Annotated in this window: 106 protein-coding genes and 4 tRNA genes (2 of these 110 only partly in view); 53 read left to right on the forward strand and 57 right to left on the reverse strand. The window is 60.5% G+C overall.

Features of this window, described 5'->3' with window-relative positions; genetic code table 11:
* From msrP to QZH45_RS25570, 5 genes are all read right to left on the reverse strand, one after another.
* Positions 1-962: the 5' portion of a protein-methionine-sulfoxide reductase catalytic subunit MsrP gene (gene msrP / locus QZH45_RS25550; RefSeq protein WP_024779613.1), read on the reverse strand. Its footprint begins 52 nt before the window's first position; only the first 962 of its 1014 coding nucleotides appear in the window; the start codon lies at positions 960-962; its stop codon lies off the left edge, out of view.
* Positions 963-1037: 75 nt separating this feature from the next.
* Positions 1038-1883: a CDP-diacylglycerol--serine O-phosphatidyltransferase gene (pssA, locus tag QZH45_RS25555; protein WP_024779612.1), complete on the reverse strand. Its 846-nt coding sequence runs from the start codon at positions 1881-1883 to the stop codon at positions 1038-1040.
* A gap of 146 nt (positions 1884-2029) precedes the next feature.
* On the reverse strand, positions 2030-3046 hold the full coding sequence (ilvC, locus tag QZH45_RS25560; RefSeq protein ID WP_024779611.1) for a ketol-acid reductoisomerase: 1017 nt from the start codon (positions 3044-3046) through the stop codon (positions 2030-2032).
* A gap of 45 nt (positions 3047-3091) precedes the next feature.
* Complete coding sequence (ilvN, locus tag QZH45_RS25565) at positions 3092-3583, reverse strand: acetolactate synthase small subunit (protein WP_024779610.1); 492 nt, start codon at positions 3581-3583, stop codon at positions 3092-3094.
* A gap of 2 nt (positions 3584-3585) precedes the next feature.
* On the reverse strand, positions 3586-5310 hold the full coding sequence (locus tag QZH45_RS25570) for an acetolactate synthase 3 large subunit (RefSeq protein ID WP_055135621.1): 1725 nt from the start codon (positions 5308-5310) through the stop codon (positions 3586-3588).
* A 400-nt stretch (positions 5311-5710) separates the two neighbouring features.
* On the opposite strand from QZH45_RS25570, the gene QZH45_RS25575 reads away from it, so the two are divergent.
* Positions 5711-6133 (forward strand): DUF4124 domain-containing protein, encoded by a 423-nt coding sequence (locus QZH45_RS25575; protein WP_024779608.1) that lies wholly within the window; start codon positions 5711-5713, stop codon positions 6131-6133.
* Between the two features lie 6 nt (positions 6134-6139).
* Here QZH45_RS25575 and QZH45_RS25580 read toward each other — a convergent pair whose 3' ends face one another.
* From QZH45_RS25580 to mrcB, 3 genes are read right to left on the reverse strand one after another with little or no spacing between them, the layout of a single operon-like run.
* The gene (locus QZH45_RS25580) at positions 6140-6469 is read right to left on the reverse strand and encodes a YqcC family protein (protein ID WP_024779607.1); all 330 of its coding nucleotides are present in this window, start codon (positions 6467-6469) and stop codon (positions 6140-6142) included.
* On the reverse strand, positions 6469-7188 hold the full coding sequence (locus QZH45_RS25585; protein WP_024779606.1) for a tetratricopeptide repeat protein: 720 nt from the start codon (positions 7186-7188) through the stop codon (positions 6469-6471). The genes QZH45_RS25580 and QZH45_RS25585 overlap by 1 nt, the downstream gene beginning before the upstream one ends.
* 16 nt (positions 7189-7204) lie before the next feature.
* Positions 7205-9523 (reverse strand): penicillin-binding protein 1B, encoded by a 2319-nt coding sequence (mrcB, locus tag QZH45_RS25590; protein ID WP_024779605.1) that lies wholly within the window; start codon positions 9521-9523, stop codon positions 7205-7207.
* A gap of 140 nt (positions 9524-9663) precedes the next feature.
* On the opposite strand from mrcB, the gene QZH45_RS25595 reads away from it, so the two are divergent.
* The 3 genes from QZH45_RS25595 (at position 9664) to QZH45_RS25605 (ending at position 12134) form a co-directional block, all read left to right on the forward strand.
* Positions 9664-11220, forward strand: coding sequence for an AAA family ATPase (locus QZH45_RS25595; RefSeq protein ID WP_024779604.1), 1557 nt, complete (start codon positions 9664-9666; stop codon positions 11218-11220).
* A gap of 92 nt (positions 11221-11312) precedes the next feature.
* Entirely contained in the window at positions 11313-11654 is a 342-nt protein-coding gene (locus tag QZH45_RS25600; RefSeq protein ID WP_024779603.1) for a pentapeptide repeat-containing protein, read from the forward strand.
* Between the two features lie 207 nt (positions 11655-11861).
* Complete coding sequence (locus tag QZH45_RS25605) at positions 11862-12134, forward strand: TfoX/Sxy family protein (RefSeq protein ID WP_024779602.1); 273 nt, start codon at positions 11862-11864, stop codon at positions 12132-12134.
* A 160-nt stretch (positions 12135-12294) separates the two neighbouring features.
* On the opposite strand, the gene QZH45_RS25610 is transcribed toward QZH45_RS25605, so the two are convergent.
* Entirely contained in the window at positions 12295-13200 is a 906-nt protein-coding gene (locus QZH45_RS25610; RefSeq protein ID WP_024779601.1) for a ChaN family lipoprotein, read from the reverse strand.
* Between the two features lie 152 nt (positions 13201-13352).
* Here QZH45_RS25610 and QZH45_RS25615 point away from each other — a divergent pair, with 152 nt between their 5' ends.
* Positions 13353-13670, forward strand: a complete 318-nt coding sequence (locus QZH45_RS25615) for a Rieske (2Fe-2S) protein (RefSeq protein WP_024779600.1) — start codon at positions 13353-13355, stop codon at positions 13668-13670.
* On the opposite strand, the gene sfsA is transcribed toward QZH45_RS25615, so the two are convergent.
* Both sfsA and QZH45_RS25625 read right to left on the reverse strand, forming a co-directional pair.
* Positions 13626-14381 carry a DNA/RNA nuclease SfsA gene (gene sfsA, locus QZH45_RS25620; protein ID WP_055134806.1) on the reverse strand — a complete coding sequence of 252 codons (756 nt, stop codon included), beginning with the start codon at positions 14379-14381 and terminating at the stop codon, positions 13626-13628. The two genes, QZH45_RS25615 and sfsA, sit on opposite strands and share 45 nt — an antisense overlap.
* Positions 14381-15553 carry a pyridoxal phosphate-dependent aminotransferase gene (locus tag QZH45_RS25625; RefSeq protein ID WP_024779598.1) on the reverse strand — a complete coding sequence of 391 codons (1173 nt, stop codon included), beginning with the start codon at positions 15551-15553 and terminating at the stop codon, positions 14381-14383. Before QZH45_RS25625 ends, sfsA begins: the two co-directional genes overlap by 1 nt.
* 401 nt (positions 15554-15954) lie before the next feature.
* Between QZH45_RS25625 and dksA the strand changes: the two genes are divergently transcribed.
* The 15 genes from dksA to QZH45_RS25700 all read left to right on the forward strand — a co-directional run bounded on the left by dksA (position 15955) and on the right by QZH45_RS25700 (position 36083).
* Positions 15955-16398 (forward strand): RNA polymerase-binding protein DksA, encoded by a 444-nt coding sequence (gene dksA / locus QZH45_RS25630; RefSeq protein WP_024779597.1) that lies wholly within the window; start codon positions 15955-15957, stop codon positions 16396-16398.
* A gap of 207 nt (positions 16399-16605) precedes the next feature.
* Positions 16606-17496, forward strand: a complete 891-nt coding sequence (gluQRS, locus tag QZH45_RS25635) for a tRNA glutamyl-Q(34) synthetase GluQRS (RefSeq protein WP_024779596.1) — start codon at positions 16606-16608, stop codon at positions 17494-17496.
* Between the two features lie 77 nt (positions 17497-17573).
* Positions 17574-17750, forward strand: coding sequence for a hypothetical protein (locus QZH45_RS25640; protein WP_003176118.1), 177 nt, complete (start codon positions 17574-17576; stop codon positions 17748-17750).
* Positions 17734-20688 (forward strand): sensor histidine kinase, encoded by a 2955-nt coding sequence (locus QZH45_RS25645; protein ID WP_024779595.1) that lies wholly within the window; start codon positions 17734-17736, stop codon positions 20686-20688. The genes QZH45_RS25640 and QZH45_RS25645 overlap by 17 nt, the downstream gene beginning before the upstream one ends.
* Positions 20689-20710: 22 nt before the next feature.
* Positions 20711-22144 carry a sigma-54-dependent transcriptional regulator gene (locus QZH45_RS25650; protein ID WP_024779594.1) on the forward strand — a complete coding sequence of 478 codons (1434 nt, stop codon included), beginning with the start codon at positions 20711-20713 and terminating at the stop codon, positions 22142-22144.
* Between the two features lie 813 nt (positions 22145-22957).
* The gene (locus QZH45_RS25655; RefSeq protein WP_024779593.1) at positions 22958-24355 is read left to right on the forward strand and encodes a polynucleotide adenylyltransferase PcnB; all 1398 of its coding nucleotides are present in this window, start codon (positions 22958-22960) and stop codon (positions 24353-24355) included.
* A 3-nt stretch (positions 24356-24358) separates the two neighbouring features.
* Positions 24359-24844, forward strand: coding sequence for a 2-amino-4-hydroxy-6-hydroxymethyldihydropteridine diphosphokinase (folK, locus tag QZH45_RS25660; RefSeq protein ID WP_024779592.1), 486 nt, complete (start codon positions 24359-24361; stop codon positions 24842-24844).
* Between the two features lie 363 nt (positions 24845-25207).
* A complete protein-coding gene (gene panB / locus QZH45_RS25665) occupies positions 25208-26008 on the forward strand; it encodes a 3-methyl-2-oxobutanoate hydroxymethyltransferase (RefSeq protein WP_024779591.1) in 801 nt (266 codons plus the stop codon).
* On the forward strand, positions 26005-26862 hold the full coding sequence (panC, locus tag QZH45_RS25670; RefSeq protein WP_024779590.1) for a pantoate--beta-alanine ligase: 858 nt from the start codon (positions 26005-26007) through the stop codon (positions 26860-26862). Before panB ends, panC begins: the two co-directional genes overlap by 4 nt.
* A gap of 203 nt (positions 26863-27065) precedes the next feature.
* Positions 27066-27446: an aspartate 1-decarboxylase gene (gene panD, locus QZH45_RS25675; protein ID WP_007963888.1), complete on the forward strand. Its 381-nt coding sequence runs from the start codon at positions 27066-27068 to the stop codon at positions 27444-27446.
* 348 nt (positions 27447-27794) lie between these two features.
* Positions 27795-29459 (forward strand): glucose-6-phosphate isomerase, encoded by a 1665-nt coding sequence (gene pgi, locus QZH45_RS25680; RefSeq protein WP_024779589.1) that lies wholly within the window; start codon positions 27795-27797, stop codon positions 29457-29459.
* Positions 29460-29583: 124 nt separating this feature from the next.
* On the forward strand, positions 29584-31521 hold the full coding sequence (gene acs / locus QZH45_RS25685) for an acetate--CoA ligase (protein ID WP_024779588.1): 1938 nt from the start codon (positions 29584-29586) through the stop codon (positions 31519-31521).
* A gap of 196 nt (positions 31522-31717) precedes the next feature.
* Positions 31718-32734: a class I SAM-dependent rRNA methyltransferase gene (locus tag QZH45_RS25690; protein ID WP_055137428.1), complete on the forward strand. Its 1017-nt coding sequence runs from the start codon at positions 31718-31720 to the stop codon at positions 32732-32734.
* Between the two features lie 117 nt (positions 32735-32851).
* The gene (locus tag QZH45_RS25695) at positions 32852-35785 is read left to right on the forward strand and encodes a DUF748 domain-containing protein (protein WP_055135084.1); all 2934 of its coding nucleotides are present in this window, start codon (positions 32852-32854) and stop codon (positions 35783-35785) included.
* A gap of 1 nt (position 35786) precedes the next feature.
* A complete protein-coding gene (locus QZH45_RS25700; RefSeq protein WP_053192127.1) occupies positions 35787-36083 on the forward strand; it encodes a DUF2845 domain-containing protein in 297 nt (98 codons plus the stop codon).
* A gap of 303 nt (positions 36084-36386) precedes the next feature.
* Here QZH45_RS25700 and QZH45_RS25705 read toward each other — a convergent pair whose 3' ends face one another.
* Both QZH45_RS25705 and QZH45_RS25710 read right to left on the reverse strand, forming a co-directional pair.
* Complete coding sequence (locus tag QZH45_RS25705) at positions 36387-36740, reverse strand: BON domain-containing protein (RefSeq protein WP_024779584.1); 354 nt, start codon at positions 36738-36740, stop codon at positions 36387-36389.
* A 272-nt stretch (positions 36741-37012) separates the two neighbouring features.
* Positions 37013-37429 (reverse strand): pilin, encoded by a 417-nt coding sequence (locus tag QZH45_RS25710; protein WP_055135086.1) that lies wholly within the window; start codon positions 37427-37429, stop codon positions 37013-37015.
* 224 nt (positions 37430-37653) lie between these two features.
* Here QZH45_RS25710 and pilB point away from each other — a divergent pair, with 224 nt between their 5' ends.
* From pilB to yacG, 5 genes are read left to right on the forward strand one after another with little or no spacing between them, the layout of a single operon-like run.
* On the forward strand, positions 37654-39354 hold the full coding sequence (gene pilB / locus QZH45_RS25715; protein ID WP_053192129.1) for a type IV-A pilus assembly ATPase PilB: 1701 nt from the start codon (positions 37654-37656) through the stop codon (positions 39352-39354).
* Positions 39355-39356: 2 nt separating this feature from the next.
* Positions 39357-40574: a type II secretion system F family protein gene (locus tag QZH45_RS25720; protein ID WP_024779581.1), complete on the forward strand. Its 1218-nt coding sequence runs from the start codon at positions 39357-39359 to the stop codon at positions 40572-40574.
* 1 nt (position 40575) lies between these two features.
* Positions 40576-41445, forward strand: a complete 870-nt coding sequence (locus QZH45_RS25725) for a prepilin peptidase (protein ID WP_055135083.1) — start codon at positions 40576-40578, stop codon at positions 41443-41445.
* A gap of 10 nt (positions 41446-41455) precedes the next feature.
* Complete coding sequence (gene coaE / locus QZH45_RS25730) at positions 41456-42079, forward strand: dephospho-CoA kinase (RefSeq protein WP_055135082.1); 624 nt, start codon at positions 41456-41458, stop codon at positions 42077-42079.
* A complete protein-coding gene (gene yacG, locus QZH45_RS25735) occupies positions 42076-42282 on the forward strand; it encodes a DNA gyrase inhibitor YacG (RefSeq protein ID WP_024779578.1) in 207 nt (68 codons plus the stop codon). The genes coaE and yacG overlap by 4 nt, the downstream gene beginning before the upstream one ends.
* Before the next feature lie 4 nt (positions 42283-42286).
* On the opposite strand, the gene QZH45_RS25740 is transcribed toward yacG, so the two are convergent.
* Positions 42287-42502 carry a hypothetical protein gene (locus QZH45_RS25740; protein ID WP_024779577.1) on the reverse strand — a complete coding sequence of 72 codons (216 nt, stop codon included), beginning with the start codon at positions 42500-42502 and terminating at the stop codon, positions 42287-42289.
* A gap of 63 nt (positions 42503-42565) precedes the next feature.
* Positions 42566-43252 (reverse strand): energy-coupling factor ABC transporter permease, encoded by a 687-nt coding sequence (locus QZH45_RS25745; protein ID WP_024779576.1) that lies wholly within the window; start codon positions 43250-43252, stop codon positions 42566-42568.
* 334 nt (positions 43253-43586) lie between these two features.
* Between QZH45_RS25745 and QZH45_RS25750 the strand changes: the two genes are divergently transcribed.
* The 3 genes from QZH45_RS25750 (at position 43587) to QZH45_RS25760 (ending at position 45865) form a co-directional block, all read left to right on the forward strand.
* Positions 43587-44213: a DUF1780 domain-containing protein gene (locus QZH45_RS25750; RefSeq protein WP_024779575.1), complete on the forward strand. Its 627-nt coding sequence runs from the start codon at positions 43587-43589 to the stop codon at positions 44211-44213.
* Between the two features lie 98 nt (positions 44214-44311).
* A complete protein-coding gene (locus tag QZH45_RS25755) occupies positions 44312-44485 on the forward strand; it encodes a DUF3094 domain-containing protein (protein ID WP_003185543.1) in 174 nt (57 codons plus the stop codon).
* An 81-nt stretch (positions 44486-44566) separates the two neighbouring features.
* Positions 44567-45865: an NAD(P)/FAD-dependent oxidoreductase gene (locus QZH45_RS25760; RefSeq protein WP_053192131.1), complete on the forward strand. Its 1299-nt coding sequence runs from the start codon at positions 44567-44569 to the stop codon at positions 45863-45865.
* A gap of 326 nt (positions 45866-46191) precedes the next feature.
* Here the strand turns inward: QZH45_RS25760 and QZH45_RS25765 are convergent, their stop codons facing one another.
* The 8 genes from QZH45_RS25765 to rluD form a co-directional block, all read right to left on the reverse strand.
* On the reverse strand, positions 46192-47817 hold the full coding sequence (locus tag QZH45_RS25765; protein WP_069018330.1) for a methyl-accepting chemotaxis protein: 1626 nt from the start codon (positions 47815-47817) through the stop codon (positions 46192-46194).
* Positions 47818-47963: 146 nt separating this feature from the next.
* Positions 47964-48040, reverse strand: a tRNA-Pro gene (locus QZH45_RS25770).
* Positions 48041-48134: 94 nt separating this feature from the next.
* Positions 48135-48210, reverse strand: a tRNA-Lys gene (locus tag QZH45_RS25775).
* A gap of 5 nt (positions 48211-48215) precedes the next feature.
* A tRNA-Pro gene (locus QZH45_RS25780) sits at positions 48216-48292 on the reverse strand.
* A gap of 7 nt (positions 48293-48299) precedes the next feature.
* Positions 48300-48375, reverse strand: a tRNA-Asn gene (locus QZH45_RS25785).
* A gap of 309 nt (positions 48376-48684) precedes the next feature.
* Positions 48685-51249 carry an ATP-dependent chaperone ClpB gene (gene clpB / locus QZH45_RS25790; protein ID WP_069018331.1) on the reverse strand — a complete coding sequence of 855 codons (2565 nt, stop codon included), beginning with the start codon at positions 51247-51249 and terminating at the stop codon, positions 48685-48687.
* A 130-nt stretch (positions 51250-51379) separates the two neighbouring features.
* Positions 51380-52105 carry a peptidoglycan editing factor PgeF gene (gene pgeF / locus QZH45_RS25795; RefSeq protein WP_055135755.1) on the reverse strand — a complete coding sequence of 242 codons (726 nt, stop codon included), beginning with the start codon at positions 52103-52105 and terminating at the stop codon, positions 51380-51382.
* On the reverse strand, positions 52102-53064 hold the full coding sequence (gene rluD, locus QZH45_RS25800) for a 23S rRNA pseudouridine(1911/1915/1917) synthase RluD (protein ID WP_024780729.1): 963 nt from the start codon (positions 53062-53064) through the stop codon (positions 52102-52104). Before rluD ends, pgeF begins: the two co-directional genes overlap by 4 nt.
* 150 nt (positions 53065-53214) lie before the next feature.
* On the opposite strand from rluD, the gene QZH45_RS25805 reads away from it, so the two are divergent.
* The 4 genes from QZH45_RS25805 (at position 53215) to QZH45_RS25820 (ending at position 57509) form a co-directional block, all read left to right on the forward strand.
* Positions 53215-54231, forward strand: a complete 1017-nt coding sequence (locus QZH45_RS25805; RefSeq protein WP_055135756.1) for an outer membrane protein assembly factor BamD — start codon at positions 53215-53217, stop codon at positions 54229-54231.
* A gap of 125 nt (positions 54232-54356) precedes the next feature.
* Positions 54357-54590: a PP0621 family protein gene (locus QZH45_RS25810; RefSeq protein ID WP_080686285.1), complete on the forward strand. Its 234-nt coding sequence runs from the start codon at positions 54357-54359 to the stop codon at positions 54588-54590.
* Complete coding sequence (locus QZH45_RS25815; protein WP_024780731.1) at positions 54580-56169, forward strand: two-component system sensor histidine kinase NtrB; 1590 nt, start codon at positions 54580-54582, stop codon at positions 56167-56169. The genes QZH45_RS25810 and QZH45_RS25815 overlap by 11 nt, the downstream gene beginning before the upstream one ends.
* Positions 56166-57509, forward strand: coding sequence for a sigma-54-dependent transcriptional regulator (locus QZH45_RS25820; protein WP_053192135.1), 1344 nt, complete (start codon positions 56166-56168; stop codon positions 57507-57509). Before QZH45_RS25815 ends, QZH45_RS25820 begins: the two co-directional genes overlap by 4 nt.
* Positions 57510-57701: 192 nt before the next feature.
* Here the strand turns inward: QZH45_RS25820 and QZH45_RS25825 are convergent, their stop codons facing one another.
* The 8 genes from QZH45_RS25825 to QZH45_RS25860 form a co-directional block, all read right to left on the reverse strand.
* Complete coding sequence (locus tag QZH45_RS25825; RefSeq protein WP_055135757.1) at positions 57702-58067, reverse strand: DUF6124 family protein; 366 nt, start codon at positions 58065-58067, stop codon at positions 57702-57704.
* A 631-nt stretch (positions 58068-58698) separates the two neighbouring features.
* The gene (gene thiO, locus QZH45_RS25830; protein ID WP_024781125.1) at positions 58699-59799 is read right to left on the reverse strand and encodes a glycine oxidase ThiO; all 1101 of its coding nucleotides are present in this window, start codon (positions 59797-59799) and stop codon (positions 58699-58701) included.
* 56 nt (positions 59800-59855) lie between these two features.
* Complete coding sequence (locus tag QZH45_RS25835) at positions 59856-60257, reverse strand: type IV pilin protein (RefSeq protein WP_024781124.1); 402 nt, start codon at positions 60255-60257, stop codon at positions 59856-59858.
* Positions 60258-60268: 11 nt separating this feature from the next.
* A complete protein-coding gene (locus QZH45_RS25840; protein ID WP_053192137.1) occupies positions 60269-63388 on the reverse strand; it encodes a pilus assembly protein in 3120 nt (1039 codons plus the stop codon).
* Positions 63375-63854, reverse strand: coding sequence for a pilus assembly PilX family protein (locus tag QZH45_RS25845; protein ID WP_055135758.1), 480 nt, complete (start codon positions 63852-63854; stop codon positions 63375-63377). Before QZH45_RS25845 ends, QZH45_RS25840 begins: the two co-directional genes overlap by 14 nt.
* 10 nt (positions 63855-63864) lie before the next feature.
* Positions 63865-64578: a PilW family protein gene (locus tag QZH45_RS25850; protein WP_053192142.1), complete on the reverse strand. Its 714-nt coding sequence runs from the start codon at positions 64576-64578 to the stop codon at positions 63865-63867.
* Entirely contained in the window at positions 64575-65033 is a 459-nt protein-coding gene (pilV, locus tag QZH45_RS25855) for a type IV pilus modification protein PilV (RefSeq protein WP_024781120.1), read from the reverse strand. The genes QZH45_RS25850 and pilV overlap by 4 nt, the downstream gene beginning before the upstream one ends.
* Positions 65030-65503: a GspH/FimT family pseudopilin gene (locus tag QZH45_RS25860; protein ID WP_055135759.1), complete on the reverse strand. Its 474-nt coding sequence runs from the start codon at positions 65501-65503 to the stop codon at positions 65030-65032. The genes pilV and QZH45_RS25860 overlap by 4 nt, the downstream gene beginning before the upstream one ends.
* Before the next feature lie 283 nt (positions 65504-65786).
* Between QZH45_RS25860 and QZH45_RS25865 the strand changes: the two genes are divergently transcribed.
* Entirely contained in the window at positions 65787-66302 is a 516-nt protein-coding gene (locus QZH45_RS25865) for a GspH/FimT family pseudopilin (RefSeq protein ID WP_024781118.1), read from the forward strand.
* On the opposite strand, the gene ispH is transcribed toward QZH45_RS25865, so the two are convergent.
* From ispH to murJ, 6 genes are all read right to left on the reverse strand, one after another.
* Positions 66279-67226 carry a 4-hydroxy-3-methylbut-2-enyl diphosphate reductase gene (gene ispH, locus QZH45_RS25870; RefSeq protein WP_024781117.1) on the reverse strand — a complete coding sequence of 316 codons (948 nt, stop codon included), beginning with the start codon at positions 67224-67226 and terminating at the stop codon, positions 66279-66281. The genes QZH45_RS25865 and ispH overlap by 24 nt on opposite strands.
* A gap of 136 nt (positions 67227-67362) precedes the next feature.
* Positions 67363-67800 (reverse strand): FKBP-type peptidyl-prolyl cis-trans isomerase, encoded by a 438-nt coding sequence (fkpB, locus tag QZH45_RS25875; RefSeq protein ID WP_024780778.1) that lies wholly within the window; start codon positions 67798-67800, stop codon positions 67363-67365.
* Positions 67793-68305, reverse strand: a complete 513-nt coding sequence (gene lspA / locus QZH45_RS25880) for a signal peptidase II (protein WP_024780777.1) — start codon at positions 68303-68305, stop codon at positions 67793-67795. The genes fkpB and lspA overlap by 8 nt, the downstream gene beginning before the upstream one ends.
* Positions 68298-71129: an isoleucine--tRNA ligase gene (gene ileS / locus QZH45_RS25885; RefSeq protein WP_432783588.1), complete on the reverse strand. Its 2832-nt coding sequence runs from the start codon at positions 71127-71129 to the stop codon at positions 68298-68300. The genes lspA and ileS overlap by 8 nt, the downstream gene beginning before the upstream one ends.
* A 13-nt stretch (positions 71130-71142) precedes the next feature.
* A complete protein-coding gene (gene ribF / locus QZH45_RS25890; protein WP_024780775.1) occupies positions 71143-72081 on the reverse strand; it encodes a bifunctional riboflavin kinase/FAD synthetase in 939 nt (312 codons plus the stop codon).
* Positions 72082-72210: 129 nt separating this feature from the next.
* A complete protein-coding gene (gene murJ, locus QZH45_RS25895) occupies positions 72211-73749 on the reverse strand; it encodes a murein biosynthesis integral membrane protein MurJ (RefSeq protein WP_053192148.1) in 1539 nt (512 codons plus the stop codon).
* 254 nt (positions 73750-74003) lie between these two features.
* Between murJ and rpsT the strand changes: the two genes are divergently transcribed.
* Positions 74004-74282 (forward strand): 30S ribosomal protein S20, encoded by a 279-nt coding sequence (rpsT, locus tag QZH45_RS25900; protein ID WP_020798646.1) that lies wholly within the window; start codon positions 74004-74006, stop codon positions 74280-74282.
* Positions 74283-74544: 262 nt separating this feature from the next.
* Here rpsT and QZH45_RS25905 read toward each other — a convergent pair whose 3' ends face one another.
* From QZH45_RS25905 to rplU, 5 genes are all read right to left on the reverse strand, one after another.
* Positions 74545-75009, reverse strand: a complete 465-nt coding sequence (locus tag QZH45_RS25905; protein WP_024780773.1) for a CreA family protein — start codon at positions 75007-75009, stop codon at positions 74545-74547.
* A gap of 9 nt (positions 75010-75018) precedes the next feature.
* Positions 75019-76137 (reverse strand): glutamate 5-kinase, encoded by a 1119-nt coding sequence (proB, locus tag QZH45_RS25910; RefSeq protein WP_024780772.1) that lies wholly within the window; start codon positions 76135-76137, stop codon positions 75019-75021.
* A 276-nt stretch (positions 76138-76413) separates the two neighbouring features.
* A complete protein-coding gene (gene cgtA, locus QZH45_RS25915; RefSeq protein ID WP_024780771.1) occupies positions 76414-77637 on the reverse strand; it encodes an Obg family GTPase CgtA in 1224 nt (407 codons plus the stop codon).
* Between the two features lie 190 nt (positions 77638-77827).
* Positions 77828-78085, reverse strand: a complete 258-nt coding sequence (rpmA, locus tag QZH45_RS25920) for a 50S ribosomal protein L27 (protein WP_003176049.1) — start codon at positions 78083-78085, stop codon at positions 77828-77830.
* Positions 78086-78120: 35 nt separating this feature from the next.
* Positions 78121-78435 (reverse strand): 50S ribosomal protein L21, encoded by a 315-nt coding sequence (rplU, locus tag QZH45_RS25925; RefSeq protein WP_007950961.1) that lies wholly within the window; start codon positions 78433-78435, stop codon positions 78121-78123.
* A gap of 239 nt (positions 78436-78674) precedes the next feature.
* On the opposite strand from rplU, the gene QZH45_RS25930 reads away from it, so the two are divergent.
* From QZH45_RS25930 to QZH45_RS25940, 3 genes are all read left to right on the forward strand, one after another.
* On the forward strand, positions 78675-79643 hold the full coding sequence (locus QZH45_RS25930) for a polyprenyl synthetase family protein (RefSeq protein ID WP_024780770.1): 969 nt from the start codon (positions 78675-78677) through the stop codon (positions 79641-79643).
* Positions 79644-79766: 123 nt separating this feature from the next.
* On the forward strand, positions 79767-80108 hold the full coding sequence (locus tag QZH45_RS25935) for a zinc ribbon domain-containing protein YjdM (protein ID WP_024780769.1): 342 nt from the start codon (positions 79767-79769) through the stop codon (positions 80106-80108).
* Between the two features lie 203 nt (positions 80109-80311).
* The gene (locus QZH45_RS25940; protein ID WP_024780768.1) at positions 80312-80569 is read left to right on the forward strand and encodes a PA4570 family protein; all 258 of its coding nucleotides are present in this window, start codon (positions 80312-80314) and stop codon (positions 80567-80569) included.
* A gap of 117 nt (positions 80570-80686) precedes the next feature.
* Here QZH45_RS25940 and QZH45_RS25945 read toward each other — a convergent pair whose 3' ends face one another.
* The 4 genes from QZH45_RS25945 to QZH45_RS25960 all read right to left on the reverse strand — a co-directional run bounded on the left by QZH45_RS25945 (position 80687) and on the right by QZH45_RS25960 (position 85203).
* Entirely contained in the window at positions 80687-81304 is a 618-nt protein-coding gene (locus QZH45_RS25945; protein ID WP_024780767.1) for an FKBP-type peptidyl-prolyl cis-trans isomerase, read from the reverse strand.
* A gap of 195 nt (positions 81305-81499) precedes the next feature.
* Entirely contained in the window at positions 81500-81988 is a 489-nt protein-coding gene (locus tag QZH45_RS25950) for a TIGR00645 family protein (protein ID WP_003185611.1), read from the reverse strand.
* Positions 81989-82110: 122 nt separating this feature from the next.
* Positions 82111-82452, reverse strand: coding sequence for a hypothetical protein (locus tag QZH45_RS25955; protein ID WP_024780766.1), 342 nt, complete (start codon positions 82450-82452; stop codon positions 82111-82113).
* 312 nt (positions 82453-82764) lie between these two features.
* Positions 82765-85203, reverse strand: a complete 2439-nt coding sequence (locus QZH45_RS25960) for a Lon protease family protein (RefSeq protein ID WP_024780765.1) — start codon at positions 85201-85203, stop codon at positions 82765-82767.
* A 294-nt stretch (positions 85204-85497) separates the two neighbouring features.
* On the opposite strand from QZH45_RS25960, the gene QZH45_RS25965 reads away from it, so the two are divergent.
* The 6 genes from QZH45_RS25965 to QZH45_RS25990 all read left to right on the forward strand — a co-directional run bounded on the left by QZH45_RS25965 (position 85498) and on the right by QZH45_RS25990 (position 90900).
* Positions 85498-85986, forward strand: a complete 489-nt coding sequence (locus QZH45_RS25965; RefSeq protein ID WP_024780764.1) for a DUF3015 domain-containing protein — start codon at positions 85498-85500, stop codon at positions 85984-85986.
* 89 nt (positions 85987-86075) lie between these two features.
* Positions 86076-87929 (forward strand): Lnb N-terminal periplasmic domain-containing protein, encoded by a 1854-nt coding sequence (locus QZH45_RS25970; RefSeq protein ID WP_055135830.1) that lies wholly within the window; start codon positions 86076-86078, stop codon positions 87927-87929.
* Between the two features lie 117 nt (positions 87930-88046).
* Positions 88047-89306, forward strand: a complete 1260-nt coding sequence (locus QZH45_RS25975; RefSeq protein ID WP_024780762.1) for an AAA family ATPase — start codon at positions 88047-88049, stop codon at positions 89304-89306.
* On the forward strand, positions 89303-89872 hold the full coding sequence (locus QZH45_RS25980) for a hypothetical protein (protein WP_024780761.1): 570 nt from the start codon (positions 89303-89305) through the stop codon (positions 89870-89872). The genes QZH45_RS25975 and QZH45_RS25980 overlap by 4 nt, the downstream gene beginning before the upstream one ends.
* A gap of 112 nt (positions 89873-89984) precedes the next feature.
* Positions 89985-90338, forward strand: coding sequence for a hypothetical protein (locus QZH45_RS25985; RefSeq protein ID WP_033035037.1), 354 nt, complete (start codon positions 89985-89987; stop codon positions 90336-90338).
* Between the two features lie 70 nt (positions 90339-90408).
* Entirely contained in the window at positions 90409-90900 is a 492-nt protein-coding gene (locus tag QZH45_RS25990; RefSeq protein ID WP_053192152.1) for a GreA/GreB family elongation factor, read from the forward strand.
* 174 nt (positions 90901-91074) lie between these two features.
* Here QZH45_RS25990 and ettA read toward each other — a convergent pair whose 3' ends face one another.
* Entirely contained in the window at positions 91075-92739 is a 1665-nt protein-coding gene (gene ettA / locus QZH45_RS25995) for an energy-dependent translational throttle protein EttA (protein ID WP_053192154.1), read from the reverse strand.
* A gap of 272 nt (positions 92740-93011) precedes the next feature.
* Here ettA and QZH45_RS26000 point away from each other — a divergent pair, with 272 nt between their 5' ends.
* A complete protein-coding gene (locus QZH45_RS26000) occupies positions 93012-96860 on the forward strand; it encodes a sensor domain-containing protein (RefSeq protein ID WP_024780757.1) in 3849 nt (1282 codons plus the stop codon).
* Positions 96861-97069: 209 nt separating this feature from the next.
* Positions 97070-98323 (forward strand): serine hydroxymethyltransferase, encoded by a 1254-nt coding sequence (gene glyA / locus QZH45_RS26005; protein WP_024780756.1) that lies wholly within the window; start codon positions 97070-97072, stop codon positions 98321-98323.
* A gap of 63 nt (positions 98324-98386) precedes the next feature.
* Here glyA and QZH45_RS26010 read toward each other — a convergent pair whose 3' ends face one another.
* Positions 98387-98521, reverse strand: a complete 135-nt coding sequence (locus QZH45_RS26010) for a hypothetical protein (RefSeq protein WP_257785114.1) — start codon at positions 98519-98521, stop codon at positions 98387-98389.
* Between the two features lie 38 nt (positions 98522-98559).
* On the opposite strand from QZH45_RS26010, the gene QZH45_RS26015 reads away from it, so the two are divergent.
* The 4 genes from QZH45_RS26015 (at position 98560) to QZH45_RS26030 (ending at position 102165) form a co-directional block, all read left to right on the forward strand.
* On the forward strand, positions 98560-99084 hold the full coding sequence (locus QZH45_RS26015) for a hypothetical protein (protein ID WP_024780755.1): 525 nt from the start codon (positions 98560-98562) through the stop codon (positions 99082-99084).
* A gap of 269 nt (positions 99085-99353) precedes the next feature.
* Positions 99354-100667: a C4-dicarboxylate transporter DctA gene (locus tag QZH45_RS26020; RefSeq protein ID WP_024780754.1), complete on the forward strand. Its 1314-nt coding sequence runs from the start codon at positions 99354-99356 to the stop codon at positions 100665-100667.
* A 60-nt stretch (positions 100668-100727) separates the two neighbouring features.
* Positions 100728-101429, forward strand: coding sequence for a FadR/GntR family transcriptional regulator (locus tag QZH45_RS26025; protein ID WP_053192158.1), 702 nt, complete (start codon positions 100728-100730; stop codon positions 101427-101429).
* Between the two features lie 22 nt (positions 101430-101451).
* Positions 101452-102165, forward strand: a complete 714-nt coding sequence (locus QZH45_RS26030; RefSeq protein WP_053192159.1) for a GntR family transcriptional regulator — start codon at positions 101452-101454, stop codon at positions 102163-102165.
* Here QZH45_RS26030 and yjiA read toward each other — a convergent pair.
* From yjiA to QZH45_RS26045, 3 genes are all read right to left on the reverse strand, one after another.
* A complete protein-coding gene (yjiA, locus tag QZH45_RS26035; RefSeq protein WP_024780751.1) occupies positions 102157-103125 on the reverse strand; it encodes a GTPase in 969 nt (322 codons plus the stop codon). The genes QZH45_RS26030 and yjiA overlap by 9 nt on opposite strands.
* Before the next feature lie 286 nt (positions 103126-103411).
* Positions 103412-103609, reverse strand: coding sequence for a YbdD/YjiX family protein (locus QZH45_RS26040; protein WP_003201656.1), 198 nt, complete (start codon positions 103607-103609; stop codon positions 103412-103414).
* Between the two features lie 16 nt (positions 103610-103625).
* Entirely contained in the window at positions 103626-105692 is a 2067-nt protein-coding gene (locus QZH45_RS26045; RefSeq protein WP_053191313.1) for a carbon starvation CstA family protein, read from the reverse strand.
* Between the two features lie 158 nt (positions 105693-105850).
* Here QZH45_RS26045 and QZH45_RS26050 point away from each other — a divergent pair, with 158 nt between their 5' ends.
* Positions 105851-106207: a PilZ domain-containing protein gene (locus tag QZH45_RS26050; RefSeq protein WP_024780335.1), complete on the forward strand. Its 357-nt coding sequence runs from the start codon at positions 105851-105853 to the stop codon at positions 106205-106207.
* A gap of 19 nt (positions 106208-106226) precedes the next feature.
* On the opposite strand, the gene radA is transcribed toward QZH45_RS26050, so the two are convergent.
* The 3 genes from radA to katB form a co-directional block, all read right to left on the reverse strand.
* Positions 106227-107594 carry a DNA repair protein RadA gene (gene radA, locus QZH45_RS26055; protein WP_024780334.1) on the reverse strand — a complete coding sequence of 456 codons (1368 nt, stop codon included), beginning with the start codon at positions 107592-107594 and terminating at the stop codon, positions 106227-106229.
* Between the two features lie 93 nt (positions 107595-107687).
* On the reverse strand, positions 107688-108236 hold the full coding sequence (locus QZH45_RS26060; protein ID WP_024780333.1) for an ankyrin repeat domain-containing protein: 549 nt from the start codon (positions 108234-108236) through the stop codon (positions 107688-107690).
* A gap of 78 nt (positions 108237-108314) precedes the next feature.
* Positions 108315-109856 (reverse strand): catalase KatB, encoded by a 1542-nt coding sequence (gene katB, locus QZH45_RS26065; RefSeq protein WP_024780332.1) that lies wholly within the window; start codon positions 109854-109856, stop codon positions 108315-108317.
* Positions 109857-110136: 280 nt separating this feature from the next.
* Between katB and mscL the strand changes: the two genes are divergently transcribed.
* Positions 110137-110550 carry a large-conductance mechanosensitive channel protein MscL gene (gene mscL, locus QZH45_RS26070; protein WP_024780331.1) on the forward strand — a complete coding sequence of 138 codons (414 nt, stop codon included), beginning with the start codon at positions 110137-110139 and terminating at the stop codon, positions 110548-110550.
* Between the two features lie 116 nt (positions 110551-110666).
* Here mscL and QZH45_RS26075 read toward each other — a convergent pair whose 3' ends face one another.
* The gene (locus QZH45_RS26075) at positions 110667-111443 is read right to left on the reverse strand and encodes a ferredoxin--NADP reductase (RefSeq protein WP_053191317.1); all 777 of its coding nucleotides are present in this window, start codon (positions 111441-111443) and stop codon (positions 110667-110669) included.
* Between the two features lie 293 nt (positions 111444-111736).
* Between QZH45_RS26075 and QZH45_RS26080 the strand changes: the two genes are divergently transcribed.
* Entirely contained in the window at positions 111737-112450 is a 714-nt protein-coding gene (locus QZH45_RS26080; protein WP_024780329.1) for an autoinducer binding domain-containing protein, read from the forward strand.
* A 177-nt stretch (positions 112451-112627) separates the two neighbouring features.
* Positions 112628-113758: a methyltransferase gene (locus QZH45_RS26085; protein WP_024780328.1), complete on the forward strand. Its 1131-nt coding sequence runs from the start codon at positions 112628-112630 to the stop codon at positions 113756-113758.
* Positions 113759-113795: 37 nt separating this feature from the next.
* Here QZH45_RS26085 and QZH45_RS26090 read toward each other — a convergent pair whose 3' ends face one another.
* Positions 113796-113960 (reverse strand): DUF2474 domain-containing protein, encoded by a 165-nt coding sequence (locus QZH45_RS26090; protein WP_069018334.1) that lies wholly within the window; start codon positions 113958-113960, stop codon positions 113796-113798.
* Between the two features lie 19 nt (positions 113961-113979).
* Positions 113980-114383, reverse strand: partial view of a cytochrome d ubiquinol oxidase subunit II gene (cydB, locus tag QZH45_RS26095; RefSeq protein WP_024780327.1) — the 3' portion only. 604 nt of this gene lie beyond the right edge of the window; only the last 404 of its 1008 coding nucleotides appear in the window; its start codon lies beyond the right edge, outside the window — the gene reads right to left on this strand; it ends in the stop codon at positions 113980-113982.

The following is a 114383-nucleotide window of genomic DNA, read 5'->3' on the forward strand; positions in this document are numbered from 1 at the left end:
TGATAGCCGTTGAACATCAATGTATCGCGCACATTGGGACTGAACAGTCCGCTTGGCAGGCGGCGCTCATGTGCCTGGGTCCAACGCGGGTGGTCCACCGTCGGATTGACGTTGGCATAAAAGCCGTACTCGTCCGATGCAATACTTTGCCAGGTCGTTCTGGGCTGTTCGCTGACCAGACTGATACGCACAATGGATTTCACACTTTTGAAACCATACTTCCACGGCACCACCAACCGCAACGGTGCGCCATTCTGGTTCGGCAACTCGCGCCCATACATGCCAACCGCGAGGATGGCGAGCGGGTTCATCGCCTCATCCAGTCGCAAGCCCTCTACATAAGGCCAGTCGATCAGGGCGAAGCCAGAGCGCTGCCCAGGCATGGTCTTCGGATCCTGCAGCGTCTCAAAACGGATGTACTTGGCCTTGGAGGTCGGCTCAACCTGCTTGAGCAGCGCGGAGATAGGGAAGCCGATCCACGGAATGACCATCGACCAGGCCTCCACGCAACGCAGTCGATAGATCCGTTCCTCCAATTGATAGGGTTTCATGAAGTCTTCCAGGCCATAGCGCCCCGGCTTGCCCACTTCCCCATCCACCACCACGCTCCAGGGTTCGGTTTTCAAGGACCCGGCATTGGCCGCCGGATCGCCCTTGTCGGTTCCGAACTCATAGAAGTTGTTGTAATGGGTGGCATCCTTGAACGGCGTAATCGGTTCACCCTTGACCGTAACCGCTCCCCACTGGATAGAAGGCAGCTTTTCGGCAAACCAGGACGGCGCCTTGCCGGGCTCCACGTCGGGATAACGCGCCACATCAGCAGCGCTCGTCCAGCGCGGAAGGCTGCTCACGGCAAGGCCAGCCATGGTTGCTCCCAGCATCTGGCGACGGGATAGATAGAAGGACTCGGGGGTGACGTCCGATTCACGGCAGTCGGACGACTTGGGGATCTTGATCAGCATGACAACTCCGCAGTATTGGAGGGTAGATGCACCAATAGACTGCGGAGTATGGGGGAAATTACATTAAGACAACATTTAGCGTCGGCGCAGACGCAACAAATACTGCGCCGGTCCGGAAGCGGCATAGGCGAGGAACACCAGCAGCAGAATCCGCGGCGGATCACTGAAGACCACCGCGAACACCAGCACTACCGCAAGGATCGCCACGAACGGCACACGCCCCTTCAGGTCCAGCTCTTTAAAGCTGTTGTACTTGATGTTGCTGACCATCAGCATCCCCGCCGCAGCCACCAGTAGTGCCACCAGGAAGGACATCTTCGAACCCTGGATACCATAGTCGCTGAACGCCCAGACCACGCCCGCCACGACACCTGCCGCAGCCGGACTTGCCAGGCCGATGAAGTAGCGCTTGTCGGCCTTGCCGACCTGGGTATTGAAACGCGCCAGGCGCAACGCGGCGCCCGCCACATAAATGAAAGCGACCATCCAGCCAACCTTGCCCATATCCCCCAGCGCCCAACCGAACGCCAGCAAGGCAGGGGCCACGCCGAAAGCGACCATGTCCGACAGCGAATCGTACTCGGCACCGAATGCGCTTTGGGTATTGGTCATGCGGGCCACGCGCCCGTCCAGGCCATCGAGCACCATGGCGACAAAGATCGCGATAGCAGCGAAAGCAAAGTAACGGCTCGCCCCCGCACTATCGCCGGCGCTCAATGCAGCCTGGGCGCTCATGGAACTGATGATGGAATAGAAGCCGGCAAACAGGTTGGCGGTAGTAAACAGATTCGGCAGCAGATAGATGCCACGATGCCGGACCTTACGGCCTTCAGCGTCATGACCTTCTTCGACGTGCTCATCGATGGGCAGCAGGCTTTCGGCGTCAGGAGCCTGGTTTGGCTCGTCGGGACGTTCGCTCATGGACAGTACCTTGCAACGGTGTGAAAAAATTCGACAGGCGCCTGGGACGAGGGTTCGACCGCAAACGATGCAGCTTTATACCAGAAGCCATCGCCCAAACGAAAAAACGCGGCCGAGGCCGCGTTTTTTTCCATCAAGCCCGTGACTCAGTTCTTGGCTTTGTCGACGATCTTGTTGGCGCTGATCCAAGGCATCATCGAACGCAGTTGCTCACCGATGATCTCGATGCCGTGGGCAGCGTTGTTACGACGCTTGGCAGTCATCGAAGGATAGCCGGTAGCGCCTTCGCTGATGAACATCTTGGCGTATTCGCCGTCCTGAATACGTTTCAGGGCGTTGCGCATAGCCTGGCGGGACTCGGCGTTGATCACTTCCGGGCCGGTCACGTACTCACCGTATTCGGCGTTGTTGGAGATCGAGTAGTTCATGTTGGCAATACCGCCTTCGTACATGAGGTCAACGATCAGTTTCAGTTCGTGCAGGCACTCGAAGTAGGCCATTTCCGGCGCGTAGCCCGCTTCGACCAGGGTTTCGAAACCGGCTTTCACCAGCTCGACGGTACCACCGCACAGAACGGCTTGCTCACCGAACAGGTCGGTTTCAGTCTCGTCCTTGAAGGTGGTTTCGATGATACCGGTACGACCGCCGCCAACGCCGGCAGCGTAGGACAGAGCCACGTTCTTGGCGTTGCCCGAAGCGTCCTGGTAGATCGCGATCAGGTCAGGGATACCGCCACCCTTGACGAATTCGGAACGCACGGTGTGGCCCGGAGCTTTCGGCGCGATCATGATCACGTCGAGGTCAGCGCGCGGCACGACCTGGTTGTAATGGATCGAGAAACCGTGGGAGAAGGCCAGGGTCGCGCCCTTCTTGATGTTCGGCTCGATTTCGTCGCGATACAGCGCGCCCTGGAATTCGTCCGGGGTCAGGATCATGACCAGGTCGGCAGCGGCAACGGCGGAAGCCACGTCAGCCACTTTCAGGCCATGGGCTTCTGCCTTGGCAACGGTGGCCGAGCCTTTACGCAGGCCGACGGTCACGTCAACGCCGGAGTCCTTCAGGTTGCACGCCTGGGCGTGACCTTGGGAACCGTAGCCGATGATGGCGACTTTCTTGCCCTGGATGATCGACAGGTCGCAGTCTTTATCGTAGAAAACTTTCATGAATTTCCCCTATATCCGGCCATTCAGGCCATTCGCTAATTTGATTTAGATGCTCAGCACTTTGTCGCCACGGGCAATCCCGGTGACGCCACTGCGTACGGTTTCCAGAATCGAGGCAGTGCCGATCGATTGGATGAAGCTGTCGAGCTTGTCGCTGGTACCGGTCAACTGAACGGTATAGACGCTGGAGCTGACATCGACGATCTGCCCACGATAAATATCGGTAGTGCGTTTGATCTCGGCGCGCTGGGCGCCGGTGGCCTTGACCTTGACCAGCATCAGTTCGCGCTCGATGTGAGCACTTTCCGACAGGTCCACGAGCTTGACCACCTCGATCAGCTTGTTCAGGTTCTTGGTGATCTGCTCGATGATTTCATCGTGGCCCACGGTGGTCAGCGTCAGACGCGACAGAGTCGGGTCTTCGGTTGGCGCCACCGTCAGGCTTTCGATGTTGTAGTTGCGCTGCGAGAACAGACCCACTACGCGAGACAGAGCACCCGGTTCGTTTTCCAGAAGCAGGGAAATAATATGCCGCATGATTAGGTACGCTCCGTCTTGCTCAGCCACATATCGCGCATGGAACCGTCTTTGATCTGCATCGGGTAGACGTGCTCGCTGGTGTCGACCGAAATATCGATGACCACCAGGCGATCCTTCATGGCGAACGCCTCCTCCATCTTCGACTTCAGGTCTTTCGATTCGGTGATGCGCACACCGACGTGACCATAGGCCTCTGCCAGCTTGACGAAATCAGGCAGCGACTCCATGTAGGAGTGCGAGTGACGACTGCCGTAGCTCATGTCCTGCCATTGGCGAACCATACCCAGTACACCGTTGTTCAGGATCACGATCTTCACCGGCAAACCGTATTGCAGGCAGGTGGACAGTTCCTGGATGTTCATCTGGATGCTGCCCTCGCCGGTGACGCAGGCGACGTCGACATCCGGGAAGCTCAACTTGATGCCCATTGCCGCCGGGAAACCGAAGCCCATGGTGCCCAGGCCACCGGAGTTGATCCAGCGGTTGGGCTTGTTGAACTTGTAGTATTGCGCGGCGAACATCTGGTGCTGGCCCACGTCGGAGGTCACAAAGGCATCGCCCCTGGTCACTTCGCAGAGGGTTTCGATCACGGTCTGCGGCTTGATCACGCTGCCGTCGCCCTTGTCATAGGGGAACAAGCCACGGTCACCACGCCACTCATCGACCTGCTTCCACCAACTGGTTACGGACTCCTTGTTCGGGGTCTCGCCGATTTCCTTTAGGATCGCGACCATTTCGGTCAATACGCTCTCCACGGGACCGACAATTGGCACGTCTGCCTTGATGGTCTTGGAAATGGACGCAGGGTCGATGTCGATATGGATGATCTTGGCGTTCGGACAGAATTTCGCCGCGCCGTTGATGACCCGGTCATCGAAACGTGCGCCGACAGCCAGGATCACGTCGGCGTGGTGCATCGCCAGGTTGGCGGTGTAGCTGCCGTGCATGCCGAGCATACCGATGAACTGACGATCGGTGCCCGGGAAGGCGCCCAGACCCATCAGCGTATTGGTGACCGGCAGGTTGAGCATTTTCGCCAGTTCGGTCAGCGGCGCGGAGCCACCACCGAGGATCACACCGCCGCCCGAATACAACACTGGACGTTTGGCCGCCAGAAGCATCTCGGCTGCCTTGCGGATCTGCCCGGAGTGACCGCGTACGGCCGGGCTGTAGGAGCGCAGCTTGGCTTTCTTCGGAAAAATGTATTCGAACTTCTCGGCCGGGTTGGTCATGTCTTTCGGAACATCGACCACCACCGGGCCCGGACGACCGGATTCAGCCAGGTAGAAAGCCTTCTTCATGACTTCAGGGATTTCCGACGGATGCTTGATCATGAAGCTGTGCTTCACGATCGGCCGGGAGATACCGATCATGTCGGTTTCCTGGAATGCATCGGTGCCGACCATGGTGCTGGGCACCTGGCCGGAGATGATGACCATCGGAATGGAGTCCATGTAGGCCGTGGCGATACCGGTGATGGCGTTCGTGGCGCCTGGACCGGAAGTCACCAACACCACGCCGGCCTTGCCGGTGGCGCGAGCGTAGCCGTCAGCCATGTGGGTCGCCGCCTGCTCGTGACGAACCAGGATGTGGGTCACTTCCGGTTCTTTGAACAGGGCATCATAGACATGAAGAAGAGCACCACCCGGGTACCCGTAGATATATTTGACGCCTTCGTCACGCAAGAAGCGGACGAGCATCTCACCGCCAGATAAAAGCTCCACGTTGTTCACCTCTAAAACGCCAGAATACCGACCCTCAAAAGGGGACGGGTCTTAATAGGTTTACTTCTCGGCAGAGCATGAGCGACGGTGGTCGCCGACTACGTCAGCACTGACTGAGCAAGTATTGGGATCGTCCCAAGTGTTGCGGGCCTTTCCCACCCAGCGCGAGGTAACGCGTTGCGGGTGTAACAGGTCGACGCGGATATGCGCCTCATGATCTGCCGAGTGGGCCTGCTTCTGGCAGTCCCTCTACAGCGGACTTTGGATTCTTCTGTTTCGCCCTCTGCAAGTCAAGTCGTCTATGAGGTTTATTCGAAGTAAGCGCATGAGAACGCAAGAAAAAACCTTTAAACGGCAACTGTGTTAGCTTCAATTGCGCAACCTATGACAAGGAAACAGCATGCGAATGTTCCTACTGACGGCCAGCCTGATGGTTGGCCTGAGCCCGATATGCATGGCCGGTCAGATCTACAAATGGGTAGACACCCAGGGGGTGACCCATTTCAGCGCCCAACCACCCGAAGGCACGGAGGCCGCGACCGTGATCAAGTCTTCACCGCCCGTCGGCAAGCCGTCCGCGCCGCCCTCAGCCGGCACCATTGGCGATCAGAAGGCCATTGACGAGCAGGTCAAGCAGCAGGTGGCTGACCAGGAAGCCCAGCTAAAGGAGTTCTGCGAGCAGGTCCGGACCAACTTGGCGCAACTGCAGAACAATCCGCGGGTTCGCGAGGATGCGGAAGGGGAATTGCGCCGTCTAACTGAGGAGGAGCGACGCCAGCGAATCGACGAGACTCGCAAGCAGATCGAAGAACATTGCCAGTGACGGCCGTCAGCTGACGTCGCTGATCAACCGGTCGAACTGCGACAGCAGCCGCTGCAACTCGGTGCCCTGCCCCGGTCGCTGGGCATAGACCATTTCCGCCATGGCAAGGATGCCCGAGGCGTTGGGCAGTGGCAGGTCATTTTCCAGGATGGCTTTCATCCGTGGCAGGAAAATCCACTGCAGCCATTGCTCGAAGTCCAGGGTGTCGACCGCGAACGGCTCGACACTGGCCAGCGCTTCAGCCGAAGGTGAAGCGCTGCTCCACCAGCCCTGGACCCGCAATTCCCGCTCGATCAGCAGCAACTGATCGGCGATCTGGGGAAAACGCGTATCCATCAGAGGGAAACCTTGGCCTTCTGACGGGCAAGCGCCGCGCCGGCCGAGTCGCCCTGTTTCTCACGAGCCTGGGCGATAAGCTCCCACAGGCTGGCCTGAAGGGCCGGGCGACCGCTGGTGAACGTCAGACCGCGACGGGCCAGTTGTTCAGCTTGCGGCGCATCGCCCTGGGCCATGCGCACCTGGGCCAGGCGATAAAGAACCTGGGGTTCACGCGGCGCTACGCGCTGGGCACGCTCCAGGCTGGAAGACGCACCGTTGAGGTCGCCACTGGCCTGTTGCTGTTGGGCGGTCGTCAGCAGAGCCAACACTGGGCCATCCAGTTGTTCATCGGCGGACAGGCCACCGGAGCCGGTCGACGGAATGCTGCCTGGCGACGCTGGCATGCTGTAGCTGCCCTGATTGATCGGCGAGGTTTCGATAGGGCCTGTCGTGATAGGTCCAGGCGTGATCGGCGTGCTGCTGATCGGTGCCGACGTCGTGGCGCCGCCACCAGGCACCATCACGACAACACCGCTGTCGCCTTGAGGAATCGCCTGGGCCTGGCCTTGCACTGGCCGTCTCACCGTCGTTTGACGGAAACCGCCGTTGGCCGACACTCTCTCACTATTGGAAACGGCAGTGCCGGAGTCGACAACCGGAATTGAGCCGCGCTGTACAGTCGAGCAACCACTGAGCAAAGCCACGGCAGTTACCGCTGGAATCAACCACTTGTTCACGTGAAACCCTCTTTGCTTAATTCATCCAGTCCTTGACCCAATCCATCACCGACTCGGCTGGATTCTGTCCGCCACAGGCGGCACCTGGCGGTGGTTCGCTGCCGCGAATATACGGCATCTGCACCGCACCCGGGCAATTGGCATCGGAGCCTTGTCCAGTGCGCGAATCGACCCAGGCCTGAACGACGTTGTCCGGCTGCGGCATGTCCAGCGGCAACGGGTCGGCCTTGCGCATGAAGCTGGTCCAGACCTGCAATGCGCCGGTAGCACCGGTGAATGGCGTCTTGCCGTTGTCATCGCGACCGAGCCAGACCACGGCCAGCAGGTCCTGGCTGAAACCGGCAAACCAGCTGTCGCGCGAATCATTACTGGTACCGGTCTTGCCCGCCAGCGTCAGGGTCCGGGGCAACACGTTATAGACCGAACTGCCGGTGCCCTCACGCATGACCCGCTGCATGGCGCTCTGGATCAGGTAGATGGAGCCCGGATCGAAACGCTGCTGGATCTGGAACGGATAACGCTTGAGCGGCTCGCCGTCGGCGGTGAGCACGCTGCGGATCCCACGCATCGGTGTATTGAAACCGCCGTTGGCCAGGGTCTGGTACATGGCCGCGACCTCGATCGGCGCGAGGCCTCCGGCCCCCAGCAGCATCGACGGGAAGGCCGGAAGTTCGCGGCTTACCCCCAGGCGCGCCAGCGTCTTGAGCACGTTCGGCACACCGACTTCCAGCCCAAGGCGAGCCGTGGACAAGTTGTAGGAATGCGCCAGCCCCTGATACAGGAAAACCGTACCGTGGGAACGCCGGTCATAGTTCTGCGGCTTCCAGACCTGGCCGTCCGCGCCCTTGACCGAGAACGCCTCATCCGACAGCCAACTGGTCAGCGTGTACTGGCTGGGTTTCTCCAGGGCAGTGAGATACACCGCTGGCTTGATCAGCGAGCCGATCGGGCGCACGGCATCCAGCGCCCTGTTGAAACCGGCGAAACTGGCCTGGCGACTGCCAATCATGGCCTGGACTTCGCCGGTTTCCGGATTGGTCACCACCATGGCGGCTTCCACATCTTCGGCGCCCTTGCGCGCCCCCAGGCGCTTGAAGGTGTCCTCGACCGAAGCCTCTGCCTTCATCTGCAGGATCGGGTCGAAACTGGTGAATATCCGCAGACCTTCTTCGGTCAAGTCCTCGTCACGGTAGTCTTCACGCAGTTGTCGCTTGACCAGGTCGAGGAAGCCGGGGAACGAGCTGTCCGCGAGACTGCCGCGCTTGGTCACGCCCAGCGGCATCTTCTTCGCCGCTTCGACCTGCTCGGCCGTCGCCACGCCTTGTTGCTGAAGCAGATCGAGCACCAGGTTGCGACGCTCGAGGGCCCGCTCCGGATGACGCCGCGGGTTATAGGAAGACGGCCCCTTGACCATGCCCACCAGCAATGCCACCTGATGCAACTTGAGCTCGGACAATGGCTGGCTGAAGAAGAACTGGCTGGCGAGACCGAAACCGTGCACCGCCCGCTGACCGTCCTGACCGATGAACACCTCGTTGAGGTACGCCTCCAGGATCTCCTGCTTGTCGTAATGCAGCTCCAGCAGCAGCGCCATCATGGCTTCGGTGAGCTTGCGTGTGAGGCTGCGCTCGTTGGTCAGATAGAAGTTCTTGACCAACTGCTGGGTCAGGGTGCTGCCGCCCTGGCGCATATGCCCCGAGGAGGCGTTGACCCAGATGGCCCGGGCAATCGACTTGGGGGAGACGCCGAAGTGATGGTAGAAGTCCCTGTCTTCGACGGCGACGAGCGTATCGATCAGGAACGGCGGTACCTGGTCGATCTTGATCAGGATCCGGTCTTCGAGGTTCTTCGGATACAGGCCACCGATCAGCAATGGTTCGAGGCGCACCACCGAAAGACTAGCATTGTTGGCGCCCGTCAACGCAGCCACGTAGTCGCCGGAAAAACGCACGCGCACCGCTTGCGCCTGTTCCATCCCTTCATAGAACTGGAAGCCACGGGTATTGAGATCGACAGTGTTGCCATTGACGGAAGCTTCGCCCGGCCCCTTGGCCACGCTTTCACGGCGATAGCCCAAGGCATCAAGCTCGGTGAGGAAGTCGTCCTTGCTCAGCTTCTGTCCGACGAACAGCTCCAGCGGCCGGGCGTAGACCTTGGCCGGGATCGTCCAGCGCTTGCCGGAGAACTTCTCCTGGACCACGGCATCGAGATAGACGGCAAAACCGGCAAGCACGACAAGGCCCACCAGGCCGAGTTTAAGGGCCCAGCCCAGCCAGGGCCGCAGGCGGCTGACGGGTGGTTTTTTGGGGGTACGAGGGGATCGGGTACGAGTCATGGCGGCGGATTATACGCACTTTGCGCGGGTTCAACATGAGCCCGACAACCTGCATGATGCACGGGCCATCCGGTTTGCGTTAACGCAGCATGTCGCCATAATGACTGCCTTGAATTTTTCCAGACTCTGAAGGATCGCCTGTGAGCCAGTCCCTGATCGCTGCCCTGCAAAACCCGGCCCTCTACCCACACCCCGTCGAAGGGTTCCAGGTCATCGAAACCCACATTTCCTGGGTCTTGCTCACCGGTCCTTACGCCTACAAGTTCAAGAAGCCGGTCAATTTCGGCTTCCTCGACTTCACCGATCTGGACGCCCGCAAGCATTTCTGTGGCGAAGAGCTGCGCCTGAACCAGCGCCTGACCCAGGACCTGTACCTGGAAGTGCTGCCAATCACCGGCAGCGCCGAAGCACCACAACTGAATGGTGACGGACCGGCGATCGAATATGCCCTGAAGATGCGCCAGTTCCCGCAGAGCCAACTGCTCAGTACGTTGCAGGCCAACGGTGAACTGACCACCGCCCACGTTGACGAAATGGCCGAACAGATCGCCCGGTTCCACCTCTCCACACCCAAGGTCCCCGCCGAAAACCCGGCCGGCACCCCGGACAGCGTGATGGCACCGGTGCGGCAGAACTTTGAACAGATCCGTCCGTTCCTCAGCGACAAGGCTGACCTGGCACAGCTCGAAGCCCTGCAGGCCTGGGCTGAAAGCAGTTTCGAACGCCTCAAGCCACTATTCATTCAGCGTAAGGCCGAAGGCTTCATCCGCGAATGCCACGGCGACATTCATCTGGGCAACGCCACCGTGATCGATGGCAAGGTGGTGATTTTCGACTGCATCGAATTCAACGAACCGTTCCGTTTCACCGACGTCTACGGCGACACGGGGTTCCTGGCGATGGACCTGGAAGACCGCGGGCTCAAGTCCCTGGCACGGCGATTCGTCAGCCAATACCTGGAACTGACCGGCGATTACCAGGGCCTGGAGCTGTTGAACTTCTACAAAGCCTACCGGGCCCTTGTCCGAGCCAAGATCGCATTGTTCAGCATGCCGGCCGAAGCCGACCCGGTACAACGCGCCACCACCCTGCGCCAATACCGTAATTACGCCAATCTGGCTGAAAGCTACAGCACCATCCCTTCGCCATTCCTGGCCATTACCCACGGCGTTTCGGCCGTGGGCAAAAGCCACGTGGCGATGCGCCTGGTGGAAGCGCTGGGTGCGATTCGCCTGCGCTCGGACGTGGAACGCAAGCGCCTGTTTGGAGAGCAACACGTACCGAACGATCCCCAGGCCGGCATCTATAGCAACGATGCCAGCAGCGCCACGTATGCACGCTTGCATGAAATCGCCGGAGGGATCCTGCGTGCAGGGTTTCCGGTGGTAATCGATGCCACCTACCTCAAGCGCGATCAGCGTGAAGCCGCAGCGAAAATCGCCGAAGCGACGGGCACTCCGTTCCTGATCCTGGATTGCAATGCACCGCAAGCGGTCATAGAAAACAGACTGGCGCAGCGTCAGGCCGATCAGAAAGACCCTTCCGACGCGACCCTGGCCGTCATCGCCGCACAACAGGCCAACCGCGAAGCGTTGACGCCGGAGGAAATCCTCTGCAGCAAACCGGTCCAGACCAATGAAAGCGGCACGCTCGACAACGTGGTCGCGCAGATCCGCCAGCGCCTGCCAGGCCTGTAAGCAACTGTTTCGACCGTGAAGCGACACCCGGCTTCACGGTCGCCAAGTAGTGGCACTATACTGGCGTCATAAAACCAACAGGTGACATTGACATGAACCGCCCAAAGATTCTCAACACACCGCTGTATGCCTTGCTGCGCAAAGACGACATTTCAGGCTTCAATAAAGAGCGCCCTCAAGGCCCGGTCGACTTGAGCGGCGGCGACTTTCGCGGGCTCGACCTGCGGGAACTGAACGTGGACGACGTCGACTTCACGGACGCTTACTTCCGTTCCGCCGATTTGCGCGGTGTCGATTTCCGCAAGTCGAAGCTGGAAGGTGCAAGCCTGGCCCATGCGCAAATCTCCGGCGCTTATTTCCCACCCGAGCTGTCGGCCGACGAAATTCTGATGTCGATGAACTTTGGCACCCGGTTGCGCTACCGCACCCGCTGACTCGTTAGACAGGACAAACCCCACGCTACAGAATCCAGCGCCCCCGCTTGCGCTGGATTGATGGGTATTGCCGATCCGTTGCTCCATCGTGCGTAATGCCTTAGAAGCTTTTGCGACAATCCTGCCAAAGAATCACGCTTTTCCTACTGAGCGCTACACTCCTGAGAAGCTTGCCTACTGAACAGTCGGCCGTCGCAAGGAGGCTCGATGAATGATGAACTGCAGCACCTGAAGAATCTGGGCAAGACGTCGGCCCAGTGGCTACACGCCGTGGGGATCCACAGCGCCTCGGATCTGCGTCGACTCGGAGCGGTCGACGCCTATCGTGCTGTGCGTACCCGTGGTTTCCGGGCCTCCAAGGTGTTGCTGTATGCAATAGAAGGCGCGTTGATGGACATGCACTGGAACGACATTCCTGCCGAGCGCAAGGAAGCTTTGAACAAGCAGCTGGACGCCATATCCACACGCCACAAAGCCTGACGCCCTTCGTTGTCGGCATAGCCGTCAGGGTTATCTGGGTGAATTGGAAAACAACGTTTGACATGGTAATGAGAATCGCTATGATTACCGCATCCAGTCGCGAGACTGGTCGATATTTGAAAAGCCCTTGGTTCGGACTCTCAGATATCTCCTCATCAGGCTAATCACGGTTATTTGACCCGGCTCTTGCCGGGTCTTTTTTTTTGCCCGCTGGAATAGGCTTCTGCGGCTGTCCGCGCATTTGCGCGCAATAGTCCACGGGCGGCGTGGCCGGTGTGTACCAGACGTAATCCGCCATGGCCGATGTAACTACGCTGCCCTCTTCGGCCAGCATCAGGACCACAGGCGCTACATCGGCCCCGAGGTCCTGGGCATGTAGCGGTACGCCGACATCCTTGCGTCCGTGCCAGGCGCCCGCAAACAACAATGCTGGAGTTGGTGCGGCCAATAACCGCTCGGCCATGCGCCGATCACGCTGTTGCTGGACGGCCAGCATCGCCGGCATCTGTGATTCCGGCAGCAGGCCACAGTGGGATTCGCGAATCTGTCCCAGTAGTTCGTCCTTTACGGCCACCCCATTGGAGCGAGTACCGCTCAAAGCTGGGGCTTGTCGGTAGAAGCGCTGGATCTCGACAACATCCAGGTTTGCGGCCAACAACGGATAACGTTGCGCCAAGGCATATTCGACGACAGGTCCATACAGTTTCCAATCCCAACCAGGCGACCAATCCAGGGCGTCGACAAGGTTCCCCGGAAGAACAGGTAACTGACGGAGCCCATCGACCCGTGACTGCTGACTGGGCGTCAGCATTTCCAGCAGCAGACTGCCTTGCGCTCGTTGCCTGGCCAGGCCCTGGAGCAGCCATAATTGCAGCGCGTGATGATCCGGGTTGTCATGCTGCTCCCCCACGATGACCCGAGGTGCATTCGCCAGATGTTCGATCAAGGCCCCAGGCGCAACTGCCTGACCACTGTGCAGGTCACGGATCCGTCCGTTGATAGGTGGCGGTGCGATGCTCTGGCAAGCGGCCAGGACACTCAAGACCAGAATCAGGATCAGGCGCATCAGGCGGCGTTCTCGACGAAGGTGTTCATGAATGGGCATGGAATCGTCAGGCCGAGTACTCTCGACCCGACATTTGATGAATACTTCTATCTGACCGTCAACTGTGAAATCACTCCCACAGGGAGGCATTCAACATCAGCATCGAGACTCACATGAAATTTCTGTGCAGCAACGCCGAACTGCCCGACAACGACAGTCGCGGTTTCGACATTGAGGGGCGCAAGGTGCTGGCGGTACGGCGTGCGGGTCAGGTTCATGTGTATCTCAACCGCTGTCCGCACCGTGGCGTACCGCTGGAATGGCAACCCGACCGGTTCCTCGACGCCAGTGCCAGCCTGATCCAGTGCGCCACCCACGGCGCGCTGTTTCTGATCGAAAGCGGCGAATGCGTGGCCGGTCCTTGTGCCGGCCAGTTCCTGGTGGCGCTAGACAGCCGGGAGGACGCACAAGGCATCTGGGTCAAGCTGTAATGGCCCGAGCAGCACCGGCAACGCACGGTCCACCCACATCTGTTCGGGTGTCAGCGTGACGCCGTAGGCCAGCACCTCCACGCCCGCCGCCGCAGCCTCGCGCAAGGCAGCCGCGTAACCCGGGTCGATTTCCTCGGCCGGGCGCACCGCGTCGATGCCGCTCAGGTTCACGCAATACAGCTGCACCGCACGCACACCTTCGCGGGCCAGACAAGCCAGCTCCCTCAGGTGCTTGGCGCCGCGCTGGGTCACGGCGTCGGGAAATGCGGCGATGCTCGTGCCATCGAAACCCAGCGTAACGCTCTTGACTTCGACCCAGGCCGAACCGTGATCGTAGTCCAGGCGAAAGTCGATACGACTGTTCTCCACGCCGTAAGCCACTTCCCGCTTCAAGCCGATGAAGCCATTGAGCTCACTGATCACGCCGGCGCGCAACGCCTCCTCGATCAAGCCATTGGCCCGCGCGGTATTGATGCAAGCCAGTCGCCCCTGAGGGGTTTCGCCGACTTCCCAGGTCCCGGGCAGCTTGCGCCTGGGATCGCTGGAGCGACTGAACCAGACCCGTGCGCCTTCAGCCATGCAATTGAGCATCGAGCCGGTATTGGGACAATGAATAGTCAGCTGTTCGCCATCGAGGGTTTCGATATCGGCAAGGAAACGCTTGTAGCGTCGAATCAGTCGACCTTCTTCCAGAGCAGGAGAAAAACGCATCAGCCTTGCCAGCTCCGCAGTCCACGCGCAATCCGCTCCACCGCCTCCTGCAGTCGCGGCAGGCTCTGGGTGTAGGCGAACCGCACATGGTGCCCGGCCTGGTGGCGGCCGAAATCCAGCCCGGGGGTGAACGCTACATGTTCGGTTTCCAGGAAGTGCTGACAGAAGGCAAAGGCATCGCCACCGAATGCGCGGATATCGGCATAGAGGTAGAACGCGCCTTCCGGCTCGACCGCAATGCCGAAACCCAGCTCGCGCAAGGCCGGCAACAGGAAGTCGCGGCGCAGCGCGAATTCGGCCCGACGTTGCTCGAAGATCTCGATGGTCGCTGGCTCGAAACAGGCCAGGGCCGCGTACTGGGCCATGCTTGGCGCACTGATGTAGAGGTTCTGCGCAAGCTTTTCCAACTCACCGACCGCGGCGGAAGGGGCCACCAGCCAGCCCAGTCGCCAGCCGGTCATGCCGAAATACTTGGAAAAACTATTCAGAACGAAGGCATCGTCGTCGACTTCCAGCACGCTGGCGGCCTCGGTGCCATAGGTCAAGCCGTGATAGATCTCATCCACCACCAGATGGCCATTACGGGCCTTGATTGCTTTCGATAGCCCAACCAGCTCGTCCCGGGAGAGCAGCGTCCCGGTTGGGTTGGCCGGCGACGCCACCAGCGCACCGACGCTGTCCTGGTCCCAATGACGGCTCACCAGCTCGGGAGTCAACTGGTAACGCACCTCAGGGCCCACCGGCACCAGTTGCGCCGCGCCTTCCACCAGGCGCAGGAAGTGACGGTTGCAGGGGTAGCCAGGGTCCGCCAGCAACCAGTGTTTGCCCGGGTCCACCAGCAAGGCGCTGGCCAGCAGCAACGCCCCGGACCCGCCCGGCGTGATCAGGATACGCCGGGGGTCAATGCTCACTCCGTAGCGCTGCCCGTAGAAACCGGCGATGGCCTCTCGCAGCTCGGGGATGCCGCGAGCTGCGGTATAGCGGGTCTTGCCCGCCGCCAGCGCGGCCTGGCCGGCCTGGATGATCGGCTCGGCCGTTGTGAAGTCCGGCTCGCCGATCTCCAGATGGATGACGTCGTGTCCCGCTGCCTGCAGTTCATTGGCACGGGCCAGCAACGCCATCACATGGAAAGGTTCGATGGCGCGACTGCGCGCACTGTAGGGCTGAGCCATTAGCCTTCCTTCGCATAAAAAAGAACCGATTCTACCCAACTCTCAGCCCAAGTCAGAAACAACTGCGGGAACGAGCGCCAGCCTGAAGAGGTCCGAGTGGCCTGCGTGGCTAATTCATGCACTCAAATCAACCGTACAGGCCACTAGCCACCGAATTGCAGGAAATGACTCCGGCGATTGGCCCAGGCTTGACTAGAATCAAGCATTGAGCAGGATGACCTCTGCACCGAACCGGACCCGGCCATGCTTTGCGAAGCCCCGCCCGCCGCAGGCTCGACAACCGGGAGTGGCGCGGCCCGATTCGATCTGGTAAGTTCGCCCGCTTGCAGCCGCAGGGCCGGCAGGTGTCGGTGATGGAGCAATCCTGCGTAGTGGATTACAAGAGTAGAGGCGGTCCATTCATGCCCACCCAAGCAAAGCAAAATCAAAATCAGTCGCTCAGCGGGTTTGAGCCTTATGTCCCTAAAGCGGGCGAAGAGTACATGGGCGCCCCCATGCGCGCGCACTTCACCAAGATCCTGAACAAGTGGAAACAGGACTTGATGCAGGAAGTCGATCGCACTGTGGATCACATGAAAGACGAGGCGGCCAACTTCCCCGACCCCGCCGACCGTGCCAGCCAGGAAGAAGAATTCAGCCTGGAATTGCGTGCACGTGACCGTGAGCGCAAGCTGATCAAGAAAATTGACAAAACGTTGCAACTGATCGAAGACGAAGAATACGGCTGGTGCGAGTCCTGCGGCATCGAGATCGGCATCCGTCGCCTGGAAGCCCGCCCGACGGCCGACTTGTGCATCGACTGCAAGACCTTGGCGGAAATCAAGGAAAAACAGGTCGGCAAGTAATTGTCGGGGCTGTTATCGAAAAACGGAGCGTTCATACGCTCCGTTTTTTGTTTGCATCAGGCTCCTACTTAGAACGTGTGACCCCCTTGTGGGAGCGAGCCTGCTGGCGATAGCGCCGGATCAGTCACCTCTGCTGTGGCGGGCATACCGCTATCGCGAGCAGGCTCGCTCCCACAGGGGACGGTGTTCCTCCATACTTACGCCCCTATGACTGCCACCTCCTCCTACATCGGTCGCTTCGCTCCCACCCCTAGCGGCCACCTGCATTTCGGCTCGCTGGTCGCCGCACTGGCGTCTTATCTGGACGCCCGGGCCGTCGGTGGGCGCTGGCTGCTGCGCATGGAAGACCTCGATCCGCCCCGGGAAGAACCCGGTGCGCAAGTGGCGATCCTCAAGGCACTGGAAAGCTACGGCTTCGAATGGGACGGCGAGATCGTCCGCCAGAGCAAGCGCCATGAGGCCTACGATCAAGTCATCAACCGCCTGCTCAGCCAAGGCCTGGCTTATGCCTGCACCTGTTCACGCAAACAACTGGAGGCGTACCAGGGGATTTATCCGGGGTTGTGCCGCAACGCCGGGCACGACACCGAAGGTGCCGCCATCCGCCTGCGCGTCCCCGAGCTCGAGTACCATTTCATCGACCGGGTACAAGGCCAATTCCGCCAGCATCTGGGCCGCGAGGCCGGCGATTTTGTCATCCGTCGCCGCGACGGTCTCTATGCCTATCAACTGGCCGTGGTACTGGACGACGCCTGGCAAGGGGTAACCGATATCGTGCGCGGTGCCGACCTGCTGGACTCCACGCCCCGACAGCTCTACCTGCAAGAGCTGCTCGGGCTGCCGCAACCACGATACCTGCATGTGCCGTTGATCACCCAACCGGACGGACACAAGCTGGGCAAATCCTACCGTTCGCCACCGCTGGCGGCCGATCAGGCCACGCCGTTGCTGCGCAGGGCCTTGCGGGCACTGGGCCAGGAACCCGGCGTCGAATTGGCCGATGCCAGCCCTCGGGAGCTGCTGACGTGGGGAATTCGCCACTGGGACGCGGCAAGGATCCCGCGCACAATGACCTTGCCCGAAGCGCAAATACGCTGACGGCCCTTGCAGCTTGGCGCCCATCCGTTACCATCGCCGCACGTTTTTCGGGCACGCGTTTAAAAAGAGAGGCCGGGATGTACATCTATCGCTTGGTCCTGCTCCTGGTAGTGGGGATTTATCTGTTCTCCCCGGCCATCATGGACTGGTGGATCGATGCCACCGGAGCCTGGTATCGGCCGTATCTGCTCTGGCTGATCCTGATCGTCGTGACCTTCATTCTGCAGAGCCAAAAAGATGCCGATGAGCTTTAGCCTGACCCAGATGATCCTGATCAGCGCGGCCTACCTGGCGGTGCTGTTCGGCGTGGCCTGGATCAGTGAACGGGGCATGATCCCCCGGGCGATCATCCGCCACCCGCTGACCTACACCCTGTCGCTGGGCGTCTACGCCAGCGCGTGGGCGTTCTATGGCACGGTCGGCCTGGCTTACCAGTATGGCTATGGCTTCCTGTCCAGTTACCTGGGTGTGTCGGGGGCATTCCTGCTGGCGCCGGTATTGCTGTACCCGATCCTGAAGATCACCCGCACCTACCAGCTGTCATCCCTGGCCGACCTGTTCGCCTTTCGTTTCCGCAGCACCTGGGCCGGTGCGCTGACCACGATCTTCATGCTGGTGGGGGTGTTGCCATTACTGGCCCTGCAGATGCAGGCCGTGGCCGATTCCATCAGCATCCTGACCCACGAGCCGGTGCAGCACCGGGTGGCGCTGAGCTTCTGCGTCCTGATCATCCTGTTCACCATTTTCTTCGGTTCCCGGCACATCGCCACCCGGGAAAAACACGAAGGCCTGGTGTTCGCCATCGCCTTCGAGTCGGTGATCAAGCTGATCGCCATCGGTGGCGTCGGCCTCTACGCGCTGTACGGTGTGTTCAACGGCCCGCAACAGCTTGAACTGTGGCTGTTGCAGAACCAGACCGCCCTCGCCGCCCTGCACACACCGTTGCAGGAAGGCCCGTGGCGTACGCTGTTGCTGGTGTTCTTCGCGTCAGCGATCGTGATGCCGCACATGTACCACATGACCTTCACCGAAAACCTCAACCCACGCTCGCTGGTGAGCGCGAGCTGGGGTCTGCCACTGTTCCTGCTGCTGATGAGCCTGGCGGTGCCGCTGATCCTCTGGGCCGGGTTGAAGCTGGGGGCCAGTACCAATCCGGAGTACTTCACCCTCGGCATCGGCATGGCCGCCAACAATCACGCCTTGGCCCTGCTGGCCTATATCGGCGGCCTGTCGGCCGCCAGCGGCCTGATCATCGTGACCACCCTGGCGCTGTCGGGCATGGCCCTCAACCATCTGGTGCTGCCGCTCTACCAGCCACCGGCCGAGGGCAACATCTACCGCTGGCTGAAGTGGACCCGGCGAGCGCTGATCGTCGCGATCATCATGGCGGGCTACGGCTTCTACCTGATGCTGGGCGACGGACAAGACCTGGCCAACCTGGGTATTGTCGCCTTCGTCGCCACCTTGCAGTTCCTGCCGGGCGTGTTGTCGGTGCTGTACTGGCCGACCGCCAACCGCCGTGGCTTTATCGCCGGCCTGCTGGCGGGCATCCTGGTCTGGCTGGTAGCCATGCTGTTGCCACTGTTGGGCAACCTGCAGGGTTTCTATATCCCGCTGCTGAACATGATCTATGTGCTCGACGACACCAGTTGGCACATGGCGGCCATCGCCTCGCTGGCGGCGAACGTGCTGATGTTCACCCTGATCTCGCTGTTCACCAACGCCAGCAGCGAAGAGGCCAGCGCCGCCGAAGCCTGCGCTGTGGACAACGTTCGCCGCCCACAACGCCGTGAACTGCACGCTGCCTCGCCCCAGGAGTTCGCTACGCAACTGGCCAAGCCCCTGGGTGCGAAGGCCGCGCAAAAGGAAGTCGAACAGGCCCTGCGGGATCTTTACCTGCCTTTCGATGAACGCCGCCCCTACGCTTTGCGTCGCCTGCGGGACCGGATCGAAGCCAACCTGTCCGGGCTGATGGGGCCCAGCGTGGCCCAGGACATGGTCGAGACGTTTCTGCCCTACAAGGCCGGCGGCGAAAACTACGTCACCGAGGACATCCATTTCATCGAGAGCCGCCTCGAGGACTACCACTCGCGTCTCACCGGCCTGGCCGCCGAGCTGGATGCCCTGCGCCGCTATCATCGCCAGACCCTGCAGGAGCTGCCGATGGGCGTGTGTTCCCTGGCCAAGGACCAGGAAATCCTGATGTGGAACAAGGCCATGGAAGAACTGACCGGAATTGCCGCCCAGCGCGTGGTCGGTTCACGCCTGAGCACCCTGGGCGAGCCTTGGAAAGGCCTGTTGCAAGGCTTCATCGACTTGCCGGACGAGCACCTGCACAAGCAGCACTTGGCCCTCGACGGCCAGACCCGCTGGCTGAACCTGCACAAGGCGGCCATCGATGAGCCACTTGCACCGGGCAACAGCGGCCTGGTATTGCTGGTGGAAGACCTGACCGACACGCAGATGCTCGAAGACAAACTGGTCCATTCCGAACGCCTGGCGAGCATTGGTCGACTGGCAGCCGGGGTGGCCCACGAGATCGGCAACCCGATCACCGGTATTGCCTGCCTGGCGCAGAACCTGCGCGAAGAGCGCGAGGAGGATGGCGAACTGACGGAAATCAGCAGCCAGATTCTCGAGCAGACCCGGCGAGTGTCACGTATCGTGCAGTCGCTGATGAGCTTTGCCCATGCCGGCGGACACCAGCACAACGACGAGCCTGTCTGCCTGGCCGAAGTGGCCCAGGATGCCATTGGCCTACTGGCCCTGAACCGGCGCAATTTCGAGGTGCAATTCTTCAACCTGTGCGACCCGGATCATTGGGTCGACGGCGATCCCCAGCGGCTCGCCCAGGTACTGATCAACCTGCTCTCCAACGCCCGCGACGCCTCACCGGCCGGCAGCGCCGTGCGGGTCAAGAGCGAAGCCAGCGAACACACGATCGATCTGATCGTCGAAGACGAAGGCAGCGGTATTCCACAGAACATCATGGATCGGTTGTTCGAACCCTTCTTCACCACCAAGGATCCTGGCGAAGGCACCGGACTGGGCCTTGCACTGGTCTATTCCATCGTTGAAGAGCATTATGGACAAATCACCATCGACAGCCCGGCCGATGTACAGGGCCAACGCGGCACCCGTATACGGGTGACCTTGCCGCGTCATGTCGAAGCGACGTCCGCTGTGAACTGAGACCGTCGAGAGAATCGAATCAATGCCGCACATTTTGATCGTCGAAGACGAAACAATTATCCGCTCCGCCTTGCGCCGCCTGCTGGAACGCAACCAGTACCAGGTCAGCGAAGCCGGTTCCGTGCAGGAAGCACAAGAACGATTCAGCATCCCCACGTTTGACCTCATCGTCAGCGACCTGCGTCTGCCCGGCGCACCGGGAACCGAGCTGATCAAGCTCGGCCAGGGCACGCCTGTGTTGATCATGACCAGCTACGCCAGCCTGCGCTCGGCGGTCGACTCCATGAAAATGGGCGCGGTTGACTACATCGCCAAGCCGTTCGATCACGATGAGATGCTCCAGGCCGTGGCCCGCATCCTGCGGGACCGACAGACGGCGACCGGCACTCCGGTGGAGCCGACGAACGGCAAGGCTGCCGCCACCAAAGGCTCTGCCGGTAACAATAACGGCGAAATCGGCATCATTGGCTCCTGTCCTCCCATGCAGGATCTGTACGTCAAGATCCGCAAGGTGGCGCCGACCGACTCCAACGTGCTGATCCAGGGCGAGTCCGGGACCGGCAAGGAACTGGTGGCTCGCGCCCTGCATAACCTGTCGCGTCGGGCCAAGGCGCCGATGATCTCGGTGAACTGCGCGGCGATTCCCGAAAGCCTGATCGAATCCGAGCTGTTCGGTCATGAAAAAGGCGCCTTCACCGGGGCCAGCGCCGGGCGCGCCGGGTTGGTGGAAGCGGCGGACGGTGGCACGCTGTTCCTCGACGAAATCGGTGAACTGCCGCTGGAGGCTCAGGCACGGCTGCTGCGGGTCCTGCAAGAAGGTGAAATCCGTCGGGTCGGCTCGGTGCAGTCGCAGAAAGTCGATGTACGCCTGATCGCCGCGACCCACCGTGACCTCAAGAGCCTGGCGAAGATCGGCCAGTTCCGTGAGGACTTGTACTATCGCCTGCACGTCATTGCGCTGAAACTGCCAGCCCTGCGCGAACGGGGTGCGGACGTCAATGAAATCGCCAATGCCTTCCTCGCCCGCCAGAGCGCGCGAGTCAATCGCACCGACTTGAAGTTTGCGCCCGACGCAGAACAGGCCATTCGTCATTACGCCTGGCCAGGTAACGTCCGGGAACTGGAAAACGCAGTGGAACGGGCAGTGATCCTGTGCGAGAACCCGGAAATCTCCGCCGACCTGCTGGGTATCGACGTTGAGCTCAGCGATCTCGACGATGAAGAGTTCATCGGCCTGGCTCCCCAACAGGGTGGCACCGCCAACAACACCAGCCACGAGCCCACCGAAGATCTGTCCCTGGAAGACTACTTCCAGCATTTCGTCCTGGAACATCAGGACCACATGACCGAGACCGAACTGGCGCGCAAGCTGGGGGTGAGCCGCAAGTGCCTGTGGGAACGTCGCCAGCGCCTGGGGATTCCGCGTCGCAAGACCGGAGTGGCCAGCGAAAGCTGAGATCAAGGGTGGGAGCGAGCCTGCTCGCGATAGCGGTGTATCAGCTTGCACTCAGGGCGACTGGCACAACGCAATCGCGAGCAGGCTCGCTCCCACAGAGGTAGACGGTTACAACACCGTGAATGTGAAAAAACTGTTACCTGAGCTTTTTCACGTAACAGAAGCCGGGGTTTACGGTAACGAAATCCCGGCTTTTTTTCGCCTCAAAAAAAGCAGAATAGCCATAGAACCCCCGGTTTCCATGGGCCTTGCAAAAGTTGGCACGCACCCTGCTATAGCTTTGGTACAAGAACAATAACAAGCAATGCACAAGACAATAAAAATAAGACGAATCGACTCACGCACAATAAAAACAAGACGGCGAGAGGCGCAGCTAACTGATTCTTTTGGAGAGGCGTTGTATTTGGGGCTTGCCCCACAACCAGGCCGAGAACAATAAAAACTGTCTCAAGACAGGTGCCTGAACTGGTTGGATCGATTGATCACTGCAACACAGCGACCAAAGCAATCCGTTTGCTCTTGGCTCCCGATTGGGAGGGTCACGCAGGGAAAACCTCGTGACGCGGGCACTCAACAAAAACAAGAAGCCCGAAACCAATAATAAAAACAGAGCATGCAACTAATTCTGGGGGAGCTTCGGCTCCCCTTGTGGTTTCCGACGTTCCACCGCCCCAGGCCTACAAGGCCTGTAGCTTAAAGCTTGCAGCTCAATCTGCTGCGTCCTACACGATCCCCTGACTAAATGCTAGAATCACCGCCCATCATGCGGTCATTCTTCGTTTTGGCCGAACATTCCTTCAAACAGTGCATCCCATGCTGAAGAAGCTGTTCCAGTCATTCCGTTCTCCCTTGCGTCGTACGCAACACATCCGCAGCACGCCTGAAGTGCTCAACAGCGGCCAGCATTCATTGCAGAAGGCCCAGTTCAGCCGTTATGCGGTGAACATCGTCGAACGCCTGCAGAACGCCGGCTACCAGGCTTACCTGGTCGGTGGTTGCGTGCGCGACATGCTGCTCAACATCACTCCCAAGGATTTCGATGTGGCCACCAGCGCCACGCCGGAACAGGTCCGGGCCGAATTCCGCAACGCGCGAATCATTGGCCGACGCTTCAAACTCGTCCACATCCACTTCGGTCGCGAGATCATCGAAGTGGCGACGTTCCGCGCCAACCACCCGCAAAACGATGAAGAAGAAGACAGCAACCAGTCTTCTCGCAACGAGAGCGGGCGCATCCTGCGGGATAACGTCTACGGCACGCTGGAAGAAGACGCGCAACGTCGCGACTTCACCATCAACGCTCTGTATTACGATCCGGTGAGCGAACGTATTCTCGATTACGCCAACGGCGTACATGACATCCGCAATCACCTGATCCGTCTGATCGGCGATCCCAAGCAACGCTACCAGGAAGACCCGGTACGAATGCTGCGGGCCGTGCGTTTCGCCGCCAAGCTGAACTTCGGCATTGAAAAACACAGCGCCGCGCCGATTCGCGACCTGGCACCGATGCTGCGGGAGATCCCTTCGGCGCGGCTGTTCGAGGAAGTGCTCAAGCTGTTCCTGTCAGGCAACGCGGCGGACACCTTCGAGATGCTGGTGGACCTGCAGCTGTTCGATCCGCTGTTCCCGGCCAGTGCCGAGGCGCTGGAGCACAACCCGACCTACACCCATACCCTGATCAGCGAAGCGTTGATCAACACCGACCTGCGCATCAAGCAGAACAAGCCGGTGACCCCGGCCTTCCTGTTCGCCGCCCTGCTCTGGCCGGCCCTGCCGGCCCGGGTACTGCGCCTGCAGGACCGCGGCATGCCGCCGATCCCGGCCATGCAGGAAGCGGCCCACGAGTTGATCGCCGAACAGTGCCAGCGCATCGCGATTCCGAAGCGCTTCACGATGCCGATCCGCGAAATCTGGGATATGCAGGAGCGCCTGCCCCGTCGCAGCGGCAAGCGTGCCGACCTGTTGCTGGACAACCCGCGCTTCCGCGCCGGCTACGACTTTTTGCTGCTGCGTGAAAGCGCCGGCGAACAGACCGATGGCTTGGGCGAATGGTGGACCGATTACCAGGATGCCAATGACAGCGAGCGCCGCGAGATGATTCGTGAGCTCAGCGGCAAGGAAGACGGCGCCAGCGGCCCACGCAAGCGTCGTCGCAGCAGCGGCGCCAAGCGTAAGCGTGCCGGTGTGCCGAGCGCATCGGGCGAGTAATCGATGGAACGCATCTATATCGGTATGGGCAGCAACCTGGCCGAACCCGCGGCACAACTGCGCAGCGCTCTCCAAGCGTTGGCCAGCCTGCCCGACAGCCGATTCTTCGGCGTCTCGGCGTTCTATCAAAGCGATTCATTGTTGCCAGGCCAGCCGCGCTACACCAATGCAGTGGCTGCGCTGGACAGCCAACTGGCGCCGCTGGACCTGCTCGACGCACTGCAAGCCATCGAAACCGGCCAGGGCCGGGAACGCCTGGAGCGCTGGGGCCCGCGCACCCTGGACCTGGACATTCTGCTGTACGGCGATCGGCTGATCGACGAGCCTCGGCTCAAGGTTCCTCACTACCACATGCACGCCCGGGCCTTCGTGCTGTACCCGTTGGCGGAGCTGGCCCCCGCCGACCTGCGCCTGGCTGACGGGCGCCTGCTGCCGGACCTGCTGGCCGCGTGCCCATTCGTCGGCCTGGAGCGCCTGCCCTCCAACTGACGAAGACCATCCCCTGTGTGCGAGCCTGCTCGCGATAGCGGTGTATCAGTCGACATTCATATTGACTGGCCCACCGCTATCGCGAGCAGGCTCGCTCCCACTGGGTCCAGTACCAGACAGTCACATTTCAGACGCGCCCCACGGCTGAAACGCATCAGTAACCCCGGTAACACCCGCCGGTAACACATCCAATTGACTTCCCCGGTGCTCCTCACGACTATAGGCGTCCCGTTGTCGCCAACGCGGCATTGAAGGGCGCAATCCAGGCCTTACAAGCACCACGCATAGAGGGTGCGCCTGTTTAAATGACGAATCATGCGCGTTACTCGCAGTAGTTCACGAGCGCCTAATGAGGACTTTTTCATGCCAGCTATTACCCTGACCACGCTGCAAGGTCTCAAGCAGAAAGGCGAAAAAATCGCCATGCTGACCTGCTATGACGCAACCTTCGCCCACGCCTGCAACGAGGCCGGTGTCGAAGTGCTGCTGGTGGGCGACTCCCTCGGCATGGTGTTGCAGGGCCACGACAGTACGCTGCCGGCGACCACCGCTGACATGGCCTACCATGTGGCCTGCGTCAAACGCGGTAACACCGACGCACTGATCCTCGCCGACCTGCCATTCATGGCCTACGCCACCCTCGAACAGACCATGACCAACAGTGCACTGCTGATGCAGGCCGGTGCCCACATGGTGAAGGTCGAAGGTGCGTTGTGGCTGGCCGAGTCGATCCGGTTGTTGGCCGAACGCGGCATCCCGGTGTGCGCGCACTTGGGCCTGACACCGCAAGCGGTCAACGTTCTCGGTGGCTACAAGGTCCAGGGTCGCAATGAAAACCAGGCACGGCAGATGCGCGCCGATGCCATCGCGCTGGAGCAGGCCGGAGCGGCGATGCTGTTGCTCGAATGCGTGCCCAGCGAACTGGCCGAAGAAATCACCCAGGCGGTGAAGATTCCGGTCATCGGGATTGGCGCCGGCAATGCCACCGATGGTCAGGTGCTGGTACTGCACGACATGCTTGGACTATCGCTCACGGGCCGCGCGCCGAAGTTCGTGAAGAACTTCATGACCGGACAACCCAGCATCCAGGCCGCCCTGAGCGCTTATGTGGCTGAAGTCAAAGCGACCACCTTCCCTGGCGCCGAACACGGATTCTCTGCATGAACACCGTCAAGACCGTACGTGAACTGCGGGCCGCCGTGGCCCGCGCCCGCAGCGAAGGCAAACGCATCGCCTTCGTGCCGACCATGGGCAACCTGCACAGCGGCCACGTAGCGCTGGTCACCAAAGCAGCGCAGCGAGCCGACTTCGTGGTGACGAGCATTTTCGTCAACCCGTTGCAGTTCGGTGCCGGCGAAGACCTCGACAAATACCCGCGCACCCTCCCGGCGGACCAGGAAAAGCTGCTCCAGGCGGGCTGCCATCTGCTGTTCGCCCCGTCCGTCGAAGAGATGTACCCCGACGGCATGGCCGGGCAAACCCGAGTCAGTGTGCCGCAATTGTCCGAAGGCCTGTGCGGCGCCAGCCGCCCCGGGCATTTCGAAGGCGTGGCAACGGTGGTCAGCAAGCTGTTCAACATGGTCCAGCCCGACCTGGCGGTGTTTGGCCAGAAAGACTTCCAGCAACTTGCGGTGATCCGCGCACTGGTCCATGACCTGAACATGCCGATCCAGATCATTGGCGAACCGACCGTTCGTGCCGAGGACGGCCTGGCGCTATCGTCGCGCAATGGTTTCCTCAGCCCTGAACAACGTGCCGTGGCGCCTGAGGTCTACCGCAGCCTCAGCCGCATTGCCGAAGCGATCCGACAAGGGCGACGGGACTTCCCGACCCTGATTGCCGAGCAGCTCAAGCAACTCGAAGCCGCGGGCATGCGTCCCGATTACCTGGAGATCCGCGAGGCCCGGACCTTGCGCCCGGCCACGCCTGAAGACCGCGACCTGGTGATCCTGGTCGCCGCGTTCCTCGGCACCACGCGGCTGATCGACAACCTGCACCTGGATCTGGACGCCGCCTGACACCATCCCCTCAGTGGAGCAAACTGTGGGAGCAAGGCTCGCCCGCGATGAAGTTAACACGGCCGGCCCTGGAACCGAGGTGACTGTATCGCGAGCAGACTTTGCTCCCACGGGCTCACCCACAGGGGATGGTGGAGCCATTGCCGCCCTGGCAGCCTTCGGGCAAACTGCCCGCCGTTCGGACCCGACCAGAGGAGAAACCCATGCACGCCATCATGCTCAAGGCCAAGCTGCACCGCGCCGAAGTCACTCACGCCGTGCTCGACTACGAAGGCTCCTGTGCCATCGATGGTGAGTGGCTGGACCTGTCGGGGATCCGTGAGTACGAGCAGATCCAGATCTACAACGTCGACAACGGCGAGCGCTTCACCACCTACGCCATCCGCGGCGAAGAAGGTTCGCGGATGATCTCGGTCAACGGTGCCGCAGCCCACAAGGCCAAGGTAGGCGACCGCGTCATCATCTGCGCCTACGCCCACTACAGCGAAGCGGAGCTGGTCAACTTCAAGCCCCGCATGCTGTACATGGCGCCGGGCAACGAGCTGAGCCACACCAGCAACGCCATTCCGGTGCAGGTCGCCTGACCTGCGCCATGCCCTTGTGGGAGCGAGCCTGCTCGCGATTGCGGTAATTCAGTTGACGTTGCTGGCGACTGACACACCGTCATCGCGAGCAGGCTCGCTCCTACAGTGAGTAATTCTTGTCCAAAAGAGTGCTTCGTCCTCCCGTCTGTCGGCCCTTTCCCACACCTGTTGTATAAAAAAGTACCGGGAACCGGTCTGACAAAGCCAAGACAGATCGCAACGCGAGGTTTACTGTAGTCGCCCTGCGCCCGCAGATCGCGTCGACGCAGTTGTCCGGACGCCCACCCTGGGCCACACCGGAATTTTTAATGTACAAAAGGTCGTTCAAGTAAAAGGAAACCCGCAGCGATGGCGTACTACCGAAACCCTCATGACGTGACCGCCCTGCCCGCCTGGCAGGCGCTGAATGACCACCGCAAGGCCATGCAGGATTTCAGCATGCGCGAAGCGTTCAATGCCGATCCGCAGCGTTTCAACCAATTCACCCTCTCGAGCTGCGGCCTGTTTCTCGATTATTCAAAGAACCTGATCACCACCCAGACCCGCGACTTGCTGGTGGGCCTGGCCAATGAAGTCGACCTCAAGGGCGCAATCAAGGCGCTGTTCGAAGGCGAAATCATCAACGCCTCCGAAAACCGTCCGGCCCTGCACACCGCCCTGCGTCGGCCGGTGGGCGACCGGCTGCTGGTGAACGGCGTCAACGTGATGCCGGATGTGCACAAGGTGCTGAACCAGATCACCGACCTGGTGGGCCGAATTCACGATGGCCTGTGGCGCGGCTACACCGAGAAACCGATCACCGACGTGGTGAACATCGGTATCGGTGGCTCGTTCCTCGGCCCGGAACTGGTGTCCGAAGCCCTGTTGTCCTACGCGCAGAAAGGCGTTCGCTGCCACTACCTGGCGAACATCGACGGCAGCGAGTTCCACGAGCTGACCATGAAGCTGCGCGCCGAAACGACGTTGTTCATCGTCTCGTCGAAATCCTTCAATACCCTCGAAACCCTGAAGAACGCCCAGGCCGCCCGCGCCTGGTACCTCGCCCAGGGCGGTTCCGAAGCGGAGCTGTATCGTCACTTCATCGCCGTATCGAGCAACAACGCAGCGGCCGTGGCCTTCGGCATCCGCGAAGAGAACATCTTCCCGATGTGGGACTGGGTCGGCGGGCGTTACTCGCTGTGGTCGGCCATCGGCCTGCCGATCGCCCTCGCCATCGGCATGTCGAACTTCAAGGAACTGCTGTCCGGTGCCTATTCCATGGACCAGCATTTCCAGAGTGCGCCGTTCGAACAGAACATGCCGGTGCTGCTGGCCTTGCTGGGCGTGTGGTACGGCAACTTCTGGGGCGCGCAAAGCCACGCGATCCTGCCGTACGACCACTACCTGCGCAACATCACCAAGCACTTGCAGCAACTGGACATGGAGTCCAACGGCAAGAGTGTGCGCCAGGACGGCACACCGGTTTCCACCGACACCGGCCCGGTGATCTGGGGTGGCGTCGGCTGCAACGGCCAGCATGCCTACCATCAGTTGCTGCACCAGGGCACCCAATTGATTCCGGCCGACTTCATCGTGCCGGTCGTCAGCTTCAACCCGGTTTCCGATCATCACCAGTGGCTGTACGCCAACTGCCTGTCACAAAGCCAGGCCCTGATGCTCGGCAAGACCCGCGCCGAGGCCGAAGCCGAGCTGCGGGACAAGGGCGCCAGTGAAGAAGACGTGCAGAAACTGGCCGCCCACAAGGTCATCCCGGGCAACCGTCCAAGCAATACCCTGGTGGTCGAACGCATCAGCCCCCGTCGTCTTGGCGCATTGGTGGCGCTATACGAACATAAAGTGTTCGTACAAAGCGTGGTCTGGGGCATCAATGCCTTCGACCAGTGGGGCGTGGAGCTGGGCAAGGAGCTGGGCAAGGGTGTCTATAACCGTCTGGTGGGCAGCGAAGAAAACGCTGCCGAAGACGCTTCGACCCAAGGTCTGATCAGCTACTTCCGTGGACGCCATCGCGGCTGATCCAAACGGCGCACTGCCCCTGTGGGAGCGAGCCCGCTCCCACAGTTATTTGTGCGTGGCTTGAACCCTCCGGCTACTCGGCGCATCTTTATGACTTGTCGCAAAACAAGAATAAGGAACCGTCATGTTCGATATCAGCCAGTACCCCCAAGCCGATGCCGTCCGCCGGGCTGCGCAACTGAGTCAGGACGAATACCAGCGGCTCTACAAAGAATCCACCGAACACCCCAGCGCCTTCTGGGCTGAACAGGCCACCCGGTTTCTCGACTGGATGGCGCCCTGGCAAACAGTCCAGCGATATGACCTCAAGAACGGCGACGCCACCTGGTTTGCAGGCGGCAAACTGAATGTCAGCGCCAATTGCATTGACCGCCATCTCGAAAAACGCGGCGACCAGACGGCAATCATCTGGGAAGGCGACGACCCCGCCGAATCGGCAGAAATCACTTATCGAAAACTTCACAACCAGGTGTGCCGCCTGGCCAATGTGCTGAAAAGCCGTGGCGTGAAGAAAGGTGACCGGGTCTGCATCTACATGCCGATGATTCCGGAAGCGGCCTACGCCATGCTCGCCTGCACCCGCATCGGCGCGGTGCATTCGGTGGTATTTGGTGGGTTTTCGCCGGATTCGTTGCGCGACCGGATTCTCGATGCCGATTGCCGCACTGTGATCACCGCCGACGAAGGCGTGCGCGGCGGGCGCTTCGTCCCGCTCAAGCGTAACGTCGACAAAGCCCTGGAAAGCTGCCCGAACGTCAGCACGGTCTTGGTGGTGGAGCGTACCCAGGCCGAAGTGAGCTGGGCCGAAGGTCGCGACCTCTGGTATCACCAGGCCATGCATGATGCCAGCGCCGACTGCCCGCCCGAACCGATGGACGCCGAAGATCCGCTGTTCATTCTCTATACCTCCGGCAGCACCGGAAAACCCAAAGGCGTGCTGCACACCACTGGCGGCTATCTGCTGCAGGCAGCCATGACGTTCAAATACGTGCTGGACTATCGCGACAACGAAGTGTTCTGGTGCACCGCCGATGTCGGTTGGGTCACCGGCCACAGCTACATCGTCTACGGCCCATTGGCCAACGGCGCTACCACGCTGATCTTCGAAGGCGTCCCCAGCCATCCCGACAGCTCGCGTTTCTGGCGAGTGATCGACAAGCATCAGGTCAACATCTTCTACACCGCCCCCACCGCCCTGCGCGCGCTGATGCGTGAAGGTGCCGGGCCATTACAGGTCACATCACGCAAAAGCCTGCGATTGCTCGGCAGCGTCGGGGAGCCGATCAATCCGGAAGCCTGGGAATGGTATTTCAACGCAGTGGGTGAGCAACGCTGCCCGATTGTCGATACCTGGTGGCAGACTGAAACCGGCGGCATCATGCTCAGCCCGCTGGTGAGCGCCCGGCGACTCAAGCCGGGCTGCGCCACCCGCCCGATGTTCGGCGTGCAACCGGTACTGCTGGACGAAACAGGCAAGGAAATCAACGGCCCCGGCAGCGGTGTACTGGCAATCAAATCCAGCTGGCCGGGACAGATCCGTAGCGTCTACGGCGATCATCAACGCATGGTCGACACCTACTTCAAGCCCTACCCCGGCTATTACTTTACCGGCGACGGCGCCCGCCGTGACGAGGACGGCGACTACTGGATTACCGGGCGCATCGATGACGTGATCAATGTCTCGGGCCACCGCATCGGCACCGCCGAGGTGGAAAGTGCCCTGGTGCTGCACGACAGCATCGCCGAAGCGGCGGTCGTCGGTTATCCCCATGACCTCAAGGGCCAGGGCATCTATGCGTTTGTCACGCCGATGAACGGGGTCGAGGCCAATGATGAATTGAAGAAAGAATTGCTGGCCCACGTCAGCAAGGAAATCGGCAGCTTCGCCAAGCCGGAACTGATCCAGTGGGCGCCGGCGCTGCCCAAGACCCGCTCGGGCAAGATCATGCGGCGCATCCTGCGCAAGATCGCCTGCAACGAACTCGACAGCCTCGGCGATACCTCGACCCTGGCCGACCCGAGCGTGGTGGAGGGGCTGATCGACAAGCGCCTGAATCGCTAGCGGACATGACGTTCCGCTGACTGATCGTTCCCACGCTCTGTGGGAGCGAGCCTGCTCGCGATAGCGGTGGGTTAGCTTGCAACGATTCTGAATGTATCGCCGTCATCGCGAGCAGGCTCGCTCCCACAGAGCGTGGGAACGATCCCTCCCGAAGCTGCTAAACTCCCGCGCCTCATTTCCTTTAGGCGCGCTTGGCATGTCTTCCTTGAATCAGGCGCTGCGCGCCGCCCTCGACCAACGTCAGGACCTGCTCAGCCAGTTGCATCAGCAAGGCACCGATTGCTATCGCCTGTTCCATGGCAGCCAGGAAGGCGCACCCGGCCTGACCGTCGACCGCTACGGCCCGCAATTGCTGGTGCAGAGTTTCCATCAGTCGCTGGAACGCGATGCCTTGTTGCAACTGCACGGCATCGTCAACGAAGCCTTGGGCCTCGACACCCTGCTGGTCTACAACGATCGCGCCCGGGGCAACTCTCGGATCGACCGCCAGGACACGGTCTATCAGGCCGAAGAAGCCGCCCTGCAAGACCTGGTCGGCCATGAGTGGGGCCTGAATTATCGCGTTCGTGGACGCCATGCCGGGCAGGATCCGCTGCTGTTTCTCGACCTGCGCAATGCCCGGGGCTGGGTCAAGGAACACAGCCGCGACAAAAGCGTACTGAACCTGTTCGCCTACACCTGCGGCGTTGGCCTGAGCGCCGCGGCCGGTGGCGCACGGGAGGTGTGTAACCTGGACTTTGCCGAAGGCAATCTCGCGGTGGGTCGCGAAAACGGCCAGCTCAACCCCTCGTTAGCGCCCATGGAGTTCGTGCAGTCGGACTACTTCCCGGCGATCCGCCAACTGGCCGGCCTGCCCATCAGCCAACGGCGCGGCCAGAAGCTGCCCAGTTACGTGCGCCTGGAGCAACGCCAGTACGACCTGGTGCTGCTCGACCCACCGGCCTGGGCCAAGAGCGCCTTCGGCACCGTCGACCTGTTGCGGGACTACCAGAGCCTGCTCAAACCGGCGCTGCTGACCACCGCCGAGAATGGCGTACTGATCTGCTGCAACAACCTGGCAAAGGTCTCCATGGACGACTGGCGCGAACAGGTGTTGCGCTGTGCGGAAAAAGCCGGCCGGCCAGTGCGCGAATGGAGCACGCTGCTCCCCGCCGATGACTTTCCCTCCATGGACGGTAACCCTCCGCTCAAGACACTGATCCTGCAGTTGTGAGCCAACCCCAGGACTCCTACGGAAAAAACGGACAAATCTCATAAATCCCAGTGGCTTCGGAACCGTAAACGCATGCCATACTCCAAGGCACTCCGATTCCACCAGATGAAGCCACACATGCTCAAAGGATTGCTGCGCGCCCTCGGCGCCCTGTTCACCGCACTGGCCCTCTACAGCCTGCTGGGTTTCCTTATATTGCCCGGCATTGCCTTGCGAATCGCCAATCAGCAACTGGCCGACCATGCCACGGTGCCGGCCCGGATCCAGCGCATCGAACTCAATCCGTTCAGCCTTGAAGTCACTGTCTGGGGCCTGAATATCGGCGAACCGGGCAAGGAGCAGGTGGGCTTCGAACGGCTGTACGCCAACCTGCAGATCGACAGCCTGTGGTCCGGCGCGCTGCACCTGGCCGACATCGAACTGGACAAACCCAGGACCGAGGTGGTGTTCGCCAAGGACGGCCAGTTGAACCTCCTGGGTCTGTTCAAGCTGCCTCCCAGCGAACCGACCCCGGCCGATCCCGAGGCCAAGCCGTTTCCCCTGCGGGTCGACCGGATCAAGCTGGCCACAGGCTATGTCCACTTCCAGGATCTTCGCCCCAGCGAGCCCATCGAGTTTCTATACGACGCCCTTGATTTCGAGCTGAAGAACCTCAGCACCCTGCCCGACGACAGCGCCGACATGACCCTGGTGGCCGCCGGCCCCGAAGGTGGGAGAATCGACTGGACCGGTAATTTCAGTCTTTCGCCGATCGCGTCCGAGGGCAAACTCAAGGTCACCGATGGCCAGATGAAACTCTGGTGGCCTTACGTCCGCGACGCGGTACCGCTGGTGCTGGAGAACGGGCTCCTCAACCTGAGTACCGACTACAAGCTCAACCTGGCCAAGGGCACCGAGCTGCTGCTCAACAACGTGGCCGTCAGTGTCGCGCCTTTCGCCATCAAGGCTCCGGATGGCCGTCCGCTGGCAAAACTCGAACGCCTTGATGTCAGCGAAACCACGGTGGACCTGGCGAAACAACAGGTGGTCGTGGGCAAGATCCGTAGCCAGAAGCTCGAAACCTGGGCAGCACGCGAGGCCGATGGCCAGTTGGACTGGCAGAAACTCTTCGCCAGCCAGCCGACAAAACCGCAGGTCAAGGTCGAACCGGCATCGGCCCCGGCAGCGGCCGATTCTCCAAAACCCGAACCCAAGGCCCCCGGCAAACCGTGGCAAGTGCTATTGAAGGATGTGCAACTACGCGACTACCGGGTGCATCTGGCCGACCGCCAGGCGCAACCCGCCGTGACACTGGACGTCGGCCCGCTGAACCTCGACCTGCAGAACTACGACACCCTCAACGGCTCGCCTTTTACCCTCAAGCTTGAGACCGGCGTGGGTAAGCAGGGCAAGCTCCTGGCCGACGGCGAGGTCAACCTGAACCCGGTCACCGCCAGGCTCAAGGTCAAGACCCAGGACATCGACCTGCGTGTCGCCCAAGCCTATATCACACCTTTCATTCGCCTGGAGCTTCGCTCGGGGATGCTCGGCAGCGACCTGGCGGTCGACCTCAAGAGCACCGCACCGCTGGCCTTCGCGGTCACCGGCCGCGCCCAGATCGACCAACTGCACACCCTCGACACCCTCAAGACCCGCGACTTCGTCAAATGGCAGAGCCTGGTGCTCGAAGGCCTTGATTATCAGCATGGCGACAGCCTGTCCATCGACAAGGTCAACCTGCTCCAGCCTTATGCACGCTTCATGATCAACGACGATCACACCACCAACATCGATGACTTGCTGGTCCCACAGCCTCCGGACAGCGGCACGAAGAGCACTGCAGCAAAACCGGCGTCCCAGGAAAAACCGCTGGGTATCCACATCGGCGCGATTGCCATCAACGACGGCTCGGCCAACTTTGCCGACTTCAGCCTGACGCCGAATTTCGCCACGGCCATCCAGCAGCTCAACGGTCAGATCGGCACCATCGACAGCCGCCAGGCCAAACCGGCCAGCGTTGACGTCAAGGGCAAGGTCGACCGCTACGCGCCCGTGACAATCAAGGGGGCTCTCAACCCATTCGACCCGATGGCCAGCCTCGATATCGCCACCAGCTTCAAACGGGTGGAACTGACGACGCTGACGCCCTACTCCGGCAAATTCGCCGGCTATCGCATCCGCAAGGGCCGACTCAATCTCGACCTGCACTACCGGATCTCCAAGGGTCAGCTCCAGGCCGAGAACAAGGTAGTGGTCGAGCAACTGCAACTGGGGGAAAAGGTCGACAGCCCGGACGCCGTGAGCCTGCCGCTGAAACTGGCCGTCGCGCTGCTGAAGGATTCGCAAGGCAGGATTTCCATTGAGCTGCCGGTGTCCGGCAACCTCAACGACCCGCAATTCAGTGTGATGCCGATTGTCTGGCAGACCCTGCGCAACCTGGTGGTACGAGCGGCCCAGGCGCCCTTCAAACTCATCGGCGGGCTGGTGGCTGGCGGTGGCTCGGAAGACTTGGGCAATGTCGCCTTCGCGCCGGGCTCCAGCGACCTGAGCCAGGAAAGCGAAGGTGTGCTGCTCAAGCTCTCCGAGGCACTGGCCAAGCGTCCGGAACTGCGCCTGGAAATCGAAGGCACAGCCGCCGAAAGCAGCGACGGGCCGCTGCTCGCCGGCCAGCGCCTGGAACGCGAATACCAGTACAACTACTACAAGATGCTGCAACGCCGGGGCGACAAGGTTCCGGCCAAGGCGGCGCTGCTGCAGGTGCCGGAGGACGAAAAGGCACCGCTGCTGGAAGGCATCTATCGAACCCGTCTCAAGGCCCAGCCGCCGGCCGAATGGACACAACTGGATAAAAAGGCCCGCATCGAGAAACTGCGTGAAGGTGTCATCAAGTTCTGGAGCGGCAGCGATGTATTGCTCCGCGAGCTGGGCCAGGAGCGGGCCAGCAGCATCAAGGACTTCCTGGTGGACAAGGGCCAACTGGCCGATGACCGTGTCTATTTCATCGACGCCAGCCTCGGCCAGGCCGAAAGCGACGGGCGTGTGATCACGCCTCTGCATCTGGATGCCGAATAGGATGAAGCTTCTCTACTGGCTCGGCCTGGGCTTACTGCTCAATACCCCCTACGCATCGGCTGCCGACACATTGCGTTGCGGCAGCCAGCTCATCAGCGTCGGCGACCGCTCGAGCGAGGTCCTGCAAAAGTGCGGGCAACCGGTGGCGCGGGATGATCTGGGCTACAAACGCAGCGTCAATCGCCGGGAGGAATACCCGGTGGAAGAATGGACCTATGGCCCCAACAGCGGCATGTACCAGTTCCTGCGCTTCGAGGGTAATCGACTGGTGCAGATCACCAGTCGGCGTGGGCATTGACCGAGGCTGGCCGTGGTACCGCCATCGCGAGCAGGCTCGCTCCCACAAGGGATCGGCGCCGACCTTGGATTGTGAGAACACCCCGGGCCAATGTGGGAGCGAGCCTGCTCGCGATGGCGATGGACCTGCCGATACCGTTGTCGGCTGATTGTCATCCACAATAAAACAGGCCCCCGGCAAAATGCCGGAGGCCTGTGGCGGCCACGTCCCTGTGGCCTTTCGCATGAACTCCAAAGCAACGGCAAACGTATGACTCAGCCCGTTTGCCGCGCCCTCTCCCAGTCCAGGCGAGAAGTCTTGGCCTTATTCGGCCTTCAGGCCATCAGCCGATACGGCTTTGACGCCTTTGATTTTCTTGGCGATCGCCACTGCGGTGGTTTTTTGCGCTTCGGTAATCGCAACAGTCGAAGACAGGGACACTACGCCTTTGTTGGTTTCAACCTTGATGTCGGAGCCTGGGATACCTTTTTCGGTAACCAGATCGGCTTTGACTTTGGTGGTGATCCAGGTGTCCTTGGTTTCTTCCTTGGCTTTAGTCACTTCACCAGCAGCCAGCATCATTGGAGCCTGAGTCGCTTGAGCAGTCTCGGCAAATGCGTTAGCCATGGTCAAGGTCAGTGCGGCAGCAGCAGCGGCAGTGATAGCGAACTTCTTCATACGAGTAACTCCTGTTTTTCTCAGAAACTGCCGGAGGTGGATCCCGGCAGGGTTATCAGGAGTAGTGCGAAGGATGTGCCAGTTTTGAGAATTTAATTAATTTGTTTAAAATCAATGTGTTAAGCGAAGCGGTCATTTTCATAATCTTGCAAAATGCATGACCTGCCAGTTATCTACATGCAACTTACCGGTTCTGTGTCCACTTCTAAGCTTATGAATCGCGAAGACTTTATGTGACGGGAGATGAATCCCGCCACATGATCAACTCTGAATCACGGCGCAGCTCCGGAGCCGGTGCAACCTGCCGGCAGAAACTCTTGGGCGGCAGTCGAGCCGCATGACCAGGCACCTGCCGCCGTGCGAGTGAGCGTGATGGTCTTGCCCATTACCTGACTGGGTGCTTTCGTGAGGGTGCATACAAGGGTTCCCCCGGCGGCGGCCGTTCCCGATACGGAAAACGTGCAGTTACTGGACGTCGGGAAGTCCATAAGGGCCGTTGTCGGGTCTGTACCTTGATTGACCAAATCTTCGTACTGCACCTTCATCGCGCTGATTTCCCCAAGCCCCGCCGTGGCCTTCGCCCGCGCCTGATACTTGGAATACTGCGGCAACGCAAACGTCGCCAGAATGCCGATAATCGCCACGACGATCAGCAGCTCGATCAACGTGAAACCATTCTGCTTGCTCATAGACATCTCCATTAACATGAGGCGAAATCTCATGCTTGGAGGGTGTGTTGCACGGCACATGCCAATCCCCGGCCCCCTGCCAGCAAGGGCTTCCAGCCCAAGGAAGCCCAACGTCCTACCCCAACATCCGCACTATCTGACGTTTTTTGTCACCCTGCTCCGCTGGTTTGGCGTCGATGCTTGACTAGGCTATAAGTCATGAACCGTCAGCAGTCGGGATCCCCATGAATGACATCGCCCTCAGCGGTTTGACCAAGCAACTGGTACTGGCCGAGCTGATCACCGAGCAAAGCGCGCAGCAGGCGCAGCAGCAAGCCCAACGCAACCGCATGCCCCTGGTCAGCTACCTTGTGCAGAACAGATTGGTCCAGAGTCGCCAGGTTGCTGAAATTGCCTCGGAGCATTTCGGCGTCGCCCTGCTGGACCTCAACAGCCTGGACAAGGAAAGCCAGCCCACCGGCCTTGTCAGTGAAAAACTGGTTCGGCAACACCATGCCCTGCCGCTGTGGCGGCGCGGCAACAAGCTGTTCGTGGGTATCTCCGACCCCACCAACCACCAGGCCATCAACGACATCCAGTTCAGTACCGGCCTGACCACCGAAGCCATCCTGGTAGAGGACGACAAACTCAGCGATGCCATCGAGAAGTTTTTCGAATCCAGCACCACCGGCCTGGAAGGCATGGGGGATGTCGACCTCGACGGCCTGGACATCGAGTCGGACGACGATCGCAAACAGGACGCCATTGCCGGCCAGGACGCTGACGATGCGCCGGTGGTGCGGTTCGTCAACAAGATGCTGCTGGACGCGATCAAGGGTGGCTCTTCCGACCTGCACTTCGAACCCTATGAGAAATCCTACCGGGTGCGGGTACGTACCGACGGCATGTTGCGGGAGGTGGCGAGGCCGCCGACCCAACTGGCCGGCCGCATCGCCGCGCGCCTGAAGGTCATGGCCAGCCTGGATATTTCCGAGCGGCGCAAGCCGCAGGACGGCCGGTTGAAAATGCGCCTGTCGAAAACCAAGTCCATCGACTTCCGGGTCAATACCCTGCCCACGCTCTGGGGCGAAAAAGTGGTGATCCGGATTCTCGACCCTTCCAGCGCGCAAATGGGTATCGATGCCCTGGGCTACGAACCGGATCAGAAAGAGCTCTACCTCGCGGCCCTCAAACAACCCCAAGGGCTGATCCTGGTCACCGGGCCGACCGGCTCGGGCAAGACTGTCTCGCTCTACACCGGCCTGAATATCCTCAATACCGTGGACATCAATATTTCCACCGCCGAAGATCCGGTGGAAATCAACATGGAAGGCATCAACCAGGTCAACGTGAACCCCCGCCAGGGACTGGACTTTGCCCAGGCCCTGCGCTCCTTCCTGCGTCAGGACCCGGACGTGATCATGGTGGGAGAGATCCGCGACCTGGAAACGGCGGAAATCGCCATCAAGGCAGCCCAGACCGGGCACATGGTGCTCTCCACCCTGCACACCAACAGTGCCGCGGAAACCCTGATCCGCTTGCAGAACATGGGCATCCCCGGCTTCAACATCGCCACGGCGGTCCACCTGATCATCGCCCAGCGCCTGGCGCGAAAACTGTGCAACCAATGCAAGAAGGCCACGGAGATTCCCGAGGAAACCCTGCTCAAGGAAGGCTTCCCCAAGGAACGCATCGGCTCGTTCACGATCTATGAGCCGGTCGGTTGTGAACAGTGCAACAGTGGCTACAAAGGACGCGTGGGGGTTTACGAAGTGGTGAAAAATACGCCCGAACTGCAACGGCTGATCATGGCCGAAGGCAATTCCCTGGAAATCGATCTGCAAATGCGCAAGGACGGGTTCAACGACCTGCGCACTTCGGGGTTACTGAAAGTGATGCAAGGGGTGACCAGCCTCGAAGAAATCAACCGGGTCACCAAGGATTGAATATGGCGGCCAAGGCAGTAAAAACCGATACCTATACCTGGGAAGGCAAAGACCGCAAGGGCGCGAAGATGTCCGGCGAGCTGACCGGCCAGAGCCCGGCCCTGGTCAAGGCGCAATTGCGCAAGCAAGGCATCAACCCGGGCAAGGTCCGCAAGAAATCCACCTCGATATTCAGCAAGGGCAAACGCATCAAGCCGCTGGATATCGCCCTCTTCACCCGCCAGATGGCGACGATGCTCAAGGCCGGTGTGCCCCTGCTGCAAGCCTTCGACATCATTGGCGAAGGCTTCGACAATGCCAACATGCGCAAGCTGGTAGACGAGGTGAAGCAGGAGGTCGCCGCCGGCAACAGTTTCGCCGCGTCGTTGCGCAAGTGCCCGCAATACTTCGACGAGTTGTACTGCAACCTGGTGGACGCGGGTGAACAGGCCGGTGCCCTGGACACCTTGCTGGATCGGGTCGCGACCTACAAGGAGAAGAGCGAAGCCCTCAAGGCCAAGATCAAGAAAGCCATGACCTATCCGGCGGCCGTCGTGCTCGTAGCGGCAGTCGTCACCGGCATTCTACTGGTCAAGGTGGTGCCGCAGTTCGAATCGGTGTTCTCCGGATTCGGCGCGAAACTGCCTGCGTTCACCCTGATGGTCATCGGCCTGTCGGAGTTCATGCAAGAGTCGTGGTGGCTGCTGCTGGGCGGGGCTGTGGGCACATTTTTTGGCGTGAAGTATGCGCTCAAGCGCTCCCAGGGTTTTCGTGACTGGCGTGATAAATGGCTGCTCAAGCTGCCGCTGGTGGGCACCCTGATGTACAAATCCGCGGTAGCCCGCTACGCCCGGACACTGTCCACCACCTTCGCCGCCGGCGTGCCACTGGTGGAGGCTCTGGACTCTGTCTCCGGCGCCACCGGCAACGTGGTGTTCAAACGTGCGGTCCAGCGCATCCGGCAAGATGTCTCGACCGGTATGCAGTTGAATTTTTCCATGCGTGCCTCAGGCATATTCCCGAACCTGGCGATCCAGATGACCGCCATCGGCGAGGAATCCGGAGCACTGGACGATATGCTCGACAAGGTGGCAGGTTTCTATGAGGCCGAGGTCGACAACCTGGTGGACAATCTCACCAGTCTGATGGAACCGTTCATCATGGTGGTCCTGGGGGTGGTTGTCGGCGGTCTTGTGGTTGCCATGTACCTGCCCATCTTTCAACTCGGCTCTGCGATCTGACATGCCCCTGAGCGAATTCTTCGTGCTTTATCCCATGGCCTTTGTGCTGGCGGCGCTATTGCTCGGGCTGATTGTCGGCAGCTTCCTCAATGTCCTGGTGTGGCGGTTGCCCAAGATGCTCACCCGGGAATGGCGGCTGCAAGCCCACGACCTGCTGGGCCTGCCCGCCGAAACACCCGGCCCGGCCTACAACCTGATGCTGCCTCACTCCCATTGCCCTCACTGCGGCCACCGCATCCGGGCCTGGGAAAATATCCCATTGCTCAGTTACCTCGCACTGCGTGGTCGCTGTTCCAGTTGCGCGGCCCCCATTGGGCGACGGTATCCCCTGACCGAGCTGGCCTGCGCTGCGCTGTCGGCCTTCGTCGCCTGGCATTTCGGCTTTGGCTGGCAGGCCGCGCTGGTGATGGTCCTAAGCTGGGGCCTGCTGGGCATGAGTCTGATCGATGCGGAGCATCAGCTACTGCCCGATACACTGGTGCTGCCGTTGTTGTGGCTGGGGCTGATCGTCAACAGCTTCGGGCTGTTCGTCTCGTTGAACCAGGCGGTATGGGGAGCGGTGGCCGGCTATCTCGCGCTGTGGTCGGTATTCTGGATCTTCAAGTTGATCACCGGCAAGGAAGGCATGGGCTACGGAGACTTCAAGCTGCTGGCGATGCTGGGGGCCTGGGGCGGCTGGCAAATTCTGCCGCTGACGCTGCTGCTATCGTCGCTGGTGGGCGCCGTGATCGGAGTCGTTGTGTTGCGCATGCGAAGTGCCCCGGCTTCGACGCAGATCCCCTTCGGGCCCTATTTGGCCATTGCCGGCTGGATTGCCTTGCTCTGGGGTGGTCAAATAACCGACTTCTATTGGCACTCTGTCGGTTTCTAATGATTTCTCTATGAACAATCCCATGGAAAAACCCTGGATTCTTGGCCTGACCGGCGGTATCGGCAGCGGTAAAAGTGCTGCGGCCCAGCATTTCATCGACCTGGGCGTGCATGTCATAGACGCTGATCATGCGGCGCGCTGGGTAGTCGAGCCGGGGCGTCCGGCGCTGGCAAAAATCGCCGAACACTTCGGTCCGGACGTGCTGCAGGCCGACGGCACGCTGAATCGCGCGGCCCTGCGCAAACTGATTTTCGAGAACGCCGATGAGCGGCGCTGGCTCGAGACCCTGCTGCATCCGTTGATCGCCGAGGAAATTGCCCATCACCTGGCCCAGGCCCGGTCGCCGTACGCAATACTCGTCTCACCACTGTTGATCGAGTCAGGGCAGTACGCCATGACCCACCGCATCCTGGTGATCGACGCGCCTGAACCACTTCAGATCGAACGGACCTTGCAGCGCGACCAGATCAGCGAGCAACAGGTCCAGGCGATACTCAAGGCACAGTCCAGCCGCCAGGATCGCCTGAACCATGCCGACGATGTGGTCGTCAACGACCGCGACCTCGCCTGGCTGCACAGTGAGGTCGAACGCCTGCATCATTTTTACCTTACATTGCGTGGAGGCCAATCATGAGCCAGACCCCAACCGTTGACTGCCCGACCTGCGGCGCCCCTGTCGAATGGAGCCCGGAGAGCAAGTTCCGACCATTCTGTTCCGATCGCTGCAAACTCATCGACCTGGGCGCCTGGGCGTCGGAAGAACACAAGATACCCGTCAGCCCCGACGCCGAGGACGAACTGTTCAGCGAAGATTTCAACCCCCGTTCACACCACTAGCGGCCTAAGGCCGCATGAAACCGTAGTCCTGTTTTTCGTCGAGATTTTCCGCCAGGAAGTTCAACTCATCGGCCAGGTCCTCGGCGCTGCGCACTGTCTTGCTCTGTTGCACAATCGCACTGAGCAAGGCTCGCAGGCTCAGGCCCGGATCGAAACCGATTTCCATAGCGGCATCGTGGCTACGCCTGATCTCTTGTCTCGCCCACTCATAAACACCCATCGTTATGCTCCTGGAAGTTTTCCAGAGCATGAGCGGCGCCTGCCTGCACGACCTTGATATGCATCAAGACTTGTCGTCATCCTTCCAGGGTGCCGACAGATAGCGCGTGCGGTTGAAGGTTTCCAGCCATTCGGGACTGAACACTACCAGCGCACTGATCACCATGCCGTTGATGAACGCTTCGGGAAAAATGATCAACCAGAGATAGCCGACGAAATCGCTCAGCCAGTAAGGCATGGCGAACACCCCGTCGTACCACAACAGACCAAGACCCAGCAGCAGGCACAGCAATGCCGACAGGGCTGCGGCGAGGAACCCCGAGCAGAAGATATACACGAACAGGTTACGTGGCTGGGCACGCTCCACCAGGACCGCGCAGGATTCGGTGACCAGCACCGGCAACAAGATCAACAACACTCCGTTGACGCCCAGCGCCACCATGTCCTGACGCCCCAGCAGCACCAGTGCAAGCTGGGCAATGAGGCCGCCAACGATTGCCAACGGCCAGTCCAGCAACAGCGTCACGGCAGTCATGCCGATGAAGTGATAGGACACACCGGTATCGAAATCCCGTCGCACCAGCCACAACATGAACAGCGCCAGCACCGTGCCAAACAGCAGGTGCTGGCGACGGCTGTCGGTAAACAGCTCCACCCACGGTGCTCGCCATACCGCCCAGGCCAGCACCGGGACGTAGATCAGCCAGCCAGCCGCAAGTGTCTGGGGTGAGAGCAGTTCGGCTCCGATCATGGGGACTACACCTTTCGCTTGTTTTTTCCAGCAGCCGGCACAGTGCATTCCCGTCGGACTGCGTAGGAGCCGTCGAGCGAAGCGAGGCTGCGATCTTTTCCCAGACACTTGAGTTCCAAGTGAAAGATTAAAAGATCGCAGGCTTCGCCAGCTCCTACAACCTCAAACTCTTTTGGGCGCGCTACGCACGCCAGCGGGGATAAATCCCCTCGCCACAAGAATTGTGCACAGTTTTATGTCTCTATCGACACGTAGAGTCTACACCCCACTCATAAGACTCATTCATAAACGCAACGCTTCCAGCTTGTCGCAATTGAAAGCTAAGCTTGAGCTCATGGATGATTCCGATTATTTACGCCTGCTGACCATCGCGGCCGAGCAAGCCAACGCCTTTCTCTCCAATGCCCGCAAATGGGAGCGTGAGCGTTGGGTCTGCCAGCGACTGCTGCAAGGGCTGAACGTGCCCTACCGCGCCGACGAATTCACCCCCGCCGGGGAGCCGCCGGACGTGTTGTTCCGTGACGCCAACTTCGAGGTGTTCTTCGTCCTCGACGAGGGCCGCCGGCTCAATGACGAATGGCGCGATGAACTGCAACGTCGCCGCAGTGCATTCTCCCTGAGCCAACTGGTGCGCCGCGAAGCCAAGCCCAGGCGGATCCCGGCCAACGAGTTCCTGCTGAGGCTGGCGCCGACCCTGCGCAAGAAAGCCCACAATTACACCGAACGCGGCATGGACCTGGGAGAACTGGACATCATTGCCTTCGCCAGCCTGAAGCGTGAAGTGCTGGACCTCAACAGCCATTTCCCGCCGCCAACCGAATACCTGCGCCAGGGCTGGCGCTCGCTATCGCTGGTGGGGCCGACCTTCGCCCGGGTGCTGTTCGCCCACCCCGACGCGCCGGACTTCCTGCGAGGCAACCTGGGGCGCAGCATCGTGTTTGATGTGGGGATCAGCCTGTGAATCATCACCGCGTCCACCGAACGGCTATGCTGTTCGCAGCCACAAACAATCCCCTGTAACGTACACGCACTTCGCAACGTCTACCTGACGAGGCCTTTATGACCAGCCGCCTGAACCCTGACGACCAGAAGCATGTCGAAGAGTACCTGCAACTGTCCCAGCACCGAGTCGAGCGCCGGCCTTTCCGGCCGTGGATGCTCCTGGTGGTGGTACTGGCCGTGACGATCGGCCTGGGCCTGTTGAGCCGACTGATCAGTTACCTGACGCTATGAGCTGCCTGCTATCGAGGGATACGATACTGGCACTCGCGAGGGTAACGGCACCGATTTCCTTTAGCCTTGCGAGATATCCCCATGACTCATCGTATTGTCATCGTTGGCGGCGGCGCCGGCGGCCTGGAGTTGGCTACCCGTCTGGGTAAGACCCTGGGCAAGCGTGGCACGGCCAGCGTGATGCTGGTCGACGCGAACCTGACCCACATCTGGAAACCCCTGCTGCACGAAGTCGCGGCCGGCTCCCTGAATTCCTCCGAAGACGAACTCAACTACGTCGCCCAGGCGAAATGGAACCACTTCGAGTTCCAGCTCGGGCGCATGAGCGGCCTGGACCGCGAACGAAAAAGTATCCAACTGGCCGCCACCTATGACGAAGCCGGCGTGGAACTGCTGCCGGCCCGGGTGCTGGGCTACGATACCCTGGTGATTGCCGTCGGCAGCACCACCAATGACTTCGGCACCGAGGGCGCAGCGCAACATTGCCTGTTCCTCGATACCCGCAAACAGGCCGAGCGCTTCCATCAGCAATTGCTCAACCATTACCTGCGCGCCCACGCCGGCCAGACCGATGCCGTGGAGCGGATCAGCGTCGCCATCGTCGGTGCCGGTGCCACCGGCGTCGAACTGGCGGCCGAGCTGCATAACGCCGCCCATGAGCTGGCGGCTTATGGGCTGGACCGGATCAAGCCGGAAAACATGCACATCACCCTGATCGAAGCCGGGCCACGGGTGCTGCCGGCATTGCCGGAGCGTATCGGCGGGCCCGTACACAAGACCCTGGAAAAGCTCGGGGTCAATGTCATGACCAACGCCGCGGTCGGCCAGGTGACGGCCGACAGCCTGATCACCGTCGATGGCAAAGTGATCGACGCCAGCCTGAAAGTCTGGGCCGCCGGGATTCGCGCACCGGAATTCCTCAAGGACATTGACGGGCTGGAAACCAACCGGATCAACCAGTTGCACGTACTGCCGACCCTGCAGACCACCTGTGACGAGAACATCTTCGCCTTCGGTGACTGCGCCGCCTGCCCGCAACCGGGCAGCGATCGCAACGTACCGCCCCGCGCCCAGGCGGCGCACCAGCAGGCATCGCTGTTGGCCAAGTCTTTGAAGCTGCGGATCGAAGGCAAGGCGTTGCCGCATTACAAGTACACCGACTACGGCTCGCTGATCTCGCTGTCGAGGTTCTCGGCGGTGGGCAACCTGATGGGTAATCTCACCGGCAGCGTGATGCTCGAAGGCTGGCTGGCGCGGATGTTCTACGTGTCGCTGTACCGCATGCACCAGATGGCGTTGTATGGAATGTTCCGTACGGCCATGTTGATGCTGGGCAGCAAGATCGGACGCGGGACCGAGCCGCGGCTCAAATTGCACTGAACAACAGTCGTTGCCTGAAACACCGTTTTCGCGAGCAGGCTCGCTCCCACAGGGTCTGGTGGCGTAGGCGGATACCGCATACACCCAGACCCAATGCGGGAGCGGGCAAGCGCTAATGCAGTCAGTTAAGCCACAAACCTGTGGGAGCAAGCTTCACTCCCACAGGTGTTGCGTCGTTTGATCCTTAACTGACTGGCATTAGGGCGAGCCCGGGTCCCACAGGGTTTGATGATGTATACAAATGCTGCATCCACCCCGAATCCCATGTGGGAGCGTGGCTTGCCCGCGAAGACGGCGGTGCAGTCGACGCAAGTCTCCTCCTGCACTCAAACCTGAAACCGCTGCACCATCGTGCGCAACGAGTTCGCCAGTTGCGACAGTTCATGGCTGGACGCGCTGGTCTGGTCTGCGCCAGTGGCCGAGCGCACCGACAGATCACGGATGTTCACCAGGTTGCGATCAACCTCGCGGGCCACCTGTGCCTGCTCTTCGGCCGCGCTGGCGATCACCAGGTTGCGCTCGTGGATTTCGCTGACCGACGCGGTGATGGTCTGCAATGCCTCGCCCGCCCGTTCCGCCATCGCCAGGGTGCTGGCAGCGCGGGCCGAGCTGGCCTGCATGGAATCCAGGGCCTGGGTGGCGCCGCTGCGCATGCCCTGGACCATCTGTTCGATTTCCTGGGTCGATTGCTGCGTGCGGTAAGCCAGCGCCCGCACTTCATCAGCCACCACCGCAAACCCTCGACCGCTTTCGCCGGCCCGGGCCGCCTCAATGGCCGCGTTGAGAGCCAGCAAATTGGTTTGCTCGGCAATGGCCCGGATCACGTCCAGGACCTTGCCGATATCCTGCGACTGGTTGGCCAAGGATTGCACCAACCCACCCGTCACCTGCACGTCACTGGCGAGGGCGCCAATCGCGTCAACCGTGTCGCTGACCCGCTGCTGTCCGAGGGATGCCGACTCACTGGACTGACGCGTGGCGTCGGAGGTGGAAACTGCGTTGCGCGCCACTTCCTCTACGGCAGTGGTCATTTCGGTGACGGCCGTGGCGGCCTGGTCAATTTCGTTGTTCTGCTGTTGCAGGCTCTGGGTGCTGTCGAGGGTGACGGCGTTCAGCTCATCGGCTGCCGTTGCCAGCTGCGCCGCCGAACCACTGATGCTCTGCAGCGTATCGCGCAGGTTTTTCTGCATGGTCGCCAAGGCCTTGAGCAAGCGGCTCACTTCGTCATTGCCATGGGTCTCGATCGGCCGGGTCAGGTCACCTACAGCCACGCTTTCCGCGGCGCTCAGCGCTTCACCCAGGGGTTTGACGATGCTGCGCGTCAACAACATCGCCAGGACGACGGTAGCCAGGGCGGCCAAGACGATGAACAGGCTGACGATCATCCGGGAACTGGCGTAATGCTCCTGAGATTTCTGGCTCTCGATGGACACCTGTTTGGAAAACAGCTCCGCCAGGTCATTGAGTTGCTTGCCGGAACCGTCCACGACGGTTTTCATGTCCACCAGCAGCAATTTGATCAGTTCGTCGCGGCGCCCCTGCTCCGCGAGGATGAAGGATTGCGCGATACCTGCGCGGTAGGCGGCAAACGTCTGCTTGAACTGGTCGTAGAGCGCTTTGCCTTCAGGGGTCACGACGAGCTTTTCGTAACTGGCGATTTTTTCGCTCAGTTCCTTGTCACGGACATCCATTTGCCCACGGTAGACCGAGATGTTCTTGGGGTCTTGGTCCAGGGCCATGCGCAGGGAGATGGTTCGAATGCGCAGCATCCACTCGCGAATCTCGTCACCGCCGCGAATGCTCGGTAGCCACTGGGTTTCCACCGCGACCTCACTGTCGCGAATACTCGACATCTGCCCCAGCGCAAACACCCCCAGCAGTGCCACCAGCACGGCGATCAAGGCAAAACCCAGCGCCGCACGAGGGGCGATATTCAGTTGACGAAGAAACATAACGGGCGCCTTTTTTGTTATTGGCCTGAGATGGGGCCATGCCCCTGTCGGTGGGCTATCGGCTAGTTGTACGATAACTTAAGACTTGCGGCATTTCGCGCAGACAAAAAAAATCCCCGTATCTTTCGATACGAGGATTTTCAGTATGGTCGGGGTAAGGGGATTCGAACTCCTGACATCCTGCTCCCAAAGCAGGCGCGCTACCGGACTGCGCTATACCCCGGTAATAAAAAGGCGACCTTTGCAAGTCGCCTTCCTCGATCAGCGCTTTTGGCCTCTGATCTTAAGATTCGATTCCAGCGAACTGGTCTCAAAAATGGTGGGTCGTGTGGGATTCGAACCTACGACCAATTGGTTAAAAGCCAACTGCTCTACCAACTGAGCTAACGACCCAAATATGGTCGGGGTAAGGGGATTCGAACTCCTGACATCCTGCTCCCAAAGCAGGCGCGCTACCGGACTGCGCTATACCCCGATTGAAATGGCTCCGTGACCAGGACTCGAACCTGGGACCCAATGATTAACAGTCATTTGCTCTACCGACTGAGCTATCACGGAACTGATATTTCAAGTTGCAACCTTGAAGCTTGATTGAATCCAGCTTCAACCTCTTCTACCCGTTTGCATCGCTGCGTTCGTGTGTCTGAGGCGCGCTATTCTACAATCTTAAAAACCTCTGTCAACCCCTTAAATTGCTTTCAAGACAATGATTTGCAACTTATTTTGGATTCCTTCTCAGGGAGAAGTGACCCTAGGGGTGACTGACTGCGGGGCGCACTTTACAAGCCTTTTCCTTTGAGTTCAACGGCCTGATGAAAAAAATGGCCTCGCAATGCGAGGCCAGTCGGTCAACAACGGTGCAGCCTGTCAGTTGAAGACGATTTCGTCGTTTTCCACCGTTCCGGTTACGGTTTCACCTGGCATGAAGCGACCCGACAGGATCAGCTGCGCCAACGGGTTTTCGATCCAGCGCTGGATGGCCCGCTTCAACGGCCGTGCCCCATAGACCGGGTCGTAACCCACGGCAATCAACTTATCCAGGGCCTCGTCGCTCAGTTGCAACTTCAGCTCGCGCTCGGTGAGGCGGCTGCGCAGGCGACCCAGCTGGATCTCGGTGATACCGGCAATCTGATCGCGAGCCAGTGGCTCGAAGATCACCACCTCGTCGACCCGGTTGATGAACTCCGGCCGGAAGTGCGTAGAAATCGCGTCCATCACCGCAGCCCGTTGCCCCTCGCGATCCCCCACCAGTTCCTGGATCTGCGCCGACCCCAGGTTGGAAGTCATCACGATCACGGTGTTGCGGAAGTCTACCGTGCGCCCGTGGCTATCGGTCAGACGGCCGTCTTCCAACACCTGCAGCAGAATGTTGAACACATCCGGATGGGCCTTCTCGACCTCATCGAGCAGGATCACCGAGTACGGCTTGCGTCGTACGGCCTCGGTCAGATAACCGCCCTCTTCATAGCCGACATAACCAGGCGGGGCACCGATCAGCCGGGCCACGGAATGTTTCTCCATGAACTCGGACATGTCGATGCGTACCATCGCCTCCTCGGTGTCGAAGAGAAACTCGGCCAGCGCCTTGCACAGCTCGGTTTTACCGACACCGGTCGGGCCGAGGAACATGAACGAACCACTCGGCCGGTTCGGGTCCGACAACCCGGCACGGGAGCGACGCACGGCATTGGCGACCGCCACGACCGCTTCGTCCTGGCCAATCACGCGCTGGTGCAGCAGGCTTTCCATCTTAAGCAACTTGTCGCGCTCGCCTTCGAGCATCTTCGACACCGGAATACCGGTCCACTTGGAGACCACTTCGGCGATTTCTTCCTCAGTGACCTTGCTGCGCAGCAACTGGTTATCACTCTTGCCGTGCTGGTCGACCATCTGCAGGCTGCGCTCCAGGTCCGGGATCACCCCGTACTGCAGCTCGGCCATGCGGTTGAGGTCACCCTTGCGGCGGGCCGCTTCCAGCTCCTGGCGGGACTGTTCGATCTTTTGCTGGATCTGCGCCGAACCCTGGACTTCGGCCTTTTCCGAATTCCAGATTTCCTCGAGATCGGAGTACTCGCGTTCGTGACGAACGATTTCTTCCTGCAATCTCTCCAGGCGTTTCTTCGCCGCTTCGTCGCTTTCTTTCTTCAGGGCCTGGGATTCGACCTTGAGCTGGATCAGGCGCCGCTCCAGGCGATCCAGCACTTCCGGCTTGGAGTCGATTTCCATGCGGATCCGGCTGGCAGCCTCGTCGATCAGGTCGATGGCCTTGTCCGGCAACTGGCGGTCAGTGATGTAGCGGTGGCTGAGCTTGGCCGCCGCGATGATCGCGCCATCGGTGATCGCCACTTTGTGGTGAACTTCATAGCGCTCCTTGAGACCACGCAGGATAGCAATGGTGTCCTCTTCGCTCGGCTCATCCACCAGTACTTTCTGAAAGCGCCGTTCGAGGGCCGCGTCCTTCTCTATGTACTGGCGGTACTCGTTGAGCGTGGTCGCGCCGACGCAATGCAACTCGCCGCGGGCCAGCGCGGGCTTGAGCATGTTGCCGGCGTCCATCGACCCTTCGCCCTTGCCGGCGCCGACCATGGTGTGCAATTCGTCGATGAACAGAATGATCTGCCCTTCCTGCTTTGACAGCTCATTGAGCAGGGCCTTGAGCCGCTCTTCGAATTCGCCCCGATACTTGGCACCGGCAATCAGCGCCCCCATGTCCAGGGACAGCAACCGCTTGCCCTTTAGGCCGTCCGGTACTTCACCGTTGATAATCCGCTGGGCCAGGCCCTCGGCAATGGCGGTCTTGCCCACCCCTGGCTCACCGATCAACACCGGGTTGTTCTTGGTGCGGCGTTGCAACACCTGGATTGTGCGACGGATCTCGTCATCGCGGCCGATCACCGGATCGAGCTTGCCTTCCTCGGCACGCTTGGTCAGGTCAACGGTGTATTTATCCAGCGACTGACGGGACTCTTCGTGGTTGGCGTCATTGACGGCTTCGCCACCACGCAGGTTATTGATGGCATTCTCCAGGGCTTTCTTGCTCACGCCCTGGCCGAGCAGCAACTTGCCCAGCTTGCTGCTCTCGTCCATGGCGGCGAGCAGCACCAGTTCGCTGGAAATGAACTGGTCACCCTTCTGCTGGGCCAGTCGATCGGCCTGGTTGAGCAGCCGCGCCAGATCCTGGGACATGTTCACGTCACCAGTCGGGTTCTGGATCTTGGGCAACTGGTCGAGTTCCTTCGCCAACTCTTTTCGCAGGCTGTTGACGTCGAAGCCCACCTGCATCAGCAAAGGCTTGATGGAGCCGCCCTGCTGTTCGAGCATGGCCTGCATCAAATGCGCCGGTTCGATCCCGGGATGGTCCAGGCCGACGGCCAGGGACTGGGCATCGGACAGCGCCAATTGCAATTTGCTGGTTAAACGGTCAATACGCATAAGGTCACCTTCCTTTTGAGCAGGCCGGACCGAAAAACATCCTGAATGAAGAAACCTGCCAGATACCGTTATAGATGTGGACGATTCTGGAAGATTCAAGCAGTGCGCTATTGATGCAGATCAGAGAAGTCTAGCGTTCAATCCAGACCAGGGAGGCGAAGCGACCGGTACGCGGGCTGCGACGGTAGGAAAAGAAGCGGGGATCAGTCACGGTGCACAACCCGCCCCCGTAGACCGCCGAGACACCCCGCGCTGCCAGGCGCAGGCGCGCCAGCGCATAGATGTCGGCCAGGAACTTCCCGGCGTTGTGGCTCGGCACAAAGGCTTGTGCCGACTGGGGCAGTTGCGCGATGAATGCTTCACGCACTTCCGGCCCGACTTCAAATGCTTGCGGGCCGATGGCCGGGCCGAGCCAGGCGAGGACGTCAACGGCGGGCACCTGGAGACTGTCGAGGGTCGCTTCCAGCACACCGTTCGCCAGCCCACGCCAGCCGGCATGGGCAGCCGCGACGTGAGTGCCGGCACGGTTACAGAACAGCACAGGCAGGCAGTCCGCCGTCATCGCCGTGCAGGCGATACCCGGCGTGGCGGTCCAGCTGGCATCGGCGGCCGCGACCAGGGTCGGGTCGGCCTCGACCACAGCGATCCCGTGGACCTGCTGCAGCCAGGCGGGACGAATGGCGAATTGATCGGTGAGACGACGACGGTTCTCGGTGACGGCCGCAGGGTCATCATCGACATGATCGCCCAGGTTGAGGCTGTCGAACGGCGCCACGCTGACGCCGCCCGCCCGGGTGGTGATACAGGCCTTGACCCGAGCCGGCGCGGGCCAGTCGGGTATCAGCCAGTCATTCATCCGACGAATGCCTCGCGGTCTTGCTTGAGCAACGTCAGCAGCCAGACGAAGTCATCCGGCAACGGCGATTCCCAACTCATCCGCTTACCGGTGGTCGGATGATCCAGTTCCAGGAAACGCGCATGCAGCGCCTGACGCGGGAAATGCTTCAGGGACTCGACCATGGTCACGCTGGCGGCCGGCGGAATACGGAAGCGGCCGCCATAGGCAGGGTCGCCCACCAGCGGGAAGTTGATGTGGGCCATGTGCACGCGGATCTGGTGAGTACGACCGGTTTCCAGCTTGACCCGCACATGGGTGTGGGAGCGGAAGCGTTCGAGCACGCGGTAATGGCTCACTGCCGGCTTGCCACCTTCCATCACCGCCATGCGCTGGCGCTGCTGGCCGTGACGGCCGATGGGTGCATTGATCTTGCCGCCAGCGGTCACTACGCCGATCACGATGCATTCATAGATGCGGCTGACACTGCGGCTTTGCAGTTGTGCGACCAGTTGGGTCTGCGCCTGGATGGTCTTGGCCACCACCATCAGACCGGTGGTGTCCTTGTCGAGACGGTGCACGATGCCGGCCCGGGGCACATTGATGATATCCGGCACGTGGTGCAGCAAGGCATTGAGCAGGGTGCCGTCGGCGTGACCGGCGGCCGGATGCACCACCAGGCCCGCAGGCTTGTTGATCACCAGGATATCGTCGTCTTCATAGACGATATCCAGGGCAATGTCCTGGGCAACCCATTCACCCTGGGCTTCCTGCTCGGCGGTCAGTTCGAGGATGGCGCCACCATGGACGATGTCGCGCGGGCGGATGACCGCCCCATCTACCGTCAGGCGGCCGTCCTTGATCCAGGCGGAAAGGCGCGAGCGCGAATGCTCGGTGAAGAGTTGGGCGGCGACTTGATCGAGGCGTTGGCCGCCCAATTCGGACGGCACCTCTGCGCGAAGTTCTATTTTATCGGACATGCTCGGACTGGGCGTCGGCACAGCCTTTGGTTTCGGCTGCGCGCTTGTGGTTAAATACGGCGTCTTTTGCCCCGAGGCTTTCAACGGGGCGCTCATCATAACAGGACGGCCCCGCCCAAGACAGCGGCCGTCATAGGGACGCAAGCCGCCATGCAAGTGAAACACCTGCTGCTGATCGCCATCCTCGCATTGACTGCTGCTTGCTCGTCGAAGGAAGTCGTAGACGAAAACCTGAGCGAAGTCGAACTGTACCAACAGGCGCAGAAGGACTTGGACAACAACAGCTACACCAGCGCCACCGCCAAACTCAAGGCCCTGGAGTCGCGGTACCCGTTCGGTCGCTATGCCGACCAGGCCCAGCTGGAGCTGATCTACGCCAACTACAAGAACGCCGAGCCGGAGGCTGCGAAATCTGCCGCCGAACGCTTCATTCGTCTGCATCCGCAGCATCCGAACGTCGATTACGCCTATTACCTCAAGGGCCTGACGTCTTTCGACCAGGACGTCGGCCTCCTCGCGCGCTTCCTGCCGCTGGACATGACCAAGCGTGACCCGGGCGCCGCGCGCGACTCGTACAACGAGTTCGCCCAGCTGACCAGCCGCTTCCCCAACAGCCGCTACTCGCCGGATGCCAAGCAGCGCATGATCTACCTGCGCAACCTGCTGGCCTCCTACGAGATCCACGTAGCCAACTACTACCTCACCCGTCAGGCCTATGTAGCCGCCGCCAACCGTGGTCGCTACGTGGTGGAGAACTTCCAGGAAACCCCTTCGGTGGGCGACGGCCTGGCAGTCATGACCGAGGCATACCAACGTCTGCACCTGGACGACCTGGCGGCCAGCAGCCTTGAAACCCTCAAGCTGAACTACCCGGACCACCCTTCCCTGGTCGATGGCCAGTTCACCCCAAGCGTTGCAGAAGCCGACAACCGTTCATGGCTGAGCAAGGCGACCCTGGGCCTGATCGAATCCCGTCCACCCCTGCCGCCGGGCGAAACCCGCGCCAACCAGGACGTACAGCGTCAGTTCCAGGATGCCAAGGAAGCCATTCCGAACGAGCTCAAGCCAAAGGATGAGAATGGCGACGTGATCGAAGAACCGGAGTCTGGGAACAACTCCAGCGACCGCTCCTGGTTCAGCTACATGACCTTCGGCCTGTTCGACTGAACACAAGGCATCTGCAAAAAGGGAGACCCGACGGTCTCCCTTTTTTGTACCTGGATCCTATTCATCTGTGCGCAACTCCAGTCCTTGGCTAAACTGCCTCATCTCTCGCCAGAAAGCCGCCTATCATGCTTCGTCTAATAATCTTGTTCGCCGTAGTTGCCTCCGCCATATGGATATTTCGCAACGTGAAGCCCAAGGCGTCCGCGGCGCAATCATCCCGGGAACAGGACGCGCCACCCATGGTTCGCTGCGCCCATTGTGGCGTGCACCTGCCGCGTGACCGGGCGCTTCCCCTCCAACAACAGTGGTACTGCAGCCAGGCTCACCTCGAGCAAGGCCCGGGCCCACGTGACCACTGAGGCTTCAAGCCCTCGCGTCAGACAGACGCAGCGCCTGCTGCGTCTCTATCACCTGTACCGCTTGAGCATCGGCATCACCCTGGTGCTGCTGATCTCCAGCAACATGGACAACCGCCTGCTGGAGTTCGCCAACGACGACCTGCTGCGCAGTGGCAGCTGGTTGTACCTGGTGCTGAACATCCTGCTGGTGGTGTTCCTTGAAAACACCCGAAGCCCTGCCCGGCTGTTTGGCCTGGCCCTGACCGATGTGTTGCTGCTGTCATGGCTGTTCTTCGCGGCAGGCGGTGCCCCCAGTGCCATTGGCAATCTGCTCATTGTTTCGGTGGCCATTGGCAATACGCTGCTGCGCGGCCGAATCGGCCTGTTGATCGCGGCCGTCGCCACGATCGGCATCGTCGGGTCGAGTTTCTTCCTTGGCCTGCACGACTCGAACCCTCCCGGCAGTTATTTGCAGGCCGGTACCCTGGGAGCGCTGTGCTTCGCCGCTGCGCTGCTGGTACAAGGCCTGACCAGGCGACTGGAAGCCAGCGAAACCCTCGCCGAGCAGCGGGCCAGCGAAGTGACCAGCCTTGAAACCCTCAACGCCTTGATCCTGCAACGCATGCGCACCGGCATTCTGGTGCTTGATCGCCAACACCGGGTGCAATTGGCCAACGAAAGCGCTTTGAACCTGTTGGGCAGGCACGACCTGGTCGGCCAGCCAATCGACAACGACTCCACCGCACTCGTCGACAGTCTGAACGTGTGGCTGAACAACCCCAGCCTGCGCCCACCCAGCCTGTCCATCCCCGGCACGGGCCTGACCCTGCAACCGAGCTTCATCGCCCTGGGGCATAACGAACAGCATCAAATCCTGGTGTTCCTCGAAGATCTGGCCCAGGTCGCCCAACATGCCCAGCAGCTGAAACTCGCCTCGCTGGGGCGCCTCACCGCCGGCATCGCCCATGAAATCCGCAACCCCCTGGGGGCAATCAGCCATGCGGCGCAATTACTGCGCGAGTCCGAGGAACTGAACGACGCCGACCGGCGTCTGACGCAGATTATTCAAGACCACTCCCAACGAATGAATCGCGTCATTGAAAACGTCCTGCAACTGTCCCGGCGCCAGCAAACCGCGCCTCAGCGCCTGGATCTGCGGACCTGGCTCGAGCAGTTTGTCCAACAAGCCCGCGAAAGCATGGCCGCGCACCAGCAATTGCATCTGAGCATCGCCCCGGGCGACTTCACCACGCTCATGGACCCCGATCAATTGACCCAGGTGCTCGACAACCTGCTGCGCAACGCCTGGCGCCACAGCGCCGAGGCCCATGAGCGGGCCGAGGCCTGGCTGGAACTGTTCGTCGATCCCTACAGCCATCTCCCCACGCTGGACATCATCGACAACGGCCCCGGCGTGACACCGGACCAGCAGGTGCATCTGTTCGAGCCGTTCTTCACCACCAGCAACCAGGGCACCGGCCTTGGTCTCTATCTGTCCCGTGAGCTGTGCGAAAGCAACCAGGCGCGCCTAGACTTCAAACCACGCCAAGGCGGCGGCTGCTTTCGCATTACTTTTGCTCACGGACGGAAACAGATTTGAATACGCGCTCACGGCAACGGATCCTGATCGTCGATGACGAACCGGACATCCGCGAACTCCTGGACATCACCCTGGGCAGGATGAAACTCGATACCCGCAGCGCCAGGAACCTTGCCGAGGCCCGATCCCTGCTGGCGGACGAAGCCTTCGACCTGTGCCTGACCGACATGCGCCTGCCCGACGGTACCGGCCTGGAACTGGTGCAGCACATCCAACAGCGCTTCCCGCAACTGCCGGTGGCGATGATCACCGCCTATGGCAGCCTGGAAACCGCCATCGACGCCCTCAAGGCCGGGGCTTTTGACTTCCTGACCAAACCGGTCGACCTGGGTCGTCTGCGGGAACTGGTGACCAGCGCCCTGCGCCTGCCGCCGGCCACCGTCCCGACCACCATCGATCGCTGCCTGTTGGGCGACTCCCCGCCGATGCGCGGCGTGCGCAAACAGATCGAAAAGCTGGCCCGCAGCCAGGCGCCGGTTTACATCAGCGGGGAGTCCGGCTGTGGCAAGGAACTGGTGGCACGGCTGATCCACGAACAAGGACCCCGCTCCAGTCAGGGCTTTGTGCCGGTCAACTGTGGAGCCATTCCGACAGAACTGATGGAAAGCGAGTTTTTTGGCCATCGAAAAGGCAGCTTCAGCGGTGCCATCGAGGACAAGCCCGGTCTGTTCCAGGCCGCCCACGGTGGCACCCTGTTCCTCGATGAAGTGGCTGACCTGCCCCTGGCGATGCAGGTCAAGCTGCTGCGAGCGATCCAGGAAAAGGCCGTGCGCGCCGTTGGCGGCCAGCAGGAGGAAGTGGTGGATGTCCGCATCCTCTGTGCCACCCATAAGGATCTGGACGGCGAAGTCGCCGCCGGACGCTTTCGCCAGGATCTGTACTATCGACTGAACGTCATAGAACTCCGCGTACCGTCCCTGCGCGAGCGTCGCGAAGACATCGAACCGTTGGCCAACCACATGCTCCAGCGCCTGGCGACCAGCACCGGCAACCCCGCCGCCAGACTCCATCCCCAAGCCCTCGAGGCCCTTCGAAACTACCGCTTCCCCGGCAACGTGCGAGAGCTGGAGAACATGCTCGAACGGGCCTACACCCTCTGCGAACACCAACAGATCGAAGCCGACGACCTGCGCCTGGCCGAAAGCAATGGCATCACCGACACCACCAACCCCGAGTTGATGCGGGTCGACAACCTGGAAGACTATCTGGAGGACGTCGAACGCAAGGTCATCCTCCAGGCCCTGGAGGAAACCCGCTGGAACCGCACCGCCGCAGCGCAGCGATTGAAGCTGTCATTTCGGTCAATGCGGTATCGGTTGAAGAAATTGGGGTTGGATTGAGGGAGCCACCACCAATGGCTCGGCTCAGACCGGCCCTGTGGCGAGGGGATTCATCCCCGCTGGGCTGCGTAGCGGCCCTAAGACAGTCGATACAATCTGCCTGATACACCGAGGTGTAAGGATTCAGGGCTGCTACGCAGCCCAGCGGGGATAAATCCCCTCGCCACAACCGCCAGTTCTACTGATCAGTTCCTAATCCGCCGTCACCGGCACCCGCTCATCCAACACCCGATTGGCCAGCAATTCGCTCAGCTCGATCAGTTGCTGAACACCCAGGGCCACATGCCGACGCGAACCATCAAGCTCGAAGGCCAGGTCGCTGAGCGTTGCGTTGGCTGATGCCAGGGTTTCGCTCAGGTTGGCGAGGAGGCATTCGGCGTCTATGCCTTCCATGACGGTGAATAACTGGCTTGAGGCTGGTTTCTTTTTGACTTCAGGTGGAGGGGCCAGGTAATAGTCGAGGGCGCGCTTGGCGGCTTCATCGAGCTTTTCTGGGTTAAGGCTGGACCGGGGAGAAGTGTTATGGGTTTCTGAACGTGATTGAGACTTGTCACTCATTGCGGTACTCCAGCAAGAAAATGGATTACCAAGTTTTAGACAGGCCGCGACGCCCGGACGCTGAATTGGCAGCGACCGAAAGAGGTTAACGATAAGCCTTCCCACCCGGCAACCGCCAAAACTCGTCGGAAAAGTCAGCTTCAGCTTGAACGTTGTCCGACCATTCCCACAAATCTCGAACGGCTGTCAGCTCGCTCACAACAACTCTGCGGCAACTTGTTCCTTCTCACCCAACACCAATCCCCGTGGGAGCTAGCCTGCTCGCGATGGCGGTGGGTCAGTTTGAAAAGTGCTGCATGAACCGACGCCATCGCGAGCAGGCTCGCTCCCACAGGGGGCACCGGAGCCAGCCTCAAGACCAGACCCGCTCGCTTTTTTGCTTTTGCTTTTGCTTTTGATCTTCGGGCCCCATTAACCACGCTGGCCGAAGTGAGGGCACACCGAGCCTAGGCGAGGTGCCGAGTGGTGGGGCCAAGCCTTTTTGGTTACTTTTGGGGCGTCTGCCAAAAGTAACCCGCTGTAAGAGCGGAACCATAAGTAGCCGTTACCGCAGCAATGGATATGTACCCAGTAAGACCGCCATCGCGAGCAGGCTCGCTCCCACAATTGGATCGGAGTACACCGCAAGATCCTACATCCGCCCCGCCGGCGAATACGGCGCAGGATCAATCACCGGCTCACGCCCCAGCATCACATCCGCAAACAACTGACACGACGCCGGTGCCAACACCAACCCATTGCGATAATGCCCGCAATTCAACCACAGCCCCGCAAACCCCGGCACCTCGCCAATATAAGGAACGCCCGCCGGCGATCCAGGCCGCAGCCCGGCCCAATGCCCGACCACCTCAGCCTCGGCCAGCGCAGGAATCAATTGCTGCGCCGAGGCCTTCAGACTCTCCAGCGCCGCGTCGGTCGGGGTCTTGTCGAATCCCTCGCGTTCCAGGGTACTGCCCACTAGGATATGCCCATCACGCCGCGGAATCGCATAACGTCCCTTGGCCAGGACCATGCTCGACAGGAAGTCCGATGCGCACTTGTACAGGATCATCTGGCCCTTGACCGGCTCCACCGGCAAGTTCAGACCCAGGGTCTTGAGCAACTCCCCGCTCCAGGCCCCTGCAGCCAGCACTACCTGATCGCCACGAATCGCCCCGGCCGAGCTGTTCACCCCCACGACGCGCCCGCCGTCGCGGATGAAACCACTGACCTCGCATTGTTCATGAAGCGTGACCTCGGGCAGCGCCAGCAACGCAGCCTTGAGGGACTTCACCAACCGGGGATTGCGCACATTCGCCACGTCAGCCATGTAGATCGCCCGGGAGAATCCGGTACCCAGTACCGGCACCGCATCGTGGACCGCCGAGATATCCACGGTTCGCATCGGCCGCCCTTCCCGCGCGGCCCAGGCCAGCGCTTCGTCCTGATCGTCCAGGTCCAGCCAATACAGCCCAGTGATATGCACCTGCGGATCAATACCCGTGGCCGCGAACAAACGTTGGCCCAACTGTGGATAGAAATCCTGTGACCAATGCGCCAGCGCCGTGACCGCCGGGCTGTAGCGCCATGGGTACAACGGCGAAACGATGCCGCCACCGGCCCAGGACGACTCCTGGCCGACACTGGAACGCTCCAGCAGCACCACGCGTTGCCCTTCGGACGCCAGATTGAACGCCGTCAGCAGGCCAATGACTCCGCCGCCGACGATCACCACTTGCTGTTGCCTGGTCATGTATTGATTCGACTCATAAGACTGGAGGGCGCGACACAGCGCCCGAAATAGGAGGCTCAGCGACCCCAGCAATCCTTGGTGGTCAGCCCGGAAGCGGCGTTGATCATGCCACGCGCCCCCGTGTTGTTGAGGGTGAAATCACCGCACTTGTCCGTCGCCATGGATGAGCCACTTTTGCGTACCGCGGTCAGGGTAAAGCTCTGGTCCGCCAGCGTCCGGTTGATGGTATAGAAATCGTTCCCGTTGCTCAGCCCGGTTGCGTCCTTATAGGAGCTGTTCTTCGAATAGTAGCGCTCGAGAATCTGCGCCTGCTCCGACAACAGCCCGGCAATTTCAGTACGCCGGCCTTTTTTCATGTATTCGGTCAGGCTCGGGTAGCCGACGGTGATCACGATACCGATGATCGCGATCACGATCATGATTTCGATCAAGGTGAAACCCCGGTTGGTTCTGCGCATGCCCTTATCCCTCACTGTATTTGTCGCCACATGACGCGACGGCTGCCGCCAACTGATTTGCTCAGCAGGTCGGTGATACCACCCCCGGAGTCGTTCACGACCATGTTGGTGGCTCCGTTGGCACTGACGACGGCACTCAAGGTCGGGATACCACCGGTGAACACCACCCCGGCCGAGATCGTATCGAGGTTGCTGAGCTTGCCGTCACCATTGGTATCGAGCACCGCATAGTTGAGCATCTTACCGCTGAACGCATCCACTTCGATCAGCTTGCCGGTCCCGAAGCTGGCGCAGGGGTCAGTGGTGTCCACGGCGGCCGTGGTGAAGACCACACGCCCAAGCACCAGGTTGGCCGGGTTGATCACCCGCTCCCCGGTCAGCGCGTTGTTATACACCAGGGGCAGGTACCAGCCTTTTTTCGCCGGGTAAGTCACGTCGGTCTGGCTGGTGGTCACGAACTGCCCCGTGCTGCCCGAGAATACGCCGGTAATCGATTGAGCCTGCAGGCTCGACACCGTGATCTGCCCGGCGCCACCGGTGGCGTCCCAGATCGAGTAGAACCCCTGCAGGTCCTTGTTGAGCTTGTCCGTTGCCTCGTTGAATTTACCGGTACCGAAAAAAACCTGGACCCCACCCTGGGGATTATCCGCCAGCAAGGGTTGAACGGTGATGGGCTGGGTCGCCCCGCCAGATGCCGTGAACAAGGGCTGCCCGGCAAACGCCAGCCCCCAGCTGGTCGGGGAGGTGCCGCTGAGGTCGAACTTCCACATCCGCCCTTTCAAATCGCCACCGTAGGCAGCCTGCACCACATTCTGGGAGTTGACCCGAAGCTTGACCGAGGACAAGCCGTTATCGGTATCGCTGCTGTTGATGACGATTTTACGAATCAGCGAACCGTCACGGATATCCACCACATACAACGCCGCCACGCCGCTGTTACTGCCGTAGCCATTGGAGATGAACGCCGCCCAGCGACCGTCCGCCAACCGGGCGACTTCGGGTCGGGCATAGGCGTAACCCAGGTCATTGAAGACATTGGCGGTGTTGGCCACGGTCGGCGCGCTGATCTCCCACAGTGCCCGAAGCGTATTGCCGGCGGCCGCATCGAACAGTTGCACCGCAAAGAAACTCCTGCCGCCGGCCCCGGTCCCGCCCACCGCCACCGTCTTCCAGGCACTGCCCGATTGCGTATCGAATACGCCAACCTGACCATCCACCAGAAATTTGTGGCTCACGCCGTTGACGTAGTTGATATCAGCGATGTTACCCAGCCCTGGCAACACGCTCGAAGGCATATAGGCGTAACGCCGCGTACCGTTGGCCGCGTTGATGACGCTGAAGAAACCGTCATTGGCATTCACCACGAGGCTGGTGTTCATGGCCGCCGCCTTGGTCGCCAGGTAGGTGCTGTAGCTGGTGTCGTTCAGCAGGTCCGCGGCGGTCTGGTCATTGGGCGAGGCCAGCACCAGCGGCGAGTTGATGATGTCCCCCAGCAACACACTGCGCACCTTCAAGCCGGTTTTGTTGGTGCCTTTGCTCCACTCCACCAGGTCGTTGCCGGTGATCCCCGTAGGCAGGTTCTGGCTGAGAGTGGTTTGCTGGGCGGCTGAAAAGTTGCCGTAAGCCAGGGTCACCGGCGCATTGGTCGCGGTGTTCCACGATTGATAAAGCGGCGCCGTGGCACCGGGGACAATGGCGGTGTCGGTGGTCCACTGCACCGCAGCCCTGTTGACCGTGCCTGCCGAAGTGAAGCCGAACGCCCGGATGGTCCCGCGCCAGTCCTTGGGATCGTAGGTGGTCTGGTAGAAGCTGGACGTGCTGGACAGCGTGGCACCGTTGGTGGTGCCACCGCCTCCCGAACCGGCCTTGGAAGTGATGTCGCTCAGCGCCGATGTCAGCGCCGAGCTCAGGCCTTCGCTATCGGTCGCCTGGTAATACTTGCCGGTGCCGTAGCGAGCGGCGTCGGACAACATTGGGTTGTTCGCGGTGAAACCGACGGTGTAGGTATTGAGGTACTGCCGGGGAAAATCCGTCGTGTTCCAGCTTTTGCCGGTGGCATCGGTGCCGGAGGAGCGCATGTCGATGTCGAAGGCGAATTTGGCGATGTCGTCCAGGTACAGCGTGTCACCTTCGCCATCACCATTGGGGTTGTCGCCGTCGTTGCTGCTGATGCCGTCCCAGTTTGGCAGGCGGGGGCCGCCACTGGCGTTGGCCTGCGGGTCGTCAGAGGGGAACGTCCGGTCATAGGTGGGCAAGCCGTCGGTGATCACTACGCCGAAGTTTTTCTGGCAGCGGTACTGGATCGGGCTGGTATAAGTGCTGGGCGTGCCGTTGTAGTACGGCGCCATTCCCCGGAAATAGCGGGTGACTTCGTAATAGCTCTCGGCCAGCGGTGTATTCGCGACCGCGCCCAGGCCGTTGATGGCATTTATCAAGGAGGTGTAGTTGGAATTGGCCTGGGTCTGGGTGACGCTGCCGGCCACGGGCGACAGGTCGCTGACGGAGCGGGCGATATAGCCTCCCGGGCCGGAGTTGCCGCTGTTGGGCGGGTTGAAGGTGGCAAGGCCGATACGCAAGGCGCGATTGCTGCTGACCAGGTCGTTGGAGACATTCCGGGCTACGTTGATTCGGTAGTCATTAGGGATTGAACCGGTCGTGAAGTCCCGGTCCGCGCCATTCGATATCGTCACAAGATAAGACAGGTATTTAGCCGTGTAACGAGTATTTGCGTTACCTACGGGATCGGGAAGTCTCAAACAGACCTGTCCAAAATTGCTTTGATAAAAACCGAACCAGTTGCCGGCCTTCGAGCAGCCGCCACGAAACAGGTTCGCTAGCAGAATATTGCCGTCATCCATATCCAGCCAAGCTCGACTTGTGCAACCTCTATCATCGGTGCACCTAGCGATCTGTGGACGGCTGATCGCCGGATCAAACCCCGCCGCCCAGATAATATTGTTCATACTCCCCGAATCATCGATCAACAACATCACGTTCGGTGTCACCGCCGCCGCGCTCAACAACGGCGAATCCGAAGGCGTGAACCCATAGACCGGGGCAGTCAGGTAAAGGCTGAGCAATACCCCCCACAGCGCCTGCCGCCAGCCATGGCGAGCCTCAGTATTTCGCATAGATGCTCTCCACCACGCTGCGCTGGTTGTCTCCTACCACCGCCACCGCCGTGATCCGGTACAGCGTCGCCGAGATACCGTTTGGCACATTGACCGCCGCAAGCGTGGTACCGATGTTCTGCACCCCATAAAACCCACCGGCGGCGGCAACCCAGGTGACTCCCGACGATGAATAGTACCCTGCCGCCTTCAGCGTGGCGGATTCCAGCGGTGGCGCGCACTGGGTTGCGGTGTTGCAGACCGCCAGCGAGTAGGTTTCGACCTGCACGGCGTTCTCGCCCATCCTCAGCGCCGCCTCGGCCATCTGGAACGACTGGTTGCGCAGCATGACGCTGCTGGTCATCTTTTCCTGGAGGGTGGCGCTTTGCATCGATGACAGGCCGATCAGCGTGAGCAACAGCAGGAAGACCAGGCTGACCAGCAATGCCATGCCACGCTGACGATGTCCGAAGGATCTCGATCTCATCAATCGCCCCTCACAAGAGCCGGTTGCGCAGGGCGGCAACCACGTTGAAGGTCTGGTCGTGCACGTTGTTCCTCGGATCGAAGAGTGTCAGGGTCAGGCGCACGCTGCGGATCAGTGCCGGATCAGACGGGTTGCTGCTGTAGCTCGAGGCCGCGATGTCCGTCGAGCTGCCGGCTACGCCGAAGGTCACGTCGAACGTGCGGACGTTGTCCACCAGCACCGCCAGGGTCGGATTGCCGGCCCCGGTACCCATCGACAACTGGTTGTTGCTGAAGCTGTAGATCAGCCGGCGTACCGGAAACGCCAGTTGCCCGGCCGCGGGAGCCCGCGCGCCGGTGTAGGCTGTGGCGGTGGTACGGCAATCGGACAGGACCGTCCAGGTTGGCACGCCGCCACTGTTGCCCACATCCGTCGTCACCAGGGTCATTTTCTGGTTGGCGTTGTCCCAGCGGATCGGCGTGATCTGACTGGCATTGAAGTCCCCGGCAGAAGACGCGTCGGTAATGCTGCCCAGGCAACCGAACATCCCCACCATGCGAATCTCCTGGACCATCTTGCTCAGGGCAAAGCGGGCGTCCTCCTGCATCACCGCCGCCGCACTCTGGCTGATGTAGGTGTTCTTCGCGGCGATGAAGATCTGCACCACCCCCAGGACCACGATAAGACTGATGACCAGGGCGATCATCAACTCGATCAGGCCAAAGCCCCGGCAGCGCTTGTTCATGGCGTTCCTACCGGATCGACGGCGGCGCGGCTGGTCAGCACGAAACTGCGCCGTGCATCGGCCGCATTGGTGGTGTTGGCGGCCCGGGCATCGTCCCAGGAAATGGTGATGGTGTAGACCCGCTGGTTCAGCGCAATGGTCCCGGTAGCCGTGGCACCACCGAAGCTGACGATATTGGTCTTGAAATCGTAGAGGTCCTGGTCCCGGGTCACATTGAGGTTGGGTGAGCTGGGCGGCGTCACGGTGTAGTCGGCGCCGGAGTTGGCGCGGATGCGGTCCAGCATGTCGTAGGCGATGAAGCTGGCCTGGCTGGTCATGCGCGAGCTGTCGGTGTACTTCAGGGCATTGAGCTGGATCATCGCCGCACCCAGCAAACCCACACCGAGAATCAGCACGGCCACCAGCACTTCGATGAGTGTCATGCCCTCCTGTGGCCTTTTACTGCAACCCTTCATCCGCAACTTCCACCCAATACGATTCGTCCATTGAGGCAAACGCTAAGCGTCCTGCTCTGCGAGCCCCGCACATAATTGAAGCTCACCGGTGTGGCCGGTGCCGACAACCCACCCAGGTTGTTGAAATCAATGTTGGTCACGTCTGAGGTTAGCGTCAGAGTCGCACCACTGCTCATCGCAGGAACAACCCGCAATACATTGGCCAGATTGCCAGTACCGTCATACACCGTCAGTTCGCCGCTCCAGATGCTGCCCTGAGCGGTGGGGCGAATGCGCGTGGTGATACCCCGGTCGATCGCTTCCATGCGGGCAAAGTTCAGGGCCCGACGCAGATCGCCGACCTCGGTATCCGCCTTGGTGGCCTGCATCGAACCGGTGAATGCCGGCACCGCCATGGTGATGAGGATCAGCAGTACGCCAAGGGCTACCAACACCTCGATCAGCGTGAAACCTTTTGTACGAAGATCCATCGATGCCCTCCGTTGCCGTCGGCTATACCTGCTTGTGTAACGCTAGAACAAACCATTGGCGCGTGCTTGATGCAGTTCATTCAGGGCAGTGCCCCCTGTGGCGAGGGGATTTATCCCCGCTGGGGTGCGCAGCAGCCCTAAATCCTGATACCTCGGTGTATCGGACAGATTGTGTTGACTGTTTTTGGGGCTGCTTCGCACCCCAGCGGGGATAAATCCCCTCGCCACAGTGAGGTCCCCAAGTCCTCAAGGACCGCCCCACACTCTCCAGGGAGGAGATTGCATGCCCCAACAGGGTTTCAGCCTGATCGAACTGCTCATGGGACTGGCGATTGCCGCAATTGTTCTGCCGTGGGCCAGTTCAAGTTTCAAAGCGCTTGTGGAATCCACTGAACGCAACGACACCGCGCAACGGTTGGCCAGCGGTTTGCGCAGTGCCCGCAGCGAAGCCATCACGCGCAACCGCACAGTGACCATTCAAGGGATAGACAACGATTGGAGCCAGGGGTGGCAAATCAGATTGGAAGACGATGACCGGACACTGCTGGAACAGCGCAGCAATCGCGCCCGGGTGGTGGGTAACTGGCCGGTGAAGCACCGGGTGACGTTCGCCGGCCATGGTGCGGCGCTGCTGCCCAGCGGTGCCTTTCAGGCGGGCACTTTGCACGTGTGCGCCCGGCATCAGCCAGTCAGCCATCATCAATTGGTGCTGTCACCCACCGGCCGCGTCAGCCTGCGCAGCGAGGAGAGCGAGCAGGCCCTGTGCAAAAAGAGCTTAAAGCAGGGAGCGGACGCGTAGTTCCTTGGGCATGGAAAACGTGATGTTTTCCTCCCGGCCGGCCAGTTCATCGGCACCGATGGCACCCCAGGCCTGCAATTGCTGGATCACACCGCGCACCAGGACCTCCGGCGCAGAAGCACCTGCGGTAATGCCGATGTGCTCGATGCCGTCGAACCAGCTGCGTTGCATGTCCTCGGCACCGTCGATCAGGTAGGCCGGCGTTCCCATGCGTTCGGCCAGCTCACGCAGGCGATTGGAGTTGGAGCTGTTCGGGCTACCGACTACCAGCACGACGTCGCACTCGTCAGCCAGTTGCTTGACCGCGTCCTGACGATTCTGGGTGGCGTAGCAGATGTCGTCCTTGCGCGGCCCGCCAATGGCCGGGAAACGCGAACGCAGCGCATCGATCACCCGGCTGGTATCGTCCATGGACAAGGTGGTCTGGGTGACGAAGGCGAGTTTTTCCGGGTTACGCACTTGCAAGGCTGCCACGTCCTCCTCGTCTTCGACCAGGTAGATCGCACCGCCGTTACTGGCGTCGTACTGCCCCATGGTGCCTTCGACTTCCGGATGCCCTTCGTGGCCGATCAGGATGCATTCGCGACCGTCGCGGCTGTAGCGCGCCACTTCGATATGGACCTTGGTCACCAACGGGCAGGTCGCGTCGAACACCTTCAGGCCACGACCAGCCGCTTCGGTACGCACCGCCTGGGAAACCCCATGGGCACTGAAGATCACGATGACATCGTCCGGCACCTGATCCAGTTCCTCGACGAAAATGGCCCCGCGACTGCGCAGGTCTTCGACGACGAATTTGTTGTGGACCACTTCGTGGCGCACATAGATCGGCGGCCCGAAGACTTCCAGGGCGCGGTTGACGATTTCGATCGCCCGGTCCACGCCGGCGCAGAAGCCACGGGGGTTGGCGAGTTTGATTTGCATACTGTGCCTCGTGTCTGTGGGAGCGAGCCTGCTCGCGATGCGGTGGATCAGTCACCTCGGTAGCGATTGTGACTCAGCTATCGCGAGCAGGCTCGCTCCCACAGGTAGTGTGAGAGCAGTGATTGCCCGTTAAATCTTAAACCGCCTTGACGTCGAGGATTTCCACTTCGAAATTCAAGGTCTTGCCCGCCAAGGGATGGTTGAAGTCCACGGTCACCTGGGCGTCGTCAAAAACCTTCACCACACCCGGCAACTCGGTATTGGCCGCGTCGTTGAAGATCACCAGCAAGCCCTCGGACAGCTCCATGTCCTGGAACTGCGAGCGTGGCATGGTCTGCACGTTTTGCGGGTTGGGCTGACCAAAGGCGTTTTCCGGTGTCACGACCACGGTGCGCTTGTCGCCGGCCTTGAAACCGAAGATCGCCGCCTCGAAGCCTGGCAACAGGTTACCGTCGCCTACCTTGAACACAGCCGGGGACTTGTCGAAGGTGCTATCGACGGTGTCGCCATTTTCCAGATGCAGGGCGAAGTGAAGCGTCACTTCGGTGTTTTGAGCGATACGCTGCTCAGTCATGGACGGCTTCTCCGGTTTTCTTGCTTTTGAACATGTCCAGGGCGAGCATGATGGCGCCCACGGTGATGGCGCTGTCAGCGAAGTTGAACGCCGGGAAATACCAGCGGTTCTGCCAATGCACCAGGATGAAATCGATCACGTGCCCCAAGGCAATGCGGTCATAGAGATTGCCCAGGGCACCGCCGAGCACCAGCGCCAGCGCCACGGCCAGCCAGGTTTCGTTGCGGCCCAGGCGCTTGAGCCAAACCACCAGCACCGCGCTGACCACTACGGCGATCAGGGCGAACAGCCAGCGCTGCCAGCCCGAACTGTCGGCCAGGAAGCTGAACGCCGCGCCGGTGTTGTAGGCCAGGGTCCAGCTGAAGTAATCGGGGATGACCACAATTTGCTGGTACATGGTCAACGAGCCTTCGAAGTAGAACTTGCTGGCCTGGTCGATGACCAGGACCAGCACGCTCAACCAGAGCCAGCCCAGCCGTCCGAAACGGCCCGCTGCGTTAGGCATAGTGGCGAACCTCGCCGGTACCGCTGATGTTGTCGACACAACGCCCGCAGATTTCCGGATGTTCCGGATTCACGCCGACGTCTTCGCGGCAGTGCCAGCAACGGGCGCACTTGACGAAGCCCGACTTGACCACCTTGAGCTTCAGCCCGGCCACTTCGGTCACCACGGCATCGGCCGGAGCCTGCACCAACGGCGCGACACTGGCAGTGGAGGTGATCAGCACGAAGCGCAGTTCGTTACCCAGTTTGGCCAGGTCGCCGCTCAGGGCTTCCTCGGCGTAGAGGGTCACTTCGGCCTGCAGGTTGCCACCGACGGCCTTGGCCGCGCGCTGGATTTCCATTTCCTTGTTGACCGCGGCCTTGACCGCCATGATCCGGTCCCAGTAGGCACGGTCCAGCTCGAAGCCTTGGGGCAATTCGCTCAGGCCTTCGTACCAGGTGTTGAGCATCACCGATTCGTTGCGCTCGCCTGGCAGGTATTCCCACAGCTCGTCGGCGGTGAACGCCAGGATTGGCGCGATCCAGCGCACCAACGCCTCACTGATGTGGAACAGCGCGGTCTGGCACGAGCGGCGTGCCTTGCTGTTGGCGCCGGTGGTGTACTGGCGGTCCTTGATGATGTCGAGGTAGAAACCACCCAGCTCCTGCACGCAGAAGTTGTGGATCTTCGAGTAGACGTTCCAGAAACGGTATTCACCGTAGTGTTCCTGCAACTCGCGTTGCAGCAGCAGGGTACGGTCCACGGCCCAGCGGTCCAGGGCCAGCATGTCTTCGGCCGGCAGCAGGTCGGTGGCAGGGTCGAAACCGGTCAGGTTCGACAGCAGGAAGCGCGCGGTATTACGGATGCGCCGGTAGGCGTCCGCGCTGCGCTGCAGGATCTGCTCGGAAACCGCCATCTCGCCGGAGTAGTCGGTGGAGGCGACCCACAGGCGCATGATGTCGGCGCCCAGGGTGTCGTTGACTTTCTGCGGCGCGATCACGTTGCCCAGGGACTTGGACATCTTGCGGCCGGCCTCGTCGACGGTGAAACCGTGGGTCAGCAACTCGCGGTACGGCGCGTGGTTGTCGATGGCACAACCGGTCAGCAGGGACGAGTGGAACCAGCCGCGGTGCTGGTCCGAACCTTCCAGGTACAGGTCGGCACGCGGGCCGCTCTCATGGCCCATCGGGTGCGAACCGCGCAGCACGTGCCAGTGGGTGGTGCCGGAGTCGAACCAGACGTCCAGGGTGTCGCTGATCTTGTCGTACAGCGGTGCTTCGTCGCCCAGCAGCTCGGCGGCGTCCATCTTGAACCAGGCTTCGATGCCCTCGACTTCGACACGTTTGGCAACGGCCTCCATCAGCTCGACGGTACGCGGGTGCAGCTCACCGCTTTCCTTGTTCAGGAAGAATGGGATCGGCACGCCCCAGTTGCGCTGGCGGGAGATGCACCAGTCCGGACGGTTGGCGATCATCGAGTGCAGGCGTGCCTGGCCCCAGGCCGGAACGAACTGGGTGTCCTCGATAGCCTTGAGCGAGCGCTGGCGCAGGGTATCGCCGCTGGCAGGTTGCTTGTCCATGCCGATGAACCACTGCGCGGTGGCGCGGTAGATCAACGGGGTCTTGTGGCGCCAGCAGTGCATGTAGCTGTGTTCGATGACGGTGGTGTGCAGCAGCGCACCGACCTCTGTCAGCTTGTCGACGATGGCCGGGTTGGCTTTCCAGATGAACTGGCCGCCAAAGAACTCCAGGGACGGCACGTATACGCCATTGCTCTGGACCGGGTTGAGGATGTCATCGTTGACCATGCCGTATTTCTTGCAGGTCACGAAGTCGTCGACACCATAGGCCGGCGCGGAGTGAACCACGCCAGTGCCTGCGCCCAGCTCCACGTAGTCGGCCAGGTACACCGGCGACAGACGGTCGTAGAACGGGTGACGGAAGTTGATCAGTTCCAGCGCCGAGCCCGGCGCAGTCGCCAGCACCGAGCCTTCGAGGCCGTAACGGGACAGGCAGGATTCGACCAGCTCTTCAGCCAACACCAGCAGCTTGTCGCCAACATCGACCAGGGCGTAGTTGAACTCCGGATGGACGTTGAGGGCCTGGTTGGCCGGGATGGTCCACGGGGTGGTAGTCCAGATCACGATGGCGGCCGGCTTGGCCAGCTTGCCCAGGCCGAAAGCGGCGGCGAGCTTGTCTTCATCGGCAATCGGGAACGCCACGTCGATGGTCGACGACTTCTTGTTCTCGTACTCGACTTCCGCCTCGGCCAGGGCCGAACCGCAATCGAAGCACCAGTTCACTGGCTTGAGGCCCTTGAACACGAAGCCACCCTCGACGATTTTCGCCAGGGCACGGATTTCTCCGGCTTCGTTCTTGAAATCCATGGTCTTGTAGGGGTTGGCGAAGTCGCCCAGCACGCCGAGGCGGATGAATTCGGACTTTTGCCCTTCGATCTGCTCGGTGGCGTAGGCACGGCACAGCTCGCGGGTCTTGTCCGCGCCCAGGTTCTTGCCGAGGGTCACTTCCACCTTGTGCTCGATCGGCAGGCCGTGGCAGTCCCAGCCCGGAACATACGGCGCGTCAAAACCCGACAGGGTCTTGGAGCGGATGATCATGTCCTTGAGAATCTTGTTCAGCGCGTGACCGATGTGAATGGTGCCGTTGGCGTAGGGAGGACCGTCGTGCAGGACGAACTTCGGACGATCCTTGCCAATTTCGCGCAACTTTCCGTACAGGCCAATGCTGTCCCAACGCTGCAGAATCTGTGGTTCGCGCTGAGGCAGGCCGGCCTTCATAGGGAAGGCGGTGTCCGGAAGGTTTAGCGTGGCTTTATAGTCGGTCATTTAAGGCTCTTCATTAGCGATTGGCGCTGGTTGCGACAAGGGCACGGGCGGCGGCGATATCTGCATGGATCGCCGTCTTGAGCGCCTCCAGGGAGGCAAAACGCTGCTCTTCACGCAGCTTCTGGTGGAAAACCACCGTCAAACGCCGGTCATACAGATCGCCGGCAAAATCCAGAACATGTACTTCGAGATGGGCCTTGCCATCTCCCTGGACCGTAGGGCGTACACCGATATTGGCGACGCCGGGCCAGGCCTTGCCATCGATCTCGACGCTCACCAGGAATACCCCGGTCAGCGGCACACGACGACGCTTGAGTTGCACGTTGGCGGTCGGCGTACCCAATTGGCGCGCCAGTTTCTGTCCGTGCAGGATCCGCCCGGCAATCCGGTACGGACGGCCGAGCAAGCGCTCGGCCAATTCGAAGTCGGCAGCGGCCAGGGCGTTGCGGACCTGGGTGCTGCTGACACGCAAGCCATCCATCTCGACGGTCTGCGCCGCCTCAACGGTAAAGCCACGGGCGAGGCCGGCCTGCTGCAGGTAGGTGAAATCCCCCGCCCTGTCACAGCCGAAACGGAAGTCGTCGCCGACCTCCAGATGCTTCACGTCGAGACCGCCCACCAGGATGGTCTCGACGAATTCTGCGGCGCTGAGCTTGCTCAGGCGCTCGTTGAAAGCCAGGCACAGGACCCGGTCGACGCCTTCGGCGGCCAGCAGTTGCAGTTTGTCCCGCAAGCGGGCCAGACGGGCCGGCGCGGTGTCCGGGGCAAAAAACTCCCGGGGTTGCGGCTCGAAGATGACCACGCAACTGGGCAGGCCCAGCTCCAGCGCACGCTCGCGCAGCCGCGCCAGGATAGCCTGGTGGCCACGGTGAACACCGTCGAAGTTGCCAATGGTGGCGACACAGCCCCGATGCCGGGGACGCAGGTTGTGGAGGCCTCGAACCAGCTGCATAACGCGCTTCTTGCTCATAAAGTGGCCGATTATAACCACACCCGGCGGCCAACGACAGGCAACACCGTAACCCAAAGTGATCGAACCGACAAAACCACTGCCCGACCCGCCCCCGTCGAGGGCAATCCCTCAGCGCAAGGCCTTGCGATTGAAGTCACGCAGACGGAACCCCATCAGCAGCAACATGCCGAAATAGACCACCACGCCCGCGACGACCAACACGCCGAGGCGCAGGAAACGCTCGAGCATCTGCCCTTCGCCCCAGGCCGGCATGAAGTGCATCGCCCCCAGCAACACCGCCGCCATCACTACCACGGCCACCAGCAGCTTGAGGCCGAACGCGCCCCATCCTGGCTGCGCTTGATACATCTTCTGCTTGCGCAGCTGGTAGAACAGCAGCCCGGCGTTGAGGCAGGCGCCAATACTGATCGCCAGGGCCAGGCCGGCGTGAGCCAAGGGACCGATCAGCAAGAGGTTGAACAATTGCGTCATCACCAGGGTGAAAATGGCGATCTTCACCGGCGTGCGGATGTTCTGCTGGGCGTAGAACCCTGGCGCCAGCACCTTGATCAGGATAATCCCCAGCAACCCCACCGAGTAGGCAATCAGGGCCCGCTGGGTCATCAGGGCATCGAACGCCTTGAACTGGCCATACTGGAACAGCGAGACGGTCAGGGGTTCGGCCAGGATCCCCAGGGCCACCGCACATGGCAGCACCAGCACGAAGCACAGGCGCAGGCCCCAGTCGAGAATGCGCGAGTACTCCTGGCGGTCCCGGCTGGCATAGGTCTTGGCCAGGGTCGGCAACAGGATCGTACCCAGCGCCACGCCCAGCACGCCGGACGGCAGCTCCATCAGGCGGTCGGCGTAGTACATCCACGACACCGAGCCGGCCACCAGGAACGAGGCGAAAATGGTGTTGATGATCAGGGAAATCTGGCTCACCGACACCCCGAGAATTGCCGGCAGCATCTGCTTGAGCACCCGCCAGACGCCGCTGTCGCGCAGGTTCAGGCGCGGCAGTACCAGCATGCCAATCTTCTTCAGGTAGGGCAGTTGGTACAGCAGCTGCGCCAGGCCGCCCACCAGTACTGCCCAGCCGAGGGCCATCACCGGAGGGTTGAAATACGGCGTCAGGAACACCGCAAACACGATCATGCTGACGTTGAGCAACGTCGGCACGAAGGCCGGTACCGAAAAGCGGTTCCAGGTATTGAGGATCGCTCCGGCCAGGGACGACAGGGAAATCAGCAATATATAAGGAAAGGTCACCCGCAAGAGATCGGTAGTGAGCTGGTATTTTTCCGGAGTGTCGGTAAAGCCCGGCGCCGTGGCCCAGATCACCCAGGGCGCGGCGAGCATGCCGGCCGTCGTGACGAGCGCGAGCACCAGCGTCAGCAGACCGGTGACATAGGCAATGAAGGTACGGGTCGCCTCGTCGCCCTTCTGGCTTTTATATTCCGCCAGGATTGGTACGAAGGCCTGGGAAAACGCCCCTTCGGCGAAGATCCGGCGCAACAGATTGGGCAGTTTGAAGGCGATGAAGAAGGCGTCGGTGGCCATTCCGGCACCGAATATTCGTGCGATGAGCGTGTCGCGAACGAACCCCAGGACGCGGGAAAGCATCGTGATAGAGCTGACGGCAGCCAACGATTTGAGCAGATTCATGAAAAGAGTTTCAGCCTGTCGATAAACAGCAGGCGAACAACGCGCCCACTTGTGCGATACTCCGCGCCGCTAAACAGCACAGCGCCAAAGCCCGCGAGTTTACAGGTCACACGCCGGAAAGAAATCACCCGGTGCGTTGTACCTGCCATTCAGCGGAACGCGTCACCCGCCCTTGACAAGACCTCAACTCATCGGCATGATTCGCGGCCTATTTTGTTTGCTATTTCCCAAAAAGTCTTTCGAGGAGCTCGACGGTGGCCAACTCACCTTCCGCCAAAAAACGTGCAAAACAGGCTGAGAAGCGTCGCAGCCACAACGCCAGCCTGCGTTCCATGGTTCGTACCTACATCAAAAACGTAGTTAAGGCCATCGACGCAAAAGACGCTGAAAAAGCTCAAGCTGCCTACGTTCTGGCTGTGCCTGTTATCGACCGTATGGCCGATAAAGGCATCATCCACAAGAACAAGGCTGCTCGTCATAAGAGCCGCCTGAATGGCCACGTAAAGGCCCTGAACGTTGCCGCTGCTGCCTAAGCGACGCGCTCGTTAAAAAACCGACCTCCGGGTCGGTTTTTTATTGCCTGGGATTTTTCACACCACACAAAATTATGTAGAGGCAGACCTCTGTGGGGAGCGGATCTCTGTGAGAGCAAGGCTTCTGTGGGAGCAAGGCTTGCCCGCGACGGCATCGCCCCAGCATTCAGACAAACCGAGGCGCCTGCATCGCGGGCAAGCCTTGCTCCCACAGAGATCCGCTCCCCACAGAAGCTTTGCCCCCACAGGGGCTGCGTATCGATTATTGCGCGTGCGCCCACGGCAGGATTGGAATCGCCGTCACCGCATTCTGCGGACTGCCCTCGATCACGCGATCGCTGTAGACCAGGTACACCAGCGTGTTGCGCTTCTTGTCGAGGAACCGCACCACCTGCATGGTCTTGAACACCAGCGAGGTGCGCTCACGAAACACCTCCTCGCCGTCCTTGAGCTCACCCTTGAAGCTGATCGGCCCTACCTGGCGACAGGCGATGGACGCCTCTGCGCGATCCTCGGCCAGCCCCAGGCCGCCCTTCACGCCACCAGTCTTGGCCCGGGACAGATAACAAGTCACGCCATCCACTTTGGGATCGTCGAACGCCTCGACCACGATCCGGTCGTTCGGTCCAACAAACTTGAACACCGTCGACACCTGACCAATCTCCTCGGCCGAAGCCAGCAACGGCATCGTCAACAGCAGGCCGATCAATCCTTTTGCCAAACCCATGTAATTTCCTTAGACAAGAATCAGGTTGTCGCGGTGAACCAGCTCAGGCTCAGCCATGTAACCCAGCAGACCAACAATCGCGTCAGACGATTGCCCAATGATTTTCTGCGCCTCCAGCGCACTGTAGTTCGCCAGGCCACGGGCGATCTCGCGCCCATCCGGCGCCACGCACACCACCATCTCGCCACGCCGGAAGCTGCCCTGGACCAGTTTCACACCCACCGGCAGCAGACTTTTGTTGCCCTGGGACAGCGCCGTCACGGCCCCCGCATCCAGCACCAACGTGCCGCGGGTTTGCAGATGGCCGGCCAGCCATTGCTTGCGCGCCGCCAACATGCCGCGCTCAGGCGAGAGCAACGTACCGATGTGCTCGCCCGCTTTCAGGCGATCCAACACCCGCTCCAGCCGACCACCGATGATGATGGTGTGAGCACCGGAGCGCGCCGCCAGGCGTGCGGCACGCAGCTTGGTTTGCATGCCGCCACGCCCCAGCGCGCCACCGGTGCCGCCCGCGACCGCGTCCAGGGCCGAATCATCGGCACGGGCTTCGTAGATCAGCTTGGCGTCGGGATTGGTGCGCGGATCGGCGTCGAACATGCCGTCGCGGTCAGTGAGAATCACCAGCAGATCGGCCTCCACCAGGTTCGCCACCAGCGCGGCCAAGGTGTCGTTGTCGCCGAAACGGATCTCATCGGTGACCACGGTATCGTTCTCGTTGATCACCGGGATGACTTTCAGCTCTACCAGCGCGCGCAAGGTACTGCGAGCATTGAGGTAACGCTTGCGGTCGGAGAGGTCATCGTGAGTCAGGAGAATCTGCGCCGTATGACGACCATGCTCGGCGAAGCTGGATTCCCAAGCCTGCACGAGACCCATCTGACCAATAGCGGCGGCTGCCTGCAACTCATGCATCGCGCTGGGTCGCGACGTCCAGCCCAGGCGGCTCATACCGGCCGCCACCGCCCCCGAAGAGACCAGCACCAGCTCGACGCCAGCCTCATGCAAGGCCACCATCTGCTCGACCCACACCGCCATCGCCTTGCGATCCAGGCCCTTGCCATCCGCCGTCAGCAGTGCACTGCCGATCTTTACGACCCAGCGCCGCGCACCCGTCACCTTGCTCCGCATCATCTTCAACCTTTGCCAGCGAACGGCGCGACCCAGCGCCGCCCATGGGATTATTCGTATTTGCGTTTTGCAGACACCAAAACGCCGCTCGAATGAGCGGCGCCCTGGAAACCGGCTGGCTGCGATGATAACACCGCGCCGAGCCACTTAAACCTGTGGGAGCGAGCCCGCTCGCGAAAGCGCTGGATCAGCGACATGGACATTGGCTGATATAACGTATTCGCGAGCAGGCTCGCTCCCACAGGTTTTGCAGCTTAACGGACGAACATTTCAGGATCAGTCGCGAACGTAGATGATCTCCGGACCATCTTCGTCATCCACATCTTCTTCATCCCAGTCATCCTCGCCGATGTCATGGACCGACTTCACACCACTGCGACGCAGGGCACGCTGGTCATCCAGCGCCTGCAACTGCGCACGGGCTTCATCTTCGATGCGCTGATCGAGTTCGGCCAGCTCTTCCTTGTAGACCGGGTCATTGGCCAGGCGATCGGCGCGATCTTCCAGGTAGCGCATGATGTCGTGACACAGGCGCTCGGTGCCTTCTTTGGCAATGGCGGAGATCACGTAGACCGGACCTTCCCACTCCAGGCGGTCGACGATTTCCTTGACCCGCTCCTCGTGCTCTTCTTCGAGGATCTGGTCACACTTGTTCAATACCAGCCAGCGATCACGCTCGGCCAGGGCCGGGCTGAACTTGGTCAGCTCGCTGACAATGACTTCGGCGGCATCGGCAGCATTGCTTTCATCCAGCGGCGCCATGTCCACGAGATGCAGCAGCAGGCGGGTGCGGGACAAGTGCTTGAGGAAGCGAATCCCCAGGCCGGCGCCATCGGAAGCGCCCTCGATCAGCCCCGGGATGTCCGCGACTACGAAGCTTTTCCAGCGATCGACACTGACCACGCCCAGGTTCGGCACCAGCGTGGTGAACGGGTAGTCCGCCACTTTCGGCTTGGCGGCCGACACCGAGCGAATGAAGGTACTTTTACCGGCGTTCGGCAAGCCCAGCAGGCCCACGTCGGCCAGCACCTTCATTTCCAACTTCAGGTCGCGCTGCTCGCCCGGCTTGCCTGGCGTAGTCTGGCGCGGCGCACGGTTGGTACTGGACTTGAAGCGGGTGTTGCCCAGGCCATGCCAACCACCATGAGCCACCAGCAGACGCTGGCCCGGCTTGGTCAGGTCGCCAATGACTTCCTGAGTCGCGGAGTCGATCACCGTGGTACCGACCGGAACGCGCAGGACCAGGTCCTCACCCTTCTTACCGGTGCAGTCGGTGCTGCCACCGTTGGAGCCACGCTCGGCATCGAAGTGCCGGGTGTATCGGTAGTCCACCAGGGTATTGAGGTTCTCATCAGCGAGCATGAAGATCGAGCCGCCGTCGCCGCCGTCACCACCGTTCGGACCACCGTTTTCAATGAACTTTTCCCGACGGAAACTCATGCAACCATTGCCGCCGTCGCCGGCCTTTACTCGAATCGATACTTCATCAACAAACTTCATGACACACGCCTCTCGCCATACGGACGAGTCGAAAAAAACAAGACATAAGACTCTTGCAAAAATGAACGCAGCGACCAGATCAAGCGCCCGATAGCAGCGCCGGCAGCCCATACAAACAGCTTTGCAAGAGACTCACCCCACAAACGAAAAAGCCCCGTCGCAAGACAGGGCTTCTCCAGCATTCTCGCGATTAAGCCGCGACAACGCTCACGTAACGGCGGTTGAACGCGCCCTTTACTTCGAACTTGATCACGCCTTCGATTTTAGCGAAGAGGGTGTGATCCTTACCCATGCCTACACCGTAACCGGCGTGGAATTGGGTGCCGCGCTGACGCACGATGATGTTGCCCGGAATGATTTTCTGGCCGCCATACATCTTCACGCCAAGGCGTTTGGCTTCTGAGTCGCGACCGTTACGGGTACTACCACCAGCTTTTTTGTGTGCCATGAGTTCAATTCTCCTAGTGAGGAATTAGGCTGAAATTAAGCCTGAATACCGGTGATTTTGATCTCGGTGTACCACTGGCGGTGGCCCATACGCTTCATGTGGTGCTTACGACGACGGAACTTGATGATGCGGACTTTATCGTGACGACCTTGGGAGATCACTTCAGCCACAACGGTCGCGCCAGCAACAACTGGAGCACCGATATTCACGTCATCGCCATTGGCGACCAACAGAACGCGATCAAAAGTCACGGATTCGCCGGTAGCGACTTCCAGTTTTTCGATCTTCAGGTATTCACCTGGGGCGACCTTGTATTGCTTGCCACCAGTAACGATTACTGCATAAGACATGGTATTTCTCCGATAATCCTGCTCACCCAGCGCTTTAGAAGAAGAGGTATTGGCTGGCATGGCTGCATGGGCTGGAAGGCCCGGATGCAATTGCGTAAGGCAGGTGCTGCCCAGGAAGTTCAGGGTGCGCGATTGTACGCAAGCTGTCCTGGCGATGCAAGTAGCCGTCCATCGTGCCTTGACAGCCCCGGACGTGGGTCCTAGCATGCCGCGCAACCCTTCTGGAGCGCCTGTCGCTGATGCAACCCCAAGCTTTCTACCGCGCAGTGGCGGACGATTTTAGTGCCGTCGACGGCATCATCAAGAAGCAGCTGACTTCCCGAGTGCCGCTGGTGTCGAAAATCGGCGACTACATCACCTCGGCTGGCGGCAAGCGCCTGCGTCCTTTATTGGTGCTCCTGTGTGGCAAGGCCCTGGGTCGCGAAGGCGACGACCTGCGCCTGCTGGCTGCCACCATCGAATTCCTGCATACCGCCACCTTGCTGCATGACGACGTGGTCGACATGTCCGGCATGCGCCGTGGCCGCTCGACCGCCAATGCCATGTGGGGCAACGCCCCAAGTGTATTGGTGGGCGATTTCCTGTACTCGCGCTCGTTCGAAATGATGGTCGAACTGGGCTCGATGCCGGTGATGAAGATCCTGTCCCAGGCCACTCGCATCATCGCTGAAGGCGAAGTACTGCAGTTGTCCAAGGTGCGTGACGCCAGCACCACCGAGGAAACCTACATGGAGGTCATCCGCGGCAAGACCGCGATGCTCTTCGAAGCCTCGACCCACAGCGCCGCCGCGCTGGCCGGCGCGACCGCCGAGCAGAGCGAAGCGCTGCGCACCTTCGGCGACCACCTGGGCGTGGCCTTCCAGTTGGTGGACGACCTGTTGGACTACAAGGGCGACGCCGAAACCCTGGGCAAGAACGTCGGTGACGACCTCGCCGAGGGCAAGCCGACCCTGCCGCTGATCTACACCATGCGCGAAGGGTCGCCAGAACAGGCGGCCCTGGTACGCCAGGCCATCCAGAAAGGCGGCATCGAAGACCTGGAAAGCATTCGCGCAGCGGTCGAAGCCTCCGGCTCGCTGGACTACACCGCGAAACTGGCCCGGGACTATGTCGCCCGCGCAATCAAATGCCTCAATGCCCTGCCGGCCAGCGAGTACCGCGATGCCCTGGTGGAATTGAGCGAGTTTGCGGTCGCCCGTACCCACTGATCCAAGGGCCTCTGTGGCGAGGGGATTTATCCCCTCGCCACAATGCCTTCGCAGCACCACCCTCCTCGCAAAAAACCCTATATAATGTGCGCCCTTTTGCCCTCCTGATACCAAGGAACCTTAGTGAGCACGTTGCCACCCTGCCCGAAATGCAATTCCGAATACACTTACGAAGACGGTACCCAACTGGTCTGCCCGGAGTGTGCCCACGAATGGTCTGCCACCGGCGAAGTCGAAGCGGCGTCCGATGACACCGTGAAGAAAGACTCGGTCGGCAACGTCCTGCAGGACGGCGACACCATTACCGTGATCAAGGACCTCAAGGTCAAGGGCACGTCGCTGGTGGTCAAGGTGGGCACCAAGGTCAAGAACATCCGCCTGTGCGACGGCGATCATGACATTGACTGCAAGATCGATGGCATCGGCCCGATGAAACTCAAATCCGAGTTCGTCAGAAAGGTCTGAGCCTTCTGCATCCCATCCCGCGCCTTGCGTGGGATGGTGCCGCGCCCTCCCCGCTTCAGCCCGGTTTTGCACATGCCAGCCAAACGCCAGCCGCCGCGAGCTGCGACAACCCATCGTCAGAAAACAAACCGGAATACAAATAGAGCCTTGCTATTTCGATAATAAGAATTATTCTCATTAAACCCATCAAGGAGATGAGAACCATGACTTATTTGATCGATGCCTGGCTGGACCGCCCACATCCTTACCTCAGGATCCTGCATCGGGAAACCGGGGAAGTCTGTGCGGTGCTTGAAGAAGAAGCCTTGAGCGAACTACAGGACCAGGGAGACCTGGACATCAACAGCCTGAACTCCAGCGAACCGCTGGTGCTCAAGGAGCTGGTGCGAAACCTGTTCCTGTTCTGCTATGCCCGGGCATTGCGCCCGACGAGTGATTTCAATGGCAAGTTTCACGGATGAGCACACAAGCCCTGTGGGAGCGAGCCCGCTCGCGATGACGGCGTGTCAGTCAACATTAACTCGACTGACTGACCGCCATCGCGAGCAAACCCGCTCCCACAAAGGCCTGCTATTGCCTTACAGAACGTCCAACAGCTCGACGTCGAACACCAGAACGCTGTGCGGCGGGATGCTGCCAACGCCCTGGGCGCCGTAAGCCAGTTCGCTCGGCACGTACAGGCGCCATTTGCTGCCGGCATTCATCAGTTGCAGCGCTTCGGTCCAGCCTGGGATCACGCCGCCTACCGGGAATTCGGCTGGCTGGCCACGATCGTAGGAGCTGTCGAACACGGTGCCGTCGATCAGGGTGCCGTGGTAGTGGGTACGCACCTGGTCTTCACGGGTCGGCTTGGCGCCTTCACCCTGGGTCAGCACTTCAAATTGCAAGCCCGAAGCCAGGGTGGTGATGCCGTCGCGCTTGGCATTTTCAGCCAGGAACGCACGACCTTCGCCAGCAGCGGCTTCGGCTTTGGCGGCGGCTTCGGCCTGCATGATTTCGCGGATGACCTTGAAGCTGGCGGACATTTCTTCCTGGCCCACACGGCTTGGCTTGCCGGCGAAGGCGTCGGTCAGGCCGGCCAGGATCGCATCCAGGCTGACGCCCGGTGGCGGGTTGTCGCGCAATTGGTCGCCCAGCTGACGACCAATGCCGTAGCTGACGCGGGTTTCGTCGGTGGACAGGTTTACTTCGGACATGCTGCTGCTCCGCTGTGCGGACGGCTCGGGAATGGCCGTGAGTGACACAGCGCCTCCCGGAGCGCCCGGAACCAAAAGGGCGAGCAGACTAGCACAGATGCCATGACGGATGACGAGCGCCCACATCAAAGTGCCTCGCCGGAAACGACAACGCCCGCCTGCTTCTCGACAGGCGGGCGCTGCGCCAATGGGGTTTCAGTGCTTGGTCAGCTTGTCCAGATAGCCCATGGCGAACGCCGACACCACGAAGGTCATGTGGATGATCACGTACCACTTCAGGTGTTCGGGATCGACATTCTTGGCGTCCATGAAAATGCGCAGCAGGTGAATGGAGGAAATGGCCACGATGGAGGCGGCGACTTTCATCTTCAGCGATGAAGAGTCCATGGTTCCCAGCCAGTTGAGCTTTTCCTTGTCTGAATCGATGTCCAGTTGCGAAACGAAGTTCTCGTAGCCGGAAATCATCACCATCACCAGCAGGCCACCCACCAGCGCCATGTCGATCAGCGACAGCAGCACCAGGATCAGATCGGACTCGGCCATGGAAAATACGTTGGGGATGACGTGAAAGACTTCCTGGAAGAATTTCAACGCCAGGGCCAGCAGGCCCAGGGACAGCCCGAAGTAGATCGGCGCCAGCAGCCAACGGGAGGCGTACATTGCATTTTCGATAAAGCGTTCCATTGAATCTCACACCAGGGGCAAAAAATGGCGGCGAGTATATCAGCCACGACGAGCCCCACAAACGCAGGGCCATCCCTGGCCGCTGCCGCTGGTGTCAGGTTGTAGATGCCGGAATCCGGTCCTCAATGGGGCGGATGGAACTCGAAGCCGCCAGCATTGCGGCAACGACCGCCATTGATCTCACGTAGTTGGGCCTGCATGTGCAGGCACCAGATCTGCGGATCGTTGGCCAGCTCATAACCATGCAAGGTCAACGCCTGGACAATGGTGTCGAGGATCGATTCGGCGGCGTTCGGGCCAGGAAACGGTCCCTGGGCCTTGAGGGCGGAAGGTTGTTCGCCAGCCATTCCGGCGGCGAAAAGCAGGGTCCACATGCCGGTATCCCCCGCCAACGGACGGATGGCGCATTCGATACGAGTGACAAGACCCAGGCATTGACGGGTGAGGCAAAGGTTGCGCGACATGGCGGCGCCCCTCAGTGATACGGTATTCAGCCCCGGGGAGGCTGTTTCGATCCAATGATGACTCTCGTTATCCTTGAACTGAGGATAGAAGAAAAGTTCCGCTTGCAAGCCAAGCGAGACCAGAATGCGCCGAATGGTCATAGTGTGAATATTGACGCCAAGAGCGTGGCATTTTTCACAAGAAATGACCGTAAAAGCTATTGTGGGAGCGGGCTTGCTCGCGAAGACGGAATACCAGTCGACATGACCGTGACTGACATACCGCCTTCGCGAGCAAGCCCGCTCCCACATGGATCGCCTATTCGATGAGAATCAAGCCGGCTTGGCCTCCGCCAAGGCTGCTTGCGCCAGTTCCTTCTCCGCCTCCTTGATGTCGTCCTCGCTGATCATCTCGGCAATCACCCTCAGCCGTTCCACCACGCGGGCGTTGACGCTGCCCTCCGGGAACTCGCCATTCTCATCCGGCTCACCGGCGGGTTCACCCACCAGCAGGCTCAAGGCCTCGTCGGCCTGGCGCACGGCATAGACGTGGAACTGCCCCGCCCGGACGGCAGCCAGCACCTTCTCATCGAGCATCAAGGTAGCAACGTTGGCCTGGGGAATGATCGCGCCCTGCTCGCCGGTCAGCCCACGGGCTTCACAGAGACGGAAGAAGCCTTCGATCTTCTCGTTGACCCCACCCACCGCCTGCACTTCACCGAACTGGTTGATGGAGCCGGTGATGGCGAAGCACTGCTTCAACGGTGTCTTCGACAACGCCGAAATCAGCGTGCAGGCCTCACCCAGGGAGGCGCTGTCGCCGTCGACATAACCGTAGGACTGCTCCAGGGCAATACTGGCCGAGATCGCCAGCGGGAACTCCTGGGCGTAGCGGCTGCCCAGGTAACCGGTCAGGATCATCACGCCCTTGGAGTGAATCGGCTGGCCGAGGTTGACCTCACGCTCGATGTCGACAATACCGCTACCGCCCGGATACACCGTGGCGGAAATCCGCGCCGGTACACCGAACGCCGAGTCGCCCACCTCCAGCACCGTCAACCCATTGCATTTGCCCACGGCCGCGCCATCGGTGTCGATCAGGATGATCCCCGCCAGCATGTCGTCGAGGATCCGAGCCGAAACGCGCCCGGTGCGGGTAGCCTTGGCCTTGAGGGCGCGCTCGATGTGGCCGGCGTCGGTCATCTCGTCACCGGCCAGTTGACGGATGAAATCCGCCTCGCTGACCAGTTGGAACAGATCGCCGATACGGGCCGACAAGCGTCCCTGGTGTTCAGCCAGGCGCGCACTGTAGGTGGCCAGGCGCGCCACCGCATCGGCGGTCAGCGGCGCCATACCCTCCTCCGAGGTGCGGGTCTTGAGCAACTGGGCGAACTGCTCCAGGCTCTCGTCGCCCATCGGGATGTCTTCGTCGAAGTCCACCAGCACGCGGAACATCTCCTGGAAGTCCGAATCCAGGTCCTGCAAGGCGTAGTAGAGCTGGCGGGCGCCGATGATCACGACCTTGACCTGCAAAGGGATGTGCTGCGGTGTCAGGGTCACTGTGGCCAGGCGGCCCAGTTCGCCCAGAGGTGACTCCATCTTCAGCTTGCGCGATTGCAGAGCACGCTTGAGTGCGTCCCACACGAACGGCTCGCCGAGCATTTTTTCCGCTTCGAGGATCAGGAAGCCACCGTTGGCCCGATGCAAGGCACCGGGACGCAGCTGCCGATACGTGGTGTAGAGCGCACCCTGGTCAGTGCTGTACTCGATGCGCCCGAACAGGTTGTCGTAGGTCGGGTGCGGTTCGAACACCACCGGTGCGCCGCCGCTCGCCGGATGCCCCACCACCAGGCTCGGCGCATATTGCTCTTCCAGCATTTTGCGGGCGATGGCGTCGGTCTTGCTGTCGTCCACCAGTTGCTCGACCACCGTCCGCAGCAGATTGACCTGCATCGCCTGCAGGTAACCGCAGACCGCTGCGTTCTCCGCATACTTTTCCGACAACGGCGCCAACAGCGGCTGCAAGGCCAGTGTGATGGTTTCTTCGTTGAGCTGGCGCAGTTGGTTGCTGGACTCCCGCTTCCACTGCGGCAGGCTGGCGAGTTCTTCGTTCAGGCGCTCTTCCAGGCCGGAGATATCGTCATGGAAACGCTCGCGTTCGGATTCCGGCAACTGGGCGAATTCCGCTTCATCGAGGGCCTTGCCTTCGCTCATCGGCGTGAAGGCGATATTGCTGCTGTCGCGATATAGCGCGACATCCTTCTCCAGGGCCAGGCGCTCGATGACATCCAGGGCGCGGTCGTAGCGCTGGTTGAATGCCCGGTCGATAGCGCTTTTCTTCTGCTGGTAGGACGGGTGCTCGAATACCGCCGGAAATGTCGACAGCAGGTTGTCGATCAGGCCATTGATATCGCTGATGAACGCACCGGCAGTACCCGACGGCAGTTCCAGGGCCCGGGGTTCGCGAGGCTCATCGAAGTTGTTGACGTAGACCCAGTCCGCCGGGGTCTGCATGCGCTTGCCTTCGGCCTTGAGATAGCGTTTTACGAATGAGAACCGGCCGGTGCCGGGCTCGCCCATGACAAATACGTTGTAACCGGGGCGCGGCATGGCCACGCCGAACTGCAATGCTTCGACCGCACGCTCCTGGCCAAGCACACCGCGGAAGGGCTCCAGATCATTGGTGGTAGAGAAGCTGAACTGTTCAGCGGAAAACGGACGGGTCAGCGCATCGGGCGCTAGACGCAAGCTGGCAGCAACAGGATCAGGCATCGGGCTTCCTTACATCAGGCGGGGCAGATAACGGCATTCTGGCGCCGCCCGTACCTGACTGGCAAGGAGCGCCTCAGGTCAAAGCATAGTCAACCGGCCGAGGTGGAGCCGGAGCCGAGACCCGTAAGGTCATGACGTGGTGGATAGTTTTTGCAAAATGTCACGGAACCCTCGGATCGTGCCTAAACTCCAAACTGCGCGGCTGGAACAATAACCGGCCCACTGGCACGAGTGGTTGAGGCCACGAAAGCGCCAGACCCTGTCCATTGGTATGCACATAAAGAGAACATAGCTATGAAACGGATTCTTCTCGGTACTCTCTTCACCGCTGTATCCCTCAACGCCATGGCTCAGGCGCCGGGCGGCCCGGATTGCGGTTGGGGCAACATGCTGTTCGAAGGTCAGCGTGGCACCCCGGCTCACTTCCTCGCTTCCACCACCAACGGCACCTCCGGCAACGCCACCTTCGGCATGACCTCCGGCACCAACGGCTGCTCGACCAACGCAGCACTGACCTATGGTGGCAAGTCCTGGCTGGCCATGAATGGAATGATGAACGAGCTGTCCGAAGACATGGCCAAGGGTCAGGGCGAAGCGCTGACCACCTATGCCGTGGTACTGGGTGTGGCGCCGGAAGATCGCGCCCACTTCTCCGCTGTCACCCACGAGCACTTCCAGCAGATCTTCAGCAAGGCTGACGTGACCGCAGAAGACGTGCATACCAATACCCTGGCCGTACTGAAAAACGATCCTCGTCTGGCCAAGTACGCCACTCAAGCTTAAGCTCGACCCCACTCGCTCCCTTCGGGGAGCGGGTTTTCTTTTTTGGGGCCCATGCGGTCTTTATTTTTCGACTTTCCAAGTAGCCGACTATGCTCAAACGCCTTGCCTGGCTGGCGCTCTGTGTGTGCGCCCCATTGTCCGCCGCACCTCATGTCGACCCACAACGTTTGCAGCAATTGGCCAGTGACCGCTTCTGGATTTCCCTGGGCCACTACGAAACCGCCAAGCTCGGTGGCTGGCGCAGCTATGTCAGCGACAGGAAATTCTTCCTCGCACCCGATGGCAACGAACATCCCGATCATGAACTGATCGCCACGCTGCAGGCCCTTTACGGCCCCGCCAGCGCCGGCCAGCAACATGCCCAATGCGTGTACCCGGCGCGCACGCGCTGGCTCAAGGCACAACTCAACCTGACCGATCTGCCGGTGGTCGATTGCAGCGAATTCAAGCAATGGTTCAAGGACGTCTCGCCCCACAGCGCGGTGATGATTTTCCCGGCCGCCTACCTGAACAGCCCGTCATCGATGTTCGGCCATACCCTGTTGCGCATCGACCAGGCCGACGTGCAACGGGACAAGACCGCCCTGCTGAGCTACGCAATCAATTTCGGTGCCTACATCGAAGGCCCGGACAACAGCATCATCTACGCCTGGAAGGGCTTGATGGGCGGCTATCCCGGCCTGTTCGCCCTGGTGCCCTACCAGGAAAAACTGTCCGAGTACCGAAGCCTGGAGAACCGCGACCTGTGGGAATACCGCCTCAACCTGAGCCAGGTGGAAACCGAGCGTATGGTCGAGCATGTCTGGGAACTAAAGCAGATCCGCTTCGACTATTTCTTCTTCGACGAAAACTGCTCCTATCGCCTGCTCGAACTGCTGCAAGTGGCCCGTCCCAGCCTGCGTCTGACCGAACAATTCCCGCTGACGGCGATCCCCACCGATACCGTCAAGGCCGTGAAGGAAGCCGGGTTGGTGGAGAGCATCGACTATCGACCGTCCCGCGAGCGGGAACTGCTCAGCCGCGCCGAACCGCTCACCGATGATGAACAACAATGGGTGCTGAAGGTCAGCGCCGACCAAAAGCAACTCCAGGCTCCCGAATTCAAGGCACTGCCCCGCGAGCGCCAGGCATTGATCGTTGATGCGGCCTATCGCCTGGAGCGTTACCGCGCCAACGGCCAGGAACGCGACCCGCAACGCGCCCAGCGCAGTTTCGAACTGTTGCGGGCGATCAACCAGAACCCTGCGCCGGAGCTCGATATTCCTCAACCGGGCCTGCCCGAGAACGGCCATGAATCGCGCACCTGGCAGGTCGGCCTTGGCACGCGGGGAGACCGGGCGTTCGGTGAGTACGGCTTGCGCATGGCTTATCACGACCTCAATGACAACGCCGAAAGCTTCCCGCTGGGGGCGCAAATTGAAATCCTGCAATTGAAACTGCGCCAGTACGAAGGCGATGACTGGCAAGTGCAACGACTGGACCTGGCGACCATCCGCTCCCTGACGCCGCGCAACGAGTTGCTGCAACCGCTGTCCTGGCAGGTTACGGGGGGCCTGGAACGGGTGCCAGGCAAGCACGACGATGAAACCCTGGTCAGCCACGTCAATGGCGGTGCCGGCGGCACCTGGGCGCTGGGCGAGGACGTGCTGGGATTTGCTCTGGGCACGATACGGGTGGAGCACAACAACGACTTCGCCCAATTCATCGCCCCGGCCACCGGGTTCAACAGCGGCGTGTTGTGGAAAAATCCGCTGGGCAATCTGAGCCTGGAGGCCAAGGGGGACTATTTCTTCAACGGCGAGGTGCGCCGAAGTGTGAGCCTGAACCAACAATGGGAGCTGTCCCGCAACCTCGGCCTGCGCCTGAGTGCCCAGCGAGCGTTCAGCCACCTGGCCTCGCCGGAGAACGAGGTGATGCTTGAGGTGAAGTGGTATCACTATTGATACCTGAACTGGAGACAAGCTCAAGCGCCGCAAGACGAACTTTCGGGCTCGTTTCGAAGTCAGCCAAAATCAAGTAGATTGGCCCGGATAAACCTTTAATCGGAATTGAATGCTGCGATGCTTGATTATCTGCACATGAAAAACGTGGGGCCTGCTCCTGAGCTCGAAGTCAATTGGGCGCCACGAATCAATCTGATCACTGGTGACAATGGACTGGGAAAGAGTTTTCTGCTGGACCTGGCCTGGTGGGCGCTGACGCGTACCTGGGCCAATACGCCAGCCTTGCCGGTGAATCCGGGGAAGTCCTCCATTGAATATGTTGTAAAAGGCAAATCGGGGGTCGCGCAGCCCGTTGTATCTATCTATAAACGGGAAGACAGTTCCTGGCCCTTGAAGCAAAGCCGACCCACCATGCCCGGCATTGTGGTTTACGTCAGGATCGACGGCGGCTTCTCCGTATGGGATCCGGCACGCAATTACTGGCGCACCGATAAGGATCGACCCGCCGCGTATCACTTTTCTGCCGACGCCGTATGGGATGGTCTCGACGTCAACGGGCAAAGGGTTTGTGAAGGCCTGGAGCGCGACTGGGTCAATTGGCAAAACGGCCGAAAACCCCAATTCGAAGCATTGGCAAATGCGCTGCGCGATCTCTCCCCTGCCGCTGAGCCACTCTGCATCGGAGAGCCCAAAAGAGTCTATCTGGGTGAAGGCCGAGAACGACCGACACTCACTATCGGCAATCAGAACATTCCTGTCGCGCTGGCATCTGCCGGGGTACGCCGCATATTGGGGCTGGCTTACTTTCTCGTATGGGCCTGGTATGAACACCAGGCAGCCGCCGCGATACTCGACAAAAAACCCGAGCGCCGGTTTGTCATCCTGTTCGATGAACCGGAAACCCACTTGCACCCCAGGTGGCAACGCACGCTCATGCCCAGCCTGCTGCAAGCGATCAAGACGTTGCGCAAGCACCACGGCACCACCCCGCCGCAGTTGCTGATCGCTACGCATTCGCCGCTTGTCGCAGCGTCCCTCGAACCTGTATTCGACGAAGAACAGGACGATCAGATCCAGCTATCGATCCAGGACCACAAGGTCTCGTTGACACAAGGGCATTGGGCAGCACAGGGTGACGCCAGCAGTTGGCTGGTCTCCGACACCTTTGGCCTGGACCAGGCCCGCTCCCTGGAGGCAGAAAAAGCCATAGAGGCCGCCGAAGCATTCATGCGCGGAGAAAAGCAACTGCCTGAAGGGCTTAGAACCCGAGCATCCATTCACAAGGCACTGCAGAGGCTGCTTCCTGCCCATGATGAATTCTGGCCTCGCTGGCTGATCGAGGGCGTAAGACACTTCGGCCCTGGTGCTGATCAATGATCCCGGTGGCCAAGCCCGATGAACCTGATGACTTCGAAAAGAATGTCAGGACACCTGGAAATCAATGGCTCAAGGACAATCCTGGAGCCGCTCGTCCTTCACCGTTCTGGAACAAATGCGCTACGGAGCTGGCAGATCATTACTCCAACCTGTGCGGCTATGCAGCCATGCTCGACCCTACCGGCGGAACGGTCGACCATTACCTGAGCTACAAACATCATCCGGAACTGGCGTATGAGTGGAGCAATTACCGCTTCGCATCCGGGACGCTCAATTCCATCAAGAAAACGGCTGATGACACAGTGCTCGACCCACATGAAGTCGGTGCGGGCTGGTTTGAAATTATCTTGCCGTCGCTTCAGATGTGCACCACAGATGCCATCCCCGCAGCGTATCGCGCCAAGGCCGAATACACCCTCAAGCGGCTCAACTTGCGTGATGGCGAACGAATTATTCGTTGGCGTCAAAGCTGGTACAGCATGTACAAAAGAAAGAAGCTGCCCCTCGAGGGGTTGCGTGAAGTTGCGCCACTGATCGCAGATGCCGTTGAGAAAGCGGGCGTCTGAACCCGCAGTCATTGGCAACGATGCCAGAGCTTTTTGATCATTCTTTCACTGCCCGTCGACAACGGTACTTCTACACTTCCCTTATAGATCCGTTAAAGGGCTGGGAGTCGAGATGAGGTGCGCGGTAGTGCTGGGTGTATTGATGTTGCTAGGTGGCTGTGAGAGCACCCACGAAGACTTGATTGCGAGGGGATATCCACCCGCATTCGCCGACGGCTTCGACGACGGTTGCAGCAGCGGCCGGCAAGCTGCGGGCGCGATCACCGGCCAGTTCCGGAAAGACGTCCCGCGCTACCTCAAGGATCCACGCTACGCCGAAGGCTGGAGCGACGGTTTCCGGCAATGTCAGGCCATGCGTGAGAGTGAAGACCGAGACGCCTACCGCAACCGTCACTGGGATGAGCGCGAACGCGCCTGGCAACAGGAAAAGGATCGCGACGCCGCCCGGGCCTATCGCTCGCAGTGAGTCGCGTATGGACATCCGTCGAAACCAAAAGCCTGCGACCATGGCCCAAACTCCAATAGAGGAGAACAGCATGAGTCGTGCTTTCGTCAACGAAGACAGCGCCGCAGCCCAGGCCGATCAACCGGTCGAACGCCAGGTCAGCGCGCAACCCAACTACGTCACGCCCGCCGGGTTCGTCCAGTTACAGGCCCGGGTCGCCGAGCTACAGGCGCTGCACAGCGAGCAGGCTGCTCGCAAAGACCTGGCGGACAAACAGCGCATCGCGGACCTGGAACGGGATCTGCGCTATTTCAGTCAGCGCCTGCAAAGCGCACAGGTCGTTACGACGACCTCAGCGGATCAGGTGCGGATTGGACATTGGGTGACTTTTGCCGATGAGCATGACCACGAGCAGCGTGTGCAATTGGTGGGCGAAGACCAGGCCGATGCAGCCAGCGGGCTGATCAACTGGGGCTCGCCGCTGGGGCGGGCGTTGCTGGGGAGCAAGGTTGGGGATGAGGTGGTCTGGAAGCGGCCGGTGGGGGATATGGCAATTGAGGTGGTGGCGATAGAGCCGGGGTGATTCTGCTGGCCTTATCGCCAGCCAGCACACAATGGGTGCCCTGCCAAGAAACCACTGTGGGAGCGAGCCCTGCTCGCGATGGCGGTGGGTCAGGCAACATGAATGTTGATTGAACCTACGCTATCGCGAGCAGAGCTCGCTCCCACAGGTTTTGTGGCTTACCGGCAGATGGAATCAGGCCAGCTTCTTGTGCCGTACCCGATGTGGCTGGGCAGCGGCTTCGCCGAGGCGTTTCTTGCGGTCGGCTTCGTACTCGGTGTAGTTACCTTCGAAGAACACCGCCTGGGAGTCGTCTTCGTACGCCAGGATGTGGGTCGCCACGCGGTCAAGGAACCACCGATCGTGGGAGATCACAATGGCGGCGCCCGGGAAGTCCAGCAGGGCCTCTTCCAGGGAACGCAGGGTTTCGACGTCGAGGTCGTTGGACGGTTCGTCGAGCAACAGGACGTTGCCACCCTCCTTCAAGGTCAACGCCAGGTGAAGGCGACCGCGCTCACCACCGGACAGGTCCTTGACGAACTTCTGCTGGTCGCCGCCCTTGAAGTTGAAGCGACCCACGTAGGTGCGCGATGGGATCTCGTAGTTGCCGATGCGGATCTGGTCGGAACCGTCGGAGATCTGCTGGAACACCGTCTTGCTGCCGTCCAGGTCTTCGCGGCTCTGGTCGACGCACGCCAACTGCACGGTTTCACCGACTTCGATGCTGCCCGAATCCGGCGTTTCCTTGCCCATCAGCATGCGGAACAACGTGGATTTACCCGCGCCGTTACCACCGATCACACCGACGATGGCACCCTTGGGCATGGAGAACGACAGGTTGTCGATCAACACGCGATCACCGTAGCCCTTGGTGACATTCTTGAACTCGATGACCTTGTCACCCAGACGCGGACCGGCCGGGATGTAGATCTCGTTGGTTTCGCTGCGCTTCTGGAATTCCTGGGACTGCATTTCCTCGAAGCGTTGCAGGCGGGCCTTGGATTTGGACTGGCGGGCCTTGGCGCCTTTGCGCACCCACTCCAGTTCTTCCTTCATGGCCTTTTCATGGGCCGACTGCTGTTTGGATTCCTGAGCCAGACGATCGGACTTGGCTTCCAGCCAGCCCGAGTAGTTGCCCTCGTACGGGATGCCCGCGCCGCGGTCGAGTTCAAGGATCCAGCCGGCGACGTTGTCCAGGAAGTAACGGTCGTGGGTAATCGCCACCACGGTGCCCGGGAAATCGTGCAGGAAGTGTTCGAGCCAGGCGACGGAATCGGCGTCCAGGTGGTTGGTCGGTTCGTCGAGCAGCAACATGTCCGGAGCGGACAGCAACAGGCGGCACAGGGCCACACGACGCTTTTCACCGCCGGACAGGTGTTCGACCTTCGCTTCCCAGGCCGGCAGACGCAGCGCATCGGCGGCGACTTCCAACTGGCGCTCCAGGTTATGGCCATCGCTGGCCTGCAGGATCGCTTCGAGCTTGGCCTGTTCGGCGGCCAGCTTGTCGAAGTCGGCATCCGGGTCAGCGTAGGCGGCATAGACCTCGTCCAGGCGCGCCTGGGCGTCCTTGATCACGCTGACCGCTTCCTCGACCACTTCACGCACGGTCTTGGTCGGGTCCAGTTGAGGCTCCTGAGGCAGGTAGCCTATGTTCAGGTCCGGCATCGGACGGGCTTCGCCGTCGAACTCGGTATCGACGCCGGCCATGATCTTCAGCAGCGTGGATTTACCCGAACCGTTGAGACCCAGCACACCGATCTTGGCGCCGGGAAAGAAGGAGAGCGAAATGTTTTTCAGGATTTCCCGCTTCGGCGGAACAACTTTGCTCAGCCGATGCATGGTGAAGACGTATTGAGCCATGGTGAACCTAGCGTCTGTGACAGGTGAAAAGAACGAACCAGGCCATGCACGGCGCCGGCAGTTGACGGTCATCAATGCCAGCGGGGCAGATAAAGCCTGGGGATCTGGAGCTGGAACGCTCTTGTTTGACCGGCAAAGCTACCTCAACCGTCCGTCAAGGTCCAGCCACCAGGGACTGGCACTTTGCCACAATGCAAGGCATGCTAGCCGCCCTTCGGGCGTCCGGCTTATAGTGCGTGTCGCGCCAGTCCAGCAAACCGCAGGATTACAGCTTGTCCAACGTCACGCCGCCCCTGTCCCCACGCGAGCCAGATACTGTGCCCGGCTCGCCCCTGCGCGGGACATTGAAGGGCGCGCTGGCGACGCTGGCGTTGCTGTTGCTGGGATTGCTGTTCTGGCAGTTGCTCGATCAACTGCGCGTCACCCAGCAGCAACAGCGCCAATACACCATCGACTACACCGCCGACCTGGCCGCGCAAGTGAGCCTGAACATGGCCCTGAACGCGCAGATCGCCCTCAACCTGCTACCCATCGTCGAACAACCGCAGACAGCCGACGAACAGCAGGCGCTGTTGCACAAACTCCAACAGTCGCTGCCACAGCTACGCAGCCTGGTATTGCTGAGCCCGTCCGGCATGGTGCTCAGCGACACCGCCCCGGACAGCGACGATGCCGGCTACCTCCGCGAGCTGGTGCAGCGCAGTCGTGACCAGGCACACTACTTCAGTAACGCCGACGACGGCTCCGTGGTGCATCTACTGTTGCACCAGTCCACTGGCAACACCCGCGGTTACTGGGCCCTGCGCCTGACCCCAAGCTTCTTCTCCACGCTGATCAAACAGGTCGATACGGGGTTGCGCCCGCTGTGGCTGGTGGAAAACCGTCTCAACCAGCAAATCGTCAGCCGTGACGAGAGTCTGCCGTCGATTCCCCCCTCGCGCCTGTCGACGGACGACCTGGAAAACACCGTGCTGACCGTGCCCCTGAGCAGCAGCGACTGGCAACTGCGAGGGCTGTTTGATCGTCGCCAGGTACTCGAACAACTGCTGCCGGCCTTCATCGGCAAGTGCCTGCTGGGCCTGGCGTTTTCGATGCTGCCGGTGATCGCACTGCTGAACATGCGACGGCGCCAGCGGCAACTGCACGAAGGCCGTCGACGTTACCAGGACATTTTCGAAGGCACCGGCGTGGCCCTGTGTGTACTCGACCTGTCGAGCCTCAAGTCATTCTTTGCTCGGGCCGGCCTGCACAATGGCGATCAACTGCGGGCGTGGATGAAAGCCCCGCACCAGCTCGAGCAACTGCAACAGGAAGTGCGCATCACCGAAGTCAACCAGATGGCGTTGCGGTTGCTCAACGTCGACTCCTGTGAACAGGCCTGGCAGTTGCTGGTGGGCAAGGGCCCGCAGGACAACAATCCTGTCGGTCCGCGCCTGCTCGAAACCCTGCTTGACCAGCACAAGCAACTGGAACTGGAGATCAAGCTTCAGGACGCCCACGGCCGTGACCAGCATCTCTGGCTGGTACTGCGCCTGCCGGAAAAACAGGACGACTACAACGCCGTCATCCTGAGCATCAACGACATCACCAGCCGCAAGTTGATCGAGCTCTCGCTGCTCGAACGCGAAGGTTTCTGGTCCGACGTGGTGCGCACCGTGCCGGATCATCTCTACGTGCAAGACGTCATCAGCCAGCGGATGATCTTCAGCAACCACCACCTGGGCCAGACCCTGGGGTACGACCGCACCGAACTGCATCAGATGGGTGAGTACTTCTGGGAAATCCTGCTGCACAGCGACGACGCCGACCACTACCACACACTGCGCCATGAACAACGGCAGAGCGGGTATGCGCATCTGCTGCAATGCCAACTGCGCTTTCGTCATCGCGACGGCAAATGGCGACGTTTCGACATCCGTGAACAGGCCCTGGCCCGGGACCGGCACGACCAGGTGACGCGGATCATCGGCGTAGCGAAGGATGTCACCGAACAGATCGAGGCCAGCGAGTCGCTGCGTGACAGCGAACAGCGCTACCGGATGCTGGCCGAAAGCATCAGCGACGTGATTTTCTCCACTGACAGCAAGCTTTCGCTCAACTACGTCAGCCCGTCGGTGCAAGCGGTACTGGGCTACAACGCTGACTGGATCTTCCAGAACGGTTGGCAGTCGACCATCGCCAATCCGCAGCAACTGACTGGCATCTATACGTTGATGGACAGGGTCAGCAAAGCCCTCGACAAGCCAGGGCAGTTGGCCGAACTGCGCAATCAGATGCAGACCCAGCTGTTCCTGTTCGACTGCCTGCGTGCCGACGGACGCAAGATTCCCATCGAATTGCGCCTGGTGCTGGTCTGGGATGATTCCGGCGGATTCGAAGGCGTGCTTGGCGTCGGCCGCGACATCAGCCAGCAACGGCGCGCCGAAAAAGACCTGCGCATGGCCGCCACGGTATTCGAACATTCGACCTCGGCGATTCTGATCACCGATCCGGCCGGTTACATTGTCCAGGCCAACGAAGCCTTCAGCCGCGTCAGTGGCTATGCGGTGTCCCAGGTGCTGGACCAGTTGCCGAACATGCTGACCGTCGACGAGCAGCAGGAAGCCCATCTGCGCTACGTACTCAAGCAGTTGCAACAACACAGTTCCTGGGAAGGCGAGGTCTGGCTCAAGCGCCGCAACGGCGAACATTATCCGGCCTGGGTCGGCATCACCGCGGTGCTGGATGATGAAGGCGACCTGGCCAGCTACGTATGCTTTTTCAGCGATATCAGCGAACGCAAGGCCAGTGAACAGCGCATCCATCGCCTGGCCTATTATGACGCCCTCACCCATCTGCCCAACCGCACCCTGTTCCAGGATCGCCTGCATACTGCGCTGCAATCGGCAGAGCGGCAGAAAAACTGGGTCGTGCTGATGTTCCTCGACCTGGACCGGTTCAAACCGATCAATGACTCCCTGGGGCACGCCGCCGGCGACCGAATGCTCAAGGACATGGCGACACGGCTGCTTGGCTGCGTCACAGACGACGACACCGTCGCGCGCATGGGCGGCGACGAGTTCACACTGCTGCTGGAGCCGCGCTCCAGCCGGGAAATGGCGCTGAACCGGGCCATCGCCGTAGCCGAGCAAATTCTCGCCAGCCTGGTCCGGCCATTCGTGCTTGAAGGCCGGGAGTTCTTCGTCACGGCCAGTATTGGCATCGCCTTGAGCCCCCAGGACGGCAATGAGCTGAGCCAATTGATGAAAAACGCCGATACGGCGATGTATCACGCCAAAGAGCGCGGCAAGAACAACTTTCAGTTCTATCAGGCCGATATGAACGCCAGCGCCCTGGAACGACTGGAATTGGAAAGCGACCTGCGCCACGCCCTCGAGCAGAACGAGTTCGTCCTGTATTACCAACCGCAGTTCAGCGGCGACGGCAAACGCTTGACTGGCGCCGAGGCCCTGCTGCGCTGGCGTCATCCGCGACGTGGGCTGGTGCCGCCGGGTGACTTCATCCCGGTGCTCGAAGAACTGGGCCTGGTGGTGGACGTCGGTGACTGGGTCATTGATGAAGCCTGCCGGCAGCTCAAGACCTGGCACCAGGCCAAGGTCCGGGTACCGAAAGTCTCGGTCAACATCTCGGCCCGGCAGTTCTCCGATGGCCAGTTGGGCACGCGAATAGCCAATATCCTGCGCAGCACCGGCCTGTCACCGGCCTGTCTGGAGCTGGAGTTGACGGAAAGTATCCTGATGCGCGAAGTCAGTGAGGCGATGCAGATCCTGGCCGGTTTGAAGAACCTGGGCCTGAGCATCGCCGTGGATGACTTCGGCACCGGTTATTCATCACTCAACTACCTCAAGCAGTTCCCCATCGACGTGCTGAAGATCGACCGCACCTTCGTCGACGGCCTGCCGTCCGGCGAACAGGACGCGCAGATCGCCCGGGCGATCATCGCCATGGCCCACAGTCTCAACCTGGCGGTGATCGCCGAAGGCGTCGAGACCCACGAGCAACTCGACTTCCTGCGCGAGCATGGCTGCGATGAAGTCCAGGGCTACCTGTTCGGTCGCCCGATGCCTGCCCACCGGTTCGAAGCGCAGTTCAGCAATGACGCGCTGTTCATGCTCGATTGAGGCCCTATGGCGCCTGGGCGGGCCTCATCGCGAGCAGGCTCGCTCCCACGGGGAAACGCTTTGCAATGTGGGAGCGAGCCTGCTCGCGATGAGGCCGCCGGTTCTGGGTGAATCCCATTCGTCCGCGACATGATGTCCTTTCATATGCCTTCCAAAACCGGTTGGGGTAGAATGCCTCCCTTTTCTGCCCCCGATCCTTGAGGACCGCCATGTTCAGCCGTGATTTGACTATTGCCAAGTACGACGCCGATCTCTTTGCCGCCATGGAGCAAGAAGCTCAGCGCCAGGAAGAGCACATTGAGCTGATCGCTTCGGAAAACTACACCAGCCCCGCGGTGATGGAAGCTCAAGGCTCGGTATTGACCAACAAGTATGCCGAAGGCTACCCAGGCAAGCGCTACTACGGTGGTTGCGAATACGTCGACGTGGTCGAGCAACTGGCCATTGACCGCGCCAAGGAGCTGTTCGGCGCCGATTATGCCAACGTCCAGCCCCACGCCGGTTCCCAGGCCAACGCTGCCGTCTACCTGGCGCTGCTGTCGGCTGGTGATACCATCCTGGGCATGAGCCTGGCCCACGGCGGTCACCTGACCCACGGCGCCAGCGTTTCGTCCTCCGGCAAGCTGTACAACGCCATCCAGTACGGCATCGACGGCAACGGCCTGATCGACTACGACGAAGTCGAGCGCCTGGCCCTCGAGCACAAGCCGAAAATGATCGTGGCCGGTTTCTCCGCCTACTCCCAGGTCCTCGACTTCCCGCGTTTCCGCGCCATCGCCGACAAGGTCGGTGCCTACCTGTTCGTGGACATGGCCCACGTCGCCGGCCTGGTCGCCGCTGGCGTCTACCCTAACCCGGTACCATTCGCCGATGTGGTCACCACCACCACCCACAAGACCCTGCGCGGCCCTCGTGGCGGCCTGATCCTGGCTCGCGCCAACGCCGACATCGAGAAGAAGCTGAACTCCGCCGTGTTCCCGGGCGCCCAGGGCGGCCCGCTGGAGCACGTCATCGCCGCCAAGGCAATCTGCTTCAAGGAAGCCTTGCAACCTGAGTTCAAGGCTTACCAGCAGCAGGTCGTGAAAAACGCCAAGGCCATGGCCGGCGTGTTCATCGAACGTGGCTTCGACGTGGTGTCCGGCGGTACCGAGAACCACCTGTTCCTGTTGTCGCTGATCAAGCAGGACATCTCCGGCAAAGACGCCGACGCGGCGCTGGGCAAAGCGTTCATCACCGTGAACAAGAACTCGGTGCCAAACGACCCACGTTCCCCGTTCGTCACCTCCGGCCTGCGCTTCGGCACCCCGGCCGTGACCACTCGTGGCTTCAAGGAAGCCGAGTGCAAGGAACTGGCCGGCTGGATCTGCGACATCCTGGCTGACCTGAACAACGAAGCGGTGATCGACGCCGTTCGCGAGAAGGTCAAGGCAATCTGCAAGAAGCTGCCGGTGTACGGCGCCTGATCAGCCCGTTCAGTTAGAGCAAAAGGCCCACATCGAAAGATGTGGGCCTTTTTATTTGTGTCGTCAAAATACAGACACGCTCAACAAACCAGCCATTGCCGATCCCGCCAACAAACTTCCAGCCGACACTTCATTCTTTGAAATACCCCCCGCCACACAAAACACCCAGAACTCCCTAACATTGATTTCATCACTCATGGCAATCCGTAACACCTAATAAAGGATGAGATCACTACATGGACAGTAAATTATCTTTTACCGCTGCTATCAGCCTGCCAGACAGGAATATCAACTTGCTTGGAACATTGCATGGGAAACCGGCACTGGCGACCATTACCGCATTCAGCGGAGGCTTTTTCAGCGGAAAAGCACATACTTATGATCACTCGAGCTTGCTGGGTATACATACCAAGAGCCAGGACGTTCCCCTTCCTCCATTGAAATTGCACTTTCGCCACACTGCTGGCGGCTACACCCTGTCGATAAAAAACCAGGGTGAGCACCACAACGGATTTATCGGCAGAAGCTGGTTTGAGGTATTAGGCGTAAAAGACACGGATACGCCGTCCGTCTTTACGCTGGTAGACCACCAAAACAGAACGATTACGCTGGAAAACATCACAACCAGACACTCGCCGCTGTCGCTTAAAACGAAGCGCAATAAATATGTAGGAGGACTACGAATGCGTGGTTCACCTTATGTTTATCTGGCAGAAACTGACGAGCGATCCAGGTTGACGTTCATCCTTAGTCTCATTTGAACAGGAACGCCATCATCTGCGTGGCCTGGTGACGAGGGTAATCATTCTCGCCACCAGGCCAATTTTTTTTGCGGGACAAAAGGCTCAAGCACAAGGGTTTCGCTTCAACTGGTAAGACCGGTAAAGCCAAATCTCGAGAATTACCTTGCCAACCCCCAAAAATCGCGCCTAGACTGCGCCTGAACTGGACAAACCGGTAAGACCACAATAATGAAGTCCCTACTCCGGCTATCCACGCCGGAACGGACACCGAACCAGGAATCCCTCCCATGCTCAGATGGTGCTCGCGTTCGATCTTCCTTCAAGTTGTTCTCGGATTGGTGCTCGGCATCGTCTGCGGACTTACCCTTCCCGAATATTCCGCTGAGCTCAAACCTCTCGGCGACGGCTTCATCAAGCTGATCAAGATGCTCATCGGCCTGATCGTGTTCTGCGTGGTGGTCAGTGGCATTTCCGGCGCCGGCGACCTCAAGAAGGTCGGGCGCATCGGCCTCAAGTCAGTCATCTATTTTGAAGTGCTGACCACCATCGCCCTGGTGATCGGTCTGGTTCTGGCCTTCAGCACCGGCATCGGCAGTGGCGCGAACATCCACCTGGAGCAGTTTGCCAGCGCGGACGCAGGTGAAATCGCCCAACGCGGCCATCACATGGTAACCACCACGCAGTTCCTGATGAACCTCATTCCGACCTCGGTGCTCGGTGCCTTCGCGGATAACAACATCCTGCAAGTGCTGCTGTTCTCGGTACTGTTCGGTAGTGCGCTGAACCTGGTGGGGGACGCAGCCTCCGGCATCTCCCGGTTGATCAACGAACTCAGCCACGTGATCTTCCGCATCATGGGCATGGTCGTGCGCCTGGCTCCCATCGGCGTCTTCGGCGCCATTGCCTTCACCACCAGCAAGTATGGGCTGGACTCGCTGCAACACCTGGGCAGCCTGGTCGGCCTGTTCTACCTGACCTGCACCGCCTTCGTTGCCCTGGTCCTGGGCCTGGTGATGCGGGCGTCGGGCCTGCCGATGTTGCCGTTCCTCAAATACCTGCGTGAAGAACTGCTCATCGTGCTCGGCACAGCCTCTTCCGACGCCGTGCTGCCCCAAGTCATGCGCAAGCTCGAACACCTCGGGATCGGCAGTTCCACCGTGGGGCTGGTCATCCCGACGGGTTACTCGTTCAACCTGGATGGTTTCTCGATCTACCTGACCCTGGCTATCGTCTTTATCGCCAACGCCACCGGTACCCCCCTGGCCCTGACCGACCTGCTGACCATCCTCCTGGTGTCGCTGATCACGTCCAAGGGGGCCCATGGGATCCCCGGCTCGGCATTGGTGATCCTGGCCGCCACGCTGACGGCGATCCCGGCGATTCCGGTGGTCGGCCTGGTACTGGTGCTGGCGGTCGACTGGTTCATGGGCATCGGTCGCGCCCTGACCAATCTGATCGGCAACTGCGTGGCCACGGTGGCGATCGGCCGATGGGAAAAAGACATCGATGTCCCCCGTGCGCGCAAGGTACTGTCCGGCCAACAGGGCTATACCTTCCAACCGAGAAAACCGGCGGGTAGCGCCCATCAGCAGCAGTTCTGAAAAGCTGCGATGCCGGCCCCCGAGCCGGCATCGCCTGATTGATTTTTGAAGGAGCACCGTGTGATCAGTTCATCAACCGTCGTCAACTCCGTGGTGGAGAAACTGCGCGCCGCCCTGGCCCGGGGCCAGTGGCGCTCGGGCGACATGCTGCCCGGCCAGCGGGAGCTGGCCGAACAGCTGGGCATCAGCCGGCCAAGCCTGCGCGAAGCGGTCATCGTGCTGGAAACCCTCGGCCTTGTGCGCTCGATGCCGGGTAAAGGCGTGGTGGTGTTGGAAGCCAGCGCCAGTGATATCCATGAAAGCAATGCGGTAGCCGGTGCGAGCCTGGAAGACGTGCTGCAACTGCGATACACCCTGGAACCCTTCATCGTCGGCCTGGTAGCCCAGTCCATCAGCAACAAGGAAGTCGGACAGTTGCGCCTGACCCTCATGGACATGCGCGAGGCTCTGGAAGCCAATGACAACGATGCCTGCGCCAGCGCCTACATCGCGTTCCACGAAGAACTGTTTGCCCTGACATCCAACCCGATCTTTCACAGCGTGGTGCAACAGACCAGCAATGCCCTCAAGCAAAGCGCCGATGTGTTACGCAACTCGCCCGAACATCTGGCTGAACGGCTGGAAGAGAACGAAGCCGTGGTGCGCGCCATTCGTGGCAAGAACAGCGCCCAGGCCAGCGCGGAAATGCGCCGGCATATCCTCAGGGAAGGCCAGCGCATGGGCATTGAACTGAATATCCCGGACGACAACCTCGGTACTTGAGCCACGCCTTGCGGAGACCGTCATGAACAACGTCATGTCCCATCAACATCAACGCAATGTGCTTGCCGCGCTTCCACTGCCCGGCGCGGTCGGCAAGCCGTCGGTGGACGATATCTATCCGCGGATCTTCGACGCCATCCTTGAACAACGCATTGCTCCCGCCAGCCGTTTCACCGAGGAAGGCCTCGGGGATGTGTTCGGCGTCAGCCGCAGCATCATTCGTCGTGTACTGGCGCGCCTGTCCCACCAACAAGTGGTGATCCTGCGCCCCAATCATCGGCCGCAAGTCGCGGCACCGGACCTGGAGCAGACCCGGCAGATCCTGCACGCTCGCCGGCTCACCGAAAAGACGCTGGTGCGCCTGGCCTGCAAGGCACCGCAACCGAAGGACTTGCAACATCTGCGGGAGCTGGTGGCGAGGGAGCAACAGTGCCTGGAACGCGGCGAGCGTGGCCCGGCGATACGCCTTTCCGGCGAGTTTCACCTGCACCTAGCCTCCATGGCCGGCAACGCACCGTTGGCGCAGTTTCTTGGCAGCCTGGTGCCCTTGACCTCGCTGGCCCTGGCCCGGCACGAGATCAAGTCCCGCCGGCATTGCGCCTGTCAGGAGCATCTGGCGATCGTGGACGCAGTGGAAAACGGCAGCAGGGATGAAGCCGTACGCCTGATGGATGAGCACCTGGACCATCTTGAACAGAGGCTGCTGATGGCCACAGGTACGCGCACGTCAAACTAAAACAGCCTCGAATCCAGAGCGGATTTTCTCCTCGGGCAGCTCGTCGGCGATGAACACGATCACACTTTCCCGGGCCTCATCTGGGGCCCATTCGGTGTCCCAATCGAAGCCATACAACTTGAGCACCCCCTGGAACACCAATCGCCGAGGTTCGCCGGCGATGTTCAGCACGCCCTTGTAGCGCAGCAGCTGCTTGCCATGATCTTCCAGCAACTGGTTCATGAACTCGCTGAGCTTGTCGATATCCAGCGGCTTGTCGGTACGCAGCACAAGGCTGCTGATGCGGTCGCCCGTGGCGGCCTTGACGACCGGACGCAGGCTGAACCCCGCGCCCAGGTCGGCATTGAGATTGAAGCCGCGGATATCAAGCAGTTCAGCCAGGTCGATCTGGCCATGTTCCACGATCCGGATGGGCGCCCGCCGGTTGATGCGGGTCAAGCGCTCGCCAAGTGCCTCGACCTGGGCTGCGTCCACCAGGTCGGTCTTGCTCACCAAAAGGCGATCGGCAAATCCGACCTGGGCCTGGGCAATCGTCTGGGTCAGGTGAACCTCGGCGTGGGCAGCGTCCACCAGGGTCAGGATGCCGTCGAGAATGTAGCGCTCGCGCAGTTCCTCATCGATGAAAAAAGTCTGGGCTACCGGGGCCGGATCGGCCAGACCGGTGCACTCGATCACCAGGCGATCGAAGGCGATCGATCCACTGTCCAGCCGTTCGAGCAGCAAGTACAGGGCTTTGGTCAGGTCGGTGTGAATGGTGCAGCACACGCAGCCATTGGCCAGGGTCATGACCTGCACCGGCTCGTCGCCCAGCAGTTGCGTGTCGATGCCCGCATCACTGAATTCGTTCTCGATCACGGCTATTTTCAGGCCGTGCTCGGCCTTGAGCAGATGACGCAACAACGTGGTCTTGCCGGCACCGAGGAAACCGCTGAGGATCGTCACAGGAATGGGAGCGGACAAACAGAATCTCCTTGATGCAGAATTTTTGTGGAAGCGCGCTTGCTCGTGATAGCGGTGGGGCAGTCACTATCGATGTCGGCTGATAGTACGCCATCGCGAGCAGGCTCGCTCCCACAAGGGATCGCTGGCGAACACACACCCTGATCCCGCCCAAAGACAACTGTGGGAGCAAGGCTTGCCCGCGATGCTGGCGCCTCGGTCTACAGTGATACCGAGGCGATGCTGTCGCGGGCAAGCCTTGCTCCCACAGGCTCCCACACAGGGGGATTACCTCAGGGCCGTCAGGTCAACAGCACTTCGGTCCACCCTTGCCACCGTAACGGGCCTCCTGGCGTTCGCGGAAGAACGCCTCGTAGTCCATCAGCGGTTTGTCCGGGTGCTTGGTTTGCATGTGCTCGACGTAGTTGTCGTAGTCGGGCATGCCGACCATCAGGCGGGCGGCCTGACCGAGGTATTTACCGAGGCGACTCAAGTCATTGAACATTGTTGCAATCCTCGCGTCAGGCGTCCGGCAGGGCCTGGAATGGTGCTTCTTTATCCGTGCGCTCTTTCGTCCCCCAGGCGGCAACACCGACCTTGATCGCGTAGAACAGGATACTGAGCACCACGAACAGGAACAGCGTTGTCAGCGTGGCGTTGGTGTAGGCGTTGAACACCACATGCTGCATCTGCTCGATGCTCTTGGCCGGGGCCAGGATCTGCCCTGCCGCCAGGGCATCGTTGTATTTGCGCGCCAGGGCCAGGAAGCCGATCGCCGGATTGGCGTCGAACAGCTTGATCAGGCCCGCCGTGGTGGTGCAGATCAGCAGCCAGGCCGCCGGTAGCAGCGTGACCCAGATGTAGCGCTGGCGCTTCATCTTGATCAGCACCACGGTGCCGAGCATCAGGGCAATACCGGCCAGCATCTGGTTGGAGATGCCGAACAGCGGCCACAAGGTGTTGATGCCGCCCAGCGGATCGATCACGCCCTGGTACAGCAGGTAGCCCCACAGCGCCACGCAACCGGCGGTGGCGATCAGGTTGGCGGTCCAGGATTCGGTGCGCTTGAGCGAGGGCACGAACGAGCCCAACAGGTCCTGCAGCATGAACCGCCCGGCACGGGTGCCGGCGTCTACCGCCGTGAGGATGAACAGCGCTTCGAACAGGATCGCGAAGTGGTACCAGAACGCCATGGTGTCCTCACCCGGCAGCACCGAATGCAGGATCTGCGCGATACCGACCGCCAGGGTCGGCGCACCGCCGGCACGGGCCAGGACGGTGGTTTCGCCAATGTCCCGGGCCACCGCCTGCAGCGCGTCCGGAGTGACGGCAAAGCCCCAGCCGCTGATGGTCTGGGCCACGGCCACGACGTCACCGCCGACCACCGCCGCCGGGCTGTTCATGGCGAAATACACGCCCGGTTCGATCACCGACGCGGCAACCATCGCCATGATCGCCACGAAGGACTCCATCAGCATGCCGCCGTAGCCGATATAGCGGGCGTTGGTTTCATTGTCCAGCAGCTTGGGCGTGGTGCCCGAGGAGATCAGCGCGTGGAAACCCGAGACCGCGCCGCAGGCGATGGTGATGAACAGGAACGGGAACAGCCCGCCCTTCCACACCGGGCCCATGCCGTTGGTGAACTGGGTCAGCGCCGGCATTTTCAGCTCGGGCATGGTGATCAGGATGCCGATCGCCAGGGCGACGATGGTGCCGATCTTGAGGAAGGTCGACAGGTAGTCCCGCGGGGCCAGGATCAGCCACACCGGCAGCACCGCCGCGACGAAACCATAGCCGATCAGCATCCAGGTGATCTGGATCCCGGTAAAGCTGAAGGCCTTGGCCCAGACTGGATCGGCAGCGACCTGCCCGCCCAGCCAGATCGAACCCAGCAGCAACAGCACGCCAATGAGCGAGATTTCACCGATGCGGCCCGGGCGGATATAGCGCATGTAGATGCCCATGAACATCGCGATCGGAATGGTTGCCATCACCGTGAAGATCCCCCACGGGCTCTCGGCCAGGGCCTTGACCACGATCAGCGCCAGCACCGCGAGGATGATGATCATGATCAGGAAGCAGCCGAACAGCGCGATGGTGCCGGGGATGCGGCCCATTTCCTCACGGACCATGTCACCCAGGGAGCGCCCGTTGCGGCGGGTGGACAGGAACAGGATCATGAAGTCCTGCACGGCCCCCGCCAGCACCACGCCGGCGATCAGCCAGAGCGTGCCGGGCAGGTAGCCCATCTGCGCCGCCAGCACCGGCCCGACCAATGGCCCTGCGCCGGCAATGGCGGCGAAGTGGTGACCGAAGAGGATATGCTTGTTGGTCGGAACGAAGTCCAGGCCATCGTTGTTGAGCACGGCAGGGGTGGCCCGGCGCGCATCGAGTTGCATCACGTTGTTGGCGATGAAGAGGCTGTAGTAGCGGTAGGCGACCAGGTAGATGGCCACGGCTGCGACGACGATCCAGAGGGCGTTGATGGGTTCGCCGCGGCGCAAGGCCACTACGCCCAGGGCGCATGCGCCTGCAACGGCCAGCAGGAGCCAGGGTATATGGCGCAGCAGGCTATTATTGTTTTTCATTTTTTTATTCCAGCCAGGGTTGGACAAGAAAGGCAGCCACCGAAGTTTAGCCCTAACGACAGCAAAGGCCATCCCGGCATTCTCCTGTCTCCGGTCGAACGGTGACGATGACGCTTCAGTTGGGTCTATAGTCAGTGAATATTCAGAGGGATTGGGCTATGAGCGAACGCCGCCGCTTCGTACGAATCGAGTTTCATGCCAGGACCGAACTGAGCCAGGGCGAGTACATCTGGCCAGTGAAGCTGCTGGACCTGTCTCTGAAAGGCCTGCTGATCGAGAAGCCCGAGCCATGGCTGGGTGACCCCGAGCAGCCTTTCGAAGCCGATATCCACCTGGGCAAGGATGTCGACTTGAAAATGGAGGTTCGACTCGCCCACGACGACAACGGCCACTTGGGTTTTGTCTGCGAACATATCGACCTGGACTCCATCGCGCACCTGCGCCGCCTGGTGGAGTTGAATCTGGCCGATCACAACGAGCTGGAGCGGGAATTGGCGGCGTTGATCCAGATATGACAGATACGCAGCCGCTGCACTACTCGAACAACGCGTCCAGCGCCTGCTCCAACCGCGTCACGGCAATGATCTGCAAACCTGCCGGCGCTTCCTTCGGCGCGTTGCCCTTGGGCACGATGGCGCGTTTGAAACCATGCTTGGCCGCCTCCTTGAGTCGTTCCTGCCCGCTGGGCACCGGTCGGACTTCGCCCGACAGACCGACTTCACCGAACACCAGCAAATCATGGGGCAGCGGTCGATTGCGCAGGCTGGACATGACGGCCGCCATCAACGCCAGGTCGGACGCGGTTTCCAGTACCTTCACGCCACCCACCACGTTGAGGAAAACGTCCTGGTCATGGGTAGGAATACCACCGTGTCGATGCAGCACGGCCAGCAACATCGCGAGCCGGTTCTGATCCAGCCCCAGCGTGACCCGGCGCGGGTTCGCCAGGTGGCTGTCGTCTACCAGCGCCTGCACTTCCACCAACATCGGTCGAGTCCCTTCCCAAGTCGCCATGACCACGCTGCCCGGCACTTCTTCCTGGGCACGCGTCAGAAAGATCGCAGAAGGATTGGAGACCTCTTTCAGGCCCCTGTCGGTCATGCCGAACACACCCAGCTCATTCACGGCACCAAAGCGATTCTTCACCGCCCGTAACAAACGCAGGCGACCATCGGACTCGCCCTCGAAATACAGCACGGTATCGACCATGTGCTCCAGCACCCGCGGCCCCGCCAGCGCACCTTCCTTGGTGACATGACCTACCAGGAAGATCGCCGTGCCGCTCTGCTTGGCGTAACGAACCAGCAACGCCGCGCTTTCACGAACCTGGGACACACCACCCGGCGCCGATTGCAGTTGCTCGGTGAAAATCGTCTGGATCGAGTCGATCACCATCACCTTGGGCTTTTCCAGGCGCGCCGTGGCGATGATCGTTTCGATACAGGTCTCGGTCATGACCCGCAACTGATCCTGGGGCAACCCAAGACGCCGCGCGCGCATGGCGACTTGCTGCTGGGACTCTTCGCCGGTGACGTACAACGCCGGCATGCGTGTGGCGATGTTGCACAAGGTTTGCAACAGGATGGTGGATTTGCCGATACCCGGGTCACCGCCGATCAAGACCACCGAACCGTCCACCAGACCGCCACCCAACACGCGGTCCAGTTCACCGGAAGCGGTGGAGAACCGAGGGATCTCCTCGACACTGACTTCGGCCAGGGTCTTGATCTGTGCTTGCTGGCCGGCCCACCCGGTGCGTCCGGTGGGCGCCGCGGCACCGCCACTTTCCACCATGGTTTCGGTCAATGTGTTCCAGGCGCCGCACTCACCGCACTGGCCAGCCCATTTGGGAAAGGTCGAGCCGCACTCGGTGCAGCCGTACATGCGCTTTGCCTTGGCCATCTGAACTCCGGGAGAAAAACCGCGATGATAGCCCAGCTGGTGGCCTGTACGGTCAACTCGAGTACTCAAATCAACCTTACAGGGCACCAGGGTTCAGCGCGGGGCCGGCATTCTGATTTCACCCCGGGCCAGGTCCATCGCGGTATTGCCCAACGGATCCTGGGCCTGGAGGTCGGCGCCCTTGGCCTTCAAGGCGTCGAGCAGCTCCGTACGCTTGAACAAGCCGGCGTACATCGCGGCAGTCTGCCCCGCGCCGTTGCGCTGGTCGGGGCTGCAATCAGTGGATAACAGACGTCGCGCGATCTGCACTTCGCCCTTGAAAATAGCGCCCATCAACGCCGTATTGCCGCGCTTGTCCTGGACACAGGCATCGGCCCCTGCAGCCAGCAGCCGCTCCACCGCAGGGCCATGACCGTGATAAGCCGCCAGGATCAGGGCGGTGTAGCCCTTCTCGTCCTGGGTATCGAGTGAGTAATGAGCGTCGATAAAGGCATCGAGCATGGACACGTCCCCCCGACGGGCGGCGTCGAAATAATAAGTTTGCAACTCTTCTTGTACAGCTGCCGGGTCGGTCGCAGCGGGCTGATCGGCCAACGCGGACAGTGACCAGATGGCAAGCAGGGAACACAGGAAATAACGCATCACGGTGCCTCCTTTTTGACTCAAGACTGTGGGAGCAAGCCTTGCTCCCACAGGGCATGTAGCTGCCAGACTGACGGATCAGTCGGTCAGTTTTTCCGCCAGCGCCTTGACGCGGGCCAGGTCACCTTTGGCGACACGAGCCACGCCGGTGCCATATTCCGGGTCGGCCTTGTAGAGGAACGACAGGATGATGTGCTTGCTCTCGTCATCGGTGGTGGCCAATGACCCACCGAAGCTTTCAATCAGGTCATTGCGTTCCTTCTGGTTGAATGAGCGGTACAGGTCGCCGGCCTGCTTGAAGTTCTGCTCACGCTGGATCTTCGCCTGCTGGGTGTTGCCGCTCAGCGCGGTCTGGCTGTAGCGCGCCGATTGCAGCTCTTCGCGGGGCATCAGGCGACTCGGCTGGTAATTCACCCCGGTGCTGGTGCTCCCAGGGTTCATCGCGCCGTCCTGATTACCGGTGTTCACCGCCACCTTGGGGGCATTGATCGGTAATTGAAGGGCATTGGCGCCTATCCGGTACATTTGCGTATCGGCGTAGGAGAACACCCGCCCCTGCAACAGACGATCCTCCGAAGGCTCGATGCCCGGAACAACATTGGCCGGTGCCATCGCCACCTGTTCGGTTTCCTGGAAGACATTGGCCGGATTGCGGTTCAAAACCATCTGCCCGACTTTACGCTCAGGCACGCCCGGCCAGATCTTGGTTGCATCCAACGGGTCGAAATCGAACTTGGACAAGTCCTGAGGTTTCAGGACCTGGACATACAGGTCCCACTTCGGAAAGTCGCCCTTATTGATATGACTCACCAAGTCGTTGGTCATATGGCTGTAATCCTGCCCTTGAACCTTCACCACTTCTTTCGGATCGAGATTCTTCAAGCCCTGCAAACTTTTCCAATGAAACTTGACGTAGTGGACTTCGCCCTTGGCATTCACCAACTTGTAGGCATGCACACCATTACCGTCCATTTCACGGTAACTGGCCGGAGTACCGGAGTTGGAATACAGCTCGGTCAGCGTCCTGGTTGCTTCTGGTACATGGGAGAAGAAGTCGAAACGACGTGAGTCGTCGTCCAGGTTGGTCCGTGGATCAGGTTTGAACGCATGGACCATGTCAGGAAACTTGATGGCATCGCGAATGAAGAAGGTCGGGAAGTTGTTCCCCACCAGGTCCCAGTTACCGTCGGCCGTGTAGAACTTGGTGGCAAAGCCCCGAGGGTCACGCAAGGTTTCCGGCGAATGATTGCCATGTACCACGGCAGAAAAACGCACGAACACGGGAGTGGCCTGCCCTGCCGCAAAGACCTTCGCCTTGGTCAAGTCACTGAGGTCGCTGGACACGGTGAAGGTGCCATGGGCGCCGGTGCCACGGGCATGCACCACACGCTCGGGAATGCGCTCACGATCGAAACGCTGGAGTTTCTGGATCAGTTGCACGTCCTGCAGCAAAGCCGGCCCATTGGGGCCTGCCGTCTGCGAGTTCTGGTTGTCGCCGACGGCCGCTCCGTTGTCGCGGGTCAGGGTGGCAGCGTTGACGGAAAAGGACAGCAGGCCAGCGCTCAGCACAAAAAGAGCGCGACGTTGGGGAAAAGTCCCACCGCCAAGGGAAGTATTCATAGCGTTTCCTCTGATGTTATAGAGCGCATCCATGTGCGCTTGTCAGAGGCTAGTGCCCGAAAAAGCAAAACCTAAATAGAAATGCCGTACCACACTGATAGAGAAAACCTTGTAGGGCGTCCGCTTGAAACCGCGTATCACGCGCGATTGATGGCACTTTGTAAACTTTTAGAAGGGAGCCAGGTCGATAGCTGGGGAGCTTTGTAAGTAGACGTGTCGAGCGAGACGCGTTTAGCTGAATTACACTGCCATTCAATTCATTTATCACAAGGAACTGTTCATGGGCATGTTAAGCGAGTTCAAGGCCTTCGCGGTCAAAGGCAATGTCGTCGACATGGCCGTCGGGATCATCATCGGGGCCGCTTTCGGCAAAATCGTATCGTCATTCGTGGGCGATGTCGTCATGCCTCCGATCGGCCTGCTGATTGGCGGGGTGGACTTCAGTGACCTGGCCATCACTCTCAAGGCTGCCCAAGGTGACGCACCTGCAGTGGTACTGGCCTACGGCAAGTTCATCCAGAGCACCATTGATTTCATCATCGTCGCGTTCGCCATCTTCATGGGCGTCAAAGCGATCAACCGCCTCAAGCGTGAAGAGGCCGTTGCCCCGAGTGCGCCGCCGGTTCCGAGCAAGGAAGAACTGCTGCTGAGCGAGATTCGCGACCTGCTCAAGGCCCAGAACGAAAAGCCCTGAGCGCTATTTGCTGGAGTGGTTCGTCACGCAACGCTGAGGCAGCCCTGATGTGGGGCTGCTACACAGCCCAGCGGGAGCAAGCTCCCTCGCCGCAAGACTCGTGCTTGGCTCTACGCCTACCAATAGTTTTCCACCGCCACCTGGCCCGGCCGCCGGGAAAGGCTCAGTTGCAGGCCCCTGGCCTTGAGCAGCTTGCGCGTGTCGTCGATCATCTGGGGATTGCCACACAACATGACCCGCGAATGCTCCGGCGTCAGCGCTACCCCGGCCGCTCGTTCCAGTTCGCCATTTTCAAGCAGCGCCGTGATGCGTCCGTTCAGTGCCCCGGGATGCTGTTCACGGGTCACGGTCGCGATAAAACGAAACTTATGGGCGTGCTCGGCCAGGTAATCGCGTCGACCCAGCCCGTCGATCAGGTCCTGATACGCCAGCTCCTTGGCCTCGCGGACGCTGTACACGAGAATGATCCGCTCGAATCTCTCCCACACCTCGAAATCCTGGAGAATCGAAAGGAACGGCGCCACTCCCGTCCCGGTGGACAGCAACCATAGATCCCGTCCGTCAACGAAACGGTCCAGCGTCAGGTAACCAAATGCCTGACGATCAACCAACAAGCTGTCATCCGGTTTCAAGCGGCTGAGTTCACTGGTGAACTCGCCATCCGGAACGACGATGGAAAAAAATTCCAGAAACTCGTCGAACGGCGAGGACACCATGGAATAGGCCCTCCAGACGGTATTGCCGTCCGCTTTGACCACCCCCAGCCGGGCGAACTGGCCCGCCCGGAAACGAAAACCACGATCCCGGGAGATGCGCAAGGTAAACAAATGGGAGGTCAACGGCTGCACGTCCAGCAGGGTTTGACGGGTGAACTTCTCTGCGCTGTCGGTCATGAGCCACTCCAAAGGGACGAGGATCACAGTGTCCCGCAAAGTGAGCGTCTTAACCACCGACAAAGAGTAATGGCATTTTAATTACAACTGCTTCACCCACTCACTGGAAACATCTACCAAAGCTGTACAAGTATAAAAAACTTGTAGCAGTAGAAACTTCACGACGTATATTCGTAAATACCGCCCGTAGTCAGTGACATTAAAAATTCTAACTACTGCGTAGGAAAAGTCCTACACTGTGTGTTCGCACCAGATTGGATCCACGCAGTTGAACGTCAATCCAGGAGACGACGATGGACAAGTGGAAGGACTTACAGTTAAGGAAATTATCCTGCGAAAAAGACCTGCAGACAGCCTATCGCCTGGTCCTGAATTTCTTTAATAATCAAGGCTTTGAATTTTGTGCATTTGCATCTTATCTCGGCAGCCCGGTTAAACATGCCAGCAAGGTGAACCTGAACAACTACCCCTATGGTTGGGACAGGTTATATGAACAGAATGGCTATGCCTCCAGCGACCCAGTAGTAGCACACTGCAATCAATCGCCTCTTCCCATCCTTTGGGATGAGAGTCTTTTTGTCCAGGCACCCAAGTTATGGCTTGAACTGAATCGACAAGGTCTCAGATATGGTTGGACACAAGCCGTTCATGACGACCATGGGGGTCACTGCAGTCTTTTCAGCCTCGCTCGGACTCACTCTCCTATCGATATCGAGGAACATTATGGAAATCTCGGCTACGCCATCTTCGCCAGTCGACGACTGCATGCGCTGGCGAGCAGGAGAATGGCAGACACCACTGCAACCACGCAGAAATGCCATTTGTCACCGAGGGAAATCGAAGTACTGAGATGGTCAGCCGAAGGGAAGACCGCGTCGGAGGTAGGCAGGATATTGTGTCTTTCCGAACGCACAGTGAACTTCCATGTCTGCAGTTGCATGCGAAAGCTGAACGTCAGCAATAAGATTTCAGCCGTGGCCAAGGCGGCTCACATCCATGTGATCTGATCCGGACCGGCCTTGCAGACTTTGAAAACCCTCGGGTAATGCGCAGCAAAAAAAAGTACCATCACGGCCCCACTTGAATGATGTCGCCCTCAGCACCCGACGTAGTTCATTCAGGCGGCCCGCTGAAGCACCTGCCTCAGAGCAGCGGGACATTCGTCGATTGCCAGAGTCCCAACCATGCCTTTGCTTGTCAGTCCCTTCGCCCAACTCGATCTGATCCGCCAACCCGAACAGCCGAACGAACCGCTGCAAGCTTTTGATGCAGCCGATGAATACCTGCTCGCTCACCTGGCCGAACAGCAACCGACTGCAAGTACTCGGGTCCTGGTGCTCAATGACGGATTCGGTGCCCTCGCCGCCAGCCTGAGCGGCCAGGTTGAAGTAACCAGCAGCAGCGACTCGTTCCTGGCATTGCAAGCGTTGCAGAAGAACCTGGTTCGTAACGGACGCCCCTTCGATGCGGTGCCGACGTTGCCGGCCAGCGAGCCGTTGACCGGGCCCTTTGACCACGTCCTGATCAAAGTGCCGAAGACCCTGGCCCTGCTGGAAGAACAACTGATTCGCCTGCAAGGCCAATTGGCTCCCGGCGCCCAGGTGGTCGCTGGCGCGATGATCAAGCATCTGCCCCGGGCTGCCGGCGACCTGTTGGAGCGTTACATCGGCTCGGTGCAGGCGTCACTGGCGGTGAAAAAGGCTCGCCTGTTGATCGCCACGCCGCAAGCCGTCTCGTCAGCCCCCCAGGTATCCCCCTACCCCACCCGCTACACGCTGGACGAGCCGAAGATTGAATTGCTCAACCACGCCAACGTGTTCTGCCGTGAAGGACTCGATATCGGCACCCGGGCGTTCCTGCCGCATCTGCCAGCCAACCTGGGGACAGCCCAGGTCGCGGACCTGGGCTGCGGCAACGGCGTGCTGGCCATTGCCAGCGCCCTGCGCAACCCCGACGCCTGCTACACGTTGGTGGATGAGTCCTTCATGGCCGTGCAATCGGCCGCCGAGAACTGGCGAGCCGCCCTGGGCGAGCGCGAGGTCATCGTACGGGCCGGCGATGGTCTGGCCGGGCAACAGGCGCAGTCGCTGGACGTGGTGCTGTGCAACCCACCATTCCATCAACAACAAGTGGTGGGCGATTTCCTGGCCTGGCGAATGTTCCAGCAGGCCCGTGAAGCGCTGGTGGTCGGCGGCGCGCTGTACATCGTCGGCAACCGGCACCTGGGCTATCACAGCAAACTGGCGCGGTTGTTCCGCAGCGTCGAGCAAGTGGCCGCGACCCCGAAGTTCGTGATTCTCAAGGCTCGGAAATAACTGGCGCGGTGGGGGCAACGTTGCCCCCAGCGGCCTATCAATGGGTGGTCAGCCCCGCGGCATTCATGAACATCCGCATCAGGCTGGCGACGATGAACAGCGCCAGCACACTGCCCACCCAGATTCCCGCCAACCAACCCAGACGCTGCCAGAGCGGTTTGCGTTCGGCGGCTTCGATATCTTTCAAATCCGGTTTGGCCATTCAAACCCCCGCAGCTCGATCAATGGTAACCGTCATCATGGTTCACCTTGCCCCGGAACACGTAGTAGCTCCAGAAGGTGTACACCAGGATCAACGGGATAATGAACAAGGTACCTACCAGCATGAAGCCCTGGCTCTGGGGCGGCGAGGCGGCATCCCAGATCGAGATGGACGGCGGCACGATGTTCGGCCACAGGCTGATGCCCAGGCCGCTGTAGCCGAGGAATATCAGCACCAGCGTCAGGATGAACGGCGTGTAGTGCGCGTTGCGGGCGACCGCGCGGAATAACCCATACATCGTCACCAGCACCAGGACCGGCACCGGCAGGAACCAGAACAGGTTCGGCAAAGTAAACCAGCGAGCGGCGATATCGGCGTGGGCCAGCGGTGTCCAGAGGCTGACAATGCCGATCACCGCCAGCA

The organism is Pseudomonas corrugata (assembly GCF_050920615.1).
Classification (GTDB): domain Bacteria; phylum Pseudomonadota; class Gammaproteobacteria; order Pseudomonadales; family Pseudomonadaceae; genus Aquipseudomonas; species Aquipseudomonas corrugata.

Bases quoted from the DNA above. Each gene is read 5' to 3' on its own strand.
- katB (WP_024780332.1), bottom strand. From the start codon at position 109,856: ATGAATACTTCCCTTGGCGGTGGGACTTTTCCCCAACGTCGCGCTCTT.
- coaE (WP_055135082.1), top strand. From the start codon at position 41,456: ATGAACAATCCCATGGAAAAACCCTGGATTCTTGGCCTGACCGGCGGT.
- QZH45_RS25945 (WP_024780767.1), bottom strand. From the start codon at position 81,304: ATGTCCGAAGTAAACCTGTCCACCGACGAAACCCGCGTCAGCTACGGC.
- QZH45_RS26030 (WP_053192159.1), top strand. From the start codon at position 101,452: ATGAACAACGTCATGTCCCATCAACATCAACGCAATGTGCTTGCCGCG.
- QZH45_RS25840 (WP_053192137.1), bottom strand. From the start codon at position 63,388: ATGCGAAATACTGAGGCTCGCCATGGCTGGCGGCAGGCGCTGTGGGGG.
- QZH45_RS25725 (WP_055135083.1), top strand. From the start codon at position 40,576: ATGCCCCTGAGCGAATTCTTCGTGCTTTATCCCATGGCCTTTGTGCTG.
- pgeF (WP_055135755.1), bottom strand. From the start codon at position 52,105: ATGAATGACTGGCTGATACCCGACTGGCCCGCGCCGGCTCGGGTCAAG.
- cgtA (WP_024780771.1), bottom strand. From the start codon at position 77,637: ATGAAGTTTGTTGATGAAGTATCGATTCGAGTAAAGGCCGGCGACGGC.
- QZH45_RS25700 (WP_053192127.1), top strand. From the start codon at position 35,787: ATGAAGCTTCTCTACTGGCTCGGCCTGGGCTTACTGCTCAATACCCCC.
- QZH45_RS25695 (WP_055135084.1), top strand. From the start codon at position 32,852: ATGCTCAAAGGATTGCTGCGCGCCCTCGGCGCCCTGTTCACCGCACTG.
- QZH45_RS25580 (WP_024779607.1), bottom strand. From the start codon at position 6,469: ATGGATACGCGTTTTCCCCAGATCGCCGATCAGTTGCTGCTGATCGAG.
- QZH45_RS25950 (WP_003185611.1), bottom strand. From the start codon at position 81,988: ATGGAACGCTTTATCGAAAATGCAATGTACGCCTCCCGTTGGCTGCTG.
- ispH (WP_024781117.1), bottom strand. From the start codon at position 67,226: ATGCAAATCAAACTCGCCAACCCCCGTGGCTTCTGCGCCGGCGTGGAC.
- QZH45_RS25690 (WP_055137428.1), top strand. From the start codon at position 31,718: ATGTCTTCCTTGAATCAGGCGCTGCGCGCCGCCCTCGACCAACGTCAG.
- QZH45_RS25825 (WP_055135757.1), bottom strand. From the start codon at position 58,067: ATGAGTGACAAGTCTCAATCACGTTCAGAAACCCATAACACTTCTCCC.
- QZH45_RS25745 (WP_024779576.1), bottom strand. From the start codon at position 43,252: ATGATCGGAGCCGAACTGCTCTCACCCCAGACACTTGCGGCTGGCTGG.
- ilvN (WP_024779610.1), bottom strand. From the start codon at position 3,583: ATGCGGCATATTATTTCCCTGCTTCTGGAAAACGAACCGGGTGCTCTG.
- QZH45_RS25655 (WP_024779593.1), top strand. From the start codon at position 22,958: ATGCTGAAGAAGCTGTTCCAGTCATTCCGTTCTCCCTTGCGTCGTACG.
- pilV (WP_024781120.1), bottom strand. From the start codon at position 65,033: ATGAAGGGTTGCAGTAAAAGGCCACAGGAGGGCATGACACTCATCGAA.
- QZH45_RS26015 (WP_024780755.1), top strand. From the start codon at position 98,560: ATGGACAGTAAATTATCTTTTACCGCTGCTATCAGCCTGCCAGACAGG.
- rplU (WP_007950961.1), bottom strand. From the start codon at position 78,435: ATGTCTTATGCAGTAATCGTTACTGGTGGCAAGCAATACAAGGTCGCC.
- rluD (WP_024780729.1), bottom strand. From the start codon at position 53,064: ATGTCCGATAAAATAGAACTTCGCGCAGAGGTGCCGTCCGAATTGGGC.
- QZH45_RS25865 (WP_024781118.1), top strand. From the start codon at position 65,787: ATGCCCCAACAGGGTTTCAGCCTGATCGAACTGCTCATGGGACTGGCG.
- QZH45_RS25720 (WP_024779581.1), top strand. From the start codon at position 39,357: ATGGCGGCCAAGGCAGTAAAAACCGATACCTATACCTGGGAAGGCAAA.
- ettA (WP_053192154.1), bottom strand. From the start codon at position 92,739: ATGGCTCAATACGTCTTCACCATGCATCGGCTGAGCAAAGTTGTTCCG.
- QZH45_RS25740 (WP_024779577.1), bottom strand. From the start codon at position 42,502: ATGGGTGTTTATGAGTGGGCGAGACAAGAGATCAGGCGTAGCCACGAT.
- ileS (WP_432783588.1), bottom strand. From the start codon at position 71,129: ATGACCGACTATAAAGCCACGCTAAACCTTCCGGACACCGCCTTCCCT.
- QZH45_RS25610 (WP_024779601.1), bottom strand. From the start codon at position 13,200: ATGCGCCTGATCCTGATTCTGGTCTTGAGTGTCCTGGCCGCTTGCCAG.
- QZH45_RS25975 (WP_024780762.1), top strand. From the start codon at position 88,047: ATGCTTGATTATCTGCACATGAAAAACGTGGGGCCTGCTCCTGAGCTC.
- proB (WP_024780772.1), bottom strand. From the start codon at position 76,137: ATGCGGAGCAAGGTGACGGGTGCGCGGCGCTGGGTCGTAAAGATCGGC.
- QZH45_RS25905 (WP_024780773.1), bottom strand. From the start codon at position 75,009: ATGGGTTTGGCAAAAGGATTGATCGGCCTGCTGTTGACGATGCCGTTG.
- QZH45_RS26020 (WP_024780754.1), top strand. From the start codon at position 99,354: ATGCTCAGATGGTGCTCGCGTTCGATCTTCCTTCAAGTTGTTCTCGGA.
- panC (WP_024779590.1), top strand. From the start codon at position 26,005: ATGAACACCGTCAAGACCGTACGTGAACTGCGGGCCGCCGTGGCCCGC.
- mscL (WP_024780331.1), top strand. From the start codon at position 110,137: ATGGGCATGTTAAGCGAGTTCAAGGCCTTCGCGGTCAAAGGCAATGTC.
- murJ (WP_053192148.1), bottom strand. From the start codon at position 73,749: ATGAATCTGCTCAAATCGTTGGCTGCCGTCAGCTCTATCACGATGCTT.
- dksA (WP_024779597.1), top strand. From the start codon at position 15,955: ATGCCCACCCAAGCAAAGCAAAATCAAAATCAGTCGCTCAGCGGGTTT.
- QZH45_RS25605 (WP_024779602.1), top strand. From the start codon at position 11,862: ATGAATGATGAACTGCAGCACCTGAAGAATCTGGGCAAGACGTCGGCC.
- QZH45_RS25625 (WP_024779598.1), bottom strand. From the start codon at position 15,553: ATGGCTCAGCCCTACAGTGCGCGCAGTCGCGCCATCGAACCTTTCCAT.
- clpB (WP_069018331.1), bottom strand. From the start codon at position 51,249: ATGCGTATTGACCGTTTAACCAGCAAATTGCAATTGGCGCTGTCCGAT.
- QZH45_RS25760 (WP_053192131.1), top strand. From the start codon at position 44,567: ATGACTCATCGTATTGTCATCGTTGGCGGCGGCGCCGGCGGCCTGGAG.
- QZH45_RS26080 (WP_024780329.1), top strand. From the start codon at position 111,737: ATGGACAAGTGGAAGGACTTACAGTTAAGGAAATTATCCTGCGAAAAA.
- QZH45_RS25765 (WP_069018330.1), bottom strand. From the start codon at position 47,817: ATGTTTCTTCGTCAACTGAATATCGCCCCTCGTGCGGCGCTGGGTTTT.
- gluQRS (WP_024779596.1), top strand. From the start codon at position 16,606: ATGACTGCCACCTCCTCCTACATCGGTCGCTTCGCTCCCACCCCTAGC.
- QZH45_RS26010 (WP_257785114.1), bottom strand. From the start codon at position 98,521: ATGAGTGATGAAATCAATGTTAGGGAGTTCTGGGTGTTTTGTGTGGCG.
- thiO (WP_024781125.1), bottom strand. From the start codon at position 59,799: ATGACCAGGCAACAGCAAGTGGTGATCGTCGGCGGCGGAGTCATTGGC.
- QZH45_RS25965 (WP_024780764.1), top strand. From the start codon at position 85,498: ATGAAACGGATTCTTCTCGGTACTCTCTTCACCGCTGTATCCCTCAAC.
- ilvC (WP_024779611.1), bottom strand. From the start codon at position 3,046: ATGAAAGTTTTCTACGATAAAGACTGCGACCTGTCGATCATCCAGGGC.
- QZH45_RS26060 (WP_024780333.1), bottom strand. From the start codon at position 108,236: ATGCGTTATTTCCTGTGTTCCCTGCTTGCCATCTGGTCACTGTCCGCG.
- QZH45_RS25970 (WP_055135830.1), top strand. From the start codon at position 86,076: ATGCTCAAACGCCTTGCCTGGCTGGCGCTCTGTGTGTGCGCCCCATTG.
- QZH45_RS26050 (WP_024780335.1), top strand. From the start codon at position 105,851: ATGAGCGAACGCCGCCGCTTCGTACGAATCGAGTTTCATGCCAGGACC.
- QZH45_RS25960 (WP_024780765.1), bottom strand. From the start codon at position 85,203: ATGCCTGATCCTGTTGCTGCCAGCTTGCGTCTAGCGCCCGATGCGCTG.
- QZH45_RS25955 (WP_024780766.1), bottom strand. From the start codon at position 82,452: ATGTCGCGCAACCTTTGCCTCACCCGTCAATGCCTGGGTCTTGTCACT.
- QZH45_RS25575 (WP_024779608.1), top strand. From the start codon at position 5,711: ATGCGAATGTTCCTACTGACGGCCAGCCTGATGGTTGGCCTGAGCCCG.
- QZH45_RS25615 (WP_024779600.1), top strand. From the start codon at position 13,353: ATGAAATTTCTGTGCAGCAACGCCGAACTGCCCGACAACGACAGTCGC.
- QZH45_RS25845 (WP_055135758.1), bottom strand. From the start codon at position 63,854: ATGAGATCGAGATCCTTCGGACATCGTCAGCGTGGCATGGCATTGCTG.
- QZH45_RS25990 (WP_053192152.1), top strand. From the start codon at position 90,409: ATGAGTCGTGCTTTCGTCAACGAAGACAGCGCCGCAGCCCAGGCCGAT.
- folK (WP_024779592.1), top strand. From the start codon at position 24,359: ATGGAACGCATCTATATCGGTATGGGCAGCAACCTGGCCGAACCCGCG.
- QZH45_RS25705 (WP_024779584.1), bottom strand. From the start codon at position 36,740: ATGAAGAAGTTCGCTATCACTGCCGCTGCTGCTGCCGCACTGACCTTG.
- radA (WP_024780334.1), bottom strand. From the start codon at position 107,594: ATGGCCAAGGCAAAGCGCATGTACGGCTGCACCGAGTGCGGCTCGACC.
- glyA (WP_024780756.1), top strand. From the start codon at position 97,070: ATGTTCAGCCGTGATTTGACTATTGCCAAGTACGACGCCGATCTCTTT.
- yacG (WP_024779578.1), top strand. From the start codon at position 42,076: ATGAGCCAGACCCCAACCGTTGACTGCCCGACCTGCGGCGCCCCTGTC.
- pgi (WP_024779589.1), top strand. From the start codon at position 27,795: ATGGCGTACTACCGAAACCCTCATGACGTGACCGCCCTGCCCGCCTGG.
- QZH45_RS25805 (WP_055135756.1), top strand. From the start codon at position 53,215: ATGCAAGTGAAACACCTGCTGCTGATCGCCATCCTCGCATTGACTGCT.
- mrcB (WP_024779605.1), bottom strand. From the start codon at position 9,523: ATGACTCGTACCCGATCCCCTCGTACCCCCAAAAAACCACCCGTCAGC.
- QZH45_RS25650 (WP_024779594.1), top strand. From the start codon at position 20,711: ATGCCGCACATTTTGATCGTCGAAGACGAAACAATTATCCGCTCCGCC.
- QZH45_RS26085 (WP_024780328.1), top strand. From the start codon at position 112,628: ATGCCTTTGCTTGTCAGTCCCTTCGCCCAACTCGATCTGATCCGCCAA.
- QZH45_RS26075 (WP_053191317.1), bottom strand. From the start codon at position 111,443: ATGACCGACAGCGCAGAGAAGTTCACCCGTCAAACCCTGCTGGACGTG.
- QZH45_RS25835 (WP_024781124.1), bottom strand. From the start codon at position 60,257: ATGCGCAGAACCAACCGGGGTTTCACCTTGATCGAAATCATGATCGTG.
- QZH45_RS25755 (WP_003185543.1), top strand. From the start codon at position 44,312: ATGACCAGCCGCCTGAACCCTGACGACCAGAAGCATGTCGAAGAGTAC.
- QZH45_RS25940 (WP_024780768.1), top strand. From the start codon at position 80,312: ATGACTTATTTGATCGATGCCTGGCTGGACCGCCCACATCCTTACCTC.
- QZH45_RS25750 (WP_024779575.1), top strand. From the start codon at position 43,587: ATGGATGATTCCGATTATTTACGCCTGCTGACCATCGCGGCCGAGCAA.
- QZH45_RS25850 (WP_053192142.1), bottom strand. From the start codon at position 64,578: ATGAACAAGCGCTGCCGGGGCTTTGGCCTGATCGAGTTGATGATCGCC.
- ribF (WP_024780775.1), bottom strand. From the start codon at position 72,081: ATGCAGCTGGTTCGAGGCCTCCACAACCTGCGTCCCCGGCATCGGGGC.
- QZH45_RS25640 (WP_003176118.1), top strand. From the start codon at position 17,574: ATGTACATCTATCGCTTGGTCCTGCTCCTGGTAGTGGGGATTTATCTG.
- fkpB (WP_024780778.1), bottom strand. From the start codon at position 67,800: ATGACTGAGCAGCGTATCGCTCAAAACACCGAAGTGACGCTTCACTTC.
- QZH45_RS25985 (WP_033035037.1), top strand. From the start codon at position 89,985: ATGAGGTGCGCGGTAGTGCTGGGTGTATTGATGTTGCTAGGTGGCTGT.
- QZH45_RS25810 (WP_080686285.1), top strand. From the start codon at position 54,357: ATGCTTCGTCTAATAATCTTGTTCGCCGTAGTTGCCTCCGCCATATGG.
- QZH45_RS26045 (WP_053191313.1), bottom strand. From the start codon at position 105,692: ATGAAAAACAATAATAGCCTGCTGCGCCATATACCCTGGCTCCTGCTG.
- panB (WP_024779591.1), top strand. From the start codon at position 25,208: ATGCCAGCTATTACCCTGACCACGCTGCAAGGTCTCAAGCAGAAAGGC.
- lspA (WP_024780777.1), bottom strand. From the start codon at position 68,305: ATGCCTAACGCAGCGGGCCGTTTCGGACGGCTGGGCTGGCTCTGGTTG.
- panD (WP_007963888.1), top strand. From the start codon at position 27,066: ATGCACGCCATCATGCTCAAGGCCAAGCTGCACCGCGCCGAAGTCACT.
- pssA (WP_024779612.1), bottom strand. From the start codon at position 1,883: ATGAGCGAACGTCCCGACGAGCCAAACCAGGCTCCTGACGCCGAAAGC.
- QZH45_RS25860 (WP_055135759.1), bottom strand. From the start codon at position 65,503: ATGGATCTTCGTACAAAAGGTTTCACGCTGATCGAGGTGTTGGTAGCC.
- QZH45_RS25600 (WP_024779603.1), top strand. From the start codon at position 11,313: ATGAACCGCCCAAAGATTCTCAACACACCGCTGTATGCCTTGCTGCGC.
- QZH45_RS25980 (WP_024780761.1), top strand. From the start codon at position 89,303: ATGATCCCGGTGGCCAAGCCCGATGAACCTGATGACTTCGAAAAGAAT.
- QZH45_RS25645 (WP_024779595.1), top strand. From the start codon at position 17,734: ATGCCGATGAGCTTTAGCCTGACCCAGATGATCCTGATCAGCGCGGCC.
- QZH45_RS26040 (WP_003201656.1), bottom strand. From the start codon at position 103,609: ATGTTCAATGACTTGAGTCGCCTCGGTAAATACCTCGGTCAGGCCGCC.
- QZH45_RS26090 (WP_069018334.1), bottom strand. From the start codon at position 113,960: ATGGCCAAACCGGATTTGAAAGATATCGAAGCCGCCGAACGCAAACCG.
- QZH45_RS25930 (WP_024780770.1), top strand. From the start codon at position 78,675: ATGCAACCCCAAGCTTTCTACCGCGCAGTGGCGGACGATTTTAGTGCC.
- pilB (WP_053192129.1), top strand. From the start codon at position 37,654: ATGAATGACATCGCCCTCAGCGGTTTGACCAAGCAACTGGTACTGGCC.
- QZH45_RS25710 (WP_055135086.1), bottom strand. From the start codon at position 37,429: ATGAGCAAGCAGAATGGTTTCACGTTGATCGAGCTGCTGATCGTCGTG.
- acs (WP_024779588.1), top strand. From the start codon at position 29,584: ATGTTCGATATCAGCCAGTACCCCCAAGCCGATGCCGTCCGCCGGGCT.
- rpmA (WP_003176049.1), bottom strand. From the start codon at position 78,085: ATGGCACACAAAAAAGCTGGTGGTAGTACCCGTAACGGTCGCGACTCA.
- sfsA (WP_055134806.1), bottom strand. From the start codon at position 14,381: ATGCGTTTTTCTCCTGCTCTGGAAGAAGGTCGACTGATTCGACGCTAC.